The sequence below is a fragment of the Arthrobacter sp. TJ-58 genome, assembly GCF_058269295.1.
Genome location: NZ_JBZCNM010000007.1, coordinates 1 through 113678, shown reverse-complemented (window position 1 = coordinate 113678; position 113678 = coordinate 1). Strand labels below are relative to the sequence as shown.

The window sequence follows — 113678 nt, the reverse complement described above, 5'->3', positions numbered from 1 at the left end:
CGTTAGCGTGGGTCACGAGGGTCTCCGTTGGCCGATACGAGTGTGGTAACCCATATCGAACCGGAGACCCTCGCCTATTTAACTCTTGCCACGCCGTTCACAACCACCGTAAGAGTTACAGCTAGCCGGGCCCCAACGCGGCCCCAACCGGTCCGCTGTTGCCGGGCTCCAACCCGACCCCGGCAACAGCGGCAACAGCGGCCCGCCGCAGAACCACGTGACGTTTACAGAGCAGGCCCGGAGCCCGCGCCGCCCTGCCACAGGGCGTCAAACGGTGTGTTCGAGGAAACCCGGTTGCGGATTCCTTCAGTGACAAAAGCCTTGGCGGTTTTTGCGGCCTGCAGGGGAGTGGCTCCCTTGCCGAGCTCGGCGGTGATGGCGGCGGCAAGCGTACAGCCGGCGCCGCTGACGGCGACGTCGCCGACCTTGGGTGCTCGCAGGACCTCCATGGTTTCACCGTCGTAGAACACATCCACGGCATCGTCGCCTTCAAGCCGAACGCCGCCCTTGGCCAGGACCACGGCGCCGGAGGCTTCATGGATGCGCCGGGCGGCTTCCTTCAGGTCCTCGACGCTTTCGATGGAATCCATTCCGGAGAGGGACATGGACTCAAAGTGGTTGGGCGTCACAAAGGTAGCCAGCGGCAGGATCTGGGCCTTGAGTGCCTGGTCCGTGTCCAGTGCTGCTCCCGGTTCCTGACCCTTGCAGATCAGGACCGGATCCAGGACTATGTTGGTCCACTCCTGGCTCTGCAGTGCCTTGGCCACGGTGTCGATGGTGGCCGGTGTTCCCAGCATCCCGAGCTTGACGGTGTCCAGATCGTATGCGGACTGGATGGCTTCAAGCTGGTCACTGATGACCTGGGGATCCACGGGAACGAACCGGTGGTTCCAGTTGTCCTTCGGATCAAACGAGACAATGCAGGTCAGTGCGGCAATGCCGTAGGTGCCGAGCTCCTGGAACGTTTTCAGATCGGCCTGGGCGCCGGCACCGCCTGTGGCTTCGGAACCTGCAATGGTCAAGGTGACGGCCGGAGCAGCCGTTTGTGCAGAGTGTGTGTTAGCAGACATGCATCCATCTTCCACCCATGACAGGCTTCGGTGCCACCGAGGGGCGGCTGCGCGAATTGCGCCCCGGCCCGGCCCCGGGAAGGCGGACGCCTGAAAGTAAAACTATGAGTCGACAAGGCCCCAGATGAGGGCCCGGCCCGCTGCCATGGACACGCCGATCGCCGTTCCCATCAGCAGCGGAACCAGCACCGCGTGCACGGTCAGGCCAATGATGATCCAGCCGAGCAGCAGGGGCACCAGAAAGAACGCCAGAATGTGGATGCCCTGGTTCGGTACCCGGCGCAGCAACCAGCCCAGAACGAGGGCTACGGGCAGGAGAGTGAACAGGCCGAGGCCGGCGGCATAGAACGCGGCGACGATGACGGTCCATACGTAGCCCCAGAAGTCCCGCGAGGCACCCCAGCCCACCGCAACAGTGGCAATTGTCGCCAGGACAACACATGCGGCGGCATACCCGAGCGCGGAGGCCAGCGGACCGGGGACCACGTAAGGGGAGCTCACCAAACGCCGAGGGGAGAGTGGAACGGCGGGGTCGGCTGCGGAGGGAACTGCGACGTCGTCACTTCTGTCAGTCATCGCGCCTGGCTCCCTGGAAGAGGTGGACTACATCCTCAACGATATTTCGGACCACAGGAAGGCGGGAGAGGATAACGAGCTTCGCTGCCAGCGGTGCCACATTTTGCACCAGCCGGCGCGACCGCCGCTGGCCCGGCGAACGGTCATAAATCCAGAAAAGCGTTACCCCCATGTGCATCAACCACAGCAATTCGGGCAGATCGTCACGGATGGCCAGCGGCGGCTGCGGCCGAGAGACAGTCACGACCTGCCGGAACAGGGCAATTGACTTGGCGCGGCCCACTTCCGCACCGCCGCCGGAGTGGTGGCGGCCGTTGGCCTCCGCTGAGGACGACGGCGGCGTCAGGGCAGTGCGCAGAAAATGGGCGCCGAAGTCGTGGTACGGCCCCAGGATGTCCAGGTTGGCCAGCAGGACCAGACGCAGGTGTTCACTCAGGCTGTGACCGTCGCGGAGCAGCGGAAGGGCCCGGCTGCGGTGTTCGTCCTGCAGGAACCGGTACAGCTCAGCCACCAGCTCGTCCTTGGACCGGAAGTAGTAGTAGGCGTTGCCCACGGATACCCCCGCGGCCTCGGCAATGCCGCGCATGGTGGTTTTTGCATATCCCTGGCTGCGGAACAGGGAGAGCGCCGAGTCGATCAGCAGCCGTCGGGTCTGCTCACTCTTGACCGTCGCGGCCATTTAACGCTCCTGGATTCAGTTATTTACGGGTTTAGTCACGGGCGGGGAGAGCGTGCTTCTATGCACGCAGCTTCCCGGCCCGCCCGCCAGTACATCATGTTTTTGAACGTGTTCAAAAAGTGTCGGGAGCCTGCCTGCTACGCTTTCGGTTTTGGCGCCGGTTACGGCCGCCGGCCCGCCTTGGGTATCGATCTGTCAGGAGTTCCATGTTCATCTCGCTGTGGTGCGGAGCGCGCCTTGTCTGAGCTGCTGCTGGATGCCCTTGGGATCGTCAAGGCTTTCCCTGCTCCGAGCCGCGGCGGGGAACCGGTCTCCGTGCTGCGGCATGTTTCGGCAGCGGTCGCACCCGGAGAAATGATCAGCATTGTCGGTCCCAGCGGATCCGGGAAATCCACCCTGCTCTATTGCCTCGCTGGTCTTCAGGCGTACGACGGCGGCCGGGTGCACTTGCTGGGTGAGGACCTCGCCAGCCTTAACCGCCGGCAGCTCGCTGCCCTCCGCCGGAGTGAGGTGGGGTTCGTTTTCCAGTCATTCAACTTGATCCCCTCCTTGAATGTGCGGGAAAACATCGCGCTTCCGGCCCGTCTGGCCAAGAGACGCCTCAGCGCGGAGGCAGTGGATGACGTGCTGGCTCGGGTTGGCTTGTCCGGACAGGCAAAAAACCGCCCGGCCCAGCTTTCCGGCGGACAGCGGCAGCGGGTGGCGATCGCCCGGGTACTGGCTCTGCAGCCGAAGATCGTCTTTGCCGATGAGCCGACGGGTTCCCTGGACACCCTTACCGGTGCCACGGTTCTGAAGCTGCTGCGCGAAGCGGCACACGGGGAGCGCGGGGTGGTCCTGGTAACCCACGACCTGGAAGCGGCAACACTGGCTGACCGGGTGCTCGTGCTGCGGGACGGCGCCATCCACGCCGAGTTGCGGGCTCCGACACCGGCAGAGGTTTTTGCTGCCGTCGCCGAGGCCGGAATCCCTGCATGATCAAGCTGGTGCTCGGCGATTTGTGGACCCATGCCCGAGTATGGGCAGGCGTCCTCCTGGTGTGCATTACCACCGGCGGCATCGGTGCCATCAGTGTTGGCCTGATCGAAACCGGAAATCACTACGGCGGCACCATCCAATACGACCTAGCCGGCGCCAGCACCATCCTCATCCTGTTTTCCACGGCGGCCGCCCTGATCGTCCTCAGTTCCGTGACAGGTCTCGCTGTGGCTCTGCAGCAGCGAAGCTACGCGTTGTGGCAGCTGGCGGGATTGGCGCCCGGGTCGGTGACCGCCGTCGTTCTCGCCCAACTGGCGGTGACCGGATCCGGGGGAGCCGTGACCGGATGGGCCGTGGTGAAGGTGCTCTCCCCGCCGATCTTCGGTTGGCTGTGGAGGCCGCTGAATTTCGCTGAGGACATCAGTGTTCATCTCAGTGGAACGGGGCTGGCCGGGATTGTCGCTGCCCAATGCCTGGTGGTGTTGCTCGGCGGACTTGGCGGCGCCCGCAGGGCAGGGCGGGTGTCGCCCCTTGAAGCGCTGCGGACGGCGGAGACCGCACCGGTTCCCTTCGGGTGGGTGAGGAGTGTGGTTCTTCTGGCCCTGGCAGGTGCAGCAGCCGCATTCTCGGTGAGCCTGATGCGGGCCGGGTTTGAGACGGTTGCCGGCAGCGCGCTTTTGCTGATTCCGCTGTTTGCTGCGGTTTTGGCGGCAGCAGGAACGATGGTGTTTCAGCCGGTGCTGAAGGCTTGGACATCGCTGGTGCCCCGGCACTGGTTGGCCTCCTGGTATCTGGCGCGCAATTCCGCGGGCTACCGCCTGGGGCAGAGCACTGCTTCCATCACGCCGCTGATGATGGCCATGGCCCTGTCCGGCGGGATTTTCACTACGGCAGCGACTCTTAGCGCCGCAGTGGGCGAGAAGAGGGAGTTGTCGGTGGGGGTTGTCATCCTCATGATCGGCGGGCCGCTGCTGCTGGCCGGGGTCGGTGCAATGGCAACAGTGTTGATGTCCGGCTACGCCCGTGAGCGGGAGTTCGCGCTGATTCGCGCCGCGGGTTCAACTGCGGCCCTGGTGGTGCTGGCTGCAATCTGGGAAGCACTCATCTACACCGTTACCGCCGCGGTTTTGGGAACGGCAGCAATTCTTGCTGGCGCAGTGGTTCTCGCGCTGGCCCTTGGCTTGGACGCGCCGGTGCTGTCGCTGGCCAGTGTCGCCGTCGTGGGCGGCTGCGGGTTCGTCCTGCTTCTGGCGGCTACCCTCGTGCCCACCTTCCTCTGCCTGCGGGCTGAGATCCCGAGCCAACTCGCCGCGGAATAGAGAAGCAGCGGCGGCTGCGCCGTCGGGGTTGGCGGAACGGCGGGCCAACGCCCGGGGAACGGATAACGTGCCGGGCGGAACGTGGCAGAATTGACGGCGGCCCCTATGGGCAGCCCGGTGCAGCGGGCCCAGTGCTAATACAGCCGGCAACAGCTACGGCGAACCACTAAGAAACGGAACACCCCAGATGCACACGCAGACAGGCGCCGCGACGGCGCCCGCTCCGGCCTTCGCCGCGCGCGGCAGCTCACATTACGACATCATTCTGACGCTCATGTGCGTCGTGATCGTCATCTCCAACATCGGCGCTACCAAAGGTGTGGTGCTCGGGCCGATCTTCGGCGATTTCAACATCGTGACGGATGGAGGTTTCTTCCTCTTTCCCGTGGCGTACATCCTCGGCGACGTGATCAGCGAGGTCTACGGATTCAAGGCAGCCCGCCGTGCGATCTTTACGGGCTTTGCCATGGCGGCCCTGGCCGTGGTGAGTTTTGCCGTGATCATCGCGCTTCCGGGGTTCGACGACGACTACGGCCAGTCCAAGCAGGCCGCCCTGGAATTGGCGCTGGGACCCGTCTGGCGGATAGTCCTGGCCAGCCTGCTCGGTTTTGTGGCCGGACAGATGCTGAACTCCTGGGTCCTGGTGCGGATGAAGCAGAAGTTCCGGGAACGCGCACTGATCGGCCGGCTCATGGCCTCCACCGGCGTCGGCGAATTCGCGGACACGCTGATCTTCTGCATCATTGCCGCACCCGTCATCGGCATCACGGACGCCGGCGGGTTCATCAACTACGTGATCTTCGGGTTTGTGTACAAGACGCTTGTCGAATTCCTGTTTGTTCCGGTCACGGCCCTGGTTATCAAGGCCATCAAAAAGCGCGAACCCAGCTACACAGCTACGGAACTTGCCGGCCCGCCGGAAAACTGACCGGTTCCGTCCGAATTCCTCTGGTCCTGCCGGTTCTGCTGCGCTAGCGTCGCACTCATCAGGGGGATCAGGCACCAAGCCGTCGGTCCCGCCAGGGTTCAGCAGTGTGCAGCCGGGAGGACAGCAATGGTGCAGGAAAAAAGGCGGCCCGACGAGGAAGAGTCCGCGGAGCAAGTTGCCCCGGAGGACCAGGTTGCCCCGGAGGACCACAGCGACCCGGAGGACCACAGCGTTTCTGGAAACGGCGGGGCGGCCGGGGGACCGGAAGATCCCACGGAGGCGGAGCAGTCTCCCACCGGCGAGGACGATCCGGAGCAGAACCCGCCGCTGCCCCGGGCCTGGAACTAGGCCCGGGGCTAACACTTGTAGCTAGAACCGGCGCGCGTTTGCCAGCACGGGGAGCTTGGCGCGCACTTCTGGAACTATGCCCGGATCGATGTCTACAAGAGCCAGTTCCGGCTGAGCTCCCAAGCTGGCAAGAGGTGTGCCAAGAGGTGAAATCACGGCGCTGTGCCCGATCCCCGTGGGAGCCGTCCCGCCGTCGCCCGCGCCGATGCTTGCCGGATCGCCCTGCCCGCAGGCCACTACAAATGTTGTGCTGTCCAGTGCCCTGGCCCGCACCAGCAGATTCCACTGCTCTGTCTTGCCTTCGCCTGCCCCCCATGAAGCGCACACAATATTCACCTGCGCCCCGGAGTTGGCGTTGGCGGCAAACAGTGCGGGAAAGCGAACGTCGTAGCAGGTGGAAAGGCCAAATGTGGTGCCGTCCAGTTTGAAGGTTGTGGGTGATGTGCCGGCGTCAACGGAATCGGACTCGGCGAAGCCAAAGGCATCGAAGAGATGGATTTTGTCATAGAAGGCATCCACCCCGGGGCCGGTGACAAGCAGCGTGTTGCGCACCCTGCCGCCGTCGCCCGGGGTGAACATCCCGGCTACGATGGTGACGCCGAGTTCGGCAGCCGTGCTGCGGACAGCAGTTGCCCAGGACCCGTCCAGCGGCTCGGCAACGTCTTCGAGCGAATGCCCGAAAGCGCACATTGTGGCTTCGGGGAAGACGACCAGGCGGGCACCCGAGGACTTTGCCCGGGCTGCGTAATCCTGAACCAGCTTGAGATTGTCAGCGGGATTACCGTTGCTGATGATTTGGGCAATTGCCAGACGCACTTGATAGCTCGATTCTGTTGTATACATGATGTATGCGAAAAAGTTCGGCAAAGTCGGTTTCTGGGCGGGAAAAGGCCTACGCCTACCTGCGGGAGAATGTCCTCATAGATCCCCAGATGCAGGGTCAATTCCTCAATGAACTGGACCTTGCCGCCGAAATTGGCGTGTCGCGCACGCCCGTCCGGGAGGCACTGCTGCTTCTTGTGTCCGACGGCCTCGTTGAGCTCATTCCACAGCGTGGTGCCTACGTGCCACCGGTTACCGGCCGGGAAGTATCGGAACTGATGGAGCTGCGCGGCGTCCTCGAACGCCATGCAGCACGCCTGGTGATTGAGCAACGGAACCTTCCGGTTGAGGATATGCAGGAGACTCTCGACCAGCAGGCACATTTCCCTCAAATTCTTGGGCCGGAGGGCGGCCAGGAGTTCATCCGGCTGGACACTCTTTTTCATCAGCAACTGATTGACGCGGCCGGAAATGAGTTGATCTCCAGAACTTACAGCAAGCTCCACGTCCGGCAGATTGTGGTTGGCGTGTCTGCGCTGTTCCGTTCCAACGACAGGCGCGAACAGGTGTGCACCGAGCATCAGAGCATCCTGGATGCGTTGATGCTCGGTGACCCTGTTCAAGCGCAGCGTGCCATCGACCACCATCTGGCGGTCACCCGGGACTTGCTGCTCCGTACATAGGCTTGGGTCAGTCCATCCCGGACTGAGATGCCGTCCGCTGCGCCGCTCCTTCCAGGAGCAAGCGGTATTCCTCATCCTCCACTGTGTTGGAGTCGCGGCCAAGCGCGAGTCCAATGAGAGTCACGATGCCGGCAACTCCAACGTAGAGGGCAACCGGTACCCACGAGTTGAAGTTGGACAGTAGCAGGGTGAACATCAGCGGAGCGATGGCTCCGCCGATAACCCCGGCAAAAGTGTAGGCCAGCGAGCTTCCGGTGGAGCGCAGGCGGGGTGAAAACTGTTCCACGATGAAGGCGGCCTGCGGGCCGTACATGAACGAATGAGCCATCAGGCCCAGGACAATCCCGACAATGAGCATCGGCTGGCTGTCTGCGCCGAGTACCGCAAAGAAGACGAAGGTCCAGGCCATGCCGGCTGTGGCTCCGACGCCGTAGACAAGGCGCCGGTTGAAGCGGTCCGAGACAGCTCCGGCTAGCGGGATCATGACTAGCTGGAAGGCTGAGCCGATCAGGACTGCAGCGAGCACCTGGCCGCGTTCGTAGTTCAGGAACTGCATGCCGTACGTCAGGGTAAACACCGTGAAGAGTGCGTAGAGGACGTCAGGACCCACTCGGCACAGCGTGGCGGCTACGAGCGGACGGAGCTCCTGGCTGAAGACCTCGCGAATGGGAGCGTTCGGCTGCTCCCCGTGGGCGGCAATGGCCTTGAAGATCGGAGTGTCTTCCAACTTCAGGCGAATCCAGAGGCCAAAACCCACCAGCAGTGCGGAGAGCAGGAACGCGATGCGCCAGCCGAAGCTGATGAACTGATCCTCAGTAAGAGTCAGAGTGAGAACCGCCAGTGCGCCATTGGCCATAAGGTTACCCGCGGGCGGGCCCACCTGCGCGGCTGAGGCCCAAAATCCCCTGCGCTCCGGGTCGCCGTATTCACTTGAGAGTAGGACGGCGCCGCCCCATTCTCCGCCCACGCCCACGCCCTGCGCAAAGCGCAGCAAAACCAGGATGATGGGAGCCGAGATGCCGAGACTGCCGTATCCCGGGAGTACGCCGATCAGTACGGTTGCAACGCCGATAATCATTAGCGTTGTCACCAGGACTTTCTTGCGTCCTATCCGGTCACCCAGCCGGCCAAAAACAATGCCTCCAATCGGCCGCGAAACGTAGCCGACGGCGTATGTGGAGAAGGCCAGGATGGTCCCGGTCAAAGGATCCGACGCCGGGAAGAAGACGATAGGGAAAACGACGGCGGCAGCCGCGGAATAGACGGCAAAGTCGTACCACTCCAGGGCCGTGCCCGTAAGGCTCGCGGCGAAGGCCTTGTACAGTCCCTTGGGTCGGATCGGCTTTCCGGAGCGTGGCACTGCTGCGGAAGCTGATGCTTCAGTGTTGGTCATGCGGGTCCTCCAGTGGCTGGGGCGGTGAGTTCGGTCACGCTGGCGTTAAATGTATACATTACGCATACTGGATGTACATAGAGGGCCGAATTCGGTTACCAGCATGTAAATTTCCTGACTAGGCAAGGACGGCTTCACCAATGACCACATTGACTTTTGAACTTCCCGACGGCAGCATCACCGAGGTGCAGGTCAAGCATCTACTCAACGCCGGGTATGCCGGGCGGGAGCAGGAGGAAGTCCAGGCGCACATCGCCGAACTCGCTGAGCTAGGGGTCCCCGGTCCTAGTACGACTCCGGCCCTTTACCCTGTCTCTCCCTATCTGGCCCAGCAGGTTTCCGAAATTCGCGTGCAGCACGGACGCACGTCGGGAGAAGCGGAGTGGGCGTTGGTGATCACACATGACGGCGTCTTGCTGACAGTGGCCTGCGACCATACGGACCGGGAACTTGAAGTGCACGGCGTGGCATGGAGCAAAAACGCCAGTCCGGACCTGATAGGGCTCAAAGCATGGCGGCTCGACGATGTGCGCGACCATTTGGACCAGATCACCCTGACCGGCTGGGTGGGTGAGGCAGACACCCCGGACACCGTGATTCAGGACAGCAACCTCGGTGCCCTTCTCACACCCGATTACTGGCTGGATGTCCTGAGCGAACGGGGCCTGAATGAGCCGGGAACGGTGTTGATCTCAGGCACTGTGGCCATGACGGGCGGAGTCAACCAGTTTGCGCGCAGCTGGAAGGCAGAGATGTCCGATCCTGTGACGGGGAAAAGCGTAGCCGTCCAGTACATTGTGGAGCAGATGGCAGAGCCCATTGGCTGACCAGGCGACCTGATGGCACTGTCTGCGGGGTGATGGAGCCGTACGGAAAGCCGCACCAGCCCGCCGGCTAGATCTTGGCGCTGTAATAGTTGCCGAGGGTTTCGGCCTTGAAGTCAAAGAACGACCCGTTTTCGATGGCCAGCCGGGCATCGTCCACAAGCTTCACCGTGAAGCGCTCATTGTGGATGGATACCAGGGTGGAGGCCACCATTTCCTTCGCCCGGAACAGGTGGTGGATGTAGGCCTTCGTGTAGTGCGCGCAGGCATAGCAGTCGCAGCCCTCAACAAGCGGAGAGAAGTCCTTCTTGAAGCGGGCATTGGAGAGATTCAGGCGGCCGTGCGGCGTATAGAAGGCCGACGTGCGCGCCACCCTGGTGGGGGAGACGCAGTCGAAGGTGTCGGCACCGTTTTCGATGGCGGTGAAGATGTCATCGGGTTCCGAAATACCCAGCAGGTGGCGCGGCTTGTCTTCGGGCAGTTCCTCGGTGCACCAGCGCACGATGGTTCCCAGGTTTTCCTTCTCCAGCGCCCCGCCGATGCCGAAGCCGTCAAAGTCCATGGCACCGAGATCGCGGGAGGCTTTGCGCCGCAGGTCCTCGTACTGGGCACCCTGCAGGACGCCGAACAGCGCCTGGTAAGGCTTGCCCACCCGCTCCTCCGTGAGCCGCTGATGTTCTTTGATGCAGCGCAGCGCCCAGAGGCGGGTGCGTTCCAGCGACATTTCCTGGTACTGGCGCGAGTTCATCAGGGTGGTCAGCTCATCAAACGCAAACATGATGTCCGCGCCGATCTGGTGCTGCACCTGCATGGACACCTCGGGTGTGAAGCGGTGCTTGTCGCCGTTCAGGTGGGACTTGAACCAGACGCCGTCGTCGTCAATGTGGGCCAGGCGCTCCTTGCCGGGGGCGACGGCGTCGTCCGCTCCCGTGGCGTGGGTGGTGCCGTCCGCATTCATATTGATGACCTTCTTGAAGCCGGCGCCCAGGCTCATGACCTGGAAGCCGCCGGAATCGGTGAAGGTGGGGCCGGACCAGTTCATGAATTTGCCCAGCCCGCCCGCGGCATCCAAAACATCGGGGCCGGGCTGGAGGTACAGGTGGTAGGCGTTGGCCAGGAGGGCCTGGGCGCCCAGATCCGCCATGGACTCGGGAAGGACCGCCTTGACGGTGGCCTTGGTGCCTACGGCAATGAAGGCCGGAGTGGCAATTTCGCCGTGCGGCGTGGTGATCGTTCCGGTGCGGCCCTGGAATTCACCGCCGTTGGCCTGCGTCTGCTCAGCTGAGGGGGCAGTGGTTTCGCGCAGGCGCTTACCGAGGGCGAAAGAAAAGGTTGAGGAAGGCACCTCTCCATTTTGCCTTACCCGGCATCTCGTCCGTGCCGCTCGGCGGGCTGCCGTACCGCCCGAGGACGAGGTGTGAAGGCAAAAGTCGGGTGCAGAGGCGACGCACAGCACACTTTTCATGGTCGGAAGGGTGGCAGGCGTAACGTGGAATGGGCGATTTTCGCCGTCCTCCCGTGTAAAGAAAGGCCGTACCAGACCCTTGGATCAGCTACGAGAAATGTTCCGGATTGGTCCAGCCCACAATGACCACCAGGCGGCTATCCGCTGCGGGCTGGGTGTGGGCCTTCCGCTGCTGGTGCTGCTGGGGATGGACCGGATCGATCTTGCCATCTTCGCCAGCTTCGGTGCCTTCACCGGCATCTACGGCCGCAACGAACCGCACCGCCAGCGTCTGGGGCATCAGCTGCGCGCAGGTATCCTCATGCTTCTGGTGATTACGGCCGGAGCCCTGACTTCCCGGATTGAGCCTAATACCTGGGACATTGTTCTGGGTACGTCCATAGTTGCCGGGCTGGGAACCCTGGTCTCGGGACTCTGGCGGCTGCGTCCGGCCGGATCCCTCTTTCATATCTTTGCCTATGCGGCCATCTCCTCCGTGCCGAACCAGCCGCCGCTGTGGCAGGCGCTCCTGGCGGCCGTGTGCACCGTGGCGTTCTGTCTTCTGCTTGGCATGTCCGGCCGGCTCTTCCCCCGGCACCGCGGTCCGTGGACGAAGCCTGCCCGGCCGCGGTTAAGCTCTGCCCAGCGGAAGGCTGCGTGTGTTGAGGCCTGCGAATATGCCGTAGCCGCGGCGGTGGCCGGTTCCATCGCCACCCTGATGGGCATTGGGCACAACTACTGGGCAATGGTCGCGGCCACGGTGCCGCTGGTGGGATTGGGCGCACGGGTACGCATCTTCCGAGGAGTGCAGCGCATTCTGGGTACGTTTGGCGGTCTGGTGCTTACTGCGCTGATCCTGCTGCCGGGGCTGAGCCCGTGGCAGATCGTGGTGGTCATCGCGGTGCTGCAGTTCGGTGCTGAAATGCTCATTGCCCGCCAGTATGCCCTGGCTCAGATTGTTGTGACGCCGCTGGCGCTGGTCAGCACCGAGCTGGCACATCCGAGCAGCCCCGGGGTCCTGATCCGGGACAGGGCCATCGAAACGGTGATCGGCGCCGCAGTGGGCATGGCGATGGTCCTCATCATGCGCCTGTGGTCAGATCACGTCCGCGGGCGTTCACGCCGAAATGCCGGGTCCGAAACCCCGGCTCCGCAGAACCCCGAAGGAGCCTAGAGGTCCTGGTTCAGTCCACGGACCGCAATGAGCTCGTTGCGGATCCGGCGGTCCAGTTCATGTTCCGACAGCGTCTGGGAGCCGCCGTGGGCACGCAGGTACAGCAGGGCGTCCAGCCGCAGGACCCGCCAGTCGCGTTCGCCGCGGTCGTCCCCGGAATCGGACGCGCGGTGGATTTCACGGTCGTAAAGGTTCGGCTGATTCAGCTGGCGCTGCAGCAGCTCTGCTGCGAGTTTGGCCTTGAGCGGATCACTTTCTGCAGTGTCGCCGGCCCGGACGGCCTGTGCATAGGCCGCTGACGTTTCCTTGTCTCCGGCCTCGTGGGTGATGCGCGCGGCCAGCGCGAGTGCACTCTGGATCCAGTTCCACCGGCCGAAGTTCCCGTCAAACGGCAGTCCGGTGATGATATTGCAGACCTGCAGCGCGTTGTCGGCGTCGTTGAGGTTCACGTAAAGCATGTGCGCCAAATCCCGGACATCCCGGAGGTTGCTTCCGGACTTGACGTTCAGGCCGCGGCTCAGCCGGGAAGCCACCTCCTGAACACGGGCGTCGTCGGGGTGGGCCTGTGCGGCGGCTTCCACGATGGCCGCGTAGTTTTCCTCTTCATGAGGAACCAGGCGGACGGCGTCGGCAGGGGCACTGACGGGCGGGGGAGCCTGCACACGCACCGACGAGCCGTACGCCAGGGACAGCGCCATCCCGTCCTCCAGGATCAGATTGACGAGCGCGGGCGTACCGAAGTCGTCATCCTTCACCGTGCTGTCCTTCACCGGAGCCAGCGGGGCGCTTTCATGCACCGGGATTTGCCCGGGCTCCAGCAACTCGGCATTGACCCGGAATGTGTAGGATTCCGGTTGGCTCTCAGGCATGGCAGGTTCCTTCTCTTGAGGCAGTCGGCCCCCAGTATATAAAGAAGCGGTGCCGGTGCTCAGCGGCCCCAGGCAGCGGAGGCCAGAGCCTGCCGCAGCAAGTCCCCGCGGCCGCCGGCAAATTCTGCATAAATATCCGGGCTGAGGGCTTCTTCCGGTGTCAGCCATGACAGTTCCAGGGCATCCTGCCGCGGGTCGCATTCCCCGGTGACGGGGATGAGGTATGCCAGTGCGACGGCGTGCTGGCGCTCATCCGTCAGCCCCGATTGGGAGGGTGACGGGAAGTATTCGGCCACCGTGAACGGAACCAGGCTGGGCGGCAGCTGGGGCAGGGCCAGGGGACCGAGGTCCTTTTCGAGATGCCGCAGCAGGGCGCCGCGGATTGTCTCCCGGTACATCACACGGCCGGAGACGAAAGTGCGGACCATCTTGCCCTCACTCGTGGCCTGCAGCAGCAGTCCCACTTCCGTGACGTACCCCAAGGGGTCGCAGCGGACGGGAACGGCTTCCACATAGACCATGGGCAGCCGCTGCCTCGCGTCTCTGAGTTCATCTTCTGAAAGCCAGCCGGGATAGGGGTCAGGGGTACGAACGCTCATAGCAGTGTTTTACCGCAATCCGGCGGGCGGGCTGCTGCGACGCGCGGCCCTTTGGCCCTCGGCTGAACTGCCGGCCGGTCTTCTGCCCTGCCTGCACGGAGGCTACGCTCGTGCGTATGAGCGGCAATGATCAGGAGCCGACGGCGGCCGGGTCCGCTTCCGCAGGCGCCGGTGCCGGCCCGCAGGGACCCTCGACACCAAAAACTCGAGCAGCCCAAAGCCGGGCGCCCAAACCCCCGGAAGCCAAACCCCCGACAGCCGAACCCCCGACCGTCGAATCTCCGACTGGCCAACGTTCTGCGCAGCCCAAGGCACCCAAACCCCCGGCGCAGCCCAAGGCCCCGCTGCCCGAACTCCTGTTGCCGGACGCTTCGGCATGGCGCCAGTGGCTGGAGTTCCATCATGCCCAGTCCCCGGGCGTGCAGCTGGTTCTGGGACGCAAAGGCGGCAGCGTCACGGCGCTGACCTATGCCGGAGCCCTGCAGGAAGCGTTGTGCTTCGGCTGGATTGACGGGCAGGCGAACAAGCGTGATGAGGAAAGCTGGCTTCAGCGCTTCACACCGCGTGGCAAACGCAGCATCTGGAGCCAGCGCAACGTGGGATTTGCGGAACAGCTGGAAGCCGAAGGCCGGATGCAGCCGGCCGGCCGCGCCGCCGTCGAACAGGCCAAGGCTGATGGACGCTGGGAGGCAGCGTACGCCGGTCCGGCCAGCGCCCAGATTCCGGAGGATTTACTGGCCGCGATTGCGAAGGTTCCGCGGGCTCAGGCCATGTATGACATCTTGAACTCCCAAAACCGTTACGCCCTGTTCTTCCGGCTCAGTACGCTGAAAACACCTGCGGCGCGGGAACGCAGGATTGCGGCCTTCGTGCAGATGCTCGCCGACGGGCAAACCTTGTATCCCCAGCGCCGGAGCCCCTGAGGCGTCCATCCTTGTCTTCGCCGGGAGCCCGCGGGACGCTTGAAGGAAAGTGTTGCGTTGGAGGGTAAGTCCGCGGCGGGAGCAACTGCACCGCGGCAGAACTGTGGAGGATCGCCGCATGTGTCGTCTGTTTGCAATGCACGCCGGAAAGACCCCCGTCAAAGCCACCTTCTGGCTCCTCACTGCACCGGACAGCCTGGCCGAGCAGAGCCGGCGGGACGCTGACGGATTCGGAATCGGCACCTTCGACCGGGAAGGCCGCCCGATGGTGGAAAAAGCTCCGATTGCAGCCTACGAAGACAAGGCCTATGCGGCCGAAGCCCGTGACCTGTCCAGCCTCACGTTCCTTGCGCACGTGCGGTATGCCAGCACCGGCGGAAACCGAAAGGTCAATACACACCCCTTCGAGCAGGACAATCGCCTGCTGGCCCACAACGGCGTAGTGGAGGATTTGGACCGTCTGGACGAACGGCTGCAGAAGCTCGGCGTCATGGACCTCGTGAAGGGGGAGACGGACAGTGAGAGGGTCTTTGCACTGATCACCGCCGAGGTGCGCAGCAACGGCGGCGACGTGGAGGCAGCCGTCGCAGCCGCCCTCACCTGGGTGGCGGAGAATCTGCGGCTCTACGCGTTGAATATTATTTTGACCACGGGGGCCGATGTATGGGCGGTCCGCTATCCGGACACGCATCCCCTGTACATTCTCGAGCTGGCCGGAACGGACCCGCACCGCGGCATGCGTACCAACCGAATCAGTGTGCACAGCCAGGAACTGGGCGAAGGCCAGCGGCCCGCCGTCCTGCTGGCCACTGAAAAAATGGACGACAACCCCAACTGGCGGCTGATGGACTCCGGCGAAATGATCCATGTCGGCCCCGGATTGGAAGTGGAAAGCAGCCGTCCGCTGCCGTCGGAACCGCGCCGCCGGCTGACGCTCGCGGATCTGGATGACCGCGCCGCGGCGTCACAGCACCCGCAGAAGGTCAGCTAGGGACTCAGTCTGCAGGCATCCGCATCCAGGCGCCCTGCTCAGGCGCCGCACTGTCCCCGCGGTCAGCTCAGGCCGCGTCGGATCCGTGCAGCGGCTTCCAGGATTATCCAGGCAGACAGCTGCGTCGAGAGGCCGACGCCGGTTCCGGCCGGATAGTGCCGCTCCGCCGGTTCCAGCGGGTGCGGAGAGAATATTGTTCGGGCTCCGCGTTTGGTTCTTCCCTCCCAGAGGGCGTTGGCCGTGGCGTCGACCAGCTGTGCGGCTTCTCGGCGCTGATCCGGCGGGAGTGTGGGTGAAAAGGCGGCAGAGGCCAGGTAGCGGCCGAGAATCCCCGTGAACAGGCCGGCATCACCGGTGCCGTGCGTGATCAGCACCGAGGTGCCGGGGTGGGTAAGTTCCTTGCGCACGGCGTTGATCAGCTCGGCCGCACGGGCGAGGTTCGCCGGTCCGCCCAGCTCCAGCAGTGCCCCCAGAACGGGGCCCTGGTTGTAGGTGAAAACGGCCCGCTCAAGCACGGAATGCGGGGGCGGCCCTCCTTCTGCCGGCGCGAATCCGTCGGAGCTGCCCGGCCTACCGCTATCCGGGGTGCCTGCACCGGACTTGGTGCCAGAGCCCGGCTTGATGTCCGCTCCCGGTTTGATGCCGTCCAGGTACAGGCCGGTCTCCGGATCAAGCAGGGTCATGTTCAGCCAATCGACCAGGGCCTGGGCGCGCTCGCGTTCACCGTTTCTGGAGAAGTGCAGTGCCGCCGGAGCCGTTGCCGGAGTGTTCTTGAAGGAGCGGCGCCGGTTCCAGTACAGTCCGCCGCCGAGCTCCATGGTGTGGGCCGAGCGAAGAGCGCCGGTAAGCGCAGCCAGCATTCGCGGGTGGGGCTGTGCGGACGGCACCCGGGCGCCGTCGTCGTGCTGTCTGCCGGACCTGCGCGCGGGAACAAGGGCATCAAGCCTGCTCACAGCCAGCGCCAGCCATGCCATGTCGTCAAAGTACCAATTGGTGGCCCGCAGTCCGTTCCGGAGGCGGATGCTGCGGACCACCACATGGGCTCGCCGGGCCGCATCGGGGGCTCCGCGCAGGGCGGCGTCAACGAGCGCATCAACGTAGTGTGCCTGCCACCAGTAGTGCCAGGGGCCCGGCAGTATGTGCCTCGGCGCAGGGCTCTGAACCGCCGCGAGTTCCGTGCCCGGCAACCTGAACAGTGGCCGGGCAAAGGCGTCAGTAACGGATGCGGCGGCGACGTCGGCGCGGGCCTGAATTTCATGCAGCGGTTCCGAGGACAGCATGCGACCCACCTTAGACCCGTCCGCCGTGCGGTTACAGCGGTAACGCACCGGCCGGCCGGCCCGGAACCGGACCGGGATAAACCCCGGAGACCGGCTCCCAAGCACCATCAATGTGCGCCGTGTTCCCGATCACAGTAGGCTCATGATGCGCCGCCGCAGGGGCGGCAGCCCTTTTTTGCAGGAGAACCCATGGACATTTCAGGCGCATCGGCACTCGTTACCGGGGGTGCCTCCGGACTTGGGCGGGCCACGGCCCGCAGGTTGTACGACGCCGGCGCGTCAGTCATCCTGGTTGATCTTCCTTCCTCCGGCGGGCTGGCCTACGCCGCCGAACTGGGCGACAACGCCCACTTTGTGCCCGGCGACGTCACCGATCCCGAGCAGATGGCTGCCGCTGTTGAGGCCGCCATGAACGCCGGTCCGCTGCGCGTAGCCGTGAACTGCGCCGGCATTGCCACTCCGGGCAAAGTGCTGGGACGCAACGGGGTGCTTCCGCTGGAGGACTTTGCCCGCGTCATCCAGGTCAACCTCATTGGAACCTTCAACGTCAGCCGTCTTGCGGCGCAGGCCATGGCCGAAACGGAACCGGTCCAGACGGGCGGAACGTCGGAGCGCGGCGTCATCATCAACACGGCATCGGTGGCTGCCTTCGACGGCCAGATTGGGCAGCCCGCCTATTCCGCGTCGAAAGGCGGAGTGGCCGCCATGACCCTGCCGCTGGCGCGAGAGCTGGCACGGCACCTGATCCGGGTGGTCACGATCGCCCCGGGGATCTTCGAAACCCCCATGATGGCCGGTCTTCCCCAGGAGGCGCAGGATTCCCTCGCCCAGCAGGTTCCGCATCCCTCGCGTCTGGGCCGGCCGGATGAATACGCCGCACTGGCCGCCCACATCATCGAGAACCAGATGCTCAACGGCGAGACGATCCGTCTGGACGGCGCTATTCGGATGGGGCCGCGCTAATTTTGGCTTTGGAATCAGAACTTGAACTTCCGGACGCGGACTTCTACGCGTTCGAAGATTTGCTGAGTGACCGGGAACAGGAGAAACTCGCCGAGCTGCGGGCGTTCCTCGAAACCGAGGTGGCTCCGCATGCCGGGCAGTGGTGGCAGGACGCATACTTTCCCGCTGAGCTGCTGCCCAAACTGGCGGCGCTGAAGCTCTCCACCCCTGTGCAGCAGGGCTACAGTCCGCTGTTTGCCGGACTGGTGATAGCGGAAATGACCCGCACCGACACCTCCATCGCCACGTTCTTCATGGTCCACCATGACTTGTTTGTGGAAGCGCTGCACGCCTTCGGCTCGACCGAGCAGAAGGACCGGCTGCTGGACGACGCTCTCACCCTGCGGATTACCGGAGCCTTTGCCCTCACCGAACCCGACCATGGTTCGGACGTTGCCGGCGGGATGGAAACCACTGCGGTGCGGGACGGCGACTCGTGGATCCTGAACGGCAGCAAGCGCTGGATCGGCAACGGAACGTTCTGCGACTACATGCTCCTGTGGGCGCGTGAACCGGCCACCGGCAAGGTTCGGGGATTCCTGCTGGATGCCTCCCTCCCCGGAGTCCACCGCACCCGGATCGAAAACAAGACGGCGCTTCGGACCGTGCAGAACGCAGACATAACCCTCACCGGGGTGCGGGTTGCGGAAACTGACCGGCTGGCGGGAATCGACAGCTTCGAGGACATCAAGCACCTGCTGCGCGGTTCGCGCATCATGGTGGGCTGGCAGGCTGTCGGCGCGCAGCTGGCCGCCGTCGACATTGCCCGCGCCTATGCCGTAGAGCGCAAGCAGTTCGGCCGCCCGCTGGCGTCCTTCCAGCTCGTGACCGAACAGCTCGTCCGGATGCTCGGCAACACGGTGGCAAGCACCGGAATGCTGGCCAGGGTGTCAGAGCTGGAGCGGGGCGGGTACCCCTCCGCGGAAATCGCCAGCGGCTCAGGTGACGGGATGCGGCCGTCCGGCGCCGGCATGGCGCAGGCTGCCCTGGCGAAGTCCTATGCCAGCGCCAAAATGCGTGAAACCGTGGCGCTGGGACGCAGCATTTTGGGCGGCAACGGAATTGTCACCGACTACCGGATGGCCAAGGTCTTCGCGGACGCCGAAGCCATCTACACGTACGAGGGATCGTACGAGATCAATTCACTCCTGGTGGGCCGGGATATCACCGGAATTTCGGCACTGAGGTAGGCGGAGTTTCCGGTAACGGCAGATCTTCCCCGCCGGGCAGCTGCACCGGCGGGGAAGATCGGATCACCGCCGGAAGGCAGCCAGCGGATTGTCCAGCCGCCCGGAGAACTGCAGCCCGCCGGAGGGATCGCTGAGATCCAGCATCTGCTGGTTGTTGCGCAGCTGCAGCCGGTTCAGGCAGGACAGCGGAAAGTCCCCGGCAAAGAGGTCATGCGCGGCAAATTCGTCCGCCAGTTCCGGATGCGAGTCCTGGTACTCCCTCACCACCGAGGCCACGGCGGCCCAAAAGTCCTGCCCGGACAGCTGCCCGTCTTCGTCCAGGAGTGCGGCCAGGAAGCGGAAGATGCAGTCGAACACATCGGTGAAGATGGACAGGATCTTCTCATCCTGCGGAATCTGCACCCGCACCCGGGAGCATTCTTCGGGCATAGCCGTACGGTTTCCCATGACCACTATTTCCTCGGCAATGTCCTTCATGATCATCCGCTGCACGGCCCCGTTCTTCAGCACCATGATCAGGTTCTCGCCGTGCGGCATGTACGCCAGATCATAGGCATAGAAGCTGTGCAGCAGGGGCACAAGGTAGGCCCGCAGGTACTGTTCCAGCCACGCCTGCGCACTGAGGCCGGACTGTTCAATCAGGGCCGAAACGAAGGGCCGTCCCGCGGCATCGGTATGCAGGAGAGAGGCCATGGTTGCCAGCTGCTCACCCTCGCCCAGGTGGGGCACCGGGCTCTCCCGCCACAGGGCGGAGAGCATTTTGCGGTACGGCGACCCCTTGGGCGCCCCTGCCTCAAAGTAGCGGTTCGTGTAGCCGACGGCGGCGCTTTCGCGCAGGATGCTGAAACCGGCGCCCTGCAGTGTGCCGTCAGTCCGGACCAGTCCGTCCAGCCAGGCATTGATGGCGGGTGTGGCCAGCATGTATTCGGGGGAGAGGCCGCGCATGAAGCCCATGTTCACCACGGACAGCGCGGTTTTCACGTAGCAGCGGTCCGTGCGGCCGCGGTTGAAAAAGGTGCGGATGGACTGCTGTGCCTGATAGACGTCTTCCCCGGTGCCCAGGTGCACCAGATGGCCCTGGGCAATTTCGGCGGCAAAGGTGACGGTCAGCTTATTGGTCCATTGCCACGGGTGCACCGGCATGTACAGGTACGCGGCGGGGTCGGCTCCGCGCTGCGCCAGCCGGGCATCAAAGCCGGCGACGACGGCGGCGCCCAGCTCGCGCTCCACATGGTCCCGGTACTCCAGCCCCGGAAGAGCGGTGAAGACGGCACGGTCTCGGCGCACGGCGATCCACTCCAGCTGAACCGGGGCACCGGCCTCCGGCGCATAGGCCAGGTAGTCGTCCGAGCCGAAGCCGAGACGGCCGTTGTTGGCGACAAAACAGGGATGGCCTTCAGTCATCGACCGTTCCACGGACTGGAAGTCCGCAGCGGGGTCCTTTCCGCCGGTCACTCCTCGGGCCAGCAGGTCCGACGACGGCGAGTTGGGGGAATTCTTGAAGGCGTGGGAGGCGAGGGTGCTGCTGATTTCTTCCAGATAGACGGGGAGCATCTGCTCATTGATCCCCAGCGTGCCGGAAAATTCCGTGATGAACACCAGGGCATCCAGGGCTGTTTCACGGCCGCCGGCAAAGCGGCGGATGCCGGCGGCAGGAATGGACCAATGGTCCAGGGCGAGCAGCCGGGCTTCGAAGCGGTACTCGGCGGCGCCGTCGTCGGACCGCAGGCGATAGGTGGGCCTGTGCGCGCCGGAGGCGGACCCCTGTGAGCCCGGCCCGCTGAGCGGTTCCGGACGCAAAATCCGTTCATGGGAAAACTCGGCCAGGGCCTTGCGGATGAGGTGCCGGTTTGCTGCTTCCCACCGTTCGGGGGTCAGGTGCTTGGCGGCCGCGGCCGCTGCCGGACTCGGGGTTGGGGAAGAACTTGATGGTGACCCGGAGGCGGAGAAGGGGGTGGCGGCAGGTTCGGAAGTGCCTGCGTCGGGAAGGGTGGTGGTCACAGGGCTGCTCCTGGTGGTGTGGCGGGGACGGTCGGGCAATCTCGAACGGTCAGGGAATCTGGAATGGTCAGGGAATCGGGGAGGGGCTGGACAGGGGTGAGGGCACGCAGCGCACGGTGGTGGTCCGCCCGGGTGCAGAAGCTCAGGACGGCTTCCTTGTCCGGAAGGGAGATGATTCCGGCGGGTACAAAACCCATCCGGGCATTCAGTGCCGCAATCTTGGTGTTGCGTACGTCCGGTTCCACCACAATCCGCTGTGTGCGCTCATCCGCAAAGAGGAACTCCAGCACGGAGCGGAACACCGCGGTGGTGAAGCCGGGTTTGGGCTTTTCCGCCGGCCCCACCAGGAGGTGCATGCCCGTGTCTCCGGGTTGCGCGGCGTAAAGGCCGGCCAGCGGAGAATGCGCGGGTGCATAGGACTCCATCAGGAACGCCGGCGAGCCGCCATCCAGGCCCAGCCACGCGTGATGATGCGGGTTTGCGGCAATGCTGGCATATTCGGCCTGCACCGTTGCCCGGGTGGCGTCGAGCATGCCCCAAAACCGGGCGTAGTCGCGGGTCATCCAGCTGTGCAGCAATGGTGCGTCGCGGCCGGCGTCGACCGGGACGATGGTGAAACTCATGCGCCCGCCTCCGCGCCCACGGCCGGCCGGGAGGGGATGCCGACAGCGGTGCCGGCGGGCCCGGGCACCGGAACGCCGGCCAACCCGTGCGCGGGAACACCGAATTCCTGGAAGGCAATGCTGCTCTCCACCGGGTAGTACTCCCGTCCCAGCATCTGCGCAATGATCACCGAGTTCCGGTAGGCGGCCATGCCCAGGTCCGGACTGACGAAGCCGTGGGTGTGCAGCTCCGCATTCTGCACAAAAATCTCTCCCGGCACGGTGCTGATTCCATACGTCCGGTCAACATCGAACCGCCCGGCGGCATCACGCCGGATGCGCCCGCTGATTCCGGCCAGGAAGTCCGGCTCACGGTAGGCGTATCCGGTGCCGAGCACGACGGCGTCGGTCTCCAGCAGGTGCCCACGGTCCTGTTCGCCGTGGTGCAGCGTGAGGGTGTGGCTGTCCGTCTCCGGGTGGTAGCTGGCATCGCGCAGTTCCATGTGGGTCAGCAGCCGGGTCCGGGGCTCTCCATGGAGGCTCAGGGCATACAGGGTGTCATAAATGGTGTTGATCAGGTCCGAGTCGATGCCTTTGTAAAGGTTCTTCTGGGTTGCCACGAGCCGGTCCCGCGTGGATTCCGGCAGGGCATGGAAATAGTCCACGTACTCCGGCGACGTCATTTCCAGGGTCAGCTTGGTGTACTCCAGCGGAAAGAAACGTCCGGAGCGGGTAACCCAGTTCAACTCGTAGCCGCGGGAGGGCAGGTCCTGGAGCAAATCACAATAGATCTCCGCGGCGCTTTGCCCGCTGCCGACCACCGTGATGCTGGACCGCGACTGCAGTTCGGCTTTCCGGGCCAGATAGTCGGCGTTGTGCAGCACCAGCCCGCCCGCCCCGGTGACGGCACGGGCTGCTTCGGGGATATGCGGCTGGGTTCCCGTTCCCAGAATCAACCGGCGGCCGCGGCGGACCTTTGGCCCCTGCGGGCCAACAGTGTGCACCGAGTAGGCGCCGCCGTCGTATTCCACATCCGTGACGCGCTCGCCGAAGTGCACGTTGGGCAGTGCGTCCGCGACCCACTGGCAGTAGGCATTGAACTCGGCGCGCAGCGGATAGAAGTTCTCCCGGATGTAGAAGCGGTAGATGCGGCCGGTCTGCTTCAGGAAGTTCAGGAACGAATACGGCGATGTCGGGTCCGCCAGCGTCACCAGGTCAGCCATGAACGGGACCTGGAGATGGGCGGTGTCCAGCATCATCCCCGGATGCCAGTCGAAGCCGGGCCGCGCGTCAACGAACACCAGGTCAAGGTCCGCAATCGGATCGGTCAGCGCGGCCAGCCCCAGATTGAAGGGGCCAACGCCTATGCCGACGGCGTCATGGACGTGTGCGGCGTCTGCTGCGGTGCTCATGCTGCCACCCCTGCCGCTGCAACCAGGTAGTTCTGTCCGGTGGTGCGGATCAGGGCGAGGATTTCCCGGATGTCCTCCAGGGTGGTCTCCGCGTTGAGCAGGGTGAACTTCAGGTAATGCCTGCCTGCCAGCGTTGTTCCTGCGACCACCGCCTCACCTGAGGCAAAGAGTGCCTTCCGAATGTGCCGGTTGGCGTCATCAGCGCTCTCGTCATCCGTGCCCGGCGGGAGGTAGCGGAACACCAGGGTGCTCAGTTGGGCCGGTGCGGCCAGATCAAAGTCCGGATCATCGGCCAGGAGACCGGAAACCTCTGCCGCGAGGTCCACCGCGGCATCCAGCAGTTGCCCGATCCCGTCGGCCCCCATCAGCCGCAGCGTGAGCCACAGCTTCAGTGCATCGAACCGCCGCGTGGTTTGAAGGCTCTTGTCGACCTGGTTGGGGATGAGCTCCCTGGCTGCGCTTTCCGGATTCAGGTAGTCGGCGTAGAAAGTGACGTGCCCAAGCATTGCCGCATCCCGGACCAGCAGGGCGCTGGAGGACACCGGCTGGAAGAACGTCTTGTGATAGTCAACGGTGACCGAATCGGCGGCACCGATCCCGTGGAGCAGATGGCGGTGCCGCAGCGAGGTAATGAGCCCGCCTCCGTAGGCCGCGTCCACGTGCAGCCAGATGTTGTGGTGCCGGGCGAGGGCCGCGGCGGCCGGAAGCGGGTCAATGCTGCCGAAGTCCGTGGTGCCGGCGGTGGCAACGATGGCCATGGGCGTTTCGCCGCGGGCAATACTGGCTTCTAAGGCTGTCCGCAGTGCCTCGGGATCCATCCGGCGGCGGGAGTCGCAGGGCACCGGCACCACGGCGTCGTATCCCAGTCCCAGCAGTGAAGCGGACTTCGCGATGCTGAAGTGGCTTGCCTCGGAGGTGAAGATTCGCAGGCCGTCCAAAAGCGCCGGCAGGCGTTGGCCCTCGCGCCGCGGATCCAGACGCAGCTTGGCTACCGCCTGGTTGCGGGCAATCAGGAGGCCCTGCAGGTTGGACGTGGTTCCGCCGCTGGTAAACACTCCGTCCGCCCGGCTGCCGAGGCCCAGTCGATCCGCCGTCCAGCGGATGAGCCGGCGTTCAATCAGCGTTGCTCCGGCGCTTTGATCCCAGGTGTCCAGCGAAGAATTGACGGCGGACAAGATGGCTTCCCCTACCAGGGCGGGAATCACCACCGGACAGTTCAAATGAGCCGCGTACTTTGTGTCGTGAAAGTACACGGCATCCTTCAAATACACGCGGGCAAGTTCCTCCAGGGCGGCGTCTGTGGCCTCCAGCGGTGTCTCCAGATCAATGGCTTCCACCTCCGGTGCCAGTTCTGCGGGGGTGATTCCCGTGAATGGCGCGGTGGTGCCGGCGACTGTTGCGGCCACAAAATTCACGCCCCGGACGACGTCGGCGGCGTAGCGTGCGGTGGTCCGTGCGGTGAACAGCTGGTCGGCGGCCGCTTCCCGTTCGCTCTGCAGGGCCAGGCCGGAGCGCTTTTCTGTATGGTGCAGCAAGGTCACTGCGACTCCCTCGTTATGTCTCACATTGGTAACTCAGGTAACCCTTACTTAGGCTTACCTTTACGTCAAACTAATGTGACGTAATTGCTCTTAGGCCTGACATATCGCGGAAGTTAGGTACAATTTCGCGCCTGCAATGGGCCCGTAATCCGTCCTTGAGATGTTCGAGTGGTATTCGGGGAGCTGCATCAGTAGGCTTACTAGCGACGATCTGCCGGATTTCCCCTCTTGTGCACCGGGTAATTGCATCTGGTGCACAAGAGCCGGCAGCCCGCACGCAACGGAAAGGCTAGGTTGATGACTGAGCAGAGTATTCCCGATCCCGAACTGGGCGATGATCCCGTACTGGCTGACGACATAGCCGATGTTGTGACTCCTGATGAAGTCTCGGAAGTGCCGCTCAGTGACCTGACGGATGTCGACGACCTGAGCAACGCGGATGAGTTCATTGATCCTGAGGACCTGAGCTATCCCGGTGCCGCTGAGGACAACCCGGACCGCTGGCAGGAGGATCCGCTGGTGAACGAGGAGCCCCTCATGGGGGAACCCGGAACGCTGTCGGATCAGACCCTGCGGGATGAAACCGAGCAGGAGCGCTACGAAGCGGGCGATTCCCAGATCCCGCCCGAGGTGCCGACCATCGGTGAGGCGGCGAGCGACGTCGACTTCGATGACCCCATCTCGGCCGATGAAGAAGACGCCAGCGATGATCCGGCACACCTGGGTGGAAACCCTCTGGCCGATTTTGACCCGGAGGAACGCGAACTCTAACGGCGCAGATCTTCCGCGTTCTGAGAACCTATTGAATTCTTAGGAACGAAGTCACCGGCCCGCCTGAACCGGCGGGCCGGTTGCCGTTAGCGGCTAACCTGTTTTTATGCCTTCTTTTCGAGCACAGCTGAACATTACGGGGCTAAAACCGGGCACGCCTCCGGAAGCCGTAATGGAAACAGCCGTTGCCGCACTGGCTGCAAGCCATCATGTGGAGGCCAATCACCTCGAAATAGTTGGCGGGATTCCGCGCATCACCCTGCGCTTCATGGTTCCGGATAATGAATGGTCGCTGGAAAACTCCTCCGCACTGCGAGCTGCCGCCAACATGCGCCATGCCGTGGATGAAATTGCAGAGGCGGAACGGCTGCGGGTCCTGCGGCGGCAGCGGGGCCGCTGGGTTCCGCTGTAACCGCCAGCGCTGGGCCAAAAGATCACAAGAGCAGGACCAGCCGGCTCCGGACTCCCGGGAAGAGCAGGACCAGCCGGCCCCGGGCTTCCTAGAAGAGCAGGACCAGCCGGCCCCGGACTCCCGGGAAGAGCAGGACCAGCCGGCCCCGGGCTTCCTAGAAGAGCAGGACCAGCCGGCCCCGGACTCCGCCGGCCTCGAGCCTGCGGTGTGCCTCTGCGGCCTTTTCCGCCGGGATCCGGTCCGCTACCCGAAGCGTCAGCGTTCCGTCCTCCGCGAGGCGCCGGAGTGCTTCCAGCTTCTGGCCTGAGTGGTATTCATCCCGAACCGCAATGGGATGCACCGTGATGCCGCGTCCCGGTTCCTCGTGCCACCAGCGGAAGGTCGCGAAGCGTCCGCCGTCTTTGATGGCGGGAACAGCTTTTTCATTCATCACAGCCGCATCGGCGAGGGCATCGACTCCGTTCGGGAAGAACTCCCGGATGCGTTCGGCCACATCGTCGCCGCGCTCCACGATGTAGTCCGGACCCAGGTCGGAGACCAATTCGCGGTCCTTGGGAGCGGCGTCGGCCACCACCCGCAGGCCAGCATGTTTGGCCAGCTGGACCAGATAATTTCCCAGCGTTCCCGCGGCTCCGGTAACGGCCAGTGACTGGCCGGGCTGCAGGTTCAGCTTCTCCAGAGTCTGGACCGCGGTGAGTCCGTTCATGGGCAGGGTTGATGCTTCGGCGAAGTCCATGCCGGCAGGAATGTGTGCCAGGGAGTCCGCAGGGGCCACCAGATATTCCGTGTAAGCCCCCTGATGGTCTCCGAACGGCAGCGCAATGGTCATAACCCGGTCGCCCGCCTGCCATCCGCTGGCTTCGGAGGCCTCATCAATGATCCCGGCCGCATCCATGCCGGGCACCGCGGGCATCCGGCTGAGGTCCCTGCCGGATCCGCCGGCGCGCACAACGGTGTCGGTGGGGCTCACTGCTGCCGCCCGGACCCGGATGCGCACCTCGCCCGGCCCGGCGTGAGGCTCGGGTACGTCCAGCACTGTCAGGGCCTCGGGGCCGCCGAACTTTTCCACACCAATCATCTTCATATCCGGCGGCAACCTCCTCGGCCGCTGCCGTATTCCTTGGCAGCGGTGTGCCCGGCTTTCCTTTTCTGCTGTGGTGCGATGCCTTGGCGGCTAAGCGCTGGCCAACTCGGGTGCATCTGCTTGGCGGCGTCGCTCATTGTGCCGTTCCTCGCGGCGGCGTTCATGGTCCACCTGATGCCTGCGGGATCCCGCTGACACGAGGATCAGGAAGGCGGCCGCAGCCGCTGCAGCGCCAATAACAGTCGAATCCGGTGCTCCGGTCAACCGTTCAAAAGCAACACAGCACAGTGCCCAGACGGACGCCAGCGCCACCGACAGATGCCCGCGGTCCGTCATGCAGATTGCCACAGTGCCCACAGTGACCGTGATGAGGCCAACAAGTGCCCAAACGTTGCCGCCCCAGCCGGCCAGATCTGTTCCTTCTACCGTCAGGATGAAGGAAAGCGCTGCAGTGAACGATAAAACGCCTGCGGCCAGAGAGAACCCCTGAGGTATGTCGGTCAGGAATCCTTCCATGCGGGATGCCACCGGGTGGCGGTTCATGCTGCGGACCGCGAACAGGCCCGCAATGATCTGAGCTGCGGCAACGGCCAGCAGGAAACCGGCGCTCCCTGAAGAGACCGCCAGCAGCCACGCAAAGGCCAGGATTTGGAACGCCAATATGAACCAGCCAAGGCGGCGGTGCCGGGGGTTTGCCCGCTGCCCGGGAAGCCACTGGTACAGCGCGTATCCCAGCCAGCCGGCCGCGATGGCCACCCACAGCCACCACACTGCGGCTGCCGGTGCGAGCAGCGATCCTGCGGCGCCAAGAACTGCCTGTGGTTCAGCGCCGGCAAGTTTTTCGCCTGTGAACGTGATGCCGCCGCCGACCGAATTATCTGTGCGGACCAGAAGGACGGTCGTCACCGCCGCACCCGCCGCTGCACCCGTAACGGCAATCCGGCGAATGAGGTCGAACGGGATGTCCTGAGGATTCTGGAACCAGCTCACCCCTGAAGGATGCCGGGCGCCGGACGCTTCAGGTCTCGTTTCCGGTACCGGAGGTGTCCGGAGCCGGTTTTGGGCGGCGGCTGATTTCGACAGCGGAATCATCAGGGTCCTTCCCCTCACTCGCGGAGAGTATCCGCGGGCGATGCCCCGGACGTTCACCTACCCTACCCAGTGACGTAGCGAAAAAGCACGGATTATTTCTGATCCTGCCCCGGAGGACAAGCCCCGGCGGCAGTTTTGGGGGCGGTCAGGGGGATTTAACTCGGGATGGACATACCTGCTGCAATAACCCGGTGAGGTGATCTTCCCCGGTTAAACCTTCGGAGCGTGGGACTTAAACTTTTCGGCGCGTGGGACTTATACTTTCGCCGCGTGGGACTTAAACCTTCGGCGCGTGGGACAAAGAAAGGCCGCTGCGATACTGCACGGGCTGTTTCGTCAGCGGGTCCACAAAGTCCACGGAACGGGCGAGCAGCTGCAGCGGTTGTTCGTAGTTATCCGGAGCCTGGGGCAGCAGTTCCGGATAGAAGGAATCGTTCAGGATACCGATTCCCAGAGACGCCATATGGACCCGCAGCTGATGCGTTTTCCCTGTGTGCGGCTGCAAGCGGTACCGTCCAATGCCGTCGCGGGCTTCCAGAAGCTCAATCCGGGTTTCCGCATTCGGCTCGCCCTCCACTTCCTGGGCCAACAGGTAAGTGCGTGACTTGATCATGCGGCTGCGTACGATCCGGGGGAGCTCGAGGTCATCGCGGACAGGAGCCACGGCTTCGTATTCCTTGCTGATCCGGCGCTTTTCAAAAAGGGTTTGATACTTTCCGCGCGTTTCCGGATTGGTCGAAAACAACAGCACTCCCGCTGTCATCCGATCCAGGCGGTGCATGGGAATGAGATCCGGAATGTCCAGCTGCACCCGCAGCCGAACCAGCGCCGATTCGGCAACATACATGCCGCCCGGCGTTGTGGGCAGGAAATGCGGCTTATCGACCACAAGCAGGTTCTCATCCTGGTGAAGGATGCTGATTTCCACCGGGAGCCGCTCTTCGGGCGGCAATTCCCGGTAATACCAGATGAAAGTGTGCTCATTCAGCGGAGTCTTGGGGGTCAGCGGAACACCGCCCAGGCCCACAACCTCACCCCGGACAAACCGGTCCGTGATTCCGTCCGGATCCACGTGTCCAAACCTGGAGAGGACATACTCCATGGCAGTCGTCCACGGCCCGTCAGTTGGCAGTCGAAGACGGGTTGCGTTCACTCCGTTGCGTACCGGAAGGGGGGATTGCATCACCCTTCCAGATTACCGACGTCGAGCACCCGCCATTGACGTCCTCCCCGCGGAGATCTGAGGCAGCGACCTGAGGCAGAGGTCAGGGACGGCCGGCAAGCGGGCCCGAAGGCGGCGTTGTTTCCGGTTCGTTCTCCACGATCTCGGTCAATCGATCGAGGTAGCGCGTCACCGTTTCTGCCTCCTTGGACGTCAGGGATTTGGTGACTTCCATCATGCGTTCATGGAGTTGGCTCAGCGTTTCCTGCATCTCCACATTCGATTTGTCGGTTGGAATCAGTCGAAGGGCACGCCGATCAGTGGGATGAAGCTGCCTCTGGATGTGCCCGCTGCCGACCAGCCGGTCGATCAGCGCGGTGGTTGAAGCGGAGGAAATCGACAGCAGGCGGCTCAGTTCTGTTGGTCCCAAGGCGTTTCCATGCTGATGGGCGTGCATTAAATGCCGCAGCGCAACGAGGTCCTTCTCGTTGATCTTCATCTCGTCACGGATCCGCTGGCGCATTTGCTGTTCTGCGGCGCGGTAGTTCCTCAGCGCTTCCAGCAGAAGCCGCGACGGCTCCTGGTCCGGATCTCCCGGATACCAGTAGCTGGTGACGCTTGTTGCAGTACCTGTTGCGCTAGAGGGACACATGGTCGTTATCTTATTGGCGCGGAGAGACAGCTTCCGGTTAGGGCACGCGTCCGTCGTTTCGGTACTCAGGAAATTGAAGGGGCGAGTCCCTCCGCTGCTAGCCGGCGTTCATCGCGGCGGCGGGCTGGCAGTAAGGGCAGTAATACAGATCGCGCAGCTCAAGCGCGTTATCTCCTACGAGCTCGTGCACGATTTTCGTCCCGCAGCGAAGACAGCCCCGGGTCTCGCGGTTATAGACCCACAGCGGATCTCCGCGCATATTTCCGGTGGTGATCCTGCGGCTGCGCGTCTTGTTCGCTTCCAGCAGCCGTTTGGACAGGTCGACCATCCGGGGCAGATTGGGCACCTGGGCAACAGGTGTCAGCGGATGCACTCCGGCCAGGAAGCAAATTTCACAACGGTAAACGTTGCCGATGCCCGCTAGATTCCGCTGGTCCAGCAGCGCCAGCCCGATCGGCCGTTCCGGCACGGACTGGATGCGCCGCAGCGCCTCAGCGGCGTCCCAATCCGGGCCCAGCAGATCGGGGCCAAGGTAGCCGACGGCGTCGTCCTCCTCGGAGCGCGGCAGGACCCGCAGGAATCCGAGGTCAAAGCCAACAACCTGCTTTGTATCCGTTTCCAGCACGCAGCGTGCCTTAAACGCCGGCCGCCGCCATCGCTCGCCGCGGTTGTAGACGTGCCACAGGCCCTCCATCTTGAGATGGGAATGGAGAATCCACCCGGTGCTCGCATCGTCCAGCCTGATCAGCAGGTGTTTGCCACGCGAGACGACGTCGGCAACGGTGGAACCGGTGAAGTCGGTTGTCGCGAACTTGGGCGCGCGGATGTCGCATTTGGTGAGTTTCTGGCCGGCTAGTGCAGCGTTGAGCTCCCGAGCTGCCCGCCAGACTGTGTCGCCTTCAGGCACTTCGTCCTCCGCGGTTGGGAATCTGAGTCTGACATGGAATGCGGCAGTGCTTTTGAGCGAGGCGTTGCAGCTCAGCGAGGCGGTGCAGCTCAGCGAGACCGTGTAGCGGAGTGAGGCGGTGTTGCTGAGCGCGGTGGTGGCTGCCCGGGCCGGTACGCCGTCGCCGGTCTCGTGCCGCCTGCATCAGTGGTGTGAACGAATCAGACACGGTAGCGCAACCCCTTCGGCGTCGTGTAAAAACCGGCATGGATCAGCGCGCGGGAGGCATCCGTGTCCAGAATTTCGGAGCCGTTAACCTTTTCGATCGCCATCTTTTCTGCGGCGCCGCGGCGGATGATGTCCACGAGGGCACCCGCCGAGAGTTCAAGCACCGCCGGATCCTCCGTGAACGTGAGCAGTGTTTTCCCGCCCCGCTCGGCATACAGGGCCAGGTTTCCGTCCACCAGCACCACCAATGCGCCGGCCTTGCGTCCGGGCCGGTGGCCGCCTTCAAGTGCCGGCCACGGCAGGGCCGCACCATACGGATTCGCAGGATCCGTGGCAGCAAGGGCTACGGCTGCGGGTTCCGGCTTCTTCAGTTGAGCGTCCTCGGAAAACGAGCGGAGCCGGTCCACCGTTGCGGGAACGGCAAACTGTGCCGCACCGAGCTGTTCAATGAAATACCCTCGCCGGCACCGGCCCATTTCCTCAAGCCGGGCCAGCACCCGGTACAGCAGGGCAAACCCGCCCGGAGTGCCCTCGCTGGCCACTGAACCCCGGGTGACCACACCGTACCGGTCAAGCAGGAGCTCGGCGGTGGCATGCGCGTGGATGGTGGCGTCCTGTTCCACGGCGGGAAGCATGCTCCAGCGTCCTGCCACCAGCGCAGGAGCGTTGCGCAGTGCCGGGGGCTGATTGCCGGCAGCGAGGCGCATCGAGCTTCCGGTGAGAGACGCTCCCGGAGCGCGGCCGAGCCGGCCCAGACGTGCAGTCCGGGCCCGGGGCGTTGCCGCACGCTGCTTGTGTGCGGTCTTGCCGCCGGAAAGCAGGGACCGGACAGGAGTGAAGGTGTCGTTGCTGATCCGCCCGGACCAGACCAACTCCCAAAGCGCGCTGATGACAGCGGCGTCCGAGGTCTCTGCACCTCTCTGCGCCAACGCGTCCACCAGCTGCCGGAAGAAGTACGCTCCTCCGCCGGACAACAAATCCAGCAGCTGCAGCTGAAGTTCCGAGGGATCAAACTCCGGCGCCGGATTCAATGTCAGGGGTGCATTCTCCGCCAGGTGAAGCGCAATCCATCCGTCGTTTCCGGGCAGTGATCCGGTTCCGGACCAGATGACCTCTCCCGTGGCTGTGAGCTCGTCAAGCATCGACGGGGAATAGTTCCGCACCCTGGACCCGAGGATGAGCGGTTCCCAGGCCGATGCCGGAATAGGCACTCCGGAGAGCTGGTCGATCACGGTGGCAACGCCGTCGAGCCCGCGCAGCGATGAGCCAACGTTTTGCCAGACCGGAAGGAAGCGGCCATAGGTGGCCGGATCCACCGGTTCCACTTCCGAGCGCAGTGCTGCGAGGGAGCGGCGGCGCAGGCGGCGCAGCACCTCGGCGTCGCACCATTCGGTGCCTGCGCGCTCACCTGGGATCGTGATGACGGCGCCGGGGGTGGTGTCCACACCGGCCGCCGCGTCCAGCAGTTGAGTCTCCGCCGGCCGGAACTCTCCTTCAACAACGCGTCCTTCACCCGCGAGGCGCTGCAGGGTAGTGCTGACGACGGCGACGCCGAGCCCCAGCCGCGTGGCGGCTTCCGCAGCGGTGAAAGGCCCGTGGGTGCGTGCGTAGCGTCCGATCAGGTCACCCAGGGGATCGGCCACGGGCTCAATAAAGGCCAGCGGAACACCCATCGGCAGCGGTACGCCCAAGGCGTCGCGCAGGCGGGCTGCGTCCTCGATGGCGGCGTAGCGCTGTTGGCCGGCCACGCCAACCTTCAACGCCCGGTTGGCCCGGACCAGCTGCTCGAGCAGGTCCCCGGCGTACTCGGCAGATGCCGCATGGGCGGCAGCGGCAGCTGCGGTTGGGAGAGCATCAGTGGTGTGGGTATCTGCCGAAACGTCGGACACTGAGATCTCTGACCCCGAGATCCCCAGCCCCGAGATCCCCGACCCCGCTGTGCCCGTCGCTTCAGCACCCGCTGCAGGCTCCGCGTCGAGGGGCTGCAAGCGTGCAGCCACTTCAGAGACGGTCAGGGGTCCCAGCAGCCGCAGCAAATCGGCGACACCTTCAATGCCCCGCACCCGGCGGTCCTCGGCCAGCCGCTGCAGCTCGAGTTCAATCTGAGCAATGATGCGTGCATCGAGCAGTTCACGGAGTTCTGCCCGGCCCAGCAGCTCGTTGAGCAGCGTGGGGTCAAGCGACAGGGCAGCGGCACGGCGCTCGGCCAGCGGAGAGTCACCCTCGTACAGGAAAGCTCCGACGTAGCCGAAGAGCAGGGACCGTGCGAAGGGGGACGGCGACGGCGTGGTGGTTTCCACGAGCCGGATTTCGCGGCGTTCGATGCTGGCCGCGATGTCCTTGAGCGCGGGCAAATCGTAGACATCTTGGAGGCATTCGCGCACTGTCTCCAGCACGATGGGGAACGTCGGATACTTTTTGGCGACGTCCAGCAGCTGTGCCGACCTTTGGCGCTGTTGCCACAGGGGAGTGCGTTTCCCGGGATTCTGCCGTGGCAGCAGCAGGGCCCGTGCAGCACATTCGCGGAACCGGGAGGCAAACAGTGCGGAACCGCCAACCTCGGCAGTCACGATCGAATCCAGTTCATCGGGCTCGAAGATGAACAGTTCGGCTCCGGGCGGCTCATCATCCATCAGGGGCACCCGCAGGACAATGCCGTCGTCGGAGGCCATGGCTGAACCGTCAAGGCCGTAGCGCTGATGCAGCCTGGCTCCCACGGCGAGTGCCCACGGAGCGTGGACCGGCATGCCGAAGGGGCTGTGCAGGACCACCCGCCAGTCGCCGAGCTCGTCGTGGAAGCGTTCCACCACCAGTGACCGGTCGTTGGGCACTACGTCCGTGGCCTGCTGCTGTTCACGCAGATAGGTCATGAGGTTGCCGGTGGCCCATTCGTCCAGGCCAACGGCGGAGAGGCGTTTCGCTGCCGTCTCGTCGTCGGCCCCGGCCATTTCGCGGACAAAGCTGCCGAGGGCTCGGCCTAACTCCACTGGCCTGCCGAGAGAGTCGCCGCGCCAGAACGGCAGCTTTCCGGGCTGCCCGAAGGCCGGGGAAACCAGCACTCGGTCATGGGTGATGTCTTCGATCCGCCAGCTGGTGGCACCCAGGGCAAAAACATCACCCACGCGGGATTCGTAGACCATTTCCTCGTCAAGTTCGCCGACGCGGCGGCTGTTCTTGCCTTCGGAGTCGCCCACCAAATAAACACCGAACAGTCCGCGGTCCGGAATTGTGCCGCCGGAGGTTACGGCGAGACGCTGCGCGCCCGGGCGTCCGGTGATGGTGCCTTCGGTGCGGTCCCAGACGATTCGCGGGCGCAGTTCAGCGAATTCATCCGAGGGGTAGCGGCCTGCCAGCAGATCCAGTGTTGCGTCGAAGGCCGACCGCGGGAGGCCGGCGAACGGTGCCGACTGCCGGACGACGTCGAACCACTCCTCCACATCGATGGAGCTCAGTGCGCAGGCGGCCACGGTCTGCTGGGCAAGGATATCGAGCGGATTGGCGGGAATGTAGAGGGGCTCAATCTGTCCGGAGAGCATTCGCTCGGCCACCACTGCCGAGTTCAGCAGATCTCCGCGGTGTTTGGGAAACATGACTCCCTGGGAGGTTTCGCCGACCTGGTGTCCGGCCCGGCCTACGCGCTGCAGGCCGCTGGCGACGGAGGGAGGGGACTCAACCTGGATGACCAGATCCACCGCGCCCATGTCGATGCCCAGTTCCAGCGAACTGGTGGCGACGACGCAGCGGAGCCGTCCCGATTTCAGGTCATCCTCAATCAGGGCGCGCTGGTCCTTCGAGACCGAGCCATGGTGGGCGCGCGCGAGCAGCGGGTTGTCGTCATCAGCCGCTGCCAGTTCCGGTTCCCGGTAACGGATGGAGACTCCGGCCTGGGCCATGAGCTGAGCCGGCGGACGCGTTGTAGGCAGAGGGGCAGGATCCGAAAGAACGGCGCCTGCAGCGCCTGCGCCAGGACCGGCTGTTCCGGTTGCTGCCGCGGACAGGGACAGGGCAGCTGTTTCCTGCCGATACGCGTGGATTTCATTCAGCCGAGCAGTCAGGCGCTCCGCCAGCCGGCGGGAGTTGGCGAACACGATGGTGGATCGGTTCGTCTCAATGAGGTCAACGATTTTTTCCTCGACGTGCGGCCAGATGCTGGCCTGTGGAGCGTAACCGCCCTCCACGGTGTCTTCGACGGCGGGTGTGCCGCCCAGATCCGACATGTCCTCCACCGGCACCGTGACCGTGAGATCCCAGGTTTTTTTGGCTGCCGGGGCCACGATGTGCACCGGGGCGTTTCCGCCCAGGAACCGTGCGACTGTTTCCTTCGGCTCCACAGTGGCGGACAGGCCGATGCGCTGCACCGGTTTGGAGAGCATCGCATCCAGCCGGGCGAGGGTCACCGCCAGATGCGCTCCCCGTTTTGTGCCGGCCACCGCATGCACTTCATCGACAATGACCGTGTCCACCTCAGAGAGGGTCTCCCGGGCGCGGGACGTCAGCATGAGGAACAGTGATTCAGGTGTTGTGATGAGGATGTCCGGCGGCCGCGTCAGTAGGGTTCTGCGCTCGTTTTGGGGAGTATCTCCTGAGCGGACGCCTACCGTAATTGAGGGTGCGGGCAGACCCAGACGCTTTGCCGTTTGGGTGATGCCGATCAGTGGTGAACGGAGGTTCCGCTCCACGTCAACACCGAGGGCTTTCAGCGGTGAGATGTACAGGACCTTGGTCTTGCGCTTGGGTGCGGCGTTCTTGGTGCGTCCGGACCCTTTTGCAGGGGCTGCCTTCTTTGCAGCGCCTTTGCCCTCCTCCGCAACATGGGAGGTCTCCTCCGGAAAGCCAGCGGTTTCCTTCAGAGTGCCGCCGCTCTTCTCGGCAGCAGCGGCAGACGCAATGAAGCTGTCCAGCGCCCAGAGGAAAGCAGCCAGAGTTTTGCCGGACCCGGTTGGCGCCACCACTAACGCATTGGACCCTTCCGATATTGCGTCCCATGCGCCCACCTGAGCCGGAGTTGGCGCAGCAAAAGCACCCTCAAACCACTCCCTGGTAGCGGGAGTGAACTTCTGCAGCACCGAAGCTCCGGATGTCATGTGCACCATTGTTCCGCACAGTCCTGACACTTTTGGATTCTCTACGGGAGTTCGGCTGCAGGCCGAATCCAGCAAAGCGGTACCGGGCGGCCCAACATCTCGCTCTGCCTAGTGTTCCGTCCAGCGCTCCGCCCAGAGATCTGCCCAGCGCTTCGTCCAGCGAATTGCCCTGCCTTCTGCCCAGGTCCCTGAGTCGTGCTCTACCCGGTGGGCTGCTCTATATCTTGGCTCTCTATGTCTTGATGCGGATGCAGTGTGGTTTCCTGCCCCGGATCTGAAAACCGTCGAAAGTACGTGTTGCGCAGAGGCACCCGCTCCGGATCGACGTAGGTCGGTGGCACGAACCACGGGACACCCGACCTCATGCTGATTCGCCAGTTTTCCTTATGCACTTCATGGTGATGGTGCGAGCACAGGAGGACGCCGTTATCCGTGGCCGTTGGTCCGCCTCGGCTCCAGTGTTGAATGTGATGGGCTTCGGTCCACGGACCAGGAATCGTACAGCCGGGAAAGGCACATCCTCCGTCTCGTGCGTGCAGCGCCTTCCTAAGATGAGGAGGAAACAGACGCTGCGCCCGGCCAATGTCCAGTATTCGGCCTTCCCCTGAAAGGACGACGGGCAGCATGTCCGCCTCGCAGGCGAGTTTCCGCACCGTTGCTGCCGGCACCGGCCCCGTGAATGCGTATGAACCGGGAATGACGGAGTCGGGACTTCTCGTCGGGCCCTGGTCCGGGGAAGGAGCTTGCCCGGAGTCCAAGCCTTTGACCAGGGATCCGTAGTCGAATTCCTTTAGGAGGGAGGGGGCATCTATGGTCACCAGGACTTGGGGACGCAATCCGCCGGATGCAGGTATGCCGCCCTGAGCCAATGCAGCCTTCGCCGCATCTACCAGCCCACCCAGCAAACGTTGGGGGCGGGTGCGACGATCCAACCGGGATGCAACCTCTGCTTCAGGCAATTTGCCGTCGGAACGCTGCACAGGGCCCGGTGCCGCATGGGCGCCGTCAGTTGTCCCCACGCCGCTTGTTGGGCCGGCGGCAGCGTTCATCACCGTCAGGAGCGTCTCGTGCTGTTCGGCAGTGCAATAAATATTGAGATGATTCAGGCCGTTCCTCTTCCGTCCGGAGAAGATTCCTTGAAAGCGCCGCAGCTCCTCCTCCGAGGGTTCCGCACCGTCCTGATCGGTAATGAGCACCCAGCGGCGGGCCGTGCGGACAAGGAAGTCCTGGTCCTGCAGTCGGGCAATGGAGGAAAGATCCGTTTCCATTGCAGATGCTGTACGGGCGTCGGTGCGGTGGCGGACCTGATCTATGGCGTCTGCAACGATGGCGGCAGCGTGAGAGGAGATCTCTCCTGCCGCAGCGCTGTCTGCGAGAACGGGGAGGGCCGGGGTGAGATGTTCCCCGGAGGTGCTGACTGCCGGCAGGAGAACGGAGGCCAGTTTCAACCGCCGGTGTGCTTCGCCCCGGCTGATGCGAAGCCGGCAGCGCATGTAGTCCGCTGTTGTCCGGAACTCGGCGTGCACCTTTGCGGATGCGTGCTGCGCAGGCGAATCACACGCATCGGGAGTATCAGGCATGCCCGACGGGTCAGGGGCGCCAGCGGAAATTTCAGACAGCACGGATGGAGCCGAGCCAAAAACTCCAGCTACACGATGGTTCTCCAGTGCCCCCGCGCAGACAATTTGCAGATACTCCACCGTTCGAGACAGGGCCTCCACCTGAGCGGCAAGGTGAACCGCCTGACCCGTGCTCATGAGAGCAGCGGCACGGACGGAACCCTCGCGCAGGATGTCCATCGTGTCTGCACAATCAACTGTTAGCTGCAGAAACTCAATGGGTCCGGGGTGCGCGACAGGATCGCCCGGACTGCCGGGCATCTCCGCAGCAAGAATCGTCTCCATATGACGATTCTTCCGAAAAACAGAAGTCCGAACAGAAAAAGAATCTTTATTGTGCATAAGATTCCACGCACGCTGTCCTGTGGAGGGCAACTTGCCCGCGCCATCCTGCGACCCGCGCACCTGGCTGTCTGCGGCCCGCTTGTCAGTGCTGCCCGTGGCGACCCACGCCGCCTGGATGTCTGCCGCTCGGCAACGGCTGTCCGACTACCGGCGCTTGGCAGCCGGCAACCGGCTACCGCGGCAGCCCGCAGTCGGCACGCGGCAGTCGGCAACCGTCTACCCGCCACCGGCACCATCCGGCCCGGTGCCCTACCGCTTCTGCAGGGTGCTGATGGTCAACAATTCCACGTTCGGGTTTTCGCAGGCGAGAATCGGGTGCTCGATCGTCAGCGACTCAAGATCTTCCGGAGGGTAAACCATCAGCTGGGTCGCCTGATGCGATTCGCATTCGGCGCCATAGTTTTCGGCGCGGGTTTCCTTCAATCCGGCCACCATTGACTGGCCGGGCTCCAGAACAAAGGATGCGCCGGCCGCTGGCCCCTCGCCCGAGCGAACAGCTGCTGCTCCGATCTGTTCCCCTGAGCCGTCAACGTAGGAAACTCCGGGGAAACCGGCGGCGGCGGTGCAGGCGTCCGGCGAGACATTGGTCAGCACCAGGGTGCGGTAGACACTGCCGGCAGCGCCTCCGCCCTGGGTCTCTTCAACTTCGCCCGCCAATCCTGAAGCGGCACAGGCGACAGGCTCACCTGAAACGCCCCCGGCCGGGGGCGTTGCCTCGGGAAGGGCGGAGCTCGGAGATGTCATCCCGGATTCGCTTGCGGAAGGTTCCAGGCTCGGGGTGGTCTCCGGGGATGCAGAAGGGGCGGCGGAGGCGGAAGAGGAAACGGAGGACGACGACGACGGCGCTGCCGACGGCGCCGAGTCCTCCCCGCCGCTGGATCCGCAGCCGCCGACTGCCAGCACAGTGCCAAGGGCAACGGCGGAAAGTGTCATGTTCTTCCACGACGGCATGGTTCGCCCCGATACATTTTTCCGCGGTGCCGGGCTATTCCGCGACAGCTTGCTATTGTCCGAGGACGAGGCGTTTCGCAACGATGATTTTTTCCATGACCGGTTATTCATAGGGTCACTTTCCACTTACCTGCGGTGCATCGTCAATTACGCACCGCAGGTGGCAGAATAATGACGCCGCAAACGTTACGCTTTCCGGGTTCGGTAAAGGGCGGCAGCTCCGAGAACCAATCCCAGAATGCCTGCACCGAGGCCCGCATAACCGGCAACGGCTGCTGCTTCCACATCATCTTCATCAACGGCGTCATCGTCAGCGGTGCCCTGTTCATCAGCGCCGTCCCCCGCCGCACCATCGTTGACGTCATTATCGCCGCTGCCGCCATAAGCGTCGCCGTTTCCGCCGTCGTCGGACGCTTTGGGCGCAGTGCTTACCGCAACCACCGGGGCCGGGAACTTCAGATCCTCCGCGGACTGGCCGTCAGCGGCAACCTCGGACCAGTCAGTCTGGCCTTCCACACAGGACTGCAGCACCGGGAACGCCAGAGGATCCCCGGACCCGTCGGGAATCCGGACACTGAGCTGGAACGTGTCACGGATACCGTCGGGCAGCGGACTGTCAGCTGTGAAGACAACCTGGCTCGTCCGCGACCCGATGGAGGTGCCGTTCTCCAGAACCCGCGGTTCCTTGAACTCCTCGGTGACCTTGCTGATGCTCCAGCCGGGATGGGCGGTGGGAACGGCATCGGTCACCTGCTCGGGGAGCGTAACCGTGATTGCCGTCGTCGGCGAGCCCGAGCATCCGTGGGACGTCTCGAATGTGAGCAGCGTGCCGGCTCCGGCGTCGGCGGACTCAGGGGAGACATGGACGTGCGCCGACGCGGCACCAATTCCCGCACCCATCAGGAGGGCGGTTGCGACGGCGGCAGCTCCTGCGGAAGCCAGGGAACGGGAAGTACGGGGATGGCGCATGGAAAAGCCTTTCAGGGGCGGGCAGCGGAGGGAGAAAGCTGTGTTCAGAGTTGCCCTGGGCAGGTGGTCTGCCGGAGTCAGGGTGGTGCGGCGGAGGGAAGACTATTCGTGGTGGTACGGGCGTCCGCCGGCGATTTCCTGTGCCCGGTACACCTGTTCGGCAAGGATCAGCCGCACCAGCTGGTGGGGGAATACCAGGGGGGAGAGGGACCAGATGAAGTCGGCGCGGTCGTGGACGCTTTGGTCCACCCCGTACGCACCGCCGATGATCAGCGTGACATTGCGGGAATTATCCAGGGGCTTTTGCAGGGTCTTGGCGAGGGCGGGCGAGGTGATGGCTTTGCCCCGTTCGTCCAGCAAAATGACGTAATCGCTGCCCACCTTGGCCAGCAGCCGTTCGGATTCCTCCTTGCGTGCGGAATCACCCTCGCGGGCAGAATGCGGAATGGAGACCCAGGTCAGGTCGAAGGGCTTTTTGAGCCGCTTTTCATAGCGGTGGATGCCATCCACTACCCAGTCCTCATGCTTCCGGCCAACCATCAATACTCGCAGTGCCATAAGTCCATTGAATAGCAAGTGGAAGAACATCGAAAAAGTTGTGGGCGCGCTCACACTGCTGCGGTCTAGACTTCCCGCATGACAAACAGAAACGGAACGCGTGCAGTGGTCCTGGGCGGCGGAGGAGTGGCGGGCATCGCCTGGGAGATCGGAGTCCTCGCCACTTTGCTGGAACATGGCGTTGAGTTGAACGACGCAGACCTGGTGGTCGGCACGTCCGCCGGATCCGTCGTCGGGACGGCCCTGCGGTTAGGCGTCCTGCGCCAGGTGCTGGCGGCGCAGCTGCATGAAGATGATCCTGCGGAGAGCACCATGGAGCAGGGCGAACTGACGCATTTCAGCACCGAGCAGTTCATCAACATGATGGCCGCGGCTGCCAGCGGCCCCGGTGGTGAGCAGGAGGCCCGGGCTCGTATTGGCCAGGCGGCGCTCGCGGCCGGTGAGGGACTTTCCGATACTGCCTGGGTGAACACCATCCGTTCGCTGCTTCCCGCCCGGTCCTGGCCGCCCGCGCTGCTGAAAGTGACCGCCGTAAATGCCGACGACGGCGAGTTCACGGTTTTCGACGCCGGTTCCGGGGCCGAACTGGCTCTGGCCGTTGCCGCGAGCTGCAGCGTTCCCGGCGCCTGGCCGCCGGTGCGGATCCACGGCATTCCCTACATGGACGGCGGGATGCGCTCGGCGTCGAACGCCGATCTGGCGGCGGGGTACGACAAAGTCCTCATCCTGTCCTGTGCACCGGAGGCACCGGACAGCCCCTTCGGCCCCACCCTGCCCCAGGCACTGGAAACCCTGAAAGCCGGTTCCGATACTTATCTGATCGAGGCCGATGACGCCAGCCGGACCGCCTTCGGATCCAATGTTCTGCTGCAGTCCACACGCCGCCCGTCCGCTGTGGCCGGCCGGGAGCAGGGGGCTGCGGTGTCCGACGCCGTCAAGGTCTTCTGGGGCTCATAGCGGCAGCGCGGGCGGAGCCTTTGGGCTGCTGAGGGGCAGACCGGTGCGGGAAAATCGATGCTGTAATGGAAAGAGAAACTGAACGTCCCCGCGCGGACGGCAGCCCACCTTCAGGGCCATTCCTACAACCCAAAAACCGGTGATATGTCCAGCGACAACGATTCTGCCCAGCTCCCAAATGATCTCGACGAGTTTGTGTCCGAAACAGTGCTGTCCGAGAACACCTACCGCAGGGACTATGCCGGTCTCCTGCAGGACATGGTTCTGGAAACCACTGATGTGGAGAGTTTCCTCGAGGACCTCACCCGCCTCACCGTGGATACGCTGGCTCCTGCGGGACGGGAGCTCTTTTGCGGCGTGACCCTGCTGCGCCCGGGCAGCGCCGTTACGGTGGCCAGCGACACCGAGGATTCGCGCCGCATGGACGAAGTCCAGTACAAGTTCGGAACCGGCCCCTGCCTGGAAGCGGCACGTACCAACAAAACCGTTCTGGTCCGGAACATCATCGAAGATCCGCGGTGGACGGATTATGCCGAGGCGATTGCCGGCTTTGGACTGCGGTCGATCCTGGGCGTTCCCATTCCGCTGGACGGTCAGGCGCAGTGCGGCCTGAACGTGTACGCGCGGGAAGTGGACGCCTTCACGGACGAAATGGTCCGCGAAGCAGAGGAATTTGCCCGCAGTGCGTCCAAATCGCTGCGCCTCGCCGTGCGCATCGCGCAACTGGCCGAAAGCAGGGAAAACCTCAGGGCCGCGATGGGATCACGCACCACCATCGACCTGGCCGCAGGAATTATCATGGCCCAGAACCGGTGCAGCCAGGACGCAGCCGTCACCATCCTCAAAGCCGCCTCAAGCGCACGCAACCTGAAGCTGCGCGACGTTGCGGCCGCCGTCGTCGCCTCCGTGGGCGAGAAGGAACCCAAGACACATTTCGTGGACTGACGCCGGTACCCGGGTTCGACGACGACGCCGGCCGCCGGGCGCTGTCCCCCTCCGGCGGGCAGGGGGACACTGGGTGAATGGAACATGCAGACGCAGACGCCGCAGGCACTCAGCAGGGACCGGCGGCCCAAACGAACGAAGTCCGGGACAACCCTGTGCAGCCGGGGCTGGTGATCCATGGGTTCGGCCCCGACAGTGGAACCTGGCTGGCCGGCCTGCTGCGAAGCGCGGGAAATGCACGGCGTGCGCTGGGCTCGGAGCGGGCGGTTGAAGTGGTGGTGCAAGGGTTGGGGGTCCGGCTCCTGCGCGCGGGCATTGGGGATCAGAGCGCCCTCGACGGCGCGCTGGCCGCAGATATCCACGTCCTGGCGTGCGAGAACAGCATGACCCGTGCAGGAGTGCAGAAGGATGAGCTGCACCGGGGTGTGGAAACGGTGGATGCCGCAGTGGCTCATCTGGCCCGCCGGCAGTGGGAAGGCTGGGCGTACGTCCGGTTGTAACAAGGACTGCAGGCGCTGCTCGCCCAAAGGCTGGATCACAAAGCCGTGATCACGAAACAGTAACCTTCCCAACTATAATTTCGATATGTCATTCACATATATCTCCCGAGGTTTCCACGCCCCGACGACCCTGGTGCAGCACGGAGCTGTTCGTTGAGCGGCGGTCTCGTTGCCCTGCTCGACGACGTCGCTGCCCTGGCACGCATCGCCGCAGCCTCTGTGGACGATATCGCCGCCGGTGCCGCTAAAGCAGGAGCCAAGGCCGCCGGCGTCGTCATTGACGATGCCGCAGTGACACCCCAGTATGTCTCCGGCGCAGACCCGTCCCGCGAACTGCCGATGATCAAGCGCATCTTCTGGGGATCGCTGCGGAACAAGCTGCTGTTCATCCTGCCGGCACTGCTGCTGATCAGCGCCTTCATTCCCGTCGTCATCCCGTTCATCCTTATGCTGGGCGGCACCTACCTCTGTTACGAGGGCGCCGAAAAGGTCTGGCACAAGTTCTTCGGGCACCATGAGGCGGCAGAGGCGCCCGCGGTGGAGCGGGGGCCCGGAGCGGAGTCCAAGGTGGTCAAGGGTGCCATCACCACCGACTTCATCCTGTCCTGCGAGATCATGGTCATCTCTATGAACGAGGTGGGTGACGCGTCCATCTGGGTGCGGGCGGCCATCCTCGTAATTGTGGCCATCTTGATCACCGTGCTCGTTTACGGCGCCGTTGCGCTGATCGTCAAAATGGACGACATCGGCCTGCATCTGACGCGGAAGGACTCAGCCGGCTCCCAGCGGTTCGGTGCGCTGCTTGTGAGGGGCATGCCGGCCGTGCTGGCTGCCATTACCTTCATCGGGACGATCGCCATGCTGTGGGTGGGCGGCCACATCATGCTGGTGGGCGTCCACGACCTGGGCTGGGATGCGCCGTATGACCTGGTCCATACCCTGGAGCATCCCATGGCCGGCATCGCCGTTGTCGGCGGTTTCCTGGGCTGGCTCGTGAACACGCTGTGCTCGGCCGTCATCGGATTGGCCTGGGGCCTGGTTGTCATGGCCGTCCTGCACCCCCTGATGAAGGTTCTGCCGTTCGGCAAGAAAAAGGACGGGCACGACGACGGCGACACTCGGGCGGCAGCCGCCGGCCACCGTCCGCAGACCCCGGACACCGATTCGGCCAGTTAGCCAATAAGGTCGTCAGCAAAACAAAAGACCCCGCTTCCTTATACAAGGAAAGCGGGGTCTTTCTCATTTGGCGGTGACGGTGGGATTTGAACCCACGTTGGCTTTCACCAAACAACATTTCGAGTGTTGCACCTTCGGCCGCTCGGACACGTCACCATCGCGTCAACCTTACCGGGTAAAGGGCCGATGCCCCAAAACGGCTGGCTGCGCTGTGCCGGGCGGCCGACGAAACTAGAGGTCGACGACGTCGTTCTTGCCAATGTTGGGGGTGTCCCCGGTGACGGCGCTCTTGGCGATCTTGAACATTGTGGCTACACGAGGCTCATCCGAGGCCCAGTATTCCGCGGTGTCCGAATCCACCTTGATCAGGGCAATGGAAGGATCTTCCCGGCCTTCGTCGAACCAAGCGCTGACCGAGGACTTCCAGAGTTCCTCGATCTTGCCTTCGTCTTTGGTGATGGAGGCCGTGCCGCTGATGGAGAGGTAGCCCTTGGAATCATGCACCGAAACATTCACATTCGGATTGGCCCGGATCTCATCCGCCTTGGGGGAGGGGTCCTGGGTAAAGAACCAGAGGTTCCCGTCGGAATCCGTTTCCTGCAGCTGAAGCGGCCGGCTGACCAGCTTGCCGCTGAGGTCCTGGGTGGTCAGCTGTGCAATGTCGGCGTGCTCGAGGATTTTGACGACTGTATCCAGTCCGTCCTGATCTGAACTCACAATTGAACTCCTTCGGGTGTCGGGTTCTGAGGTAGTAAGCCTACGTATGAAACCCGCGACTGTCAGCCTGATCGCCGAGAGCCGAAAAAGTCGGTGAGCAACCGGGCGCACTCCGCTTCGCGGACCTCCGGAAAGACCTCCACCCAGTGGTTCAGCCGGCGTTCGCGGAGAATGTCGAAAACCGATCCGGACGCGCCCGCCTTTTCATCCCAGGCACCAAACACCACCCTCGGAATCCGCGCCAGGACAATCGCCCCGGCGCACATGGCGCACGGCTCCAGCGTGACCACCAGGGTGCAGCCCTCCAGCCGCCACTCACCCACCGCAGCCGCCGCCTGCCGGATGGCCACCACTTCGGCATGAGCGGTCGGATCCCCGGTGGCCTCACGTTCATTGCGTCCGGTACCAATGACGGTTCCGTCGGGGCTAACGACGACGGCGCCGATGGGCACGTCCTGCGTCGCCAGGGCGCCGCGCGCCTCGGTGAGGGCAAGGTCCATCCAGGACTCGTGCTGCTGCGTGGGGGGCATCATGATTCCATCTTCCCGCAGTTTGGCGCCTGTCCCGCAGCGCACCCCGGGGCACTGCGCTGCGCATGCTCCACAGGAAGGAGTTCCGCCGCGAGTGGTATTTTTGAAGCATGCGCGTACTTGTAGTGGATCACCCCCTAGTTGCCCACAAACTCACCGTTCTCCGCGATAAGGACACCCCTTCACCGGTGTTCCGCCTGCTCACGGAAGAACTTGTCACCCTCCTGGCTTATGAAGCCACCCGCAACGTCCGCGTTGAGCCCGTCCAGATCGAGACTCCGGTCACGTCCGCCGTCGGCACCGGCCTGGTCAAGCCCACTCCTTTGGTGGTCCCGATCCTTCGGGCCGGCCTGGGAATGCTTGAAGGCATGACCCGCCTCGTCCCCACGGCAGAGGTCGGATTCCTGGGCATGGCGCGCAACGAGGAAACCCTCGAAGCGATCACGTACGCCGAGCGCCTGCCCGATGACCTCACCGGCCGCCAGGTCTTCGTCCTGGACCCCATGCTGGCCACCGGCGGAACACTCCGCGAAGCCATCAAGTTCCTGTTCCAGCGCGGAGCTGCAGACATCACGTGCATCTGCCTGCTGGCTGCACCGGAAGGCCTCGAAGTGCTGAAGGCCGAACTGGCCGACGCCAACGTCACCATTGTGCTGGCTTCGATCGACGAGCGCTTAGATGAGAAGTCCTATATTGTGCCGGGCCTGGGCGATGCCGGCGACCGACTCTACGGCGTCGTCGACTAAAGGACTCTGTCACCGCTAGATGGAACGTCCACCATGTGGACGTCTTGCTGAATGCTTGACTCGCACCCGTTTATGAGATCACTTATGAACGGGTGCGTTTTTTGTGCCTCAAACCCTCGATCCGCGCAGATTGCGGCTCTCTGACGGGACTGCTAGCCAGTCCGGTTCAATGCCGGGTTTCACGCAAAAGCGTGAGGTGCATCACAATGGGCCCCAATTAGTCCACATGGTGAGACAAGTGATCCATTATTACTTGCGCTCCCCCCTTTGTTACATGCAATAATCCGTAATGTGAACATCCACACGGCAGCACCTGTCGCAGTCCTTCTCAACGGCTTCGTTGAGAAGCAGCGCTGTTGTCGAATGCTCGCCTGAGTTACCCACCCCCATCTCTCAGGCACCACTCAGGCCCAATGACGGGCGAAACCGCGCCATCTCGACCGGGCCCACCCCCAGCATTCGAGCCGTGATGACGGTCACTCACAATGAGGTTGCAACATGTCAGTAGCATCAGGGTACGTACACATCTCACTGCGCAATGCGCAGAACCGCGCCGGTTCCGTTCGGCCCAGCGCAGCGGGGGAATTTCCCCGTCAGTATGGTGGGTATGCACCGCAGCAGTACGGGGTTTCAGGGTTTTCCCAGCAGCAGGCACGTCCGCTGCAGGCTGTTTCGCCGGCCAACGACGCGACGCCGATGACGGCACCCACCCCCGTCGTCACACCCAACGGCATTCCCGGTCCCCAGGCGGTCAGCAACGACACCGTTGCCCGCGGCTTTGTCATCTACGTGGGATTGGACGAGGACACGGCGGCTGCCAACGGAACATCACTGACGAAGCTCGCCCAAGAGGTCCGCGCCTACATTCAGTCTCTTTGCCCCGGCGCCCAGAGCCATGCGGCCGTGGCGCTGGCCCCGGCTGAGGCCGCAGGAGCCGATATCGACGTCGTCCGCCAGGCGCTGGGGGACCCGACGGCGCAGCGCCGCCCCCGGCCGGAAGCCGCACCTCCCGTGCAGGCACATGCCGCACCGCGCCCGTCAGGTGTCCTGATTGACCTCTCCCGCCGGGAAGTGCACCTGGACGGGGACACGCTGAACCTGACATTCAAGGAATTCGAACTCCTCAATTACCTGGTGGAGAACGGTACCCGGACCGTGGGCCGCGAGGAGCTGCTCGCCGGGCTGTGGAGGAATGCCGAGGAAGTGCCCAACGAGCGCACCATCGACGTCCATATCCGGCGCCTGCGCTCCAAGCTGGGGCGTCTCGCGAACACAGTGCGCACAGTCCGGGGGCAGGGCTACCGCTTCTACGAGCACCCCGAAGTTGTGGTCTGGGCGGCACCCGAATACAGCATCTGATGCTGCGGCGGTGCCGGTGACGGATTTCCGGAGCCGGCACCGCCGATAGACTGGGCCAATGAGCGGCCACCACCTTAAAAAGCTGATGCTCCTGCGGCACGCGAAGGCGGACTGGCCCCGGGATGTTTCCGACCACGAGCGCCCGTTGTCCGGACGGGGCCACCGTGACGCGCCGCTGGCCGGACGCTGGATGGTGGAGAACAATTCCATCCCCGACTTCATCCTCTGCTCGTCTGCGCTGAGGACCCGGCAGACCTGCACCTGGATCTGCGAGGAGCTCGGGGACAAGGGGCCCACGCCCAAATTGGAAGACGGGCTCTACAGCGCGCCGGCCACCCGGATCCTCAGCATCATCAACAACGTTCCGGAGACCGTGACCAGCCTGCTGGTGATTTCCCACCTTCCCGGCGTGCAGGACCTCGCTATGCGTCTGGCCTCCGTGACGTCGGATGAGGAGTCCGTCATGGAGATGGCAACGAGGTACCCCACCTCGGGGCTTACCGTCATGGAGACGGACAAGCCCTGGGCGGAGCTCGACGGCCGGGACGCACGCGTCACTGACTTCATCGTCCGCCGCGCTTAAGCGCCCGGCAGGGCGCCGCTAGCTGGCGCCGCTTCAAGGCGGCGCCTGCCCCTGCAGCCCCCGGGCTGCGCTTACAGCCCGTACTTCTCCAGCAGGCGGAGCCAGATTTCGCTGATCGTGGGATAAGACGGGACCGCGTGCCATAACCGGTCCAGTGGGACCTCGCCCGTGACCGCGATGGTTGCGGAGTGCAGCAGCTCGGAGACATCGGGCCCGGCAAATGTCATGCCGACCAGGACCTTTCGATCTTCGTCAACCACCATCTGTGCCCAGCCCCGGTAATCGTCAGAGTGCAGCGCGGAACCGGCCACTGAGATCTCCAGCGAGGTCTCCGATGCATTGATCCCGTCGGCCCGCGCCTGCTCCAACGTCCGGCCGACCATTGCCAGTTCAGGATCAGTGAACACCACCTGGGGAACGGCAAAGTGGTTGGCCGTGGAGGCTTCGCGGCTCCAGGCTACCGGAGCATCGGTAGCGGCCAGATCACCCCGGGCACGCGCAGCGATGGCAGCCCCGGTGGCACGGGCTTCGTACTTGCCCTGATGAGTCAGCAGGACCTTGCCGGCCGCATCGCCAACCACATACAGCCAGTCGGTTCCGTCCACCAAGCCGGAATCATCAGTGTCCAGCCGCACAGCGTCCAGCCCCAAATCCTCCAAACCCAGGTTGGAAAGGGCCGGAGTTCTGCCGGTGGAGACCAGCAGCCGGTCGGCAGAGAGCACCGTGCCGTCGCCCAGACCCATTTCCACGCCGCCGTCCGCACCCGGGCGCACAAAATCGGTGTGGGTGTTGGTGCGGATCTCCACGCCGTCGGCGGCAAGACCTGCCTTCACCAGCTCCCTCGCGGGTTCCGGGTACATCTCCAGCACTTCATGCCGCGCCACCAGGGTCACCTTCGAGCCCAAGCGTGCCCATGCCTGGGAAAGCTCGGTGCCTGAGACTCCGCCGCCAAGCACGAGCAGCCGGGCCGGCACCTCCTGCGCCGCGGTCGCTTCCCTGGTTCCCCAATAGTCAACGCCGTCCAGCCCCTGCAGCGGGGGAGGAGTGGGAACCGAGCCCGTGGCCAGCACCACGGCCCGGCGGGCGGAAATGGTGAGGGAACCGCCGTCGTCGTAATCCACCCGCACCTCGCGCGGCCCGGTGAGGCGTCCGCGCCCGCGAACCAGCCCAATTCCGGTGCTCCGAACCCACTCCTCCTGCCCGGAATCATCCCAGTGGGAGGTGAAACTGTTGCGCCGGTCCAGCACGGCCTGCGTGTCCAGGCGACCGGTCACTGCCTCACGAGAACCGGCAACGGTTCGCGCCGCCTGCAGCGCCGTCCCCGGACGAAGAAGGGCCTTGGAGGGCATGCAGGCCCAGTAGGAGCATTCCCCGCCAATGAGCGAAGGCTCCACGAGGATGGCTTCCAGGCCGTCCTGGACCACCCGTCCGGCTGCGTTCTCACCCACCGCTCCGGCGCCCAGAACGACGACGTCGGTCTCCAGGTGCTGCGGGCGCTGTACTTCGGGGCTTTGCTCCTGATCAGTCATGAACAGAGCTTGGCATGCCGGGCCGGCGCACGGAAGCCGGGGAAGGAACGGGCACGCGGAGCACGTCCGGGAACGCACCACTGCCTGTGAAGACGATGAGGCTCGGGGGCTTCCCGAATCCTCGGGGCCGTAGTCTTAAGGAGCATCTTCAACGTTCTTCGGCTAGGAAAACAACACTATGGCTCTTGGATCTGTTCTCATCGTCGGCGGGGGCATGGCGGGCTTCGCGACGGCCAGCCAGCTGCGTGCCCGGGGATTTCAGGGGCAGCTAACGATCGTTGATCCCGAGGGCCTGCCCTATGACCGCCCGCCGCTGAGCAAGGACTATTTGCTGGGCACAAAGTCCGCAGAACAGATCCTGCTGGCCGATGCGGCGTGGTTCGCTGAGCAGAAGATTGATGTTGTTACCGGCCGGGCTTCGGCCTTGTTCCCCGACGAGGGCGGTGTCCTCCTCGAGGACGGGCGGAGTCTCACGGCCGACAGGATTGTCCTGGCGACCGGGGCGTCTGCCCGCCGGCTGGACATCCCCGGAGGCGATCTGACGTCCGTGCTGCAGCTGCGCACCCGTGCGGGTGCCGACAGGCTGCGCGCATCCCTGACTCCCGGAGTCCGGCTGGCAATTGTTGGTGCGGGCCTGATTGGTGCCGAAACGGCGTCGGCAGCTTTGGATCTCGGCGCACAGGTGACCTTGATCGATCCGGTCAGCCCGCCCCTGGTTCCTGCCGTGGGCTCGGAAATTGCGAACCGCCTGCACCGGATGCATGCGGCCCGTGGCGTTCGCGTGCTGACCGGAATTCCCAAGGCCATTACCGCGGACAGCACGGGCCATCACATTGCCATGGGAGGGGGCGCTTCGATCGACGCCGATCTGGTGCTGGTGGGAATTGGAGTTCTGCCGGATGTCACGCTGGCTGCAGATGCCGGTCTGGACGTGGACAGCGGGGTCCTCGTGGACGAGCACCAGCTCAGCAGCCATCCGCACATTTATGCCGTGGGGGACGCGGCCCGGCTCCGGCTGGGCGACGGCACGCTCCTGCGGCGGGCCGAGCACTGGGAGCATGCCCGGAACACGGGCACCACCGCCGCTGCCGCCCTGCTCGGCCAGGCGCTGCCGGACCACGGTGCGCCGTGGTTCTGGTCCGACCGCCACGGCGTCCACCTCGAAGGCGTGGGTTCCATGTCCGGGGAGGGGACCACGGTGGTCAGGGAAGCGGACGGCGTGCCTGTGGCCGGCTTCCGCCTGGACCCGGCGGGATACCTGGTTGGCTGTGCCGCAATTGACGGCGGCCTGCTGGTGCGCGCTGCCCGCCGCATCATAGACCGCCGCATCCTAGTGGATCCGGCCAAGCTGGCAGACCCGGCCGTCGATTTAAAGCGGCTGGCGCGCTGACGCGGCCGGCTCGCCGAGTCGGCCGCCGTGACAACAAAAAAACCCGGTTCAACCAGTAGTTATACTGGTCAAACCGGGTTTCGCTGGTGCGCGCGAAGGGATTCGAACCCCCAACCTTCTGATCCGTAGTCAGATGCTCTATCCGTTGAGCTACGCACGCATTTGGATTTTTCTTTGTTTTCCCGGCCGCTTGGGCCTTCCTTCAAAGTTTGTCCGTGGCTGTTTTGCCGTAAATAACTATAGCCCAGATTTACGGGTGTGCCTAATCGGCATTTCCCAACCACCAAAACTAGACCGGTCTATATGACCTTCGTCACATCTGCGTAAGCTGGCCCACACAAGTTCCTTGAGTTCTAGGGAGACCGGGAGCAGTCCCGAATACAGGTATTACCTTTTCCCCGGAGGCTTGCCGCGTGCTGACAACTAGCATCAAAATCATCTCACTGGCCCAACGAAGGGAAGAATCATGGGCGATGACGCGCGTCAGCTAGTTCTCGATGAGAGCGGCGACAACGCTGCTCCAAGCCATCTGGACAGCAGCACCCCGGGGGCCGCCGAGGGTGCGCCCACCACCCACCAGACGCTGCTTGCATGGGTTCAGCAAATGGCCGAGCTGACGCAGCCGGATCGCGTGTATTGGGTGGACGGTTCCGAGGCGGAAAACAAGCGCCTCACCGATGAGCTGGTGGATGCCGGAACCCTGGTCCGGCTCAACCCCGAGACCTTCCCTAATTCCTTCGCGGCTTTCTCCGATCCCAAGGACGTGGCACGCGTCGAAGAGCAGACATTCATCTGCTCGGAGAAGAAGCACGACGCCGGTTTCACCAATAACTGGATGGACCCGTCCGAAATGCGGGAAAAGCTCAACGGGCTTTTTGCCGGGTCCATGCGCGGGCGCACCATGTACGTCATACCTTTCGTCATGGGCCACCTCGACGCCGAGGATCCCAAGTTCGGCGTCGAAATCACCGACAGCGCCTATGTTGTCGCCTCCATGCGCATCATGGCCCGCATCGGTACCGACGTGCTGCGGAAGATGGAAGAGCTGGATGCCTTCTTCGTGCCGGCCATGCATTCCCTAGGAGCACCGCTGGCCGACGGTGAGCAGGACGTTCCCTGGCCCTGCAGTGACGACAAATGGATTGTGCACTTCCCCGAAGACCGGTCCATCTGGTCCTACGGCTCCGGCTACGGCGGCAATGCCCTGCTCGGCAAGAAGTGCTACGCCCTGCGCATCGCGTCCATCATGGCCCGGGATGAAGGCTGGCTGGCCGAGCACATGCTCATCCTGAAGCTCACCAGTCCGGAAAAGAAGGACTACTTCGTGGCCGCGGCCTTCCCGTCCGCCTGCGGAAAGACCAACCTGGCCCTGCTGGACCCCACCATTGACGGTTGGAAAGTTGAAACCCTCGGTGATGACATCACCTGGATGCGCTTTGGCCACGAGGGCGAACTGCGCGCCACGAACCCGGAAGCGGGCCTCTTCGGCGTCGCACCGGGCACCGGCTGGAGCACCAATCCCAACGCGATGCGGGCCATTGCCAAGGGAAACTCCATTTTCACCAACGTGGCGCTGACCGACGACGGCGGTGTCTGGTGGGAGGGCATGACGGATGAAGCTCCGGCACACCTGACCGACTGGCTCGGCAACGAGTGGACTCCGGAGGCCGGCCATCCCGCCGCCCACCCGAACTCCCGCTTCTGCACGCCGATCGACCAGATCGACATGCTGGCCGACGAATACCACTCCCCGAACGGAGTGCCGGTATCGGCGATCCTCTTCGGCGGGCGCCGCAAGACCACCGTTCCGCTGGTGACACAGTCACGCGACTGGACCAACGGCATCTTCATGGGCTCCACGCTGTCCTCGGAAACCACGGCAGCAGCAGCAGGCCAGGTGGGAGTGGTCCGCCGCGACCCCATGGCTATGCTCCCGTTCATGGGCTACGACGCCGGGGATTACCTGCGCCACTGGATCACCCTCAGCGGCAAGGCCGATCAGGAGGCGCTGCCGAAGATCTTCCTGGTCAACTGGTTCCGCCGGACCGCCGACGGCGGCTTCGCCTGGCCCGGCTTCGGCGACAACGCCCGTGTCCTCAAATGGGTCATCGAACGCATCGAAGGCACGGCCGACGCCGTCGAAACCCCCATCGGTTACGTTCCCACCGGGGACTCACTGGACCTCACCGGACTGGACATGACGCCCGCCGATGTGGAGGCCGCCGTGAACGTGGACGCGGAGGAATGGAAGACGGAGCTGGCCGGCATTGAAGAGTGGTACGCCCGCTTCGGCGAATCCCTGCCGGAGGACCTCGTTGCGGAGCTGCAGACGCTCAAGGAGCGGTTCGCGGCCGCCTAGGTGACCCTGATTAGCCGAGTCTGCCCGCGCTAACGCCGTCGGGCAGCAAAAAAGCCGGGCCCCTTCCACATGGAAGGAGCCCGGCTTTTTATCAAGCGAAAAAGTATCAGGCCTCTTCGGTGGCCTCTTCGGTGCCCCAAACCAGCCGGTCGCCCGATTCCCACTGCGGCTCGGCGAAGGTCCACTCGCCGTCGACCTCGGAGTAGGTCTGGATTGCAGAGATGCAGACGCCCTCGGAGTGCTCGGCCACCACGTGGATGGCGTCGGTGGACTCGTCGGGCAGGTGGATGTCGGAGAAGACAGCAGCGGCGCGGTTGTCGCTCTTCTGCTCCGTGAGGACCTGGTAGATGTCATCGATCATGGCGTCGGCGTCGAGGTCTTCGTCGCTTTCCTCCGGCGCAACGGCGATCATGCGCAGTTCGCCGTCATTCTGGACAACTAGGGCTGCGGGCAGGAAGGCGCCCTGTGCTTCCAGCTGCTCCTGGGCGACGCCCAGAGCGGTGCCCAGCAGGGAATTAAGGTCCTCCTGGACCTGGGCGGAAGGTTCTCCGCCGTTCAGTTCAACATCAGCCATTGGTTCAGTTCCTAACTAGATCAAGTACGCGGTCGCGGACCCGCACCATGGTGGCGAGGTCTTCGGCTTCGGCGTTCAGCCGAAGGAAGGGCTCGGTGTTGGACGCGCGGAGGTTGAACCACCACTGTCCGTCATCGGCGGTGAAAGTCAATCCATCGAGCGTATCCACGGTGACACCGTCGCGGTCAAATTCAGCGCGGACCCGTGCCACGGCCGCGGGGACGTCGGAGAGCTCGGAATTGACCTCGCCGGAGGCAAAGTACGGCTCGTATTCGCGGGCCAGGTCCGAGAGCGGGAGGGTCTGTTCGCCCAGTGCCGCGAGGACGTGCATGGCTGCGAGCATGCCGGTGTCAGCGTTGTAGAAGTCGCGGAAGTAGTAGTGCGCGGAGTGCTCGCCGCCGAAGACGGCGCCTTCCTCTGCCATCAGCGCCTTGATGAAGGAGTGGCCTACGCGTGTGCGGACGGCGCGGCCGCCGTCGGCCTCCACCAGCTCCGGAACCGCGCGGGACGTGATGAGGTTGTGGATGATGACCGGCGTCGTCTCCCCGGCTGCCTTGGCGCGTGCAATTTCACGGCGGGCAACGAGGGCAGTGATGGCCGAGGGGCTGACCGGGTCGCCCTTCTCATCGATGACAAAGCAGCGGTCCGCATCGCCGTCGAAGGCCAGGCCCAGGTCCGCGCCGTGCTCGACGACGGCGGCCTGCAGGTCCCGGAGGTTCTCCGGCTCCAGGGGGTTGGCCGGATGGTTCGGGAAGGAACCGTCCAGTTCAAAGTAGAGGTCAACGATTTCCAGCGGCAGGCCCGGCAGCAGCGTGTCGCCCAGGACCGCCGGGGTGGTGAGGCCGGCCATACCGTTTCCGGCGTCCACAACCACCTTGAGCGGACGGATAGCTGAGAGGTCCACCAGGCTGCGGAGGTATTCGGAGTAATCGCGCAGGATGTCGCGGACACTGATCTGGCCGGGGGTCTCGACGGCGGGAATGGTGCCGGCGTTCAGGTACTGCTCGGCCTTGGCCTGGATGTCATAGAGCCCGGTTTCCGAAGAGATGGGAACCGCTCCGGCTTTGGCCATCTTGATGCCGTTGTACTGGGCCGGGTTGTGGCTTGCAGTGAACGTGGCTCCGGCCGCATTCAAGGCACCGCAGGCGTAGTACAGCTCGTCGGTGGAGATGAGGTCCAGCAGGAGGACGTTGGCTCCGCGCATGGTGGCTCCGGCCGCGAAGTCCCTGATGAACTCCGGGGAGGACGGGCGCATGTCGCCGCCCACCAGGACAGTCTCACCGGCAAGATCCAGCACGTCCACAAAGGCGGCGCCGACGGCCTTAACGATCTGCGGGGTGATGGTCTCGCCTACAACGCCACGAACGTCATAGGCCTTAAAGGATGCGGAAAGATCGAATTCACTAGTCACCCGCACAGTCTATAGGCCAAGCCCCGCGGACCCCGGTCTTACACCCCGCAGCCTGTCCACAGCCTCTCCCGTCCACAGAAGTTGTGCCGGCTGGAGGAAACAGTCAGCAGCGGCTGGAATAGTGGAAGGTATGGATTTCCCGCAAGACACCCCAACTTTTAGTGAGACCGAACCGGACATGGCACCGCAGGCCGGCGGTGCCGGCTCCATGGATGCCTCGGATGCCAACCCCGGCCTGCGGGAGGAAGCCACCGTCCTGCTCCGCGCCCTGGTGGGCAACGACGCCGCCGAGTTCCACGAGGGCCAGTACGAAGCCATCGAGGCCCTGGTGTCCGGCGGACGGCGTGCGCTGGTGGTGCAGCGCACCGGGTGGGGCAAATCGGCCGTGTACTTCGTGGCAAGCCTGCTGCTGCGTGCCCGCGGCGCCGGCCCTACCCTGATCGTTTCGCCGCTGCTGGCGCTCATGCGCGACCAGGTTGCTGCTGCCGAACGTGCCGGCGTCCGTGCCGTGGCCATCAACTCCGCCAACCAGCTGGAATGGCAGGACATCTCCGCCAAGCTCCAAGCGGACCAGGTTGATGTTCTGCTGGTTTCCCCCGAGCGCCTGAACAACCCGGGGTTCCGGGAAACACATCTCCCGGAGCTGATTCGCCGTTCCGGGCTGCTCGTGATTGACGAAGCACACTGTATTTCCGACTGGGGTCATGACTTCCGCCCGGACTACCGGCGCATCCGCAGCCTGATCGAGCAGCTGCCCGCCTCGGTGCCGGTCCTGGCCACCACGGCCACCGCCAACTCCCGGGTGGTGAAGGACATTGAGGAACAGCTGGCCGCCGGCGGCGAGGACGTGTTCACCATCCGGGGACCGCTGGCACGGCAATCCCTGCGCCTGGGCGTGTTGCGGCTGCCCAGCCCCAAGGCCCGGCTGGGCTGGCTGCTGACCCACCTCGACGAGCTGCCCGGGTCCGGCATTATCTATGCCCTGACCGTATCCGCGGCGGAGGACACCGCCCGCCTGCTGCAGAAGGCCGGACATCCCGTCCTTGCCTACACCGGCCGCACCGATCCGGCGGACCGGGAACAGGCCGAAGCGGCGTTGAAGAACAACGAGGTCAAGGCGCTGGTGGCCACCAGCGCGCTGGGCATGGGATTCGACAAACCTGATCTGGGATTTGTGGTGCACCTTGGCGCTCCGTCCTCGCCCGTGGCCTATTACCAGCAGGTGGGCCGTGCCGGCCGCGGCACCCCGAGCGCTGATGTGCTGCTGCTGCCGGGCACCGAGGATAAGGACATCTGGGAGTATTTCGCCACCTCTTCCATGCCGGCGGAAGGCCCGGCCAACGCCGTGTTAACCGAGCTGGCGTCCGGAGCGGTGATGTCCACCGGAGCGCTGGAAACACGGGTGAACCTGAAGCGCTCCCCGCTGGAGCTGCTCCTGAAGGTCCTGGCCGTGGACGGCGCTGTGGAACGCGTCTCCGGCGGCTGGCGGGGAACCGGCGAGCCGTGGACCTATGACCGGGAGCGGTACGAGCGGATTTCCGCGGCCCGCGTCCGCGAACAGCAGGCCATGCTGGACTACGAGGCCACCACGGGCTGCCGCATGGAATTCCTGTCCGTCCAGCTCGATGACCCTGCTGCCGCCCCGTGCGGCCGCTGCGACAACTGCGCCGGACGCTGGTTCTCCGGCGACATTGCCGCCGAAGCCACCGACAGTGCAGACCAGGCCCTGAGCCGGGTGGGCGTGGATGTGGATCCGCGCGGCATGTACCCCTCCGGCATGGACCGGCTGGGCGTTCCCGTAAAGGGGAAAATCAAGCCGGATCTGGCACTGTCCACCGGCCGGGCACTGGCCCGGCTGACCGACCTCGGCTGGGGCGGGCGGCTGCGGGAGATCTTTGCCCCTGACGCCGCGGACACCCAGGTGGACGACGCCCTGCTTAAGGGTTGTGTGCAGGTGCTGGCGCAGTGGGGCTGGGAAGAACGGCCGGTGGCAGTGGTCAGCATTCCGTCGCGGTCCCGTCCGCAGCTGGTGGGCTCCCTGGCCCACGGCATTTCAACTCTGGGACGCATCCCGTATCTGGGTGCCCTGCAGCTGCCGCACGGCGGTCCCACGGGCGGTTCAGGCGGAAACAGCGCCTTCCGGCTCGCGGCGGTCTGGGACCAGTTTGCCGTTCCCGAAGAGGGCGCAGCCTGGTTCGCGGCCAATCCCGGCCCGGTCCTGCTGGTGGATGACTTTGCTGACAGCCGCTGGACCCTCACCGAGGCGGGCCGGGTGCTTAGGCAGGCCGGCGCGGCTTCCGTGCTGCCTTTTGTCCTGGCACTGAAGGCATAGCGAACAGCTCGTACAGCGCGGGCTCCCTCGCGATTCGGGCAATCTGCGGTTCCGGACGGCTGGGCTCCGTCGTGCGGCTGGGCTCCACCGGGCGGCTGGATTCGGGCGGGCGGCCGGGCTCGGGCGAGGCGGCAGCGCGCTGAACAGCGGATGCGGCGCGCGGGTCCGGAACGGGCGGCCGCACCGCTGCCTCCGGAGCTTCGACTGCTGCCTCTGCCGGAGGCTGGCGCAGCCAACGTTCCGCCGAAGCGATGTGGACCGTCATGAGGGACCGCGCCAGCTCGGCGTCGCCCAGCGTCAGCGCCTCCAGGATGGCGGCGTGCTCGGCGATGACGGACCTTTCCGCCCCGGCTTCAGCAATACGCTGCCAGGTCCGCAGCCGCAGGGCACTGCCGGTCAGCGAGTCCAGCAGTCCGGCCAAGTAGGGATTACCCGAGGCGCGGGCAATGTGGGAGTGGAACGTGTTGTCATGCGCCGCCAACTCGGCGGCTGTTGCCCCGGCCGGCACTGAATCCAGGCAGGCCCGCAGGGCAGCCACGGCGCGGGCGTCGATGCGTCCGGCCGCATGGGCTGCGGCACCGGGTTCAAGGATGCGCCGGACCTCGATCAGTTCGGCGGCCGAGCTTTCCTGATGGATTTCCACCATGAAACCCACGGTTTCCGTCAACAGCCCCGGGTCGAGGCTGGTGACGTAGGTTCCGTCTCCCCGGCGCACATCCAGCACGCGGATCAGCTCCAGCGCTTTCACGGCCTCCCGAAGCGAGCTGCGGGACAGACCCAGCTGGTCGCTGAGCTCGTTCTCCGGAGGCAGACGGTCACCGGCCTTGAGCTGCCCGCTGATGAGCATTTCCTTGATCTTGGTAATTGCTTCATCGGTAACAGCCACCTGACCATCTTAAGGGCCTGCCGGCGGTTGCCCTTGCGGGCAGGGGTAAATCCCGGGAACCCCTAGTCGCCGGTGAAGACGGCGGGGCGGCGCTCGGTAAACGCTGAGGTTGCTTCATGGAAGTCGCGGCTGGCCAGGAATGCCGAATTCCACAGCTGGACATAGTCCAACCCGGCCTGGACTGGTGCCTCCAGCGCGTGGTTCATCACCTGTTTCACCCCCTGCACCGTCAACGGAGGGTTCGCGGCAATCATGGCGGCAAGCTCGCGTCCCCGGCCGACGACGTCGTCGGCCAGTTCCGTGACCAGCCCCAGACGGTGGGCGCGGTCGGCGTCGAAATCCTCTCCGGTCAGGGCGAGGTGGCGGGCGGGGCCCTCGCCGATGATCGCCGGGAGACGCTGGAGGGATCCCAGATCGGCAACGATGGCAACCTTAACTTCACGCACACTGAACTTGGCTGCAGGGGAAGCGATGCGGATGTCGGCGGCGGCGATGACGTCGATCGCTCCGCCAATGCACCAGCCGTCCACCGCTGCAACGACCGGTTTGGCACATCTTGCCAGAGAGCTGACAGCGTCCTGGAGGTCCCTGATGCTGCGGCGGAAGCCTTCCCTGCGGCGCGCGTCCATTCCTCCGGCGGCCAGCAGCGGGGCAAAGACGGGAGCCATGGCCGGCAGATCAAGCCCGTAACTGAAGTTGCCGCCGGAACCGTAGAGCAGCACCGCCCGCACGCTGTCATCCTCGCTCAGGGCTCCGAAAACTTCGGGCAGTTCCCTCCAAAAGTCCGGGCCCATCGCGTTTCCTTTGGAGGGCCCGGTGAGCTCGACTTCAGCTATTCCGTCCGCAATGTGTACTCGCAGGGAACGCAGGGAAGTGGTCGGGCTCATGGAATCTCCTGTGATTGGCGGCGGCGGCTGCACGCCAATATACCGGCAGCGAAGCGCGGGGTATCGCTGGAAAGCTAGGATCGGTATATGGAGTTCCTGGTGATCGTTCTATTTGTCGTGGCCATTGTTGTGGTGAACTTTGTCATCACCCGTGCTCAGCGCCGGAAGAAGCAGGCAGAAGGGGAAACCGTCCTGGACGGCGGGGACCGCCCTGAGCGCGCAGCGAAGCCGCAGCGCACTCCACGCAGGAATGTCTCCGGCGCAACGGGGGCATCGCCGGCTCCCCGAACGTCCGCAGCGGCGGCGCGTGAGGCCAATGCCCGGCTCGATGCCACCCAGCACCAGCAGGTGTATGCCGCCATTGCGCAGGGGCACCCCGTCAAAGCGGTCAAGCTCTATGCGCAGTTCACCGGGGTGGGGGTCCGGGCGGCGGGAGCGGCCGTGGAGAACCTGGCAATGCACCCGCAGCCCTATCAGCAGCCACGCCCGGCCGGCACGACGCCGGCCGGTGCAACGTCGGCAACACCGCCGGCTGACGCACCGTCCACTGACGCAACGCCCGCTGGATCCACTCCGGCTGACGCACCGCCCGCAACACAGACGCCGGCTGACGCCACGCCCGCTGACCCCGAGACTCGCAAGCCTGCGGATGATGCTGCCGATTCCACACCGAAAGCGAAGGCTGCTGAGCCGGAGAACCCGACCACGGACAACTCCGCCGCCGGCAAGGCCGCACCGGGGAGCGGCGCCGCCCGGGCTGCTGACTCCCGCCGGGAATCAGCAGCCAAGCCGCCCGCCGCACCTGAAGAAGATGAAATCAGCAAGTGGGTCAAGGACCTCCGGCCGGAAGACTTCTAAGGAAGGCCTTTAGCAGAACGGGCAATTCCTCCGGCATGCACCCCTCCGGCATGCACCCCTCCGGCATGCGCCCCTACGGCAACTGCCGTGCGCGCTGATTGACCCCGTCTGTTCCGTACGGATAGTTGCCGACGGCCGGACGGCTGAGGTCGTTCAGCCTCTGTTCCTCCTCGGTTGAGAGCCGGAGCGAAGCCGCGCCCAAATTGTCGGTGAGCTGCTCAACTGTCCGGGCGCCCAGGATTACCGAGGTTACTCCGGGCTGATCAGCCAGCCAGGCCAGGGCCACCTGCGCGGGGCTGGCATGGTGTGCAGCGGCAATGTCCTTCAGCGCGTCCAGAATGTGCCAGGTGCGCTCATTGTTGCTGCGCAGGTCCCAGCCCTGGAATCGCCTGGTGGGATCGTCTCCGACCCGCGTCTTGCCGGCAGGAACCGATTCCCGGCGGTACTTCCCGGTGAGCCAGCCGCCGGCAAGCGGGGACCAGGGCAGCAGCCCCAGCCCGGCGTCGATCGCGGCCGGCACGATTTCCGACTCGATCTCGCGCTCCAGCAGGTTGTATTGCGGCTGCAGTGTCACCGGCTCGTTCCAGCCGTGCGCCCGTGCCGTGAACACTGCTTTGGTCAGCTGCCAGCCGGTGAAGTTGGAGAGGCCGTAGTAGCTGATTTTGCCCGCCGTAACCGCGTCCTGGAGGAAGCCGAGGGTTTCTTCCAGCGGGGTGAGCGGATCCCAGGCGTGCAGCTGGTACAGGTCGATGTGGTCCACGCCCAGCCGCTTCAGGGAGGCGTCCAGCGCCTGGCGCAGGTGGCGCCGGGAGGTGCCCAGATCATTGGGGCCGTCTCCCATGGGGAACCTGCCCTTCGTGGCGAGCACGATGCTCCGGGCTGCTTCCGGCCGGGCCTGGAGCCAGCGGCCCACAATCTCCTCGGAGGTCCCTCCGGTATAGACGTCGGCGGTGTCGATGAAGTTTCCGCCGGCTTCCACATAGGTGTTGAGGAGGTTGTGGGAGACATGCTGGTCGGATTCATTGCCGAAGGTCATGGTGCCGAGTGCATAGCTGCTGACAACGGTGCCGCTGCGGCCCATCAGACGCATTTCCATGGAATTCCTTTTTGTTTGAGGAGTCACAGTTCAAGCTGCAATGTGAATGTGCCCAACATAGTCCGAAAAGGGAATCGGCGACAGAAACAAAAAAACCCCCGGTTGCCCGGGGGTTTTAGCGCGGAGACGGGGAGATTTGAACTCCCGGTGGGCTTTAGGCCCACACTTCATTAGCAGTGAAGCCCATTCGGCCGCTCTGGCACGTCTCCAAAATGCTCTCTGATAGCTTCCGCTGCCAGCCTGACAAGACTACCCATAAGGGGCGGGTAAGAGCAAAACGTCACCACAGCTCAGCCGGCGCGGCCGCCCGCAGGACGTGGAGAAATGCCAGGCTGTTCCGCACCGGGTTGGTACATTGCAGCGAAGAAACCGTACTTTTGGGCGTCGTCACCGGGCCCGATCCCGGCATACTCCTCAATGAGCGCATGCAGCCTGCCCTGAAAAGCTGACAGCTGCGCCGGGGACAGGAAAAGGGTGACGCTGGTTTCGGACAGGCGCCCGGATCCGGGTGCGCGGCGGTAATTCTCCAGAGCCGATTCCAGGATGGCCGGTCCCACAAGAGCGCTTTCCGGCATGGCGGGATTGAAGCTCAGGCCCAGAGTTTTGCCCGTCGCCCGGTAGGGAATCTCGCGGGCGTTCCGGTTGCCCGGGCGCGCTTGCTCCGCCTCGACAAACCCGTGCTCGCTGAGCAGATTCAGGTGGTGGAGGGTTGCCCCCGGTGTTGCTCCCAGCCGCTGCGCAATTTCCTTGTTGGTCAGGCTCTCCCCGCGCAGCACCTGCAGGATCCGGATCCGCAGCGGGTGGGCCACAGCCTTGGCCTCATCCGCCGTCGCCTCCCGCTTCTGCACCGGTTCACTGCTCATGGTTCACCCCAGCCGTCCGGTCAGGGCCTCCCACAGGAACTCATAGGACATGGCATGCATGCGTGCGGCCTGCCTGTTGTCCGCTGCTCCGGCGTGCCCGCCTTCCAGCGCCTCATGGAACCACACCTTCTCGATGCCCATCGCCTTCATCCGGGCGGCCATCTTCCGTGCCTGCACGGGGCCCACGCGGTCATCGCTGGTGGCTGTCCAAATCAGCGTGGGGGGATAGTCGGCGTCGTCCTTGAGCAGGTGGTACGGCGAGAACGTCTGCACAAACTCCCACTGCCGGGGATCCTCCGGATCCCCGTACTCGGCAATCCAGGAGTACCCGGCGGACAGCTTGGTGTAGCGGCGCATATCCAGCAGCGGCACGCCGCAGGACACCGCGCCGAACAGATGCGGATAGGTGGTGAGCATGTTGCCGACCAGCAGGCCGCCGTTGCTGCGGCCGGTGCAGCCCAGGTGCTTGCGGGAGGTCACCCCGCGGCGAATGAGGTCCTCGGCCACGGCCGCAAAGTCCTCATAGGCGCGGTGCCGGTTTTCCTGCAGGGCAGCACGGTGCCATTCGGGACCGTACTCACCGCCGCCGCGGATATTGGCCAGCACATAGACGCCGGATCGCTTCAGCCCCGAGGCGTCGGTGAAGCTGCGTTCCAGCCAGCCGCGGCCCACCATTCCGCTGTAAGCCGGTGTCAGCGCCTGTTCAAAGCCGCCGTAACCGTTCAGCAGCGTGGGGTTGCCGCCGTCGAGCACCAGGTCCTTGGGGCCCACCTGGAAATAGGGCACCTTGGTGCCGTCGGCGGAAACGGCAAAGTGCTGCTCCACGGTGTCCGAGGAGGCGTCAAAGAACGAAGGAGACTGCTTGACCACTGCTGCCGGCTCACCATTGGACTGCCCGAGGGTTCCGCGCGAGAGAGTCGACAGGGTCAGAAACCCGGTGCTGATGAGCCAGTAGTCGTTGCCGGCTTCCTCATCCTCATCGTCCACCGCGTACGCATCAACGCTGTGCAGCGGCGGGCAGGCATCCAGCTCGGACGCGGCCCAGCCGTTGGCCGGATCCAGCACCGAAATTTGGGAGGAGACGTCCCGCAGCAGGTTCAGCAGCAGATAGTCCCGGGTCCAGCTCCAGGACTGCAGGGATGTTGCCGGGTCCGGGGTAAACAGTGTCACCAGCTCGCGGCTGCCGGCCAGGAAGCCTTCGAGATCCGCGGCCAGGAGTGACCCGGCGGCATGCACGATGCCGTTCAGCTCCCAATCGGTGCGCGGGCGCAACACCAGCCACTGCCGGTGCACATCCACATTCACGTCCAGCGGCACATCCAGGCGCACCCACTGGTCTGCGCGGCGCAGGAAGGTGGAGCTGTTGTAGAAGTCCACGATGTCCACCGCGAGGTCACGTTGGAAGCCGGGGGTCTGGTCATGCACCACCACCGCCATCATGTGGTCTTCGGGCACCTCGAAATAGGGTTCTGCGTCAGCCAGCGGCATGCCGCGGCGCAGAATCCGGCTGGTGCGCGGGTACGAGGCGGTGGTCATGGACCCGGGGCCAAAATCGGTGCCGACATACAGCTCGTCCGGTCCGGCCCAGCTGATCCGGTTCTTCGCCGCGGGAATGTCAAAGCCCCCGGAAACAAAGGCGCGGTCGACGACGTCGAACTCGCGGTAGCGGGCGGCGTCACCGCCGTCGGGGGAGAGGACCACCAGTGCCCGGCGGTAGGGCGCACCGTCGGCCGGCCGCAGGAACGCGGAGCCGCCCCAGACCCACTCCACATCCTCTTCACGGCTAAGTTCGTCCACGTCGAGAAGGATTTCCCATTGCGGATCTTCAGTGCAGTAACTCTCCCAGGTGGTGCGGCGCCACAGGCCCTTGGGATGCTCGGCGTCGCGCCAGAAGTTGTAGTAATGCCCGCCGCGCTTGGCTGCCATGGGAATGCGGTCAGTGGAATCCAGTACTTCCAGCAGCCGCTTTTCGGTGTCCTCAAAGCCGGTTTCAGAGAGCAGGTCCTCCGTGACTTTGTTTTCCGCGCGCACCCAGTCCAGCTGTTTGTCCCCGTAAATGTCCTCCAGCCACAGGAACTCGTCATCAGCAAAGGGACCGGGGGACAGGTCAGGAGTCGAGGAAGTCATGTGCCCATCCTAGGGGTGTTGCCGCATCCGGCGGCCTGTGTTCGGCTGTGCCCGGCGTTCCCGCGCTGGTGATTACGGGTCCCTTCGCCCCCCTCCCGCCGGCAAGGCGGCGGTGGCGCTCTGCCGGGGCGTTCAATGCATCGGAGAAGCCGCGGTCTTTGTGATCCACGCCGGACCGTTGTTTACCGGACAGATACTCTTGAAGCATGACCAACACCGCGCAGAGCTACCAAGTGGCCGTAATTGGAGCGGGTCCGCGGGGAATCTCTGTTGTGGAACGCATGCTGGCCCAATACCTTTCGCTGCCGGCATTGAACCGGCCCAGCCTGAAAATTACCGTCTTTGATCCGTTCAACCCGGGGCCGGGCCATGTCTGGCGCACGGGGCAGTCCCGGCTGTTCCTGATGAATACGCCCTGCCTTTTTCCAACAGTGGTTCCGGCCGGGGCAACGGCAGATGAGCTGGCGGCATCGCCGTCGGCCCTGTCCTTCGACCAATGGCGGATGCTGATGGACGGCGACGACGGCGCTGCTGCCCGGCTTTCGGCCGCGGACCGTGAGGAGTTGGCCGCGCTGACAGCGGGGACCTTTCCCAGCCGTGCCATCTACGGGCGCTACCTGGAGTGGACCTTCGCCCGGCTTGAGGAAGCTGCGCTCGCCGCCGGAGTGGAACTGGCACACGTGCGTGCCGAGATCCTCGGACTCGAACGCCCAGAGAGCGGGAACGGCTGGTTCCTGGAGGTTGCGGGCGAAGGCGCGCTGGAGGCCGACGCCGTCGTGCTCGCCCTGGGGCACCTGCCCGCCGCGCTGAGCCCCGAACAGGACCGGCTGCGGAACGCCGCAGACCGCCACGGCCTGCGCTACCTGCCTCCCGCTGTACCCTCCGATGTGGATTTCAGCGTCTTTCCTGCCGGTGAGCCGGTCCTCGTTCGCGGGCTCGGACTGAACTTCTTCGACATCATGATCCAGGTGACCACCGGCCGCGGCGGCCGCTTTGTGGCCAGCGGCGGCCCGGCCGGCCGTTCCCTGCGGTACGAGCCCAGCGGCCGCGAGCCGGTCCTGGTGGCGGCTTCCCGGCGGGGCACCCCCTACCGCGCGAAGGCCCGCCTGGACTCCTATGTGCCGCGCAGTGTGCGGCTGAACTACTTCACCCCGGAGGCGGCTGCCGTCTTCAAGGGCCAGGGCATCCTGCCCGGCTTTGACCACGATCTGTGGCCGCTGCTGCACCGCGACGCCGTCTGGGCCTACTACTCCACCCTGGCGCGGGTGGCCGGAGACGAATTGCTGGAACCGGCGGAGCTCTTCCTGGCCGAACTGCGCGCAGCCCTGGATCTTCCCGGGCCCGAATGGGATGCGGCCAAGGAAAAGGTTCTGGACCGTTTTGTTCCGGCAACACGCCGCACCAACCTCGAAGGCTTGGCCCAGCCGCTGGGCCGGCGTCCGTACAGCGGCGCCGAGGACCTGGACAACGCAATTCTGGCCTATCTGGAGGACGACGCGGCCGGGTCGGCTGCCGGTGAAGACGATCCCCTGAAAATGGCCATCGGTGCGCTCAACGCGGGGCGCACGCTGCTGAAAGCCATAGTGGCCGACGGCGGACTCGCCGACGCTTCCTGGCTCTCCGAGCTGCGGGGCTGGTTTGAACCGCTGGTGGAAGGCCTGGCCAGCGGTCCTCCGCCCGAGCGGATTGAGCAGCTGGCAGCCCTGGTGCGGGCCGGCGTCGTGCACTTTGTAGGTCCTGATCCGCGCTTTGACATTGATGAGGCACGGGGCGTTTTCACCGCAAATTCGCCCTGGTCCGGCACGGAATACGCTGCCCGCACCTTGGTGGAGGCGATGATGCCGCCAAACCGGGTGGACCGGAACATCTCCCCGCTGCTGGGCGGAATGCTGCGGAACGGCCTGGCGCGGCCAAAGGTCATGATGGCTGCGGACGGAACAGCCGTGATCACTCCGGGTCTGGATGTCACTGCGCCGCCATACCGTCCGGTGGGGATCAGCGGTGAGCCGCAGGAGGATCTTTACGTTCTGGGGCTTCAGCTCTCGTCGGTGCAGTGGGGAACCGCCATTGCTGCCGAGGCCGGTTCGCCCGCGGGCGCCGGTGCCAGAACACTGCGGGACGCGGACGACATCGCCGCCGCCCTTCTGGCTTCGGCTGCCGGTGCGCAGGCGCGCCCGGAGCGGCGGGACCGGGCCAACGGAGCATCAGGTACCCTGCGGGAGGATTCCCGGAGCGCGGGCTAACCCCTGCGGCGGCGGCCCGGTGGGCTATGTGGCGCTGAGACGCGACGCACTCCGTGATGCTTGCCCGCCGGCGTTTGCTTTCCTATGCTCAGGCGATGACTGCCGAAGCGGTGCCCGGGAAGCCACACACAGCCCTCCGGCGCGAGCGCTCCGCGCTGCTGGCCGCAGGATTTACCAACGGTCCCGCTGAGCTGGTGGATTTCCTGATTCCGCTCTGGGCCGGCATTGCCCTCGGCGCGCAGGCCTGGCAGGTGGGCCTGCTGATAGCGGCCGAACTGCTGGTGTCCGTGGTGGTCCGGCCGATCGCCGGGCGGCTGGCCGACAGCAGGGAACGGAAATCCCTCGCCGGTGTCGGGGCGGTGATCTACGGGCTTTCGTGCTGCGGATACGCGGTTGCCGATTCCTTACCGATGGCCTTTGCTGCGGCTGTTCTGGGCGGCATCGGCGGGGCGTTCCTCTGGGTCTGTCTGCGCGCCATCGTCAGTGAACGGCTCGCAGTGGATTCCAGTGTGTTTGCCCGCCTGATGTCGGTCCAGGAAACCGGCTCATGGGTGGCCTTTGTTGCTGGGCTGGTGCTGCTGTCCTTCACGGATCTCTTTGCCCCGGTCCTGGCCGGGTGCGGTGCGGCCTGCCTGCTGGGCGCCGCCGTGCTGCTGGCGAGTCCTGCCCGGCCGGACACCGCCCCCGGACCCGGCGGCGGCGGCGCAGCCATGGCCGCCGGTGCTCCGGACGTGAGTTCGCGCGGGATCGCCGCGCGGGTCCGGCCGATGCTGATTACTTCGGCGACCACCGCCGTGGCTGAAGCTGCCGTCTCGATCCTGCTTTTGCTGCACCTGCAGCGGGGCTTCGGCCTGGACGTCATTGAAACCGCCTACGTCTTCCTGCCGGGAGCCATTGCCCTGGCGGTGCTGCCGCCGGTGCTGCACAAGGCCGTTCGGCGGATTGGGCGGCGGCGGTCCATGGCTGCCGCCTCGGTTTTCAGTGCGGCTTTTGCCGTGTCGCTGGCCTGGGCTCCGAATCCATGGGTGATTTCCGCCCTGTGGATTCTCAGCGGAGTGGCATTCGCCGTCATGATGCCCATCGAGCAGTCGGTCATTGCCGAAGCCGCGCCGAACAGCGTAGGTACCGGCATGGGAATCTACACCGCTGTCGGCCTGCTCAGCGCGGCCGCCGGTGCACTGGCCGCAGGCATGTTGTATGAGTTCAGTTCCTGGCAGGCAGCGTGCCTCATTTCCGGTGTCCTGATCCTCAGCGGTGCTGTGCTGGGGCCGTGGGCCATCCGGAAGCTTGGGATTGCCGATGTTCCCGCCGAAGATTCGCCGGTCATTCCGGACCGGTGATCCGCGCCGCATCGGACGGGGGTGCGATGGCCAGCCGCAGCATCCGGCAGAACGCGGTGCTGTCCTCGACGGGCCACCAGTGTCCGCCGTCCACCGGGCTGATGCGCAGATCCCGCACTTCCTCCCGCAGCCCGTCAGTCAGCCGCGGGGAGAGGAACGGATCATGCAGCGGCACAATGACGTGGACCGGTACCTGAATCATTGGCGGCAGGCCGCGGGCGGGAACACCCGAACCGAGCAGATTTGCGCGGTACAGCTGCAGTCCGCGAACGGCATTGTCTGCCGCGGTCCCGGCACTGATTTCGATGCCGGATGCCCGGTTTGCAGCAAGCCGGGCGTAGCGCGGACCCAGCAGCCGCCACAGCAGTTCCGGCAGGACAGGCAGCTGGAAGAAGGCAACATACGTGCTGCGCAGGGCCTGGCTTGCTGCCATCAGCCAACGGCGCGGTGTTTGCAGACAGCCCGCAAACCAGCGGCGGAGATGGCTCAGATCAGGGCCGGAAATGCTGGTGAAGCTGAGGATGCTTCCGGCGGCACGTGGATCGCGGGCCGCGGCCCAGCATTGGACGGATCCCCAGTCATGGCCCACCAGATGCACCTGCTGCGCTCCGGCTGATGCCAGGACGGCGTAGAGGTCCGAGACGAGCAGCGGCAACCGGTACGGGGCCAACGGGTTATTCGTCTGCGCTTCCACCCGTGAATCCCCGGCATTGCGGGTGTCATAGGCCAGAACGCGGTGATCCGCAGCCAGATCCTCGATGACATTGTGGAACACGGTGTGGTCGTCGGGATAACCGTGGACCAACAGGACGGTTGGAGCATCTGTTTCCGCCGGCAGGCCGTACTCGAAAACTGCCAGCCGTGCGCCGTCGTTCTCCACCGTCCACTGCCTGTTCTCCTGCATCCGGATGTCCCTTCATCTGCGTGGTGCCGGGCTGAGGGCGATACCGCGGCCGGAGAAACGGGCCTTAATGCGGGATGCCGCCCCGGCAATGTGCCGGGACGGCATCCTTTCAGCTTTGAGCGTCCAGAGGAAGCTGCGCTGCCTAACGGTGCTGCTTAGAACGGGTACTGACGTGCTCCGCGCTGCAGGGTGACGGTGTGATCCGTGGTGAATTCCTCGATTGCCCACTCGCCGTTGAAGCGGCCGAGGCCGGAGTTCTTCTCGCCGCCGAACGCAACGTGTGCTTCGTCCTGGACCGGAACGTCGTTGACGTGGGTCATGCCTGCCTTGATGCGGCGGGCAAACTGGGCTCCGCGGTCCAGATCCGAGGTGAACACCGAGCTGGACAGTCCCAGGTCGCTGGCGTTGGCCAGTGACAGGGCATCTTCAGCGTCTGCGGCGCGGATGATGCCGGCGATGGGACCGAAAATCTCTTCCTGGAAGAGTTCCATGTCCTTGGTGACGTCGGCGAAGACGTACGGGGAAAGAACCTGCCCGTTTGTTTCTCCTTCGACAACCATCCGGGCGCCCTGTTCCCGGGCCAGCTCGATCTTCTTCTGCAGGCCCTGGAGCTGCTTTGCATTGATGATCGGGCCCACGGTGTTCTGCGCGTCCCGGGGGTCCCCGGAGTTCAGCGTCTTGACGTGCGCGGTGAACTTCTCCACGAACTCGTCATACACGGCGTCTTCGACGATGATCCGGTTGATCGCCATGCAAATCTGTCCCTGGTGCAGGAACTTGCCCATGACGGCGGCCTTGACGGCCTGGTCCACGTCCGCGTCAGCCAGCACCACGAACGGGCTGTTGCCGCCGAGTTCCAGTGCGACGTGCTTCAGGGTGGGGCCGCTGGCAGCCAGCGCGCCGAGGTTCTTGCCCACCGGCGTCGAGCCCGTAAAGGAAATGAACGACGGAATCGGGTGTTCCACGAAGGGGTCGCCGATTTCGGAGCCGGCGCCCACCACTACGCTGAGCACGCCGGCCGGCAGTCCGGCCTCCTCAAAGATCCGGCCGATCATCAAGCCGCCGGTCACCGGGGTATCGCTGGCCGGCTTGAGGACGACGGCGTTGCCCACTGCCAGGGCCGGTGCAACCGAGCGCATGGACAGGTGCAGCGGGAAATTCCAGGGGCTGATGACGCCCACCACGCCCAGCGGTCCGCGGTAGACGCGGGATTCCTTGCCGGGGACGTCGGAGTGCAGGATCTTCCCGGTGACGCGGTGCGGGAAGGTGGCCGACTCCTTGGTGATGGAGCGGGCCGAGTTGATTTCGATGGTGGCCTTGACCACGGTGCTGCCGGATTCTGCGGCCAGCCAGGCCATGATTTCGTCACGGCGTTCGTCAAAGATCCGGGCAGCCCGCTCCATGACCGCGCGGCGTGCTGCCGGGGTCTGCGCTGCCCATTCCTGCTGGGCCTCGGCCGCGGCGGTATACGCCTCGTCCAGGTCCTCAACGGAGGCCTGGCGGATGTTCATGAGCTCCGTGCCGTCAAAGGGGCTGGTGTCGCTCAGGACCCGGTCGGAGCTTCCATCGCGCCACTGTCCGGCAATGTACTGCTTCGAGGGAATCCAATCGGTGAGCACGGTTGTGGGTGATTCGACCTGGGAGGTCATGTGGTTCTCCTTGAAATCTTGACGCATGTGCCGGGTTCAACCGGAGCATCCGCTGTTTCATTCCCGGTGTGCGTTGAGATGCGCTGAGACACCTGTGGCCGGAGGAGGCAGAAAGGGGGCGTTAGCCTCTGGACGGGGGTGAAAGCGGAGCCCTACGATACAAGACACGACGCCCTCTTCCGGGGACCGCCGAAAGCACAGTGTTCTGGCCTATGCACCCAAGGGATGGCATTGCATGTCGACGCTTAAGTACTCCACCGATGAATCCGGAACTTTCGTACCGCCGCGCGTCGTGCCCCTCTCCAAGGGCCGGATTGTGGTCAACTGGCTGACCTCAACGGATCACAAGACGATCGGCTACATGTACCTGATCGCCTCCTTCACGTTCTTCTGCCTCGGCGGAGTGATGGCGCTGGTGATCCGTGCGGAACTCTTTGAGCCGGGGATGCAGATCCTGCAGACCAAGGAACAGTACAACCAGCTGTTCACCATGCACGGCACAGTGATGCTGCTGATGTTTGCCACACCGCTGTTTGCCGGATTCGCCAACATCATCATGCCGCTGCAAATCGGTGCTCCCGACGTTTCCTTCCCGCGGCTGAACGCCCTGGCCTTCTGGTTCTTCCTCTTCGGCAGCACCATTGCGGTGAGCGGATTCATCACTCCCCAGGGGGCGGCATCGTTTGGCTGGACGGCCTACGCACCGCTGTCCGACGCCACGTTCTCACCCGGCATCGGCGGGGATCTGTGGGTGTTCGGACTGGCGCTGTCCGGATTCGGAACCATTCTCGGGTCGGTCAACTTCATCACCACCATCATCTGCCTGCGTGCTCCGGGCATGACCATGTGGCGGATGCCGATCTTCACCTGGAACACCCTCGTGACGGCCATCCTGGTCCTCATGGCCTTCCCGCCCCTGGCGGCAGCGCTGTTCGCGCTGGGCGCGGACCGGCGGTTCGGAGCCCACATCTTCGATGTGGACCGCGGCGGGTCCATTCTGTGGCAGCACCTGTTCTGGTTCTTCGGCCACCCCGAGGTGTACATCATCGCGCTGCCGTTCTTCGGCATCATCTCCGAGATCCTTCCGGTCTTCAGCCGCAAACCCATCTTTGGCTACAAAGGACTGGTTTTTGCCACCATCGCCATCGCAGCCCTGTCGGTGACCGTGTGGGCGCACCACATGTATGTCACCGGTGCGGTGATGCAGTCCTTCTTCGCCTTCATGACCATGCTGATTGCGGTGCCCACCGGTGTGAAGTTCTTCAATTGGATCGGAACCATGTGGCGGGGCTCCATCACCTTTGAGACCCCCATGCTGTGGGCCGTCGGCTTCCTCATCACCTTCCTGTTTGGTGGACTGACGGGCATCATCCTGGCTTCGCCGCCGCTGGATTACCAGGTGTCGGACACCTACTTTGTGGTGGCGCACTTCCACTACGTGGTGTTCGGAACCGTGGTGTTCGCCATGTTTGCCGGCTTCTACTTCTGGTGGCCCAAATTCACCGGAAAGATGCTCAACGAACGGCTTGGCAAAATTCACTTCTGGATGCTGTTCATCGGCTTCCACGGCACGTTCCTGATCCAGCACTGGCTCGGGGTGAGCGGCATGCCCCGCCGGTATGCGGATTACCTGCCGGAGGACAACTTCACCGGGATGAACCAGCTGTCCACCGTTTTCTCGATGCTCCTGGGTGCTTCGATGATTCCGTTCTTCTGGAACGTCTACATCACCTGGCGGCGGGGGCGGAAGGTGGGGGTTGACGATCCCTGGGGCTTTGGATGTTCGCTGGAGTGGGCCACGTCCTGCCCGCCGCCGCGGCACAACTTCACGTCGCTGCCGCGCATCCGTTCCGAGCGTCCCGCCCTGGACCTGCATCATCCGGAGCTGAAACCGCGGGCCAACGAGGAAACGGACAACCCGATGGTCAAAGTCTTCGGCGCAGCGGACATGGGAAGCGAGAAACCCAACGACCCGGATCCGCGCGACTAGCGGGACCTCCCCGGCACGGAAAAGCGGCGCCGCCCGGACCAAGTGTCCGGACGGCGCCGCTTTTTGCATGCTCGGGTCTGTCCTGCTCGAGCCGCTGCCGGTTAGCCTCGGCTGTACAGGCAGCTCACGTACTTGGCCCAGTCAACGGCGTACCGCAGCCAGCCCCGCAGATCCCACCAGTGCTGCGGCGGAACCGGAGCGGTGCACACCGGAGCCGGCGGAACCGTAGGAGCGGCCTCCACCGTGACCGGGTGGGACACAGTGGTTCCGGACGGATCGGCGGTAAGCACCAAGGTGCCCGGGCCGGAGGCCGACGACGGAAGGGTGACGTTGACCGTTGCCGTGCCGCCGGCCACCGCTGCGGTGCCCAGCGCCGTGGCGGTGCCGGAGCTGTTCACCCAGCTGGCGGCGAGTGCGGTGTTTGCCGGGCTGCCCAGTGAGGTCAGATCAAGGCCGGACACCGTGAAGGACGCTGCTGCTCCGGCCTTCACTGTCACCGGAGCGCCCTTCACAATGACACCCTGGCGGGCGAAGTCCGGGGAGAGCGGGCTGTTGGCCTTGATGTAGCTGATCCACGCATCGCGGTCCACCAGTCCCGTATCCCGGGTGTTGGTTCCTTCAGAGAAGACGGTGAAGTTGTCGCCGCCCTGGGCCAGGAAGCTGAAGGTGCCCACCCGGTAGTCGCGGGCCGGATCCATGGCGGCACCGTTGATGGTGACGGTCTGGATGCGGGAGCCGCGCGGCTGGTCGGGATCGTAGGTGTAGGTGATGTTGTCGGACAGGCCCAGCGCCAGGAAGGCACGCGAGCTTCCCTCGGGCTGCCACTGCTGTTCCAGCATCGTCTTGAGCTGGGCGCCGGTGAGCGTGGTGGTCCAGAGGTTGTTCACGAACGGCAGCACGGCGTTGGCTTCCGCGTAGGTGATCACGCCGTCGTCGCCGTAGTACAGCTCGGCCCGCAGCCCGCCGGGGTTGGTGACGCCAATTTCGGCGCCGCCGCGCTCAGCGGAGGAGAGGGTGCTCAGCAGCGAATCGGCCACCAGATTGCCCAGCGTGGATTCCGAGCTGCGGTCATCGCGGACGGTGCCGTTGAACGCCGTCGTGATGTCAGCAGTGACCGAGCCGACCGGCTGGTTGCCGATCTCGGCGGCGGAGGCCAGCGCTGCATCCACAATGGACTTGACCTTTGCCACTGCCGGGTAGGCGGCGACGAGTGAGTCGGCGCTCGCGGTGGTCCGCGGAACGTTCGTGGCCGTGTAGGACAGGACTTCATCCGTTGCCGGGTTGTAGTCCAAGTTGATCTGGCCGATGAACTCGCCGTAGGAGCCTGTCTGCAGCACCGGGCGGGTCTTGCCGCCGGCGCCGGGAACGGGGGCATCCCAGGCGTACTGCTTATGGGTGTGGCCGGTGTAGATGGCGTCCACCAGTGCGGTGGTGCCGGTGACAATGTCGGCAAATGCGCCGCCGTCGGCCAGTTCGGCCTCCAGCGTGGCACCGTCCGGGGTGCCGCTGCCGGCGCCCTCATGATACTCGGCGATGATCACGTCAACGTCACCCTCCGACTGGAGGCGTTCAGCCACGCGGTTCACGGCTTCCACCGGATCCCCGAACTCCAGCTCGGCGATTCCGCCGGGGCTGACCAGCGCGGACGTTTCTTCGGTGATGGCGCCGATGACAGCCACTGAGACACCGTCGACGTCCAGGACCGTGTACTCATCCAGTGCCGGGGTGGTGGTGCCCTTCAGATAAACGTTCGCGCCCAGGTACGGGAAATCCGCAGCCGGATCAACGCGGTCCCGAAGGTCCGTGAACCCGGCGTCGAACTCATGGTTGCCCACTGCGGAGGCCCGCAGCCCCAGCGCGTTCAGAACATCAAGGGTCGGAACATCCTGCTGCACCGAGGAGGCGAACAGTGAGGCGCCGATGTTGTCCCCCGCGGAGAGGAACAGCGAGCTGCCCTCGGGTGCGGCGGCCTTGAGCTGTTCAACGGTTCCGGCGAAATTCACGGTGTTCGCGTCGATGCGGCCGTGGAAATCGTTGATGTTCAGCAGGTTGAGTTCTTTGGTTTCGGTACCGGCCGGCGTGAGGTCCAAGCCGACGATGATCGGATCGTGGTCCGAGGAACGGTACGGATCCGGCGCGTAATAGTTGGTGGCATTGGTGTTGTACCGGCTGTATTCCAGGGCCACCGACTCCACGGAGTTGATGTTCCAGATGTCAGCACCGGTGACGGCTTCGGCCGCCGCCGGAGAGGCCATGATGTGGTCCAGTGAACCAACCAGGCCGCTGTAGGCGTAGGAGTGCTTTCCTGTTGCCTTGCCCAGATCCACGTAACCGGCATCAACCAGGGTGGTCATGGGATCTTCGGCGGAGTAGGCGTTGAAGTCACCCAGCAGGAAGACCTTGTCGGTTCCGGCAGCCTTGGCGGTGCTGTCCGCAAAAGCGGCCAGTGCCTGTGCCTGCCGGACACGGTCGGCATTCCAGCCGCCCTGTCCGGTGTCCGCATTTTCTCCGGTCGCCGGGGCAGAGCCCTTGGACTTGAAGTGGTTGCTGATGGCCAGGATGGTGGAGCCGGCGTCGCCGTTGACAGGCTTGAACGCCTGCGCCAGCGGTTCACGGGCATTGGAGAACACGGATTCATCGTTGAGAATCACGGATTCGCCAACCGGTTCTGCTGCAGCCGTACGGAAGATGAAGGCCGTCCGGATGACGTCTTCGGCGTCGGGCAGTGCGGCGGGGGAGCGCACGTAGTCCCAGGTTCCCGGTGCTGCCTCGTTCAGGGCTGCGGTCAGGTTGGCCAGGGCCTCGTCGCGGTCCTTGCCGAACACCGCCGAGTTTTCCACCTCCATCAGGGAGACGACGTCAGCGCCCAGGGCGTTGATGGCGGACACGATCTTGGCCTGCTGGCGCTCCAGGTTCTCCGGGTTCGCGGCACCGCGGGCATCGCATCCGCCGCGCACGGTCAACGGAGCCCCGGTGCGGTCATTGTTGTAGGTGCAGCCGGTCAGGTCCGCGCCGGTGGTGCTGAAGTAGTTCAGCACGTTGAAGGAGGCGAGCTTGAGGTTTCCGCCCACGCTTTCGGGTGCTGCGGTGCGGGTGGCTTCGAACGACGCCGGGGTAATCTCGGCAGCGTTGGCGGCAGTAAGCGCAGTCAGCGGCTGAAACTTCCAGGCGCTGTTGCGGTAGTCCAGGATGACGCCGGTGGTGAAGGCGGCGGCGGCGCCGACGCGTACCGGGTTGTCCAGCGTCAGGTACGGCAGGGGAGTGCCCTGGTTGGCGGCACTGAGGAAGTTGATGCTGGCGCCGTCGTCGAGCTTGACGGCGCGCGCAGCGTTGTCGGCGACGACGGCGGCGTGCTCGAGGGTGCCGACGGCGGCCACCGCGGTGGGCTGGACCAGGGGTGTTTCACCGGCAGCCAGTCCGATTTCCGCGTACTGGTTCAACGAGTAGTTGTCGGTGACGGTAAAGCTGCCCTGCGGTGCCAGCAGCATGCCTTCCAGCGCTTCGCGTTCGGCGTCGGTGGCCGGCCAGGCGACGGCGGCCGGCTTGACCTCCTCGGCAGGCTCATCGAGCTTGGCCAGGTTGCCGGCGGAGACAGTGAGCTGGGTGAGGCCGAAGTATTCGCCGACCGTGCCGGTGACTTCCACGTAGTCGCCGGCGGCCACGGAGGCTGCGGTGTCGGCGGAGAAGACAAAAATGCCGTCGGAGGCGGTGTGGGTGGCCGGATCCAGGGTGCCGCCGGTGCCGGGGGTCTGGATGTAGTACCCGTTGAACCCGCCGGTGGGGTAAACCCCGGTGACCTTGCCGCGGGTGGTGACGGTTTGTCCCGTCAGCGGGCTGGCGTCGCCGGAGCCCTGGATCTCGGCGATCGGAACCGCTCCGGCCGGAGGCTCTGCAGGTGCAGTGGGCGAGGGCGTGGGGGTGGGTGTGGGCGTTGGTGTGGGGACCGGCTCGGTGGGAGCCGTGCCGCCCGTTCCGGTGGGGGTGACGTCAGCGCTCAGCACGAAGTCGGCGGAGTTGTTGTTGGTGTCAGCAAAGCCGTTGCGGTTCAGGGACTTCGGATCACTGTTGCCGGCCGGAGCTTGTGCTGCTGCGGTTTCAAAGGTGTTGGAAGTTCCGTAGCCCAGCAGGTCCACCACGCCGGGCGCAGCGGTGACCGAACCGACGGGCAGGGGATCCACTCGGGTGGCCTGGTTGGACAGGATCAGGGTGCCGCCTGCGCCGCCGAAGCTGGCGCCAACGGTGGCGTCTGCTGCCGGGAGGGGAGCGCCGGTGGTGCCGTTGGACGCGCCGGACACCAGATAGTAGCCCCCGGCCGGGATGGACCCGGAGAGCGCACCGATGCCGGTGGGAGCCGCCGTCGAGCCGGCCGCACGGTACTGCAGCGACCAGCCCTCCAGGCTCACGTCCGATGAGGTGGGGTTGTACAGTTCCACGAATTTGTTGGCGAACGGCGCGTTTGCGCTGCCGCCGCTCAGGTAGGCCTCATTAATGATGATGCCGGGGGCAACAGCGGCAGTGCTGTCTTGTGCGTAGGCCGGTAGCGCCGTGATGGGCGCTGCCAGCAGTCCGGCTGAGAGGGTGGTTCCCAGCGCGGCCTTCCAGAATGTTGGGCTCATGCCTCTTGCTCCTTGGCCAGCCGGGATGCCAGCTGACGGTAGTGGCCGCCGCGAGCGGCGCCGAGGGGGGTGTAACGCGTGTGACGCACGTAATACTAAGTGGTCTGCGTTACAAATGGGTGACACGCCGGTGGAGTGCAGGGAAACGGGGCGGAGATGCCGCTGATCGGGAGCCCGGATTGCACGGAAATGCGAGTCTTGGGGCCGAACCCGGGGCGCCGGAATAACTGAGGCCGGCTCGAAGTTATCTGTGCTCGGGGAAGAGCTCGGGCAGCAAAAAAGCGGCCCCTGTAAAGGGACCGCTTTCTTCATTTGCGCGGAAGGTAAGGGATTCGAACCCTTGGTACGGGGTTACCGCACACTGGTTTTCAAGACCAGCTCCATCGGCCGCTCGGACAACCTTCCCCCTAGTAGTCTGGCAGACAGGTGCATTTCACCAAAATTCGATCAATCTCCGTGGAGGACAAAATGAGAGCGATTGTCATTGATACGCCCGGCGGCCCGGAAGCCCTGCAGGTGCAGGACGTCCCCGCGCCAGTGCCCGGACCCGGAGAAATCCTGATCGATGTGGCCGCAGCAGGCCTCAACCGCGCTGACGTGCTGCAGCGCCAGGGGCACTACCCGGTTCCGGCCGGAGCCTCCGAATATCCCGGACTTGAAGTGTCCGGGCGGGTCGCCGCCGTGGGAGCCGGAGTTGAAGGGTTCTCCGTGGGAGCCGACGTCGTCGCCCTCCTGACCGGCGGCGGTTACGCCGACCAGGTGAACGTCCCGGCCGGACAGGTCCTGCCCGTCCCGGCCGGGATGGATCTGGTCACGGCAGCGTCCCTGCCGGAAACCGCGGCTACGGTCTTCTCCAACCTCTTCATGGCTGCCGGAGTCACCGAGGGAGACCATGTCCTGATCCACGGCGGTGCCGGCGGCATCGGCACCATGGCGATTCAGATGGTGGCAGCCTTTGGCGCCGTGCCCATGGTGACGGCCGGGTCGGATGAGAAGCTGGAACTGGCGCGCTCCCTGGGTGCGGAAATCCTGATTAATTACAAGACCGAGGATTTTGTGGCGCGGGTGCATGAACTCACCGACGGGCGCGGAGCGGACGTCATCCTGGACGTCATCGGAGCGAAGTATCTGCAGCGCAACCTCGACGCACTCGCAGTTTCCGGGCGGCTGGTCATCATTGGCCTGCAGGGCGGCGCCACGGCGGAAATCAACCTCAACCAGCTGATGAGCAAGCGGCTGGCAGTCATTGGAACCACGCTGCGCGCCCGCCCCACTGAGGAAAAGGCGGCCATCATGCAGGCGGTCCAGCAGTACGTCTGGCCGCTGATTGTTGCAGGCAAGATCCGCCCGCTGGTTGATCGGACATTCCCGCTGGCTGAAGCGGCAGCAGCCCATGAATACTTTGACTCAGGCCGGCACACAGGAAAAATCCTGCTGACAACCTGATCCGGGGTTTTCGTGCAGGCTAGTAATTTGTAAAGGCGAGTAATTTGCCCCGGCGGGTAATTTGAACAGGCCGGTGACCGAGTAACGGTCACCGGCCTGTTTCGCGTTTTGTGGAGTGTGTCACAGGGCACTGCTAACCTCGATGGCAAGAGTGCGGAATCTTCCGGCTCCCGGCCGGTTCACTACCGGCTCCTCCACGCCGTTACCGCAAACAAAGGGAATTTCCCATGAGTGAGAATCGCCGGCGCAGGGCCGCGCCCGGACAGCCCCAGGACGCAAACGTCCTGCTGCAGGACCCGGATCTTCCGCCGGTAGCGGTCGATCCCGAAGTAATCGAAGCCGAAGACCGCCGCTGGACGCCCCTGAAGATTGCCGTTTGGGTCGGCATCGCCCTGCTGGGAGGCGTCAGCTGGTTCATGCTGGCCCTGGTCCGCGGGGAAACCGTCAACGCCATCTGGTTTGTCTTCGCCGCGGTGTGCACCTACTTCATTGCCTACCGCTTCTACTCCAAATTCATTGAACGCAAACTCCTGCAGCCCAATGACCGCCGCGCCACCCCGGCAGAGTACAAGGCCGACGGCAAGGACTACGCAGCCACGGACCGCCGCGTGCTGTACGGACACCACTTCGCCGCCATCGCCGGCGCCGGCCCGCTGGTGGGCCCGGTCCTCGCGGCCCAGATGGGATACCTGCCCGGCACCATCTGGATCATCATCGGCGTCGTCTTCGCCGGTGCCGTCCAGGATTATCTGGTCATGTTCTTCTCCATGCGCCGCGGCGGCCGGTCGCTGGGCCAGATGGCCCGGGAGGAGCTCGGCCGCGTCGGCGGCACTGCAGCCCTGGTTGCCACCCTGGCCATCATGATCATCATTGTGGCCATCCTGGCCCTGGTGGTCGTCAACGCCCTGGCGGAAAGCCCCTGGGGCGTTTTCTCCGTGGGCATGACCATTCCCATCGCGCTGTTCATGGGCGTGTATCTGCGCTTCCTGCGCCCCGGCAAGGTCACCGAAGTTTCGATCATCGGATTCATCCTGCTGCTGGCGGCCATCATCGGCGGCGGCGTCATTGCCGACACGGCGCTGGGCGACTTCCTCACCCTGGACAAGACCGTCATCGCCTGGGGCATCATCATCTACGGGTTCATTGCCGCAGTGCTCCCCGTCTGGCTGCTGCTCGCCCCGCGCGACTACCTCTCCACCTTCATGAAGGTGGGGACCATCGTGATGCTGGCCCTGGCCATCATCATCGTCCGCCCCGACATCACCGTGCCGGCAATCAGCGAATTCGCGTCCGCGGACAACGGCCCCGTGGTGGCCGGACCGCTGTTCCCGTTCCTGTTTGTCACCATTGCCTGCGGTGCCCTCTCCGGATTCCACGCCCTCATCGCTTCCGGCACCACGCCGAAGATGATCGAGAAGGAACGCCAGACCCGGTTCATTGGTTACGGCGGCATGCTGATGGAGTCCTTCGTGGCCATCATGGCCCTGGTGGCGGCAATCTCCATTGACCGCGGCATCTACTTCGCCATGAACTCCTCGGCGGCAGCCACCGGCGGCACCGTGGAAGGCGCCGTCGCCTTCGTCAACAGCTTGGGCCTGGCCGGCGTGAACCTGACCCCGGACATGCTCACCACCATGGCCTCCAACGTGGGCGAGGACTCGATCGTTTCGCGCACCGGCGGAGCGCCCACCCTCGCAGTGGGCCTGGCGCAGATCATGCACAGCCTCATCGGCGGAACTTCGATGATGGCCTTCTGGTACCACTTCGCGATCATGTTCGAAGCGCTGTTCATCCTCACCGCAGTGGACGCAGGCACCCGCGTGGCCCGGTTCATGCTTCAGGATTCCATCGGCAACTTCATCCCCAAGTTCCGGGACACGTCCTGGCGCACGGGAGCATGGATTTGTACTGCCGTCATGGTGGGAGGTTGGGGTTCGATCCTGATCATGGGGGTCACGGACCCGCTGGGCGGCATCAACACCCTGTTCCCGCTCTTCGGCATTGCCAACCAGCTGCTGGCGGCTATTGCGCTGGCCATCTGCCTGGCCATCCTGGCCAAGAAGAACGTCTTCAAGTACATCTGGATTGTGGTCCTTCCGCTGGCCTTCGCCTCCGTGGTGACCATCACGGCGTCCATGTACAAGATCTTCTCCTCCGTTCCGGCAGTGGGCTACTGGGCCCAGCACAACGCCTTCAAGGCGGCCCTGGAACGCGGCGAAACGAGTTTTGGCACCGCCAAGACCGTGGCGGCCATGGAAGCGGTGGTTCGGAACACCTTCATCCAGGGCACGCTGTCCATCGTGTTTGTGACGCTGGCGATCATTGTCATCATCGCCGCAGTGATTGCGAGCATCCATTCCTACCGTTCCGGCGGTTCCCGCAGCGCCGAAGATCCGGCCGTTCCGTCAAGGATGTTTGCCCCGGCGGGCTTCCTGGCCACTCCGGCGGAAAAGGAAATCCAGGCACAGTGGGATGCGCTGCCGGCAGACAAGTTGGTTGTCCGCAAGGCCCACTCATGAGCACGGCCGGCGTGAAACAGGGCCTGAGTGGATTCGTGCGGTTTTTCCGCGACGTTATGGGGGAGGACGCCTACCGGAAGTATGTTTCCTTCCATCAGTCCTCGGGATGCGCGGGACCATTGCTGACCGAGCGCGAGTTCTGGAAGGACAAAATGGATCGCCAGGACGCCAACCCGGAGGGCCGCTGCTGCTAGCGGCAAGCCCCTTTCCGGGACGGCCTGCGTAACGGCTTTCGACCGGCCGCTGGCTCCGGAGAACGACGGCGGCACCTGCTGTGGGTGCCGCCGTCGTCGTTTGTCCGCCTCGGCAAATCCTGCCCGACAGCTGGCCCGTCCCCGCGCCCGTCCCCGGGCCTGCCGCCGCGTCCTATGAGCCCGCTGAGTCCTGCGAGCCCGCTGAGCCGTCCGAACTGGCTGAGCCCTCTGTGTCGCCGTGTTGCAGGGCATTGAGCCGCAGTCCCGGACCGGCCTACGGTAAGGAGGGAGACGTCAAAAGGCCGAGGAGCTGCCGCAATTTGAGCGCAAGAAGAGCTGTAAAGCTGACCCTCCCCCGGCATTGGAGCCCAAGCATGAGAGCATTAACGCATGACTGAAGAGAACGGATCCGCCGACCGGCCGGATACGGCGCCCGCGCCCGGTTCCGAGGATTCATCAGACGCCAACAAGGCCGGCGGCGGTCCGGAAACCCCGTCCAGCAATCCTCCGGTGGGCAACTCTGCCGCGAATCCGGGATCTGCCCAGGGTCCTGCAGTGAACGGTACGGGTGGGTCTGAGGGGGTTGTAAGCCACGCCTGCAACCAGGGTTCCGGAGACTCGGAAGCCGCAGTCCGCAGCGGGGAGAGTTCCAGCCCCGCCAAGCTGCGTGAACTGGTGGACGAGCCCGCCAAGGTAATGCGCATCGGCACCATGATTAAGCAGCTTCTGGAAGAAGTCCGGAACGCGCCCTTGGACGACGCCGCCCGCAACCGCCTGGCGGAAATCCATGAGCGGTCCCTGCATGAGCTCGAAGACGGTCTGGCTCCGGAACTGGTGGAGGAACTGCACCGGATCAACCTGCCCTTCGTGGATGAAACCGTCCCCACGGATGCTGAACTTCGCATCGCCCAGGCCCAGCTGGTTGGTTGGCTGGAAGGACTGTTCCGGGGGATCCAAACTGCCATCGCCGCCCAGCAGACAGCCAATCAGCAGCTGGCCTCACGCCTGCAGCTGCGCCAGCTGCCGCCGGGCACCGTCCTGGCCCCCGGGGTCATCATCGGCGAGAACGGCGAGCCGCGCCGTGCTGATGCCCCCGCCTCCGGACGACCCGCTTCAACCCGCTCCGAACCGCACGCCGGTCCCGGTCAATACCTGTAGGACAAATGGCATTATTTGCAGCCGCCCGGCAGGGGCGCAAGGACGATACACAGCTCGGCAAAGGCGTGTGGCGCAGAGCCCACGACCGTTTCACCCGTGGACTGGACCGTTACCACCAGATGTTGGAGGGCGTGGAGGATGACGCCGTCTACAACGAACTCGTGACCGTGGCCAACCAGCTGGCGGAGCTGCTGCCGCGCGTGCGCGAAGTGTGCATGAGCGCGCACCGCCGTCTGCCCAGCAACGGCCAGGACATCCCCGGTGCGCTGATATCAGTGCACCGGGCCCTTTCACGCAGTGGAAACTCACTCGCTGCCACTGCGGAAGCTGCCGCCATGTCCCGCCTGGAAGGCGAACGCTGGGGCTTCGCCTCCGCCGGCCTGGAAAACGTCCATCGGCGCGCGCAGCTGGTGGCAGAGGACATTCTGGAGGCCGAGCGGGCCCTCAAAGCTGCTGTCACCGGTCCGGCTGGTTCCTGAAAATAGTTTGGTAATTCGGGAATAGGCCCGGCAGTTTTTTCGCGGGCAGCATAGAGGCGTCATTCAATGCGGAGTACTGCCGGTCATTTGCAAGGATAGGCAAATGACTACATCTCCGCTTGTGACATTCAATGACGGCAACACCATTCCCCAGCTCGGCTACGGCGTGTGGCAGGTTGAAGACGAGGTTGCCGAGAAGGTTGTCGGCCAGGCCTTCGAGGTTGGCTACCGGCACATCGATACCGCCAAGATCTACGGCAATGAAGCCGGCGTCGGCCGCGCCATCGCCGCCACCTCCGTTCCCCGCGAGGATATGTTCATCACCACCAAGGTGTGGAACGCGGACCAGGGCTACGAAGAGACCCTGAAGGCTTTCGACGCCTCCATGGAGCGCCTCGGCCTGGAAACCTTGGATCTGTACCTGATCCACTGGCTCCAGCCGAAGCAGAACAAGTACGTGGACACCTGGAAGGCCCTGATTGAGCTGCAGAAGTCCGGCCGCGTAAAGTCCATCGGCGTCTGCAACTTCACCGTAGAGGCGCTGCAGGAAATCATCGACGCCACCGGCGTTGTTCCGGTTCTGAACCAGGTGGAAACCCACCCGTACCTGAACCAGTCCGAACTGCGCGCCTTCGAGGCCAAGCACAACATCCTGCACGAGTCCTGGTCCCCCCTGGGCTCGGGCAAGGGCCTGCTGGAAGACCCCAAGCTGGTGGAGATCGCTGCGAAGTACGACGGCGCCACGCCGGCCCAGGTGGTCATCGCCTGGCACCTGGCACTGGGCAACATCGTGATCCCCAAGTCCGTGACCGAGTCGCGGATCAAGGAAAACTGGGAATCCCTGGACCTCAAGCTCTCCGACGAGGACATTGAGGCCATCAACGCACTGGATAACGGCACGCGTTACGGCGCCGATCCGGCTACGGCTGACTTCGCCTAAAAATTTCCAGGCCTTCCCCGAGGCCGTCGAGGAGAAACGCAAAAACCCCTGGAAACTGAGTTTCCAGGGGTTTTTGCTGTGGAGCCTCCTGCCAGAATCGAACTGGCGACCTTCTCATTACGAGTGAGACGCTCTACCAACTGAGCTAAGGAGGCGGGCTTCAGCTGTCCGCTAACGGCCAGAATCCACAAGGAACTACTTTATATGCCGCGGGGCGGCTGGTCAAAACGGCCCTCAGCCGCCGGTGTCGAGGGGAGCATAGAACCGGGACCATTTCCGGGCGGCTCCCGTCACCTGGTAGTAGATGTTGGCCGTGGCAATCAGGGCGAGGGCGGTGACAACCGACAGCGCGGTGGACGCCGCCGGAACGCTGTCGACGGGCAGGTTGTAGGCCATCAGGATTCGCAGCAGACAGTCCAGGATCAGCGCAAGTCCCCACATGACGCCGGTAACCCGCCAAATCCGGCGGAATCGCGGCACCCGTTCCCACACCGCATCCCAGTCGGCAGGCCAGCCAAAACGCCCTTCCAGCAGAGGCCTGCTGAACAGGTAGACCAGTGGATGCCGGGTAAAGGCACTGGCCAGGAACCACACCCCCGACAGGCCGGTGGCCCAGGCTCCCCTGGCCAGCAGGAATCGTACGTCTCCGTTGAGCAGGGACACCCCGGTGCTGAAAATCATCAGGGCCACCACAAAGGCCGTCACTGGTCCGATGGTTCGCCGGCGGACAACGTCGACGGCGGTTCCAGCCACGGAAGCAGCGGTTCCGGCAAGCAGAGCGAGGTAAGCGCTGGTGCCCAAGGCGCGGAGCCCGTAGAACAGCACCAGCGGGCCCAGGAAAGCTGCAGCCGTCCGCAGGCCGCGGAGTACCAGCGGCAGGCCGGGCCTCCGCTGTGCTGCGGAAGGTGTCATGGTCGGTCCTCCTTGCCGGTCCCGGGCTGCGCCGGGACAAGCGTCCCAGAACTAGGAATACCTGTTTCCGGTTTCAGCTCTGGTGCCCAGTTCAAAGAGGGTCACCAGCTCTCCGGCATAGGCTGTGCAGTCCAGCTGCGGCTGGCGTTCCAGGAGGAACGGCAGCCCGTCCACGCAACGCTGGATGGCCGCTGCCATGACCAGCGGGTCAAAGGAACGGAATTCTCCGGACGCCTGGCCCCGGCGCAGCATCTGTTCCAGCGGCGCTCCGGCTTCGGCGTCGTCGTCGGCGGAATACTCCAGCGCGCCGGCCAGGAGGATGTCCGTCAGGGCTTTCATCGGGGCCCGGTTGTCGCTGATGAACTGCACCGTCGCCTCGATGTAAGCGCGCAGCTGGGCGGCGGCGCCGGATTCTGCGTGTACGGCCCGGCCGGTCCAGCCGCTGACGGCGCCGATCACCTCCGCTGCGACGGCGGCCATCAGGTCCGCCTTGCCGGCAAAATGATACGAAATCAGGCGCGTGCTGGAGATCCCCGCGCGCTCCGCAATACGGGCGAAGGATGCACGGTCATAACCCTGCTCGGCGATGACCGCGATGGTGGCGTCGATGATCTGGGTCCGCCGTGCGGCCCCGGTGATCGTCACTGGCTTTACCTGCATGAGTAAAAACTACGCCGTGCAGGTAAGTGTGCCTAGGGGTTCTGCAAAAGAGCTGCCCGGCCGTGGTCGGCGGGGCAGCTCTTTATCGGAACGGCGGGACAGGAGCTAGGAGCAGACCTTGTCCCCGCCGGGAAGGATTCCGTTGATGAAGTAGTCGTCCACGGTATCGGCGATGCACTCATTGCCGCGGCCGTAGGCGGTGTGCCCTTCGCCTTCCCAGGTCACCAGGGTGGCGGAGTCCATCTGTTCGGCCAGGGCAACGGACCACTTGTAGGGAGTGGCCGGATCTCCGGTGGTACCGATGACGAGCAGGTCCGCGGCGCCGGCTGCCTTGATCTCGTGCGGGGTATTGACCGGGGGATAAGGCCACGATTCACAGGTGATTCCGCCGTAGCCCAGGAACTTGCCGATCGTGGGGGAGGCCTCCTCCAGCTGTTTGGCGGCCAGCGCCATCTGCTCATCGTCGGCCGTCATCGGATAGTCCAGGCAGTTGATGGCGCTGAAGGCCACCGTGGTGTTGGATCCGTACGTGCCGTCGGACTGACGGTCGGCGTTCAGATCGGCCAGATAGAGCATGGTGGAGGGATCGCCCTGAAGAGCCTCGTCGAGGGCCCGGGTCAGGATGGGCCAGTTGTCCGAGTTGTACAGCGGCACGATGAAGCCGGTGACGAAGGTGGACACTGTGACAGTGCGCCCGTCCTTGGCCGTCATCGGACTGGCCTCAACGGAAGCGATCAGCTCGCGGATGGTCTTGATTGCCTCATCCGTGGTGCCGGACAGCGGGCAGTCAGCGGCGGTCAGGCAGTCCTCCACATACGCGCGGATGGCATTCTCAAACCCTTCAGCCTGTCCGAGGGTGATTTCTTCGTTGCTGGCGGAAGGATCAAGTGCGCCGTCCAGCACCATGCGGCCAACCTTTTCGGGGAAGAGCTCAGCGTAGGTGGCGCCCAGGAACGTGCCGTAGGAGAAACCGAGGTAGTTCAGCTGCTTGTCCCCGGCCACTGCCCGCAGGATATCCATGTCCCGGGCTGCGCTGACCGTGTCCACGAATCCCAGCAGGTCCCCGGATTTCTCCGCGCACTTATCGGCCAGTTCCTTCGCGTCGGCACGGGCAGCCTGCAGGCCGGCCGGTTCGGCCGGGTCGTAATACTCTTCGCGGGCGGCGTCCAGTTCCGCGTCCGTGAGGCATTCGACGGGATTGGAGCGGCCAACGCCCCGGGGGTCGAAGCCCAGCACGTTGAAGTTCTCCCGCAGCCGGTCAGTGGTCACGTAGTCCACGGAGTCATGGACAATGTCATAGCCCGAGCCGCCCGGCCCGCCGGGGTTGATCAGGATGGTGCCCTCTGCCGTGTCCTCGGATTTGGCGAGGATGACGGCCAGGTCAATGCTTTTGCCCGCCGGATCCGCGTAGTTCAGCGGGACCTCCACCGTGGCGCACCGGAAGGCGTCCGAGGAAGTATCTTCACACTCTCCCCATGCCACTTCCTGGCTGTAGTAGTGCCGCAGGTCCTCGGGAACGTCTCCAATGACGTCCGCCGCAGCTGTGGTGGTCCCGGTGGACGCGGACGGCGAAGCGGCAGCGGAGGTATCCTCCGGTGCGCTGTCTCCGGTACAGGCGGTCATTCCGGACAGCACGACGACGGCGGACGCTGCTGCCAGCACGAGTCGGGGAAAGCGGCGGCTGGCTGGGGTCATCGTTGCTCCTGGATGGAATGGAAACTCACGGCCCGCGGAGGAGCCGGTGGGCACACGCGGGTTTATAACAGGCTAACCGCCATTGCTTCGATGGCCAGCAGCGGTGCCACGTTTGTGGACACCAAACGGGTGCGGACCAGATTGATTTCCTCCATCCGCAGCAGGGTCTGTTCCGGAGATCCGTGGGCGGCGTAGTCGGTCAGCTCACGGCGCAGGGATTCATTGACCAAGGTGTCGCTGCTGCCCATCTGGAGCATCAGCACATCCCGGTAGAAGGACAGCAAATCGGTCAATGCGCGGTCAAAGTAATCGTTCTTGGAGCGCTTGGCCCGGCGCACCTGGTCTTCTTCCAGCCGTTTAACCTGGCTGCGGATCGACGGCGGCAGCGTGCCGCTCTCGGGTGCGCCCAGCGAGGCCAGCAGCGACTTCCGTTCGGCGGCGTCGCGCTGTTCGAAGGAGCTGGTGGCTTCGGCCTCGGCCAGGGCCACCAGGTCGGCGGCGGCTTTCATGGCACCGGAGACATTGCGCAGGGACAGCGGGAGCCGCACGATGGATTCGCGCCGGCGGCGGGCTCCCTCATCCGTGGCCAGCCGCTTGGCAATGCCAATGTGGCTCTGTGCGGCACGGGCGGCGTCGCGGGCAACATCGGGGTCAATGCCGTCCCGGCGGATCAGCAGGTCGGCCACATCGTCAACCGGAGGCAGCCGCAGGCTGACAGCGCGGCAGCGGGACCGGATGGTCACCAGGACATCGCCGGGACTGGGGGCGCACAGCAGCCAAATGGTGCGCGGCGGGGGTTCTTCGATGGCCTTGAGGAGGACGTTGGTGCTGCGTTCCTGCATGCGGTCGGCGTCTTCGACAATGATGACGCGCCAGCGCCCCGTGGAGGGTTTGTCCTGTGCCTTGCGCACCAGCTCCCGGGCCTCGTCGATGCTGATGGTCACTTTCTCCGTGGTGACGGAGGTGACGTCGGCGTGCGACCCGGCGAGGGCTGTGCGGCAGGCCTTGCACTCGCCGCAGCCGCGGAGCGCGGGATCGGGCTGGTCGCACAGCAGGGCTGCGGCAAAGGCCCGGGCGGCGTTGGACCGGCCGGAACCGGGGGGGCCGGTGAACAGCCAGGCGTGGTTGGGGGTTGCCTGGGCGGCTCCGCGGCGCAGCTGGTCCACCACGGGAGCCTGGCCCTGCAGATCGTCCCAGACGGTCACGGCAGCAGCTCCTTCACCCTGGTGAGGATGGTTTCCGCCAGCTCGTCCACGGGCCGGCCGGCGTCGAGCACCAGATAACGGGCGGGATCTGTCCGCGCCTGCTCCAGGAAAGCCCGGCGAATCCGCAGATGGAACGTGTCAGGCTCTGATTCCAGCCGGTCTTCGGTTGCCTGGTTGGCGGTCCTCCGCAGCCTGCCCTGTTCCGGGTCCACGTCAAGCAGCACCGTGAGGTCCGGTGAGAATCCTTCGGTGGCCCAGACGTTAAGCTGCCGGACGTCCTCGGTGCCCAGCGAGCGCCCGGACCCCTGGTAGGCCACCGAACTGTCGATAAAGCGGTCGCACACCACCACGTCGCCGCGTTCCACGGCCGGGCGGATCACCTGGGTGACGTGCGCGGCCCGGGATGCGGCGAAGATCAGGGCCTCCGTGCGGGCGTCAATCTCTCCGTTGCCGTGTTCCAGGACCAGCGAGCGCAACTGTTCGCCCACGGCGGTGCCTCCCGGTTCGCGGGTGCGCACTACCTTCCGGCCGGCAGCTTCCAGAGCCGCGGTGAGCTTAGCGGCCTGGGTCGACTTCCCGGCTCCGTCGCCGCCTTCGAACGTTATGAACAGGCCCGGCCTGTTGGCGGGGGACTCAGAAATACTCACCCTCCTAGCCTACCCAGTCGGGCTGGAGGCCGGGGCGGGGGAAGATCTGCCGGGTAACAGCTTCCCGGCCGACAGTCTGCAAAAGGGGACGGACCGCCGGCCGCAGCCTGCATCCCGGACACATTGGCACTGTCTTTGCGGCTCCCACTACCCTGTGAGGATGAGCCACGCGCCGAAGAGCCACAGCACCGCAGACCTTTCCCCCGAGACCGTGGTGGTGTCCGCCGGCCGCCCCGCGCGTGAGCCGGATGCACCGGTCAATCCGCCCATCGTGCTTTCCTCCACCTTTCACGGTGCCGGAACGCCGCTTCCCGGCGAACGGGTCTACGGACGCTTCTCCAACCCCACGTGGGACCCCTTTGAAACGGCGCTGTCCGAGCTTGAAGGCGCATCCCTGCCGGCGCTGGTCTTTTCCTCCGGCCTGGCCGCCGTGGCAGCAGCGCTGTCCCTCGTCCCGACCGGCGGAATCCTGGTCATGCCGCGGCACAGCTACCAGGGCTCCCTGCTCCTGGCCGCCGAGGAAGCCGCCAATGGACGGTTCACCGTGCGCACCGTGGACATTGCCGACACGGAGCAGGTGCTCGATGCACTCCGGGGCGCGGGTCCGGGCGAAAACGGTTCTGCCGGTCCGGCCAGCATGCTGTGGATCGAAAGCCCCACCAACCCCATGCTGGAGGTGGCGGAAATAGACGTCCTGGCGCGTGCGGCGCATGACGCCGGGGCACTGGTTGTTGCGGACAACACCTTTTCCACCCCGATGGTGACCCGTCCCCTGGAACTGGGCGCCGACGTCGTGCTCCATTCGGTGACCAAGTACCTTGCCGGGCACTCCGACGTCGTCCTGGGGGCACTGGCCACCTCCGACGGGGAGCTGCACGGCCGCCTCCACAGCTACCGTTCCCTGCACGGCGCAGTTGCGGGGCCGTTCGAGGTGTGGCTGGCCCTGCGCGGCCTGCGGACCCTGGCGCTGCGCGTCGAGCGCTCGCAGGCTACCGCCGGGTTGCTTGCGGAGCGCCTGACCGGACATCCGTCGGTGGAAGCGGTCCGTTATCCGGGTCTGCCCGGGGACGCCGGGCATGCCCGGGCCGCACAACAAATGAGCGGGTTCGGCTCCATCCTGTGCATCGAAGTTGCCGGCGGAGCCATGGCGGCGGAAACCGTAGCCAACAGCGTGCGCCTGTGGCTGCCCGCCACCTCGCTGGGCGGAGTGGAATCACTGATTGAACGACGGCGGCGGCAGCCGGGAGAGCCGCAGTCGGTCCCGGAAAACCTGCTGCGGCTGTCCGTGGGGATTGAGAACGCGGAGGACCTCTGGAACGACCTCTTCCAGGCGCTGAACAATCCGGACACGGTAGGCTGAAGCGGTGATCCTCTTCGTCGTTCTCCTTGAGCCCCTCCTGTACCGCGCCCTCGGCCTGGCGACGCTGATCCTCGCACTGTGGGCCTTCTCCGATGCCCTGCGGCGCAAGCCGCAAATGTTCGAAGCCGCGGACAAGCGCACCAAGGGTTTCTGGCTGGGCATGACCGGAGCCGCCACCGCCGTCGGGCTGCTCAGTTTCGTAACCGCGGGAGGCCTGTTGCCCTTTACCGTGGTTGCCCTGGTGGCAGCCGGCGTTTACCTGGCGGACGTCAAACCGGCGGTCAGCGGTTCCGGCCGCGGATACTCCGGACCGTACGGCCGCTGGTAGCCGCAGCGGGGCCCCTCAGCTCGGAGCCACCGCGTCCCATGCCACGGTAATTTCGCCCAGCCGCCACCGGGCCGGGCCGGTCAGCAGCGGCCATCCGGCCGAGCGCAGGCTTTCGCACATCGCCAGCCACCGCTGCCGGTTGCCGTAGGAGGCCTGCGGTGCCGCCGAAAGCCAGGCCTGGTCCATGGCCTGCAGCAGGGCATGAACCTTTTCGCCCGGAACGTTGCGGTGAATCAGTGCCTTGGGCAGCCGCTCGGCCACGTCCGAGGGCAGGGTGAAAGCGCCGAAACGCATCGAGATGCTCAGCGACAGCGGCCCCGTGGAATCCAGTTCCACCCACGTGGAGCGCCGCCCGATTTCGTCACAGGTGCCGTCCACGAAAATCCCGCCGGATGCGAGCCGCGACACCACCATGTTCCAGTGCGCCTGATATTCGTCTTCCGAATACTGGCGCAGCACGTTGAACGCGCGCACCATGACCGGACGGCGCCCGTCCACCGGCAGTTCAAAGCCGCCCTGTCGAAATGACAGGCCCTCCCGCTCCAGGGACTTCGCTGAATGCACCCGGACGGGATCGATCTCGATTCCCATGACCTCTACGTCCGCGCGGACCCGTCCCAGCCGGGTGTGAAGTTCGACGGCGGTGGTGGGTGCCGCGCCGTACCCCAGATCAACAATGAGCGGGTCTGCCGCTCTGCGCAGGCGCCACCCCTGCGGTCCGGCCAGCCAGCGGTCCACCCGCCGCAGTCGATTGGGGTTTGTAGTGCCCCTGGTCACATTTCCTACGGGTTTTTGCTGCTTTTGCACTAAACAATGTTACTGGTCCGCCGTCGTCGTTCCCGACCGCTGAAGGGGTGACGGCAGCGCGGGTACTGGGCTCGGGCCGGTGCCCGGCCAAAATGTCGGCTGCCGCGGCCCAGCCGGACGCAGCCCTGCCCCGGTCCGGCGTCCTCCGTTACGATGACATATATGACTTACAAACTGATCCTTCTGCGCCACGGCCAGAGCGAATGGAATGAAAAGAACCTGTTCACCGGCTGGGTGGATGTGGATCTGACGGACCTGGGCCGCGCCGAAGCCCTCCGCGGCGGCGAGCTCCTGGTGGAAGCGGACATCCTCCCGGACATTCTCTACACCTCGCGTCTTCAGCGCGCGATCAACACCGCCAACATTGCCCTGGGCGCGGCGGACCGCATCTGGATTGATGTGAAGCGCAGCTGGCGCCTGAACGAGCGTCACTACGGCGCGCTGCAGGGCAAAGACAAGGCCCAGACGCTGGCGGAATACGGCGAGGAGCAGTTCATGCTCTGGCGCCGGTCCTACGACACCCCGCCGCCGCCCCTGCCCGATGACAGCGACTTCTCCCAGGCTCACGACCCGCGCTATGCGGACCTGTCCTCGGATGAACTGCCCCGCACGGAGTGCCTGAAGGATGTGCTGGAGCGGTTCCTGCCGTACTGGGAATCGGACATCTCCGCTGATATCAGGACCGGCAAGACCGTCATGATCGCCGCCCACGGAAACTCGCTGCGCGCCCTCGTCAAGCACCTGGACGGAATCAGCGACGCCGACATTGCGGCCGTCAACATTCCCACCGGTATCCCGCTGGTCTACGAGCTCGACGAGGACCTGAAGCCGATCAAGGCCGGCGGTACCTACCTTGATCCTGAGGCCGCCGCGGCGTCCATCAAGGCTGTAGCCAACCAGGGCAAGAAGAAGTAAGAAAAGTTTCAGCAGAAAACGAAAGGGCGGCCCCTCGGGGCCGCCCTTTCGTTTTGGTGCATCTGTTTGCGGGCTGTTGCCTACCGGCTGGATTCTGACATGGGCTGCCATTCACCGGTCACGAGGTAGTTCACCTTCCGGGTCACCGATACGCCGTGGTCCGCGAAGCGCTCAAAGTAGCGGCTGGCCAGCGTCAGGTCCACGGTGCTGACGGCGGACACTGTCCAGTCAGGAGCCGCGATGGCCTTGAAGACGCCCGCGTGGAGCTCGTTGATCCGGTTGTTGCAGGCGTAGATCTCCGTGCTCAGCTCCAGGTTCCGGGTCTCGAGGAGCTCGGTCAGCAGCTCGGCAATCCGGATATCCAGCCGCGCCATCTCGCTGAAGGTCTCCACCATGGCCTCCGGAACCACATGCTCGGGATAGCGCAGCCTGGCCAGCTGGGCGATATGCCGTGCAAGGTCGCCCATCCGTTCCAGGGAGGCACTCATCCGAAGGGAACCGACGATCATCCGCAGATCGCTGGCAACCGGCCCCTGGAGGGCGAGGACATCAATGGCCCGCTCATCCAGGTCATTCTGGAGGAAATCGATCCGCGCGTCGGCGGCAATCACATCCTGAGCCAGTTCCGTGTCGGCACCTTCGAAGGCGAGCGTGGCTTTCTGCATCGCTTCGGTGACGAGCTCCGAAATCTGGGTCAGCTCTTCGCCAATCTGATGAAGCTCGGCCTGAAAAACCTTACGCACTTCGGCGTCCTTTCAATTGTCCAGCCTCTGTTCACGTGTCCACGGCGTCTTGTGCTGCCGTGCCCACAGGATTTCAGCCGGGGGTTAACCGCTGGGCGTCTTTTGATGAACGTTAGTTTAACGAATCCCCCAATGCCACCGCGGGGGAATCCCCGGGCCCGGCCCTCCGCCTAAGCTAGGAGGGTGAATCCTGTACTGCTGGGCTTGATCGCCGGGATCCTCGGCCTCGCCGTGGGCGCCTCCGGCGTGCTGGCATATGTGGCCAGCCGCCGCCAACGCCGGGAACTGGCCGCGAACGATGATCCGGCCATCCCCGACGGCGCGGCGGAAGTCCTTGCCGTAATCGGACGTGCCTACGTTGTGGTGGACGCGGTCGACGGCGTGGTCCGGGCCAGTCCGGGCGCGTATGCCCTGGGGCTGGTCCGCGGGCACACCCTCGTTCCTCCGGAACTGCTGGACCTGACGGCCCGCGTACGCAGGGACGGCGTCATCGAAGAACGTCAGCTGGAACTGCAGCGGGGCCCCCTGGGCCAGGGCAACACCATCCTCCAGGTCCGGGTCGCCACTGTGGGGGAGGAGTACATCCTTATCCTCGCCGACGACCATACCGAGATTGCCCGGACCGAGGAGGTGCGCAACGACTTCGTGGCCAACGTGTCGCATGAGTTGAAAACTCCGGTCGGAGCCATTTCGCTGCTTTCCGAGGCGCTGGACGATGCCGCCGGAGACGAAGAGGCCGTGCGCCGCTTTGCGGCCCGGATGAGCAAGGAATCCGCAAGGCTCACCGCCCTGGTGCAGGACATCATTGAGCTGTCCCGGCTGCAGAGCACCGACATGGTGGACCGCGCCCGGGAAGTGGACATCAACCAGCTGGTCGCGGAAGCAGTGGAAGCCAACCGGCTGCCGGCCGAGAACAAGAACACCACCGTCGTCGTCGGGGGAGCTGTGGAAGGCTCTGTCTACGGTGATGCGAAGATGTTGACCACGGCCTTCCGCAACCTGATCGACAACGCAATCCGGTATGCGCCGGACGGAAGCCGGGTGGGCGTGGGCCTGCGGTCGCGTGACGGGATGGCGCAGGTTGCCGTCACGGACCAGGGGCCCGGAATCCAGCCCGAGGACCAGGAGCGCATTTTTGAACGCTTCTACCGCGTGGACAGCGCCCGGTCCCGGCACACCGGAGGCACCGGGCTGGGGCTGAGCATCGTCAAACATGTGGTCTCCAACCACGGCGGCGAAGTGAGCCTGTGGTCCCAGCCGGGGCAAGGCTCCACTTTTACCGTTCGGCTGCCGGAAATGGAAAACTCCGAACAGCCGCGCCGGGAACGGCCACAAAACCAAGGCGCCAGCGCCCGTCCGGCGTCTCCGCCGGCCAGCGGCGGGGCCTACGAACAAGGAGTCAGTGCGTGACCAGGATCCTGATCGTTGAAGACGAAGAGTCCTTCAGCGACCCTCTTTCCTATCTGCTGTCACGGGAGGGTTTTGACGTGCAGGTGGTGGATAACGGGACAGACGCCGTTTCCGAGTTCGACCGCCGCGGCGCGGACCTTATCCTGCTGGACCTGATGCTCCCGGGCCAGTCCGGAACCGAGGTGTGCCGGCAGATTCGACAGCGCTCCGACGTGCCGGTCATCATGCTCACCGCACTGGACGGCGAGATCGATAAGGTGGTGGGCCTGGAGATCGGCGCGGATGATTACGTCACCAAGCCCTACAGTTCCCGCGAATTGACGGCCCGGATCCGGGCCGTCCTCCGCCGCCGGAAGGAGGGCGGGGAATTGTCCGGTCCCGCCGTTGAAGCCGGGCCCGTGCGAATGGATCTGGACCGTCACATTGTGAGCGTCAACGGTACGCACGTGCCGCTGCCCCTCAAGGAATTTGAGCTGCTGGAAATGCTGCTGCGCAATTCCGGGCGGGTCATGACCCGCGGGCAGCTGATCGAACGGGTGTGGGGCGCGGACTACGTGGGGGACACCAAAACGCTGGATGTCCATGTGAAGCGGCTCCGTGGAAAGATCGAGCCCGATCCCGCCGCTCCCCGCCACCTCGTAACGGTGCGCGGACTCGGATACAAGTTTGAAGCCTGACAGCTTCCGGGCCTGAAAACCGAAAAAGGGACCGGCCCGCAAAGGCCCGGTCCCTTTCCCATGCCGGCACTGTGCCGGGCTGGGCCGCGCTGAGGCGGACTACTTCGATTCGGCGGGAGCAGTTTCGGTCGTGCCCGTGCCGGCCTGATCGGAGGGGACCATGGTGGCCGTCTCCTGAGGTGTGGCGGCGGACGTGGGAAGGTACTCGCGGTAGTCCTTCAGGGTTCCGTCGACCACGGGGATGTTCACCATCACGGTTTCGGTGCCGTTGCCGGCGTCTGCCCGAAGTCCCGTCCCGGGCAGGGTGTCCACGTTGGGCACGGTTACTTCGGAGTCCGGGGCATCTTCAAAGACAACTTTGTCTCCGGAAGCGATGTTCCAGGTGAGCGTGGTTCCGCCTGTGGCCAGCGAGAAGTCGACGTCCTCAGGGGATGCATTCACAACGGTGCCCAGCAGGCGGCCTTCTTCACCGTCGCCGTTGCTGACTACCAGGATGTTCCGCAGCTCCACCTCGCCAACGTTCTCCACAATGCCGTCCGACGGAGAGTACTCGCGCGTGGTTGCCTGCTCGCTCGTGGCGCTGCAGCTGGAGACTCCCAGTACGGCCAGCGCAATGACACCGGCGGCAGCAGCTCGCTGCGCCCTGTTCTTGGGGGTGAATCTCACAGCACAAACTCCTGGGGTATTGCGGTCTTTCGACCTGCGGCTAACTTTTGTGCCTAGCCTATCGGCAAACCGGCAAAATGTTGGATTTTCACCCGTTCCCCGGGTACCGCAAGTGTGCCGCTGGAAGTGCATCGCCGCAGGTGAGAATGGAAGAAGGGGCTCGAAAGTACCTGCGCAGATCACGACTAGGTACCTGACCTGCGGAAACTCTTCTCGGTGTGTGGCACGCATGGTAAACTAGAGGTTGGGAAAGGGGAAAGTCCACATGGTTTTTGAGGTTGGCGAAACAGTTGTTTACCCTCACCACGGTGCCGCGAAGATCGAAGAGATCAAGATGCGGACCATCAAGGGCGAAGAGAAAATGTATCTCAAGCTTAAGGTGGCACAGGGTGATCTGACCATAGAAGTACCGGCTGAGAACGTTGACCTCGTAGGGGTTCGGGACGTTGTGGGCAAAGAAGGCCTGGAGCATGTGTTTGATGTGCTGCGCGCCGAGCTCACTGAAGAGCCCACCAACTGGTCGCGCCGGTACAAGGCAAACCTGGAGAAGCTGGCCTCCGGTGACGTGGTAAAGGTGGCAGAGGTCGTCCGCGACCTGTGGCGCCGCGACCACGACCGCGGCCTCTCGGCAGGAGAAAAGCGCATGCTCGCAAAAGCCCGCCAGATTCTGATTTCGGAATTGGCGCTGGCTGAAAAGACGGACGAAGACCAGGCCGCAGTTGTCCTGGACAAGGTTCTGGCAAGCTAAGCAGCATCCAAAAACGCAGCACATATGGCATGCTGCCGGTCCTTCGGGACCGGCATTTTGTCGTTAAAGGGCCTTTTGGTTTCACGGAAAGTGACGAGGCGCTTTCAGCCGGTCCGGCGCAGGGCACTAGGCTGAGGGGGTGTCTTCAACAACTTCCCCTCCGCAGCGGATCGGCGTCATTCTCGTAGCTGGAGGTTCCGGCCAGCGGCTGGGGTACGGCATCCCCAAGGCCCAGGTTCCGCTGTCCGGTATGGCGCTGCTGGCCCACGCCCTTCAGGGCGTGGAGGAAGCCGGCATAGCCGCCGCGGTCAGCGTGGCCGTCCCGGCCGGGGATACCATCATGCATGCGTTGTGCCGGGAAGCGGGCCTGAGCGTCCCCTGCACCGTGGTTGACGGCGGTGCCACCCGCTCCGATTCAGTCCGCGCGGCACTCGCTGCCCTTCCGCCGGACCTCGACGCCGTCCTGGTGCACGATGCAGCACGGGCACTGACACCGCCGGAGGTCTTCCGGCGGGTGGCAGACGCGCTGGCGTCCGGCGCGTCGGCTGTCATTCCTGCCGTGCCCGTCACCGACACCGTCAAGAGCACCGCGGCAACGCCTCCCGAGCTCTCAGCCATAGCCTCCCGCCGGGTCACCGGCACACCAGACCGATCGGTCCTTCGCGCGGTCCAGACCCCGCAGGGATTTGACGCCGCGCTGCTGCGCCGCGCCCACCGGGCAGCGGAAGGCTTCAGCGCAGAAGAAGCCGCAGCCATCACGGATGACGCCATGCTCGCAGAGTCGCTCGGCGCCGTCGTCTACGTTGTGGAGGGATCGGAACGCTCCCTCAAAATCACCACACCGCTGGATCTCCTGCTGGCCGAAGCAGTGCTCGCCAGCGAACAAAAACTCCCAAAGGACTGACCCATGCCTGCAAACCTTCCCCGCACCGGCATCGGTGTTGACGTCCATGCCTTCGCTCCCCTTGATGCTCCCCGGCCGCTCTGGGTGGCAGGTCTGCTGTGGGAGGGCGAGCGGGGACTGGCCGGCCACTCTGACGGTGACCCCGTGGCCCATGCTGCAGCAGACGCCCTGTTTTCCGCCGCGGGCCTTGGCGATCTGGGCACACACTTCGGAACCGACCGGCCCGAATACGCCGGAGCCTCCGGGCTGACGCTGCTGAGCGAGGCCGCCCGGATTGTCCGCGGCGCAGGATTCGAGATCGGCAATGTGGCTGTGCAGCTGATCGGCAACCGGCCCAAGTTTGCTCCCCGCCGTGCGGAGGCTGAAGCGGCCCTTGGCGGTGCTGCCGGCGCTCCGGTAAGCGTCTCGGCAACGACTACGGACGCCCTGGGCTTCACCGGACGAGGGGAAGGCATCGCCGCCGTCGCAACCGCCGTTGTTGTCCGGGTCTAGATGTCTCCGCCTTTCGCAGTTTGCGGCCTCCCCGGGCACCGCGCGATAGCCTAGAGCGGTGAGCTTGAGATTCTATGACACCGCTTCCGCGCAGGTCCGTGACTTTGTTCCCCTGAAAGAGGGGGAGGTCAGCCTGTACTACTGCGGCGCCACGGTGCAGGGCCGGCCGCATGTGGGCCACATCCGCTCCGCGATCGCCTTTGACCAGCTCACGCGCTGGCTGCAGTTTCGCGGCTACCGGGTCACCACCGTCCGCAACGTGACGGACATCGATGACAAGATCCTGGCGAAGTCCGCTGAATCGATGGGCGCGGAACCCGGACCCGACGTCGTTCCGGACGAGCCCTGGTGGGCGCTGGCCTACCGCTTCGAGCAGGAATTCGCCAAGGCCTATGACACCCTCGGCGTGCAGCGGCCCACGTATGAGCCCCGCGCCACCGGCCATATTCCGGAAATGCACGCCCTGATCACACGCCTGATTGAGGCGGGCCACGCCTACCCGGCACTGGATGACTCCGGGGACGTGTACTTCGACGTCCGGTCCTGGAAGAACTACGGCTCCCTGACCCGGCAGAACATCGACGACATGCAGGCAGCGCCCGACGCCGGCCCCCGCGGCAAACGCGATCCGCGCGACTTTGCACTGTGGAAAGGCTCCAAGGAGGGCGAGCCGCAGACGGCTGCCTGGGACAGCCCCTGGGGGAAGGGCCGGCCCGGCTGGCATCTGGAATGCTCGGCCATGGTCACCAAGTACCTTGGCCCGCAGTTCGATGTTCACGGCGGCGGACTGGATCTGCGCTTCCCGCACCACGAGAACGAGATGGCCCAGTCGCAGGCAGCCGGAGACGGCTTCGCAAACTTCTGGATGCACAACGGCATGGTCACCTTCGAGGGCGAAAAAATGTCCAAGTCCATCGGCAACACCGTCAGCCCCGACGAAATGCTCGCAGCCGCGTCACCGCGGGTGGTGCGCTACTACCTGGGACAGGCACATTACCGGTCAGTGCTGGACTACCGGCCCACCTCGCTGCAGGAAGCAGCCGCGGCCGTGGAGCGGATCGACGGGTTTATCGCCAAGGCGCACGCCAAGGTATACGGCGCCGGGGACTTCGGCTTTGTCCTGAATACTGATGCCATGCCGGCGGCCTTCGCCGCTGCGATGGATGACGACCTCAACGTTCCGCAGGCGCTGGCCGTGCTGCACGATACCGTCCGTGCCGGAAACACCGCCCTGGCCGAGGGCAATACCGACGCCGTCCGGGATGCACTGCATGCGGTGCTGGCCATGACGGGCGTTCTCGGCCTGGATGACGTCCGGCAGCCGCAAACCGGCACGGGCGCCGAACACCGGGCCCTGGACGCACTGGTCCAATCGCAGCTGGAAGAGCGGCGGGCCGCCCGCGCCGCCAAGGACTGGGCCCGCGCCGACGCCATTCGGGATTCGCTCGCAGCCGCGGGCATCACCGTGGAAGATACCGCAGACGGCGCCAGTTGGAGCATGGCCCAGGCCTGATCCCGTCCAGAGGATGACCCTGGAATGTTTGCTTTCGGAGTACACTGCCGGGCGTGGAACACGCAGGCCCGCGAGCCTGCGTAGACTAGAAGTAATGCTTTCTTCTAGGTTTAAGGTGTAATCGATGGCCAACAACGGACGTCCCGGCGCAATGCGTAAAGCCAAAAAGGGCCCCAGCGGGGGCACCGGTGGATTGGGCCGCAAAGCCCTTGAGGGCAAGGGACCCACCCCCAAAGCCGAAGACCGCCCTTATCACAAGGCGTTTAAGAACAAGCAGCTCTCCGAGCGTTCGGCAGCCAAGCGCGGGGACTCCCGCGACAACCGCGCCGCCGGCGGCCGCAGCGGAACCAACGTCCGCGGCAAGGTGGCTGAGGAAGTTGTCACCGGCCGGAACTCGGTGGTGGAAGCCCTGCGCGCAGGCATCCCCGCCAAGGCTCTGCACGTTGCTGTCCGGATCGACATGGACGACCGCGTGCGGGAATCCCTCAAGATGGCGGCTGACCGCGGCCTTCCCGTGATGGAGACGCACAAGCCCGAGCTGGACCGCATGACCAACGACGCCGTCCACCAGGGCCTCGTGCTGCAGATCCCGCCGTATGAATATGCTGACCCCACGGATTTGGCAGCAGAGACGATCGAGGCCTGGAAGAAGGGCCACATCCGCAACGCACCGTTGTTTGTGGCGCTGGACGGCATTACCGATCCGCGCAACCTGGGTGCCATCATCCGCTCCGCTTCCGCCTTCAGCGCCCACGGCGTCATTGTTCCGGAACGCCGTGCGGTGGGCATGACTGCCTCCGCCTGGAAGACCAGCGCCGGTGCAGCCGTCCGCGTCCCGGTAGCCCGCGCCGGCAACCTGAACAACACCTTGAAGACGTTCAAGAAAATGGGCATCTTTGTGCTCGGCCTGGACGGCGACGGCGACGTGTCGCTGCCGGATATCGTCCTGGCCAAGGACCCGGTCTGCATCGTTGTAGGCTCCGAAGGCAAGGGTCTGTCCCGCCTGGTCCGCGAAAACTGCGACCAGATCGTGTCCATTCCCATCGACTCCGCCATGGAATCGCTCAATGCGTCCATGGCCGTGGGCATCAGTTTGTACGAAATTTCACGGCAGCGTTCCGCCTGACCAAAGGCGGAGTAATCCGAGAGGCAGCATGGCAGACTTGACCAGCATTCCGCAGGGCCAAGCCGCCGCGCGGCGGGTGTCCCGGCCCTTTCCCCTTGGCGTAAGGAATTCAGTTCCCGGCGTTGATGAGGTGCCGGGAACCGCCAATGTCTCTGTATACGCACCGGGCCTGACCGGCGTCGACGTCTATTTTGAGACCGCGCCGGGGCAGTGGTCCTCGGCGCCCCTGGACGAGTCCGTGGCGGGAATCCACCACGGACGCGTCAGCGGCCTGGCGTACGGCAGCCGCTACGGTTTCTGGCCGTCAGACCGGGAACTTCCAGGCGAGCCGGGCACCTTCCAGCTCCTGCTGGACCCCTACGGTCGCGGAATCGACGAAGTTCCGCGCCCCGGAGACCTCCCGCTGTTCTTTTCCGAACACGTTGACCCGTCCTTTGACTGGGGCGATTCGCGCCAGCCGCATACGCCGTGGCGCGACACCGTCATCTACGAGGCGCACGTGCGCGGGCAAACAATGCTCCACCCGGACATCCCTGAAGAACTGCGCGGAACTTATGCCGGCATGGCCCATCCGGTCATGGTGGATTACCTCAGCAACCTGGGCATCACCGCCGTGGAACTGCTGCCCGTGCATTTCCATGCGGACGAAGCGCACCTGCGCCGCCTGGGCCTGACAAACTACTGGGGTTACAACACGCTGGGCTTCTTTGCTCCGCACACCGCGTACGCCACTGCGTCCGCCCGGGCGGCCGGGGCAAAGGCGGTGCAGGATGAGTTCAAGACGATGGTCCGCTCCCTGCACGACGCCGGCCTCGAAGTGATCCTGGACGTTGTGTACAACCACACCGCCGAAGGAACCAAGGACCAGCCAGCACTGAGCTGGCGCGGACTCGGCGACAACCAGTACTACCGCCACGACGGTGAAGGCAGCTATCTGGATACCACCGGCTGCGGCAACACCTTGGATTTCAGCGAACCCCGCGTCATCCAAATGGCCTTGGACTCGCTGCGCCACTGGGTCCAGGACTACCGGGTGGACGGTTTCCGGTTTGATCTTGCTCCCGCCCTGTGCCGCGGCTCAGACGGCCGCTATGACCGCCGGCACCCCTTCTTGGTGGCAGTGGCTGCCGACCCGGTGCTCCACGGCGTCAAGCTCATCGCCGAGCCCTGGGACATCGGGTATGACGGCTGGCAGACCGGGAATTTCCCGCCCGGGTGGGCCGATTGGAATGACAGGTTCCGGGACACCACCAGGGAATTCTGGCTGCGGGACCAGGCATCGCTGGCTGCCGGCGGGTCCGGAGGACCGTTGGCCAGGATTGCCGGGTCGCTGGCCGGATCAGCTGATCTTTTTGCCGGGTCCGGGCGAACCTCCCTGGCCTCCATCAACATGGTCAGCGCACATGACGGCTTCACCCTGGCTGACCTCACCTCCTATGAACAGAAGCACAATGAGGCCAACGGTGAGGACAACCGGGACGGCAGCAGTGAAAACCGCAGCTATAACCACGGCGTGGAAGGTCCCACCGCGGATGAGGCGGTGAGGTCCCGACGCGCGCAGACGGCACGTAACGTCATGGCCACCCTGCTGATGTCCCTGGGTGTTCCCATGCTGACGGCCGGGGATGAGTTCGGCCGCACCCAGCAGGGAAACAACAACGCCTACTGCCAGGACGGGCCTCTCACCTGGCTGCACTGGGACCTCGACGACGCCGGCCTCCGGATGCTGGCCACCACCCGGACACTGCTTCGCCTGCGCCGGGAATTCCTCGCTTCGCAGCCGTATCGGTTTCCTGCCGATGCCAGGGAGTCCTCGCTGCTCTGGTTCGATGCGCAGGGCCAGCCCATGCCCCAGGACAAGTGGCAGGATCCCGCCTGCCGGGTGGTCCAGCTGCTGGTCGGCTCCCGGACCGGCGAGCTGAGGGGCCTGCTGGTGTTGAACGGTTCGCTGCAGGACACCGAGATAACCCTGCCCGACGCTCAAGCGCTGGCCGGCTCCGGGGCGGTCCGCGATGAGAACCGTGCCTACGAGCTGCTGCTGAGTACGGCAGACCAGACCGACGGGCACATCGGCGTGGAGCTGCGCGGCGGCGAGCGCGACGTACTGCCGGCGAACTCGGTCAGCGTGTACCGGGCCTAGGCGTTGACCACCAGCCCCAGCTCTGCCTTGGATGCCAGCCCGGAGTGAACGGGAAGCACCCGCACGGTGTAGCCGAAGGGACCGGCCTGTTCAATGCCGATCGTGCCGGAGAACTGGTGCCTGCCGGACCCGAGGTCCTGGACGTGGTCCAGCTCCGCGGTCCGGGGATCGGCCAACTGGTCGTTTTCCAGCGCCTTTCCGTAGGCAACTTCCACGCTGACGTCTTCCGGCCGCAGGGATCCCAGTGACACATAGGCCTGCACGGTAAGCCGGTCACCAATCTGGGGATCGTCCGTGATGCCGATCGAGTCCACATGTTCCACCGAAACCCCGGACCAGCCGTCACGCACCCGGGTGATCCACGCGGCCAGCTCCTTGGCTGCTGCGTAGCCGTCCGCGGATGCGGCCCGCCACGACTGTCCCGCCGGCCGGTACAGGCCGTTGACGTAATCGCGCAGCATGCGGTTGGCGGAGACCGCCGGCCCCAGATCAGCCAGGGTGTGCTTGACCATTTCCAGCCACTCGCCGGGCAGAGCGTCCGACGGTGCGTCGGAAGGTCCGGCCGCACCGGCTTCGGCCGGAGGCTCCTTGCCGTAGAACATCGGGGTGACGGAGCTCTCCAACAGGTCGTACAGTGCCGACGCCTCCAAGTCATCGCGCTGGTCCGGACTGTAAACCTCTCGCGTGTGGGCGCCCTGTGTCGGGTTGGCGGAGGGAATGGCCCAGCCGTTGTCGCCGTCGTACATCTCGTCCCACCAGCCGTCCAAGATGGAGAGATTGAGTCCGCCGTTGATCGCGGACTTCATGCCCGAGGTTCCCGACGCTTCCAGCGGACGCAGCGGATTGTTCAGCCACACGTCGCAGCCCGGAAACAGTGTCCTGGCCATGGCGATGTCGTAGTTGGGCAGGAACACGATCCGGTGGCGGACCTCCGGATCGTCGGTAAAGCGGACGAGGTCCTGAATCATGCGCTTGCCCTGTTCATCTGCAGGGTGCGACTTGCCGGCCACCACAACCTGCAGGGGGTGCGTGGGGTGCAGCAGGAGCGCCTTGAGCCGCGCGGGGTCACGAAGCATCAGGGTCAGGCGCTTGTAAGTGGGGACCCGGCGGGCAAACCCGATGGTGAGGATGTCCGGATCCAGCACCTGCTCGGTCCAGCCCAGCTCGGCGTCAGTGGCGCCGCGGTTGCGCCACGCGGCACGCACTCGCTTGCGGACGTCCTGGACCAGGTTGGACCGAAGGCGCCGGCGCAGGTCCCACAGGTCCTTGTCGCTGATTTCGTATGCGCGGCTCCAGTCCCGGTCGTGGACGGTTTCGACGCCGAACTTCTCCCTGGCCAGCTTGGTCAACTCCGGATCGACCCATGTGGGGACGTGCACGCCGTTGGTTACCGAGGTGATCGGAACTTCGGAGACATCGAACCCGGGCCAGAGTCCGGAAAACATCTCGCGGGACACTGCACCGTGCAGCTTGGCCACCCCGTTGGCCCGCTGGGCCAGCCGAAGCCCCATTACCGCCATGTTGAATTTGGAAGGGTCGCCGCCCTCATAGCTTTCAGCACCCAGTCCCAGCACCTTGTCCGTCGGAACTGACTGAGCCAGCCCGGCACTGAAGAAATGGCGGATCTGTGACTGGTCAAAGCGGTCGATGCCTGCCGGTACGGGAGTGTGGGTGGTGAACACGGTGCCGGCACGGGTGGCCGTCAGCGCTTCTTCCCACCCCATGCCGTTGTCCATCAGCTCCCGGATGCGCTCAATGCCCAGGAACCCCGCGTGGCCTTCATTGGTGTGGAAAACTTCGGGAGCTGCGGTGCCGGAGAGGCGTTCGTAGACGCGCAGCGCCTTGACCCCGCCCATTCCCAGCAGCAGTTCCTGCTGCAGGCGGTGGTCACCGCCGCCGCCGTACAGCCGGTCCGTAATGCCGCGCGCGGCGTCGTCGTTGCCCACAACATCAGAATCCAGCAGCAGGAGGGGAACGCGGCCGACGTCGGCGCGCCAGATCTGTGCCAAAAGCCGGCGGTTGTTGGGCAACGGAAGGCTGATGCGGGCGGGCGTGCCGTCTTCTTCCCGGAGCAGGGTCAGCGGCAACCCGTTGGGGTCCAGCACCGGATAGGTCTCCAGCTGCCAGCCGTCCCGGGACAGTGCCTGCTTGAAATAGCCGGCCTGGTACAGCAGCCCCACCGCAATCAGCGGAACACCCAGGTCAGAGGCGGACTTGAGATGGTCACCGGCGAGAATGCCCAAACCACCGGAATACTGCGGCAGAACGGCGCTGATGCCGTACTCGGGGGAGAAGTAAGCCACTGCACGCGGCGCGTCCTCACCAAGGGACTGGTACCAGCGGGGTTCCTCCAGATACGCGTCCAGATCTGCACCCAGATCCTGAATCCGCTGCACCAGGCCGCCGTCCTGCGCCATCCGTTCCAAGCTGCTGCGGCTCACTGAGCCGAGGAACTTGACCGGGTCTTGGCCGCTCGCATGCCAGGCCGCCGGATCAAGGTCCGCGAAGAGGCGGGTGGTCGGCTCATGCCAGGACCACCGCAGGTTCGAGGCCAGCTTGCTCAGGGGAGCGATGCTGTCGGGGAGGACGGTTCGGACAGTAAACCTTCGAATAGCCTTCACCCCGGTTACGCTAGCGCAAACGGGGCCCCGAATGGCATGGTAGAGCCAAAGATTCCATCAAATTACGGCCGATCACGGCCGTGCGCCGGAACCCTCGGCAATTTCCTGCAATACGCAGTGCGACGTGCGGGAAAACACCTAAAAGTACGTTGCCTTAGCATTCTGCTCCGATTGTCGCTAACGTCTAGTGTGTGACCAGTTCCAGTGCGAAGCCCCCTAATGTCCTGCCCGCTGAGGAACTCCGGTTCGGCCGGATTCCCATCATCAATGTGACCCCGGTTGTGGAATGCGGCCGCATCCCGGCCAAAGCAATTCCCGGGGAAGACCTGGTAGTGGGAGCTACCGTCTTCCGTGAGGGACACGATCTCGTGGGCGTCAGCGCGGTCCTCTACGATCCCGAAGGCATGGAGGTGCAGCGTGTCCGCATGCACCCCGTGGGAATCGGCCTGGACCGCTGGGGCGGGCTGATCCGGCCCGAAGCCACCGGGACCTGGAGCTTCGCCGTTGAGGGCTGGGCGGATCTGTACTCCACCTGGCACCACAACGCTGAAGTAAAGATCAACGCCAATGTGGACGTTGAACTGATGCTGGCCGAAGGGGCTGCCCTGTTCCGCCACGCCGCAGAGAACCGAAATGGCGCCGATGCGACCGTGTTCAGCGCCGTCGCCGATGCGCTCGCGGACACCGGACTGCCGGTGGCAGAACGCCTGGCCGCCAGTGCGTCGGACGCAGTGCTCGCCGTTTTGGAACGTGATCCCATCCGTGACCTGGTGACCAGCAGCCCCCGTTACCCGCTGAACGTTGAGCGCGAGCTGGCCGGACGAGGCTCCTGGTACGAGTTCTTCCCCCGCTCCGAAGGCGCTGTGCAGGACCCCGCAACCCTCGAATGGACCTCCGGTAACTTCCGCACCGCAGCCCTCAGCCTGGAACGTGTGGCCGGTATGGGTTTTGACGTCATTTACCTCCCTCCGGTCCATCCGATCGGCACCAGCCACCGGAAGGGACCGAACAACACCCTCGTAGCCGGTCCCGGAGACCCCGGTTCACCCTGGGCCATCGGCTCTTCAGAAGGCGGCCATGACGCCATCCACCCTGATCTGGGGACCTTCGAAGACTTCGATGCTTTTGTGGACACCGCCAGGAACCTGAACCTGGAAGTTGCCATTGACCTGGCCCTGCAGGCATCGCCGGACCACCCCTGGGTCACCAGCCATCCGGAGTGGTTCACCACCCGGGTGGACGGTTCGATTGCCTATGCGGAAAACCCGCCGAAGAAGTACCAGGACATCTACCCCCTGAACTTCGACAATGACTTCACCGGGCTCTCCGAGGAGATCCTGCGGATTGTGCTGATGTGGATCGGCCACGGCGTGAAGATTTTCCGGGTGGACAACCCGCACACCAAGCCCCTGATGTTTTGGGAATGGCTGATCAAAACCGTCAATGAGAAGCACCCGGGCGTGATTTTTTTGGCCGAGGCGTTTACCCGCCCGCCCATGATGCACGCATTGGGCATGGCGGGCTTCCAGCAGTCCTACACCTACTTCACCTGGCGGAATACCCGCAAGGAGCTGGAAGAGTACTTCACTGAGGTCTCGTCGCAGACGGCAGCCTTCTTCCGGCCGAACTTCTTCGTGAACACTCCGGACATCCTGACCGAGTTCCTCCAGTACGGCGGTCCGGGCGCCTTCAAGATCCGCGCTGTGCTGGCCTCCACCGCCAGTCCGCTCTGGGGGGTCTATGCCGGATACGAACTGTACGAGCACGTGGCCCGTCCCGGCGCCGAGGAATACATCGACAACGAGAAGTTCGAGTACAAGCAGCGCGATTTTGCGGCTGCCGAGGCGGAGGGCCGCAGCCTGGCGCCCTACATCACCCGGCTCAACCAGATCCGCCGCTTCCACCCGGCCCTTGGAGACCTGCAGAACCTGACCGTGCATTCCAGCACTGATGAGGCAACTGTGGTGTATTCCAAGCACAAGCAGGTCCGGCCGGGGGATCCGTCCAGCAAGGACACGCTCATCATCGTGGTGAACACGGATCCGCACAGCGCCCGCGAATGCAGCGTCTCCCTCGATCTGGACGCCCTGCAGCTCAACCCGCAGGACTTTAACGAAGACGGCACCTTCTGGGTGGATGACCTCATCAGCGGCCACAGCTGGCGCTGGGGAGCCAACAACTATGTCCGTTTGGACGCCCATTTTGAGCCTGCACACATCTTGTCAGTTCGGAGGAACTCCTAGTGCCCAACCAGTTTCAGCTGCATGCTCCCGGTCTCACCAACGATCCCCATTGGTACCGCAAGGCAGTGTTTTATGAAGTACTCGTGCGCGGGTTCGCAGATGCCAACGGCGACGGCTCAGGTGACTTCGGCGGCCTGATCGACAAACTCGATTATCTGCAGTGGCTGGGCATCGACTGCCTTTGGCTCCCTCCGTTCTTCAAGTCTCCGCTGCGCGACGGCGGATACGACATCTCCGACTACTACGACGTCCTGGACGAGTTCGGTACGATCAGCGACTTCAAGCGCCTGGTGGCCGAAGCCCACGCCCGCGGACTGCGCGTGATCATCGACCTGCCGGTGAACCACACCTCGGACAAGCATCCGTGGTTCGAGGAATCGCGCAACGATCCGGACGGCCCCTACGGCGACTTCTACGTCTGGTCGGACACCGACGAGAAGTATGAGGACGCCCGAATCATCTTTGTGGACACCGAGGAATCCAACTGGGCGTTTGACCCGGTGCGGCGCCAGTTCTACTGGCACCGCTTCTTCAGCCACCAGCCGGACCTCAACTTTGAGAACCCCAAGGTTGTCGAGGCAATTTTCGACGTGGTCCGCTTCTGGCTGGACCAGGGCATCGACGGGTTCCGTGCAGATGCAATCCCGTACCTCTTCGAAGAGGACGGCACCAACTGCGAGAACCTCCCGGCGACGCACCGGTTCCTCAAGGACCTGCGCACCATGGTTGATGAGAATTACCCCGGCCGCGTGATCGTGGCCGAGGCCAACCAGATGCCGCACGAGGTCGTGGAGTACTTCGGTGATGAAACCGGCCCGGAGTGCCACATGGCTTTCCACTTCCCGATCATGCCGCGGCTGTTCTACGCGCTGCGTGACCAGAAGGCCGCACCCATCGTGCAGACCATGGAAGAGACACCGGACATTCCGGCCGGCGCCCAGTGGGGAACCTTCCTGCGCAACCATGATGAGCTGACGCTGGAAATGGTGACCAACGAAGAGCGCCAGGCCATGCTCGGCTGGTACGCACCGGATTCCCGCATGCGGGCCAACATCGGTATCCGCCGCCGGCTCTCTCCGCTGCTGGACAATTCCCGCTCCGAAGTGGAACTGATCCACGCACTCCTGCTCTCCCTGCCCGGCAGTCCGTTCCTGTACTACGGGGACGAGATCGGCATGGGGGACAACATCTGGCTTGAGGACCGTGACTCGTCGCGTACCCCCATGCAGTGGAACCCGGACCGAAACGCGGGCTTCTCCACGGCCGATCCCGGAAAGCTGTACCTGCCGGTCGTCCAGTCGCTGGTGTACCACTACAACCACGTGAATGTGGAGGCGCAGCTGGCCAGTTCCAGCTCGCTCCTGCACTGGATCCGCCAGATGATCATGGTCCGCCGCGCCCATCCCGCATTTGGGCTGGGTTCCTACCGGAACGTTCCCACGGAAGCAGAGTCAGTGCTCGCGTTCCTGCGTGAGCTGCCGTCGGACAACCCCGAGGGCGAGGTCGGAGAGGTCATGTTCTGCATCTTCAACCTGTCCCAGCACCCGGTTTCCGCCACGGTCAGCCTGCCGGAATTCGCCGGCCGCGGCCTGCGTGATGCCTTTGGCGGAACGCCGTTCCCCGCTTTCGGCCCTGACGGCTCCGTGACCCTGACACTGGGCAGCCACGATTTCTACTGGCTGCGGCTGCGTTCACCCAAGTCCAATATGTCCTCACCCCAGACCGAGGCAATTCCCCTCATCCCCATCTCGGAGGCCCTGAAGAAATGACCCAGCTGACGCCGTCCCTTCCGGAGCTCCTGACCGCGTGGCTTCCGCAGCAGCGCTGGTTCCCCGCGAAGGGACGTGAAATCGTCCTCGACCGGGTCGGGGGAATCCGCCTGGAGGATGCTTCCGGGTCGGCCGAGCTGGAGGTCCACCTTATTGCGGTGAGCTCCGGTCAGCGGACCGATGTCATCAACGTGCCCGTCAGTTCCTACGGTGCGCCGGTTCCGGAACTGGAAGAGTTCCTGCTGGGGCGCGTGGAACACGCGGAGCTGGGAGAGCGCTGGCTGTACGACGCCGCCGCAGATCCCTTGTTTGTGACTGCCTGGCTGGAGATGATGCGCACCCAGTCCTCCTCCCTGGACGGACACACGCACGGCGTCGCACTGGACGGATTCGACCAGTGGCCTCCCTTTGAGGGCAAGGCCCCCGCCAAACTCATGAAGGGCGAGCAGTCCAACACGTCGGTGGTGGTGCGCTCCGAACCCACCCAGCTGATCGTCAAGTTCTACCGTGTGCTGGCCGCTGGTGAGAGCCCGGACGTGCAGGTCAGTGCGGCCCTCACCGCCGCCGGCTCTTCCGATGTTCCGGCGACGCTGGGTTGGGTGACCGGCAGCTGGAAGGATCCGCTGGCGGACGACGGCGACGCCTGGGTTACGGGGCACGTCAGCGTCCTGCGCGAGTTCATCCCCAACAGCGAAGATGCGTGGCGGCCCGCTTCCGCCGCGGCCGTGAGCAACGCTGATTTCACCGCCGAAGCTGAAGAGCTCGGTGCTGTCACCGGGCGCATCCACCGGCAGCTGGCAGAGGCCTTCGGGAGCCAGCCGCCCAGCCCCGCCGAGCGCGCCGAATTCCTTGAGTCCCTGGAAAACCGCATCCGCTGGGCCTGGAAGGAAGCTCGGAGCTATGTGGGGGAGTACGACGAACCGCTGGAGCACCTCCTCCAGCAGGTCGCGAACCTCCAGGAACTCCCCAACCTCCAGCGCATTCATGCGGACTACCACCTGGGCCAGGTACTGAAGTCGGGCAGCCACGGCTGGCTCGTTCTCGACTTTGAAGGCGAGCCGCTGCGCCCTGCCGCCGAGCGCAGTGTTCCGGATGTCCCGCTGCGGGACGTGGTGGGCATGCTCCGGTCCATTGATTACGCCGCCGGAGTTGCACTCGTTGAGGCCGCGGATGACACGGACGGTGCCGCCACCAGTTCCCGCGAACAGCAGCGCCGCGGCCTCGAAGCCGCGCGCTGGGCAGCAAATGCCTCCGAAGCTTTTCTGCGCGGATACGAAAAGGAAACCGGAACGCAGATCAACCGCAGCGATCCGCTGTATCTGGCCTTGTGGCTCGACAAAGCCCTTTACGAAGTCGTCTATGAAATCCGCAACCGTCCCAACTGGATCCGCGTCCCTGTGGCTGCCGCACGGCAGATTTTGGAACAGGCCCGCCAGCAGGTTCCCGGGACGAGCAGCCAGGAAGAGAACTCAGTGAATAAGATTCCCCAGCCGGACCGCGCGGCGAAGAAGTCCGTATCGGAGCCTGCACTGCCGGCCGTTCCCGATTCAGCCGCATCCTCCGAAGCGGCTCTTCCAGCTGAACCCGCCGACGTCGTCGTCCCTGCAGAGACGACTGCCCCCGTGCCGGCACACCGCAATCCGCTGCCTGTTTCCGATGACATCCTGCAGGCCGTGTCCGAAGGCCGCTATTACCAGCCGCACGCAGTACTGGGTGCCCATCTGGATGATCAGGGGCTCGTGACAATCCGGACCCTCCGCCCGCTGGCCGAAGCCGTGACGGCAGTGACGTCCGAGGGCCGCATCGAGCTCCGGCACGAACACAACGGCATTTGGGTGGGCACGCTGCCCGCCGCACGTCCCGGGCAGGTTCCGGACTACCGTCTGGAAGTAACCTATGAGGGACTTGAGCCGCAGCTTTTCGATGACCCCTACCGGTTCCTTCCGTCCCTGGGAGAGATTGACCTGCACCTCATCGGTGAAGGCCGGCATGAGAACCTCTGGACCGTACTGGGCGCCAACCTGCATCACTACAAGTCCATCCTGGGAGACATCGACGGCGTGAGCTTTGCCGTCTGGGCACCCAACGCCCAGATGGTACGGGTTATTGGCGACTTCAACGCCTGGGACGGCAGGGTCAACGCGATGCGTTCCCTCGGCGGCTCGGGTGTCTGGGAATTGTTCATTCCCGGCGTTCAGCCGGGCGCCAGGTACAAGTTTGAAATCCTCGGCGGCGACGGAGTGTGGCGCGAAAAGGCCGATCCCATGGCCCAGGCCACGGAGGTTCCGCCGCTAACGGGTTCCCGGGTGGTGGAGTCGACGTACGCTTTCGCCGATTCCGAATGGATGGAAGCGCGCGCTGCCCGCGATCCGCACAACGCGCCGATGAGCGTCTATGAAGTGCACCTCGGCTCCTGGCGTCTCGGCCTGGATTACCGCCAGCTGGCCGACCAGCTGGCCGAGTACGTCAAGTGGCAGGGCTTCACACACGTGGAGTTCATGCCCGTGGCAGAACACCCCTTCGGCGGATCCTGGGGCTACCAGATCACGTCCTACTTTGCTCCCACCGCAAGGTTCGGGCACCCGGATGATTTCCGCTACCTGGTGGACAAGCTGCATCAGGCCGGCATCGGCGTCATTCTGGACTGGGTCCCCGGGCACTTCCCCAAGGACGAGTGGGCGCTGGCCAAATTTGACGGGCAGACGCTCTACGAACACGGAGATCCCCTCCGCGGCGAGCAGCCTGACTGGGGCACCCTGATCTTCGACTACGGCCGCAGGGAAGTCCGGAACTTCCTTGTTGCCAACGCCATTTACTGGCTCGAAGAGTTCCACATAGACGGCCTGCGTGTCGACGCAGTGGCATCCATGCTGTACCTGGACTACTCGCGGCCTGCAGATCAGTGGCGTCCCAATGCCTTCGGCGGCCGGGAAAACCTGGAAGCCATTTCCTTCCTCCAGGAAGTTAACGCCACGGCATACCGGCGGGTCCCCGGCATCGTCATGATTGCCGAGGAGTCCACTGCCTTCCCCGGCGTAACGCAGCCCACCAGCAGCGGCGGCCTGGGGTTCGGGCTGAAGTGGAACATGGGGTGGATGCACGACACCCTCGAGTACATGGCTGAGGATCCCATCAACCGGATGTACCACCACGCCAAGCTGACGTTCTCGCTGGTCTACGCCTACACGGAGAACTTCCTGTTGCCGATCAGCCATGACGAAGTTGTGCACGGCAAAGGTTCCCTCCTGCGGAAGATGCCCGGGGACCGGTGGCAGCAGCTGGCCAACCTCCGCGCCTACCTTGCCTTCCAGTGGGCACATCCGGGCAAGCAGCTCATCTTCATGGGCACGGAATTTGCCCAGGAAGCGGAATGGTCGGAGCAGTACGGACTGGACTGGTTCCTGACTGACACCCCGCAGCATAAGGGTGTGCAGTTGCTGGTCCGCCAGCTCAATGAGATCTACCAGAACACGCCCGCCCTCTTTGACCGTGACAACGAGCCGGCCGGATTCCAGTGGATCAATGAGAACGACGGCGTGCACAATGCGCTGTCCTTCATCCGCTACGACCACCAGGGAAACCCGCTGGTGTGCATCGCCAACTTTGCGGGCACCCCGCACGAGAACTTCCGCATCGGGCTCCCGTGGGCCGGCGAATGGGTGGAAGCGCTCAACACTGATGCCGCTGAGTTCGGCGGCTCCGGTGTAGGCAACATGGGTGTTGTTGAAGCGGAGGAGGGCGCCTTCGACGGGCAGCCCGCCTCCGCAACGCTCACGGTGCCGCCGCTGGGCGTGCTGTACCTCAAGCCGCACGCCGCCTAGCTCGGGGTGAGCTGCCGGGATCGTCCGCTTTGGGCGGTTCCGGGGACGTGGTGAACATTTTTGGGTCGGTTCACCACGTCCCCAAAATCGTGCTAGAGTTAATACCCGCGCTGATCGAGGCAACGAGAACAGCTGAGCGTCACGAGGCCTAGGCCTCAACCGGTTCGCCGGATCGACAAACAGCCGTTTTGACAGCCTCCGGTTGGAGCGGTAAGATTGAAAAGTTGCTCCGGAGCGATGCAGAGCGGAAGATCCCTTGGATCTGAGCCTGTTGGTGCCGGAAGCAGTCTGTTGTTTGAGAACTCAATAGTGTGCCAAGTTTATTGATACCAATTTATTTTAATTGGTTGAACAGGCTGTGACCGCCCACCCCGTGGGCATGGGACAGCTTTTTTAGCTGGTTTCGAATTTAGTGCAGGACCGTGCAGCCAATTTTCCTTGGCTCCGGTCTTGTGTCTGTAACACATTTACGGAGAGTTTGATCCTGGCTCAGGATGAACGCTGGCGGCGTG

93 protein-coding genes and 5 tRNA genes are annotated in these 113678 nt (G+C 64.5%); 48 read left to right on the top strand and 50 right to left on the bottom strand.

The window, feature by feature from the left end:
• Window positions 1–224: 224 nt before the first annotated feature.
• From thiD to AC4D2W_RS16375, 3 genes are all read right to left on the bottom strand, one after another.
• Window positions 225–1070 carry a bifunctional hydroxymethylpyrimidine kinase/phosphomethylpyrimidine kinase gene (gene thiD, locus AC4D2W_RS16385; RefSeq protein ID WP_490927972.1) on the bottom strand — a complete coding sequence of 282 codons (846 nt, stop codon included), beginning with the start codon at window positions 1068–1070 and terminating at the stop codon, window positions 225–227.
• Window positions 1071–1172: 102 nt separating this feature from the next.
• Window positions 1173–1646: a hypothetical protein gene (locus AC4D2W_RS16380; RefSeq protein WP_490927971.1), complete on the bottom strand. Its 474-nt coding sequence runs from the start codon at window positions 1644–1646 to the stop codon at window positions 1173–1175.
• Complete coding sequence (locus tag AC4D2W_RS16375; RefSeq protein ID WP_490927970.1) at window positions 1639–2325, bottom strand: TetR/AcrR family transcriptional regulator; 687 nt, start codon at window positions 2323–2325, stop codon at window positions 1639–1641. The genes AC4D2W_RS16380 and AC4D2W_RS16375 overlap by 8 nt, the downstream gene beginning before the upstream one ends.
• A gap of 237 nt (window positions 2326–2562) precedes the next feature.
• On the opposite strand from AC4D2W_RS16375, the gene AC4D2W_RS16370 reads away from it, so the two are divergent.
• From AC4D2W_RS16370 to AC4D2W_RS16355, 4 genes are all read left to right on the top strand, one after another.
• Complete coding sequence (locus AC4D2W_RS16370; protein ID WP_490927969.1) at window positions 2563–3303, top strand: ABC transporter ATP-binding protein; 741 nt, start codon at window positions 2563–2565, stop codon at window positions 3301–3303.
• Window positions 3300–4622: an ABC transporter permease gene (locus AC4D2W_RS16365; RefSeq protein ID WP_490927968.1), complete on the top strand. Its 1323-nt coding sequence runs from the start codon at window positions 3300–3302 to the stop codon at window positions 4620–4622. The genes AC4D2W_RS16370 and AC4D2W_RS16365 overlap by 4 nt, the downstream gene beginning before the upstream one ends.
• A 187-nt stretch (window positions 4623–4809) precedes the next feature.
• Window positions 4810–5550, top strand: coding sequence for a queuosine precursor transporter (locus AC4D2W_RS16360; RefSeq protein WP_490927967.1), 741 nt, complete (start codon window positions 4810–4812; stop codon window positions 5548–5550).
• A gap of 126 nt (window positions 5551–5676) precedes the next feature.
• On the top strand, window positions 5677–5898 hold the full coding sequence (locus AC4D2W_RS16355; protein ID WP_490927966.1) for a hypothetical protein: 222 nt from the start codon (window positions 5677–5679) through the stop codon (window positions 5896–5898).
• A gap of 21 nt (window positions 5899–5919) precedes the next feature.
• Here AC4D2W_RS16355 and AC4D2W_RS16350 read toward each other — a convergent pair whose 3' ends face one another.
• Window positions 5920–6714, bottom strand: coding sequence for a carbon-nitrogen hydrolase family protein (locus tag AC4D2W_RS16350; RefSeq protein ID WP_490927975.1), 795 nt, complete (start codon window positions 6712–6714; stop codon window positions 5920–5922).
• 32 nt (window positions 6715–6746) lie between these two features.
• Here AC4D2W_RS16350 and AC4D2W_RS16345 point away from each other — a divergent pair, with 32 nt between their 5' ends.
• A complete protein-coding gene (locus AC4D2W_RS16345) occupies window positions 6747–7403 on the top strand; it encodes a GntR family transcriptional regulator (RefSeq protein ID WP_490927965.1) in 657 nt (218 codons plus the stop codon).
• Window positions 7404–7410: 7 nt separating this feature from the next.
• On the opposite strand, the gene AC4D2W_RS16340 is transcribed toward AC4D2W_RS16345, so the two are convergent.
• Entirely contained in the window at window positions 7411–8796 is a 1386-nt protein-coding gene (locus AC4D2W_RS16340; protein WP_490927964.1) for an MFS transporter, read from the bottom strand.
• A 140-nt stretch (window positions 8797–8936) separates the two neighbouring features.
• Here AC4D2W_RS16340 and AC4D2W_RS16335 point away from each other — a divergent pair, with 140 nt between their 5' ends.
• Complete coding sequence (locus AC4D2W_RS16335) at window positions 8937–9623, top strand: DUF2848 domain-containing protein (protein ID WP_490927963.1); 687 nt, start codon at window positions 8937–8939, stop codon at window positions 9621–9623.
• Between the two features lie 67 nt (window positions 9624–9690).
• Here the strand turns inward: AC4D2W_RS16335 and tgt are convergent, their stop codons facing one another.
• The gene (gene tgt / locus AC4D2W_RS16330) at window positions 9691–10965 is read right to left on the bottom strand and encodes a tRNA guanosine(34) transglycosylase Tgt (protein WP_490927962.1); all 1275 of its coding nucleotides are present in this window, start codon (window positions 10963–10965) and stop codon (window positions 9691–9693) included.
• Window positions 10966–11182: 217 nt separating this feature from the next.
• Between tgt and AC4D2W_RS16325 the strand changes: the two genes are divergently transcribed.
• A complete protein-coding gene (locus tag AC4D2W_RS16325; RefSeq protein WP_490927961.1) occupies window positions 11183–12238 on the top strand; it encodes an FUSC family protein in 1056 nt (351 codons plus the stop codon).
• Here AC4D2W_RS16325 and AC4D2W_RS16320 read toward each other — a convergent pair.
• Window positions 12235–13107 (bottom strand): DUF6707 family protein, encoded by an 873-nt coding sequence (locus tag AC4D2W_RS16320; RefSeq protein WP_490927960.1) that lies wholly within the window; start codon window positions 13105–13107, stop codon window positions 12235–12237. The two genes, AC4D2W_RS16325 and AC4D2W_RS16320, sit on opposite strands and share 4 nt — an antisense overlap.
• Before the next feature lie 59 nt (window positions 13108–13166).
• Window positions 13167–13706 (bottom strand): NUDIX hydrolase family protein, encoded by a 540-nt coding sequence (locus tag AC4D2W_RS16315; RefSeq protein ID WP_400933456.1) that lies wholly within the window; start codon window positions 13704–13706, stop codon window positions 13167–13169.
• 116 nt (window positions 13707–13822) lie between these two features.
• Here AC4D2W_RS16315 and AC4D2W_RS16310 point away from each other — a divergent pair, with 116 nt between their 5' ends.
• Window positions 13823–14629, top strand: a complete 807-nt coding sequence (locus AC4D2W_RS16310; RefSeq protein ID WP_490927959.1) for a YdeI/OmpD-associated family protein — start codon at window positions 13823–13825, stop codon at window positions 14627–14629.
• 118 nt (window positions 14630–14747) lie between these two features.
• Window positions 14748–15620 (top strand): class II glutamine amidotransferase, encoded by an 873-nt coding sequence (locus AC4D2W_RS16305; RefSeq protein ID WP_490927958.1) that lies wholly within the window; start codon window positions 14748–14750, stop codon window positions 15618–15620.
• A 62-nt stretch (window positions 15621–15682) separates the two neighbouring features.
• On the opposite strand, the gene AC4D2W_RS16300 is transcribed toward AC4D2W_RS16305, so the two are convergent.
• The gene (locus tag AC4D2W_RS16300; RefSeq protein WP_490927957.1) at window positions 15683–16900 is read right to left on the bottom strand and encodes a glycoside hydrolase family 76 protein; all 1218 of its coding nucleotides are present in this window, start codon (window positions 16898–16900) and stop codon (window positions 15683–15685) included.
• 189 nt (window positions 16901–17089) lie between these two features.
• Here AC4D2W_RS16300 and AC4D2W_RS16295 point away from each other — a divergent pair, with 189 nt between their 5' ends.
• Together AC4D2W_RS16295 and AC4D2W_RS16290 are read left to right on the top strand one after the other, a co-directional pair.
• Window positions 17090–17863, top strand: a complete 774-nt coding sequence (locus tag AC4D2W_RS16295; protein ID WP_490927956.1) for a 3-hydroxyacyl-CoA dehydrogenase — start codon at window positions 17090–17092, stop codon at window positions 17861–17863.
• An 8-nt stretch (window positions 17864–17871) separates the two neighbouring features.
• Complete coding sequence (locus tag AC4D2W_RS16290; RefSeq protein WP_490927955.1) at window positions 17872–19092, top strand: acyl-CoA dehydrogenase family protein; 1221 nt, start codon at window positions 17872–17874, stop codon at window positions 19090–19092.
• A 63-nt stretch (window positions 19093–19155) separates the two neighbouring features.
• Here the strand turns inward: AC4D2W_RS16290 and AC4D2W_RS16285 are convergent, their stop codons facing one another.
• The 4 genes from AC4D2W_RS16285 to AC4D2W_RS16270 all read right to left on the bottom strand — a co-directional run bounded on the left by AC4D2W_RS16285 (window position 19156) and on the right by AC4D2W_RS16270 (window position 24642).
• Entirely contained in the window at window positions 19156–20970 is a 1815-nt protein-coding gene (locus tag AC4D2W_RS16285) for an IucA/IucC family protein (protein ID WP_490927974.1), read from the bottom strand.
• Between the two features lie 119 nt (window positions 20971–21089).
• Window positions 21090–21716 carry a GNAT family N-acetyltransferase gene (locus AC4D2W_RS16280; RefSeq protein ID WP_490927954.1) on the bottom strand — a complete coding sequence of 209 codons (627 nt, stop codon included), beginning with the start codon at window positions 21714–21716 and terminating at the stop codon, window positions 21090–21092.
• On the bottom strand, window positions 21713–23107 hold the full coding sequence (locus tag AC4D2W_RS16275) for a lysine N(6)-hydroxylase/L-ornithine N(5)-oxygenase family protein (RefSeq protein ID WP_490927953.1): 1395 nt from the start codon (window positions 23105–23107) through the stop codon (window positions 21713–21715). Before AC4D2W_RS16275 ends, AC4D2W_RS16280 begins: the two co-directional genes overlap by 4 nt.
• Window positions 23104–24642 carry a pyridoxal phosphate-dependent decarboxylase family protein gene (locus AC4D2W_RS16270; RefSeq protein ID WP_490927952.1) on the bottom strand — a complete coding sequence of 513 codons (1539 nt, stop codon included), beginning with the start codon at window positions 24640–24642 and terminating at the stop codon, window positions 23104–23106. Before AC4D2W_RS16270 ends, AC4D2W_RS16275 begins: the two co-directional genes overlap by 4 nt.
• Before the next feature lie 303 nt (window positions 24643–24945).
• Here AC4D2W_RS16270 and AC4D2W_RS16265 point away from each other — a divergent pair, with 303 nt between their 5' ends.
• Together AC4D2W_RS16265 and AC4D2W_RS16260 are read left to right on the top strand one after the other, a co-directional pair.
• Window positions 24946–25419 carry a hypothetical protein gene (locus AC4D2W_RS16265; RefSeq protein ID WP_490927951.1) on the top strand — a complete coding sequence of 158 codons (474 nt, stop codon included), beginning with the start codon at window positions 24946–24948 and terminating at the stop codon, window positions 25417–25419.
• A gap of 106 nt (window positions 25420–25525) precedes the next feature.
• Window positions 25526–25831, top strand: a complete 306-nt coding sequence (locus tag AC4D2W_RS16260; protein WP_490927950.1) for a hypothetical protein — start codon at window positions 25526–25528, stop codon at window positions 25829–25831.
• Window positions 25832–25985: 154 nt separating this feature from the next.
• Here AC4D2W_RS16260 and AC4D2W_RS16255 read toward each other — a convergent pair whose 3' ends face one another.
• From AC4D2W_RS16255 to AC4D2W_RS16220, 8 genes are all read right to left on the bottom strand, one after another.
• Complete coding sequence (locus AC4D2W_RS16255) at window positions 25986–26915, bottom strand: NADP-dependent oxidoreductase (RefSeq protein ID WP_490927949.1); 930 nt, start codon at window positions 26913–26915, stop codon at window positions 25986–25988.
• 90 nt (window positions 26916–27005) lie between these two features.
• On the bottom strand, window positions 27006–27905 hold the full coding sequence (locus tag AC4D2W_RS16250; protein WP_490927948.1) for a TspO-related membrane protein: 900 nt from the start codon (window positions 27903–27905) through the stop codon (window positions 27006–27008).
• Between the two features lie 379 nt (window positions 27906–28284).
• Window positions 28285–29190, bottom strand: coding sequence for an RluA family pseudouridine synthase (locus AC4D2W_RS16245; protein WP_490927947.1), 906 nt, complete (start codon window positions 29188–29190; stop codon window positions 28285–28287).
• 82 nt (window positions 29191–29272) lie between these two features.
• Window positions 29273–29692 carry a MarR family winged helix-turn-helix transcriptional regulator gene (locus AC4D2W_RS16240; protein ID WP_490927946.1) on the bottom strand — a complete coding sequence of 140 codons (420 nt, stop codon included), beginning with the start codon at window positions 29690–29692 and terminating at the stop codon, window positions 29273–29275.
• A 226-nt stretch (window positions 29693–29918) separates the two neighbouring features.
• Window positions 29919–30728: an Fpg/Nei family DNA glycosylase gene (locus AC4D2W_RS16235; protein ID WP_490927945.1), complete on the bottom strand. Its 810-nt coding sequence runs from the start codon at window positions 30726–30728 to the stop codon at window positions 29919–29921.
• Between the two features lie 200 nt (window positions 30729–30928).
• The gene (locus tag AC4D2W_RS16230) at window positions 30929–36028 is read right to left on the bottom strand and encodes an Lhr family helicase (protein WP_490927944.1); all 5100 of its coding nucleotides are present in this window, start codon (window positions 36026–36028) and stop codon (window positions 30929–30931) included.
• 191 nt (window positions 36029–36219) lie between these two features.
• Window positions 36220–37923: an HNH endonuclease signature motif containing protein gene (locus AC4D2W_RS16225; RefSeq protein WP_490927943.1), complete on the bottom strand. Its 1704-nt coding sequence runs from the start codon at window positions 37921–37923 to the stop codon at window positions 36220–36222.
• A 309-nt stretch (window positions 37924–38232) separates the two neighbouring features.
• Window positions 38233–38916, bottom strand: coding sequence for a DUF4232 domain-containing protein (locus AC4D2W_RS16220; RefSeq protein ID WP_490927942.1), 684 nt, complete (start codon window positions 38914–38916; stop codon window positions 38233–38235).
• Here AC4D2W_RS16220 and AC4D2W_RS16215 point away from each other — a divergent pair.
• The gene (locus tag AC4D2W_RS16215; protein WP_490927941.1) at window positions 38915–39106 is read left to right on the top strand and encodes a hypothetical protein; all 192 of its coding nucleotides are present in this window, start codon (window positions 38915–38917) and stop codon (window positions 39104–39106) included. The genes AC4D2W_RS16220 and AC4D2W_RS16215 overlap by 2 nt on opposite strands.
• Window positions 39107–39120: 14 nt before the next feature.
• On the opposite strand, the gene AC4D2W_RS16210 is transcribed toward AC4D2W_RS16215, so the two are convergent.
• The gene (locus AC4D2W_RS16210; protein WP_490927940.1) at window positions 39121–39903 is read right to left on the bottom strand and encodes a YcnI family copper-binding membrane protein; all 783 of its coding nucleotides are present in this window, start codon (window positions 39901–39903) and stop codon (window positions 39121–39123) included.
• 102 nt (window positions 39904–40005) lie between these two features.
• Window positions 40006–40461: a 23S rRNA (pseudouridine(1915)-N(3))-methyltransferase RlmH gene (locus tag AC4D2W_RS16205; protein WP_490927939.1), complete on the bottom strand. Its 456-nt coding sequence runs from the start codon at window positions 40459–40461 to the stop codon at window positions 40006–40008.
• Between the two features lie 78 nt (window positions 40462–40539).
• On the opposite strand from AC4D2W_RS16205, the gene AC4D2W_RS16200 reads away from it, so the two are divergent.
• From AC4D2W_RS16200 to AC4D2W_RS16185, 4 genes are all read left to right on the top strand, one after another.
• Complete coding sequence (locus AC4D2W_RS16200) at window positions 40540–41418, top strand: patatin-like phospholipase family protein (protein ID WP_490927938.1); 879 nt, start codon at window positions 40540–40542, stop codon at window positions 41416–41418.
• A gap of 144 nt (window positions 41419–41562) precedes the next feature.
• Entirely contained in the window at window positions 41563–42363 is an 801-nt protein-coding gene (locus AC4D2W_RS16195; RefSeq protein WP_490927937.1) for a GAF and ANTAR domain-containing protein, read from the top strand.
• Window positions 42364–42440: 77 nt separating this feature from the next.
• Window positions 42441–42863: a DsrE family protein gene (locus tag AC4D2W_RS16190; protein ID WP_490927936.1), complete on the top strand. Its 423-nt coding sequence runs from the start codon at window positions 42441–42443 to the stop codon at window positions 42861–42863.
• A 153-nt stretch (window positions 42864–43016) separates the two neighbouring features.
• Entirely contained in the window at window positions 43017–44039 is a 1023-nt protein-coding gene (locus AC4D2W_RS16185; RefSeq protein ID WP_490927935.1) for a DUF808 domain-containing protein, read from the top strand.
• A gap of 68 nt (window positions 44040–44107) precedes the next feature.
• Here the strand turns inward: AC4D2W_RS16185 and AC4D2W_RS16180 are convergent.
• The 3 genes from AC4D2W_RS16180 to tadA form a co-directional block, all read right to left on the bottom strand.
• Window positions 44108–44195 (bottom strand) — tRNA-Ser (locus AC4D2W_RS16180).
• A 75-nt stretch (window positions 44196–44270) separates the two neighbouring features.
• Window positions 44271–44756 carry a pyridoxamine 5'-phosphate oxidase family protein gene (locus AC4D2W_RS16175; protein ID WP_490927934.1) on the bottom strand — a complete coding sequence of 162 codons (486 nt, stop codon included), beginning with the start codon at window positions 44754–44756 and terminating at the stop codon, window positions 44271–44273.
• A 62-nt stretch (window positions 44757–44818) separates the two neighbouring features.
• Entirely contained in the window at window positions 44819–45289 is a 471-nt protein-coding gene (gene tadA / locus AC4D2W_RS16170) for a tRNA adenosine(34) deaminase TadA (RefSeq protein WP_490927933.1), read from the bottom strand.
• A 107-nt stretch (window positions 45290–45396) separates the two neighbouring features.
• Between tadA and upp the strand changes: the two genes are divergently transcribed.
• The 3 genes from upp to AC4D2W_RS16155 all read left to right on the top strand — a co-directional run bounded on the left by upp (window position 45397) and on the right by AC4D2W_RS16155 (window position 47974).
• Window positions 45397–46032, top strand: coding sequence for a uracil phosphoribosyltransferase (gene upp, locus AC4D2W_RS16165; protein WP_490927932.1), 636 nt, complete (start codon window positions 45397–45399; stop codon window positions 46030–46032).
• 498 nt (window positions 46033–46530) lie between these two features.
• A complete protein-coding gene (locus tag AC4D2W_RS16160) occupies window positions 46531–47391 on the top strand; it encodes a winged helix-turn-helix domain-containing protein (RefSeq protein WP_490927931.1) in 861 nt (286 codons plus the stop codon).
• A gap of 58 nt (window positions 47392–47449) precedes the next feature.
• Window positions 47450–47974: a SixA phosphatase family protein gene (locus AC4D2W_RS16155; RefSeq protein WP_490927930.1), complete on the top strand. Its 525-nt coding sequence runs from the start codon at window positions 47450–47452 to the stop codon at window positions 47972–47974.
• Between the two features lie 71 nt (window positions 47975–48045).
• On the opposite strand, the gene AC4D2W_RS16150 is transcribed toward AC4D2W_RS16155, so the two are convergent.
• Window positions 48046–49503 (bottom strand): dihydrolipoyl dehydrogenase family protein, encoded by a 1458-nt coding sequence (locus AC4D2W_RS16150; RefSeq protein ID WP_490927929.1) that lies wholly within the window; start codon window positions 49501–49503, stop codon window positions 48046–48048.
• 178 nt (window positions 49504–49681) lie between these two features.
• On the opposite strand from AC4D2W_RS16150, the gene AC4D2W_RS16145 reads away from it, so the two are divergent.
• Window positions 49682–50893 carry an NAD(P)/FAD-dependent oxidoreductase gene (locus tag AC4D2W_RS16145; protein WP_490927928.1) on the top strand — a complete coding sequence of 404 codons (1212 nt, stop codon included), beginning with the start codon at window positions 49682–49684 and terminating at the stop codon, window positions 50891–50893.
• Window positions 50894–50977: 84 nt separating this feature from the next.
• Here AC4D2W_RS16145 and AC4D2W_RS16140 read toward each other — a convergent pair.
• Window positions 50978–51053, bottom strand: a tRNA-Arg gene (locus AC4D2W_RS16140).
• A gap of 306 nt (window positions 51054–51359) precedes the next feature.
• On the opposite strand from AC4D2W_RS16140, the gene AC4D2W_RS16135 reads away from it, so the two are divergent.
• Window positions 51360–53252 (top strand): phosphoenolpyruvate carboxykinase (GTP), encoded by a 1893-nt coding sequence (locus AC4D2W_RS16135; RefSeq protein WP_490927927.1) that lies wholly within the window; start codon window positions 51360–51362, stop codon window positions 53250–53252.
• A gap of 106 nt (window positions 53253–53358) precedes the next feature.
• Here the strand turns inward: AC4D2W_RS16135 and AC4D2W_RS16130 are convergent, their stop codons facing one another.
• Complete coding sequence (locus tag AC4D2W_RS16130; RefSeq protein ID WP_490927926.1) at window positions 53359–53826, bottom strand: hypothetical protein; 468 nt, start codon at window positions 53824–53826, stop codon at window positions 53359–53361.
• 4 nt (window positions 53827–53830) lie between these two features.
• Entirely contained in the window at window positions 53831–55237 is a 1407-nt protein-coding gene (locus tag AC4D2W_RS16125) for a phosphomannomutase/phosphoglucomutase (RefSeq protein WP_490927925.1), read from the bottom strand.
• Window positions 55238–55445: 208 nt separating this feature from the next.
• Between AC4D2W_RS16125 and AC4D2W_RS16120 the strand changes: the two genes are divergently transcribed.
• A complete protein-coding gene (locus AC4D2W_RS16120) occupies window positions 55446–57569 on the top strand; it encodes a RecQ family ATP-dependent DNA helicase (protein WP_490927973.1) in 2124 nt (707 codons plus the stop codon).
• Here the strand turns inward: AC4D2W_RS16120 and AC4D2W_RS16115 are convergent.
• Together AC4D2W_RS16115 and AC4D2W_RS16110 are read right to left on the bottom strand one after the other, a co-directional pair.
• Window positions 57514–58455 carry a FadR/GntR family transcriptional regulator gene (locus tag AC4D2W_RS16115; RefSeq protein ID WP_490927924.1) on the bottom strand — a complete coding sequence of 314 codons (942 nt, stop codon included), beginning with the start codon at window positions 58453–58455 and terminating at the stop codon, window positions 57514–57516. The two genes, AC4D2W_RS16120 and AC4D2W_RS16115, sit on opposite strands and share 56 nt — an antisense overlap.
• Before the next feature lie 62 nt (window positions 58456–58517).
• Window positions 58518–59342 (bottom strand): crotonase/enoyl-CoA hydratase family protein, encoded by an 825-nt coding sequence (locus AC4D2W_RS16110; protein ID WP_490927923.1) that lies wholly within the window; start codon window positions 59340–59342, stop codon window positions 58518–58520.
• A gap of 87 nt (window positions 59343–59429) precedes the next feature.
• Here AC4D2W_RS16110 and AC4D2W_RS16105 point away from each other — a divergent pair, with 87 nt between their 5' ends.
• The gene (locus tag AC4D2W_RS16105) at window positions 59430–60200 is read left to right on the top strand and encodes a hypothetical protein (protein WP_490927922.1); all 771 of its coding nucleotides are present in this window, start codon (window positions 59430–59432) and stop codon (window positions 60198–60200) included.
• A gap of 73 nt (window positions 60201–60273) precedes the next feature.
• Here the strand turns inward: AC4D2W_RS16105 and AC4D2W_RS16100 are convergent, their stop codons facing one another.
• The 4 genes from AC4D2W_RS16100 to AC4D2W_RS16085 form a co-directional block, all read right to left on the bottom strand.
• On the bottom strand, window positions 60274–61296 hold the full coding sequence (locus AC4D2W_RS16100; protein ID WP_490927921.1) for an aldo/keto reductase: 1023 nt from the start codon (window positions 61294–61296) through the stop codon (window positions 60274–60276).
• Between the two features lie 121 nt (window positions 61297–61417).
• Window positions 61418–61505, bottom strand: a tRNA-Ser gene (locus AC4D2W_RS16095).
• A gap of 81 nt (window positions 61506–61586) precedes the next feature.
• Entirely contained in the window at window positions 61587–62159 is a 573-nt protein-coding gene (locus tag AC4D2W_RS16090) for a helix-turn-helix domain-containing protein (RefSeq protein WP_490927920.1), read from the bottom strand.
• Window positions 62160–62162: 3 nt separating this feature from the next.
• Window positions 62163–64286 (bottom strand): prolyl oligopeptidase family serine peptidase, encoded by a 2124-nt coding sequence (locus AC4D2W_RS16085; RefSeq protein WP_490927919.1) that lies wholly within the window; start codon window positions 64284–64286, stop codon window positions 62163–62165.
• Window positions 64287–64492: 206 nt separating this feature from the next.
• Between AC4D2W_RS16085 and AC4D2W_RS16080 the strand changes: the two genes are divergently transcribed.
• Together AC4D2W_RS16080 and AC4D2W_RS16075 are read left to right on the top strand one after the other, a co-directional pair.
• Window positions 64493–66529 carry an FAD/NAD(P)-binding protein gene (locus tag AC4D2W_RS16080; RefSeq protein WP_490927918.1) on the top strand — a complete coding sequence of 679 codons (2037 nt, stop codon included), beginning with the start codon at window positions 64493–64495 and terminating at the stop codon, window positions 66527–66529.
• A 95-nt stretch (window positions 66530–66624) separates the two neighbouring features.
• A complete protein-coding gene (locus tag AC4D2W_RS16075; RefSeq protein WP_490927917.1) occupies window positions 66625–67869 on the top strand; it encodes an MFS transporter in 1245 nt (414 codons plus the stop codon).
• Here AC4D2W_RS16075 and AC4D2W_RS16070 read toward each other — a convergent pair.
• Window positions 67853–68773, bottom strand: a complete 921-nt coding sequence (locus tag AC4D2W_RS16070; RefSeq protein ID WP_490927916.1) for an alpha/beta fold hydrolase — start codon at window positions 68771–68773, stop codon at window positions 67853–67855. The two genes, AC4D2W_RS16075 and AC4D2W_RS16070, sit on opposite strands and share 17 nt — an antisense overlap.
• A 155-nt stretch (window positions 68774–68928) precedes the next feature.
• The gene (locus AC4D2W_RS16065) at window positions 68929–70422 is read right to left on the bottom strand and encodes an aldehyde dehydrogenase family protein (RefSeq protein WP_490927915.1); all 1494 of its coding nucleotides are present in this window, start codon (window positions 70420–70422) and stop codon (window positions 68929–68931) included.
• A 235-nt stretch (window positions 70423–70657) separates the two neighbouring features.
• On the opposite strand from AC4D2W_RS16065, the gene ctaD reads away from it, so the two are divergent.
• Window positions 70658–72412: an aa3-type cytochrome oxidase subunit I gene (gene ctaD / locus AC4D2W_RS16060; RefSeq protein WP_490927914.1), complete on the top strand. Its 1755-nt coding sequence runs from the start codon at window positions 70658–70660 to the stop codon at window positions 72410–72412.
• 101 nt (window positions 72413–72513) lie between these two features.
• Here ctaD and AC4D2W_RS16055 read toward each other — a convergent pair whose 3' ends face one another.
• Both AC4D2W_RS16055 and AC4D2W_RS16050 read right to left on the bottom strand, forming a co-directional pair.
• Window positions 72514–77028, bottom strand: coding sequence for an ExeM/NucH family extracellular endonuclease (locus tag AC4D2W_RS16055; RefSeq protein ID WP_490927913.1), 4515 nt, complete (start codon window positions 77026–77028; stop codon window positions 72514–72516).
• Between the two features lie 317 nt (window positions 77029–77345).
• Window positions 77346–77433 (bottom strand) — tRNA-Ser (locus AC4D2W_RS16050).
• 63 nt (window positions 77434–77496) lie between these two features.
• On the opposite strand from AC4D2W_RS16050, the gene AC4D2W_RS16045 reads away from it, so the two are divergent.
• From AC4D2W_RS16045 to AC4D2W_RS16020, 6 genes are all read left to right on the top strand, one after another.
• Window positions 77497–78474, top strand: coding sequence for an NAD(P)H-quinone oxidoreductase (locus tag AC4D2W_RS16045; protein WP_490927912.1), 978 nt, complete (start codon window positions 77497–77499; stop codon window positions 78472–78474).
• 227 nt (window positions 78475–78701) lie between these two features.
• Window positions 78702–80993, top strand: coding sequence for a carbon starvation CstA family protein (locus tag AC4D2W_RS16040; RefSeq protein WP_490927911.1), 2292 nt, complete (start codon window positions 78702–78704; stop codon window positions 80991–80993).
• Entirely contained in the window at window positions 80990–81187 is a 198-nt protein-coding gene (locus AC4D2W_RS16035) for a YbdD/YjiX family protein (RefSeq protein ID WP_490927910.1), read from the top strand. Before AC4D2W_RS16040 ends, AC4D2W_RS16035 begins: the two co-directional genes overlap by 4 nt.
• A 390-nt stretch (window positions 81188–81577) precedes the next feature.
• Window positions 81578–82345, top strand: a complete 768-nt coding sequence (locus AC4D2W_RS16030; RefSeq protein WP_490927909.1) for a bacterial proteasome activator family protein — start codon at window positions 81578–81580, stop codon at window positions 82343–82345.
• A 5-nt stretch (window positions 82346–82350) separates the two neighbouring features.
• A complete protein-coding gene (locus AC4D2W_RS16025) occupies window positions 82351–82824 on the top strand; it encodes a hypothetical protein (RefSeq protein WP_490927908.1) in 474 nt (157 codons plus the stop codon).
• A gap of 103 nt (window positions 82825–82927) precedes the next feature.
• Entirely contained in the window at window positions 82928–83764 is an 837-nt protein-coding gene (locus AC4D2W_RS16020) for an aldo/keto reductase (RefSeq protein ID WP_490927907.1), read from the top strand.
• A 79-nt stretch (window positions 83765–83843) separates the two neighbouring features.
• On the opposite strand, the gene AC4D2W_RS16015 is transcribed toward AC4D2W_RS16020, so the two are convergent.
• The 6 genes from AC4D2W_RS16015 to tmk all read right to left on the bottom strand — a co-directional run bounded on the left by AC4D2W_RS16015 (window position 83844) and on the right by tmk (window position 88883).
• Window positions 83844–83919, bottom strand: a tRNA-Thr gene (locus AC4D2W_RS16015).
• Window positions 83920–83998: 79 nt separating this feature from the next.
• Entirely contained in the window at window positions 83999–84676 is a 678-nt protein-coding gene (locus AC4D2W_RS16010; protein WP_490927906.1) for a VC0807 family protein, read from the bottom strand.
• Window positions 84677–84727: 51 nt separating this feature from the next.
• Window positions 84728–85336 (bottom strand): TetR/AcrR family transcriptional regulator, encoded by a 609-nt coding sequence (locus tag AC4D2W_RS16005; RefSeq protein WP_490927905.1) that lies wholly within the window; start codon window positions 85334–85336, stop codon window positions 84728–84730.
• A 105-nt stretch (window positions 85337–85441) separates the two neighbouring features.
• Window positions 85442–87031, bottom strand: a complete 1590-nt coding sequence (locus AC4D2W_RS16000; protein WP_490927904.1) for an alpha/beta hydrolase — start codon at window positions 87029–87031, stop codon at window positions 85442–85444.
• Between the two features lie 62 nt (window positions 87032–87093).
• The gene (locus tag AC4D2W_RS15995) at window positions 87094–88236 is read right to left on the bottom strand and encodes a DNA polymerase III subunit delta' (RefSeq protein WP_490927903.1); all 1143 of its coding nucleotides are present in this window, start codon (window positions 88234–88236) and stop codon (window positions 87094–87096) included.
• Window positions 88233–88883, bottom strand: coding sequence for a dTMP kinase (gene tmk / locus AC4D2W_RS15990; protein WP_490927902.1), 651 nt, complete (start codon window positions 88881–88883; stop codon window positions 88233–88235). The genes AC4D2W_RS15995 and tmk overlap by 4 nt, the downstream gene beginning before the upstream one ends.
• 160 nt (window positions 88884–89043) lie before the next feature.
• On the opposite strand from tmk, the gene AC4D2W_RS15985 reads away from it, so the two are divergent.
• Window positions 89044–90243: a trans-sulfuration enzyme family protein gene (locus tag AC4D2W_RS15985; protein ID WP_490927901.1), complete on the top strand. Its 1200-nt coding sequence runs from the start codon at window positions 89044–89046 to the stop codon at window positions 90241–90243.
• 4 nt (window positions 90244–90247) lie between these two features.
• A complete protein-coding gene (locus tag AC4D2W_RS15980; protein WP_490927900.1) occupies window positions 90248–90571 on the top strand; it encodes a DUF2516 family protein in 324 nt (107 codons plus the stop codon).
• A 15-nt stretch (window positions 90572–90586) separates the two neighbouring features.
• On the opposite strand, the gene AC4D2W_RS15975 is transcribed toward AC4D2W_RS15980, so the two are convergent.
• Window positions 90587–91348 (bottom strand): class I SAM-dependent methyltransferase, encoded by a 762-nt coding sequence (locus tag AC4D2W_RS15975; RefSeq protein ID WP_490927899.1) that lies wholly within the window; start codon window positions 91346–91348, stop codon window positions 90587–90589.
• A gap of 192 nt (window positions 91349–91540) precedes the next feature.
• Between AC4D2W_RS15975 and AC4D2W_RS15970 the strand changes: the two genes are divergently transcribed.
• Window positions 91541–92293, top strand: coding sequence for a phosphoglyceromutase (locus AC4D2W_RS15970; RefSeq protein WP_490927898.1), 753 nt, complete (start codon window positions 91541–91543; stop codon window positions 92291–92293).
• Between the two features lie 80 nt (window positions 92294–92373).
• Here the strand turns inward: AC4D2W_RS15970 and phoU are convergent, their stop codons facing one another.
• Window positions 92374–93036, bottom strand: a complete 663-nt coding sequence (gene phoU / locus AC4D2W_RS15965) for a phosphate signaling complex protein PhoU (protein WP_490927897.1) — start codon at window positions 93034–93036, stop codon at window positions 92374–92376.
• Between the two features lie 183 nt (window positions 93037–93219).
• On the opposite strand from phoU, the gene AC4D2W_RS15960 reads away from it, so the two are divergent.
• Window positions 93220–94446, top strand: coding sequence for a sensor histidine kinase (locus AC4D2W_RS15960; RefSeq protein ID WP_490927896.1), 1227 nt, complete (start codon window positions 93220–93222; stop codon window positions 94444–94446).
• On the top strand, window positions 94443–95123 hold the full coding sequence (locus tag AC4D2W_RS15955; RefSeq protein WP_490927895.1) for a response regulator: 681 nt from the start codon (window positions 94443–94445) through the stop codon (window positions 95121–95123). Before AC4D2W_RS15960 ends, AC4D2W_RS15955 begins: the two co-directional genes overlap by 4 nt.
• Window positions 95124–95222: 99 nt before the next feature.
• Here the strand turns inward: AC4D2W_RS15955 and AC4D2W_RS15950 are convergent, their stop codons facing one another.
• Complete coding sequence (locus AC4D2W_RS15950; protein WP_490927894.1) at window positions 95223–95789, bottom strand: hypothetical protein; 567 nt, start codon at window positions 95787–95789, stop codon at window positions 95223–95225.
• A gap of 265 nt (window positions 95790–96054) precedes the next feature.
• Here AC4D2W_RS15950 and AC4D2W_RS15945 point away from each other — a divergent pair, with 265 nt between their 5' ends.
• The 6 genes from AC4D2W_RS15945 (at window position 96055) to glgX (ending at window position 102712) form a co-directional block, all read left to right on the top strand.
• Window positions 96055–96537, top strand: a complete 483-nt coding sequence (locus tag AC4D2W_RS15945; protein WP_104055910.1) for a CarD family transcriptional regulator — start codon at window positions 96055–96057, stop codon at window positions 96535–96537.
• Between the two features lie 139 nt (window positions 96538–96676).
• Window positions 96677–97441 carry a 2-C-methyl-D-erythritol 4-phosphate cytidylyltransferase gene (gene ispD, locus AC4D2W_RS15940; protein ID WP_490927893.1) on the top strand — a complete coding sequence of 255 codons (765 nt, stop codon included), beginning with the start codon at window positions 96677–96679 and terminating at the stop codon, window positions 97439–97441.
• 3 nt (window positions 97442–97444) lie between these two features.
• A complete protein-coding gene (ispF, locus tag AC4D2W_RS15935) occupies window positions 97445–97933 on the top strand; it encodes a 2-C-methyl-D-erythritol 2,4-cyclodiphosphate synthase (protein WP_490927892.1) in 489 nt (162 codons plus the stop codon).
• Between the two features lie 58 nt (window positions 97934–97991).
• A complete protein-coding gene (gene cysS, locus AC4D2W_RS15930) occupies window positions 97992–99446 on the top strand; it encodes a cysteine--tRNA ligase (RefSeq protein ID WP_490927891.1) in 1455 nt (484 codons plus the stop codon).
• 124 nt (window positions 99447–99570) lie between these two features.
• On the top strand, window positions 99571–100572 hold the full coding sequence (rlmB, locus tag AC4D2W_RS15925; protein ID WP_490927890.1) for a 23S rRNA (guanosine(2251)-2'-O)-methyltransferase RlmB: 1002 nt from the start codon (window positions 99571–99573) through the stop codon (window positions 100570–100572).
• A gap of 28 nt (window positions 100573–100600) precedes the next feature.
• Window positions 100601–102712, top strand: coding sequence for a glycogen debranching protein GlgX (gene glgX, locus AC4D2W_RS15920; RefSeq protein ID WP_490927889.1), 2112 nt, complete (start codon window positions 100601–100603; stop codon window positions 102710–102712).
• On the opposite strand, the gene glgP is transcribed toward glgX, so the two are convergent.
• A complete protein-coding gene (gene glgP, locus AC4D2W_RS15915) occupies window positions 102709–105333 on the bottom strand; it encodes an alpha-glucan family phosphorylase (RefSeq protein WP_490927888.1) in 2625 nt (874 codons plus the stop codon). The genes glgX and glgP overlap by 4 nt on opposite strands.
• Before the next feature lie 191 nt (window positions 105334–105524).
• Between glgP and AC4D2W_RS15910 the strand changes: the two genes are divergently transcribed.
• The 3 genes from AC4D2W_RS15910 to glgB are packed head-to-tail and all read left to right on the top strand — an operon-like array spanning window position 105525 to window position 113166.
• The gene (locus AC4D2W_RS15910; protein ID WP_490927887.1) at window positions 105525–107576 is read left to right on the top strand and encodes an alpha-1,4-glucan--maltose-1-phosphate maltosyltransferase; all 2052 of its coding nucleotides are present in this window, start codon (window positions 105525–105527) and stop codon (window positions 107574–107576) included.
• Complete coding sequence (treS, locus tag AC4D2W_RS15905; RefSeq protein ID WP_490927886.1) at window positions 107576–109345, top strand: maltose alpha-D-glucosyltransferase; 1770 nt, start codon at window positions 107576–107578, stop codon at window positions 109343–109345. The genes AC4D2W_RS15910 and treS overlap by 1 nt, the downstream gene beginning before the upstream one ends.
• Window positions 109342–113166, top strand: a complete 3825-nt coding sequence (glgB, locus tag AC4D2W_RS15900) for a 1,4-alpha-glucan branching protein GlgB (protein WP_490927885.1) — start codon at window positions 109342–109344, stop codon at window positions 113164–113166. The genes treS and glgB overlap by 4 nt, the downstream gene beginning before the upstream one ends.
• Window positions 113167–113678 lie beyond the last annotated feature (512 nt).

Bases quoted from the DNA above. Each gene is read 5' to 3' on its own strand.
- thiD (WP_490927972.1), bottom strand. From the start codon at position 1,070: ATGTCTGCTAACACACACTCTGCACAAACGGCTGCTCCGGCCGTCACC.
- AC4D2W_RS16380 (WP_490927971.1), bottom strand. From the start codon at position 1,646: ATGACTGACAGAAGTGACGACGTCGCAGTTCCCTCCGCAGCCGACCCC.
- AC4D2W_RS16375 (WP_490927970.1), bottom strand. From the start codon at position 2,325: ATGGCCGCGACGGTCAAGAGTGAGCAGACCCGACGGCTGCTGATCGAC.
- AC4D2W_RS16365 (WP_490927968.1), top strand. From the start codon at position 3,300: ATGATCAAGCTGGTGCTCGGCGATTTGTGGACCCATGCCCGAGTATGG.
- AC4D2W_RS16360 (WP_490927967.1), top strand. From the start codon at position 4,810: ATGCACACGCAGACAGGCGCCGCGACGGCGCCCGCTCCGGCCTTCGCC.
- AC4D2W_RS16355 (WP_490927966.1), top strand. From the start codon at position 5,677: ATGGTGCAGGAAAAAAGGCGGCCCGACGAGGAAGAGTCCGCGGAGCAA.
- AC4D2W_RS16345 (WP_490927965.1), top strand. From the start codon at position 6,747: ATGCGAAAAAGTTCGGCAAAGTCGGTTTCTGGGCGGGAAAAGGCCTAC.
- AC4D2W_RS16340 (WP_490927964.1), bottom strand. From the start codon at position 8,796: ATGACCAACACTGAAGCATCAGCTTCCGCAGCAGTGCCACGCTCCGGA.
- AC4D2W_RS16335 (WP_490927963.1), top strand. From the start codon at position 8,937: ATGACCACATTGACTTTTGAACTTCCCGACGGCAGCATCACCGAGGTG.
- AC4D2W_RS16325 (WP_490927961.1), top strand. From the start codon at position 11,183: ATGTTCCGGATTGGTCCAGCCCACAATGACCACCAGGCGGCTATCCGC.
- AC4D2W_RS16320 (WP_490927960.1), bottom strand. From the start codon at position 13,107: ATGCCTGAGAGCCAACCGGAATCCTACACATTCCGGGTCAATGCCGAG.
- AC4D2W_RS16315 (WP_400933456.1), bottom strand. From the start codon at position 13,706: ATGAGCGTTCGTACCCCTGACCCCTATCCCGGCTGGCTTTCAGAAGAT.
- AC4D2W_RS16310 (WP_490927959.1), top strand. From the start codon at position 13,823: ATGAGCGGCAATGATCAGGAGCCGACGGCGGCCGGGTCCGCTTCCGCA.
- AC4D2W_RS16305 (WP_490927958.1), top strand. From the start codon at position 14,748: ATGTGTCGTCTGTTTGCAATGCACGCCGGAAAGACCCCCGTCAAAGCC.
- AC4D2W_RS16300 (WP_490927957.1), bottom strand. From the start codon at position 16,900: ATGCTGTCCTCGGAACCGCTGCATGAAATTCAGGCCCGCGCCGACGTC.
- AC4D2W_RS16295 (WP_490927956.1), top strand. From the start codon at position 17,090: ATGGACATTTCAGGCGCATCGGCACTCGTTACCGGGGGTGCCTCCGGA.
- AC4D2W_RS16280 (WP_490927954.1), bottom strand. From the start codon at position 21,716: ATGAGTTTCACCATCGTCCCGGTCGACGCCGGCCGCGACGCACCATTG.
- AC4D2W_RS16275 (WP_490927953.1), bottom strand. From the start codon at position 23,107: ATGAGCACCGCAGCAGACGCCGCACACGTCCATGACGCCGTCGGCATA.
- AC4D2W_RS16265 (WP_490927951.1), top strand. From the start codon at position 24,946: ATGACTGAGCAGAGTATTCCCGATCCCGAACTGGGCGATGATCCCGTA.
- AC4D2W_RS16260 (WP_490927950.1), top strand. From the start codon at position 25,526: ATGCCTTCTTTTCGAGCACAGCTGAACATTACGGGGCTAAAACCGGGC.
- AC4D2W_RS16255 (WP_490927949.1), bottom strand. From the start codon at position 26,915: ATGAAGATGATTGGTGTGGAAAAGTTCGGCGGCCCCGAGGCCCTGACA.
- AC4D2W_RS16245 (WP_490927947.1), bottom strand. From the start codon at position 29,190: ATGCAATCCCCCCTTCCGGTACGCAACGGAGTGAACGCAACCCGTCTT.
- AC4D2W_RS16240 (WP_490927946.1), bottom strand. From the start codon at position 29,692: ATGCGCCAGCGGATCCGTGACGAGATGAAGATCAACGAGAAGGACCTC.
- AC4D2W_RS16230 (WP_490927944.1), bottom strand. From the start codon at position 36,028: ATGGTGCACATGACATCCGGAGCTTCGGTGCTGCAGAAGTTCACTCCC.
- AC4D2W_RS16225 (WP_490927943.1), bottom strand. From the start codon at position 37,923: ATGGAGACGATTCTTGCTGCGGAGATGCCCGGCAGTCCGGGCGATCCT.
- AC4D2W_RS16215 (WP_490927941.1), top strand. From the start codon at position 38,915: ATGTTCTTCCACGACGGCATGGTTCGCCCCGATACATTTTTCCGCGGT.
- AC4D2W_RS16220 (WP_490927942.1), bottom strand. From the start codon at position 38,916: ATGACACTTTCCGCCGTTGCCCTTGGCACTGTGCTGGCAGTCGGCGGC.
- AC4D2W_RS16210 (WP_490927940.1), bottom strand. From the start codon at position 39,903: ATGCGCCATCCCCGTACTTCCCGTTCCCTGGCTTCCGCAGGAGCTGCC.
- AC4D2W_RS16205 (WP_490927939.1), bottom strand. From the start codon at position 40,461: ATGGCACTGCGAGTATTGATGGTTGGCCGGAAGCATGAGGACTGGGTA.
- AC4D2W_RS16200 (WP_490927938.1), top strand. From the start codon at position 40,540: ATGACAAACAGAAACGGAACGCGTGCAGTGGTCCTGGGCGGCGGAGGA.
- AC4D2W_RS16195 (WP_490927937.1), top strand. From the start codon at position 41,563: ATGTCCAGCGACAACGATTCTGCCCAGCTCCCAAATGATCTCGACGAG.
- AC4D2W_RS16190 (WP_490927936.1), top strand. From the start codon at position 42,441: ATGGAACATGCAGACGCAGACGCCGCAGGCACTCAGCAGGGACCGGCG.
- tadA (WP_490927933.1), bottom strand. From the start codon at position 45,289: ATGATGCCCCCCACGCAGCAGCACGAGTCCTGGATGGACCTTGCCCTC.
- upp (WP_490927932.1), top strand. From the start codon at position 45,397: ATGCGCGTACTTGTAGTGGATCACCCCCTAGTTGCCCACAAACTCACC.
- AC4D2W_RS16160 (WP_490927931.1), top strand. From the start codon at position 46,531: ATGTCAGTAGCATCAGGGTACGTACACATCTCACTGCGCAATGCGCAG.
- AC4D2W_RS16155 (WP_490927930.1), top strand. From the start codon at position 47,450: ATGAGCGGCCACCACCTTAAAAAGCTGATGCTCCTGCGGCACGCGAAG.
- AC4D2W_RS16150 (WP_490927929.1), bottom strand. From the start codon at position 49,503: ATGACTGATCAGGAGCAAAGCCCCGAAGTACAGCGCCCGCAGCACCTG.
- AC4D2W_RS16145 (WP_490927928.1), top strand. From the start codon at position 49,682: ATGGCTCTTGGATCTGTTCTCATCGTCGGCGGGGGCATGGCGGGCTTC.
- AC4D2W_RS16135 (WP_490927927.1), top strand. From the start codon at position 51,360: ATGGGCGATGACGCGCGTCAGCTAGTTCTCGATGAGAGCGGCGACAAC.
- AC4D2W_RS16130 (WP_490927926.1), bottom strand. From the start codon at position 53,826: ATGGCTGATGTTGAACTGAACGGCGGAGAACCTTCCGCCCAGGTCCAG.
- AC4D2W_RS16120 (WP_490927973.1), top strand. From the start codon at position 55,446: ATGGATGCCTCGGATGCCAACCCCGGCCTGCGGGAGGAAGCCACCGTC.
- AC4D2W_RS16110 (WP_490927923.1), bottom strand. From the start codon at position 59,342: ATGAGCCCGACCACTTCCCTGCGTTCCCTGCGAGTACACATTGCGGAC.
- AC4D2W_RS16105 (WP_490927922.1), top strand. From the start codon at position 59,430: ATGGAGTTCCTGGTGATCGTTCTATTTGTCGTGGCCATTGTTGTGGTG.
- AC4D2W_RS16100 (WP_490927921.1), bottom strand. From the start codon at position 61,296: ATGGAAATGCGTCTGATGGGCCGCAGCGGCACCGTTGTCAGCAGCTAT.
- AC4D2W_RS16090 (WP_490927920.1), bottom strand. From the start codon at position 62,159: ATGAGCAGTGAACCGGTGCAGAAGCGGGAGGCGACGGCGGATGAGGCC.
- AC4D2W_RS16085 (WP_490927919.1), bottom strand. From the start codon at position 64,286: ATGACTTCCTCGACTCCTGACCTGTCCCCCGGTCCCTTTGCTGATGAC.
- AC4D2W_RS16080 (WP_490927918.1), top strand. From the start codon at position 64,493: ATGACCAACACCGCGCAGAGCTACCAAGTGGCCGTAATTGGAGCGGGT.
- AC4D2W_RS16075 (WP_490927917.1), top strand. From the start codon at position 66,625: ATGACTGCCGAAGCGGTGCCCGGGAAGCCACACACAGCCCTCCGGCGC.
- AC4D2W_RS16070 (WP_490927916.1), bottom strand. From the start codon at position 68,773: ATGCAGGAGAACAGGCAGTGGACGGTGGAGAACGACGGCGCACGGCTG.
- AC4D2W_RS16065 (WP_490927915.1), bottom strand. From the start codon at position 70,422: ATGACCTCCCAGGTCGAATCACCCACAACCGTGCTCACCGATTGGATT.
- ctaD (WP_490927914.1), top strand. From the start codon at position 70,658: ATGTCGACGCTTAAGTACTCCACCGATGAATCCGGAACTTTCGTACCG.
- AC4D2W_RS16055 (WP_490927913.1), bottom strand. From the start codon at position 77,028: ATGAGCCCAACATTCTGGAAGGCCGCGCTGGGAACCACCCTCTCAGCC.
- AC4D2W_RS16045 (WP_490927912.1), top strand. From the start codon at position 77,497: ATGAGAGCGATTGTCATTGATACGCCCGGCGGCCCGGAAGCCCTGCAG.
- AC4D2W_RS16040 (WP_490927911.1), top strand. From the start codon at position 78,702: ATGAGTGAGAATCGCCGGCGCAGGGCCGCGCCCGGACAGCCCCAGGAC.
- AC4D2W_RS16035 (WP_490927910.1), top strand. From the start codon at position 80,990: ATGAGCACGGCCGGCGTGAAACAGGGCCTGAGTGGATTCGTGCGGTTT.
- AC4D2W_RS16030 (WP_490927909.1), top strand. From the start codon at position 81,578: ATGACTGAAGAGAACGGATCCGCCGACCGGCCGGATACGGCGCCCGCG.
- AC4D2W_RS16025 (WP_490927908.1), top strand. From the start codon at position 82,351: ATGGCATTATTTGCAGCCGCCCGGCAGGGGCGCAAGGACGATACACAG.
- AC4D2W_RS16020 (WP_490927907.1), top strand. From the start codon at position 82,928: ATGACTACATCTCCGCTTGTGACATTCAATGACGGCAACACCATTCCC.
- AC4D2W_RS16010 (WP_490927906.1), bottom strand. From the start codon at position 84,676: ATGACACCTTCCGCAGCACAGCGGAGGCCCGGCCTGCCGCTGGTACTC.
- AC4D2W_RS16005 (WP_490927905.1), bottom strand. From the start codon at position 85,336: ATGCAGGTAAAGCCAGTGACGATCACCGGGGCCGCACGGCGGACCCAG.
- AC4D2W_RS16000 (WP_490927904.1), bottom strand. From the start codon at position 87,031: ATGACCCCAGCCAGCCGCCGCTTTCCCCGACTCGTGCTGGCAGCAGCG.
- AC4D2W_RS15985 (WP_490927901.1), top strand. From the start codon at position 89,044: ATGAGCCACGCGCCGAAGAGCCACAGCACCGCAGACCTTTCCCCCGAG.
- AC4D2W_RS15970 (WP_490927898.1), top strand. From the start codon at position 91,541: ATGACTTACAAACTGATCCTTCTGCGCCACGGCCAGAGCGAATGGAAT.
- AC4D2W_RS15945 (WP_104055910.1), top strand. From the start codon at position 96,055: ATGGTTTTTGAGGTTGGCGAAACAGTTGTTTACCCTCACCACGGTGCC.
- ispF (WP_490927892.1), top strand. From the start codon at position 97,445: ATGCCTGCAAACCTTCCCCGCACCGGCATCGGTGTTGACGTCCATGCC.
- rlmB (WP_490927890.1), top strand. From the start codon at position 99,571: ATGGCCAACAACGGACGTCCCGGCGCAATGCGTAAAGCCAAAAAGGGC.
- glgX (WP_490927889.1), top strand. From the start codon at position 100,601: ATGGCAGACTTGACCAGCATTCCGCAGGGCCAAGCCGCCGCGCGGCGG.
- glgB (WP_490927885.1), top strand. From the start codon at position 109,342: ATGACCCAGCTGACGCCGTCCCTTCCGGAGCTCCTGACCGCGTGGCTT.